This window comes from Pseudomonas sp. 14P5.3.2, from assembly GCF_057799175.1.
This window is the reverse complement of the sequence record NZ_JBYOKU010000006.1, coordinates 55,909-171,251: the sequence shown is the minus strand read 5'-3', so window position 1 is coordinate 171,251 and position 115,343 is coordinate 55,909. Positions and strand designations below refer to the sequence as shown.

The 115,343-nt window shown below is 59.9% G+C and carries 97 protein-coding genes, 1 pseudogene and 1 riboswitch; of the genes and pseudogenes, 52 read left to right on the top strand and 46 right to left on the bottom strand.

Going from position 1 to position 115,343, the window contains the following annotated elements; all coding sequences use genetic code 11:
* Positions 1 to 9 precede the first annotated feature (9 nt).
* The 4 genes from pdxR to AC27VU_RS07265 all read left to right on the top strand — a co-directional run bounded on the left by pdxR (position 10) and on the right by AC27VU_RS07265 (position 3,414).
* Positions 10 to 1,443 carry a MocR-like pyridoxine biosynthesis transcription factor PdxR gene (gene pdxR, locus AC27VU_RS07280; RefSeq protein ID WP_003225666.1) on the top strand — a complete coding sequence of 478 codons (1,434 nt, stop codon included), beginning with the start codon at positions 10 to 12 and terminating at the stop codon, positions 1,441 to 1,443.
* Positions 1,444 to 1,566: 123 nt separating this feature from the next.
* Positions 1,567 to 1,860: a putative quinol monooxygenase gene (locus tag AC27VU_RS07275; RefSeq protein ID WP_003225668.1), complete on the top strand. Its 294-nt coding sequence runs from the start codon at positions 1,567 to 1,569 to the stop codon at positions 1,858 to 1,860.
* 198 nt (positions 1,861 to 2,058) lie between these two features.
* Entirely contained in the window at positions 2,059 to 2,460 is a 402-nt protein-coding gene (locus AC27VU_RS07270; RefSeq protein WP_103520890.1) for a cupin domain-containing protein, read from the top strand.
* A 240-nt stretch (positions 2,461 to 2,700) separates the two neighbouring features.
* Positions 2,701 to 3,414, top strand: a complete 714-nt coding sequence (locus tag AC27VU_RS07265) for an ATPase (protein ID WP_488723774.1) — start codon at positions 2,701 to 2,703, stop codon at positions 3,412 to 3,414.
* Positions 3,415 to 3,578: 164 nt separating this feature from the next.
* Here the strand turns inward: AC27VU_RS07265 and AC27VU_RS07260 are convergent, their stop codons facing one another.
* Together AC27VU_RS07260 and AC27VU_RS07255 are read right to left on the bottom strand one after the other, a co-directional pair.
* Positions 3,579 to 8,474: an NAD-glutamate dehydrogenase gene (locus tag AC27VU_RS07260; RefSeq protein ID WP_103486383.1), complete on the bottom strand. Its 4,896-nt coding sequence runs from the start codon at positions 8,472 to 8,474 to the stop codon at positions 3,579 to 3,581.
* A 480-nt stretch (positions 8,475 to 8,954) separates the two neighbouring features.
* Positions 8,955 to 10,346 carry a hypothetical protein gene (locus AC27VU_RS07255; RefSeq protein ID WP_488723773.1) on the bottom strand — a complete coding sequence of 464 codons (1,392 nt, stop codon included), beginning with the start codon at positions 10,344 to 10,346 and terminating at the stop codon, positions 8,955 to 8,957.
* A gap of 324 nt (positions 10,347 to 10,670) precedes the next feature.
* On the opposite strand from AC27VU_RS07255, the gene AC27VU_RS07250 reads away from it, so the two are divergent.
* From AC27VU_RS07250 to AC27VU_RS07220, 7 genes are all read left to right on the top strand, one after another.
* Positions 10,671 to 11,024, top strand: coding sequence for a hypothetical protein (locus tag AC27VU_RS07250; RefSeq protein ID WP_007959333.1), 354 nt, complete (start codon positions 10,671 to 10,673; stop codon positions 11,022 to 11,024).
* Between the two features lie 268 nt (positions 11,025 to 11,292).
* On the top strand, positions 11,293 to 12,252 hold the full coding sequence (locus AC27VU_RS07245; RefSeq protein WP_003218556.1) for an AAA family ATPase: 960 nt from the start codon (positions 11,293 to 11,295) through the stop codon (positions 12,250 to 12,252).
* 5 nt (positions 12,253 to 12,257) lie between these two features.
* Complete coding sequence (locus AC27VU_RS07240) at positions 12,258 to 13,202, top strand: DUF58 domain-containing protein (RefSeq protein ID WP_103520886.1); 945 nt, start codon at positions 12,258 to 12,260, stop codon at positions 13,200 to 13,202.
* The gene (locus tag AC27VU_RS07235; RefSeq protein ID WP_003225681.1) at positions 13,199 to 13,696 is read left to right on the top strand and encodes a DUF4381 domain-containing protein; all 498 of its coding nucleotides are present in this window, start codon (positions 13,199 to 13,201) and stop codon (positions 13,694 to 13,696) included. The genes AC27VU_RS07240 and AC27VU_RS07235 overlap by 4 nt, the downstream gene beginning before the upstream one ends.
* Positions 13,689 to 14,768 (top strand): vWA domain-containing protein, encoded by a 1,080-nt coding sequence (locus AC27VU_RS07230; protein ID WP_400506209.1) that lies wholly within the window; start codon positions 13,689 to 13,691, stop codon positions 14,766 to 14,768. The genes AC27VU_RS07235 and AC27VU_RS07230 overlap by 8 nt, the downstream gene beginning before the upstream one ends.
* Positions 14,765 to 16,501, top strand: a complete 1,737-nt coding sequence (locus AC27VU_RS07225; RefSeq protein ID WP_488723772.1) for a tetratricopeptide repeat protein — start codon at positions 14,765 to 14,767, stop codon at positions 16,499 to 16,501. Before AC27VU_RS07230 ends, AC27VU_RS07225 begins: the two co-directional genes overlap by 4 nt.
* Positions 16,498 to 18,135: a BatD family protein gene (locus tag AC27VU_RS07220; protein WP_488723771.1), complete on the top strand. Its 1,638-nt coding sequence runs from the start codon at positions 16,498 to 16,500 to the stop codon at positions 18,133 to 18,135. The genes AC27VU_RS07225 and AC27VU_RS07220 overlap by 4 nt, the downstream gene beginning before the upstream one ends.
* Before the next feature lie 135 nt (positions 18,136 to 18,270).
* Here the strand turns inward: AC27VU_RS07220 and AC27VU_RS07215 are convergent, their stop codons facing one another.
* The 3 genes from AC27VU_RS07215 to AC27VU_RS07205 all read right to left on the bottom strand — a co-directional run bounded on the left by AC27VU_RS07215 (position 18,271) and on the right by AC27VU_RS07205 (position 19,525).
* Entirely contained in the window at positions 18,271 to 18,639 is a 369-nt protein-coding gene (locus AC27VU_RS07215) for a hypothetical protein (protein ID WP_226499134.1), read from the bottom strand.
* Between the two features lie 150 nt (positions 18,640 to 18,789).
* Positions 18,790 to 19,092, bottom strand: a complete 303-nt coding sequence (locus AC27VU_RS07210; protein ID WP_112997813.1) for a hypothetical protein — start codon at positions 19,090 to 19,092, stop codon at positions 18,790 to 18,792.
* Between the two features lie 175 nt (positions 19,093 to 19,267).
* A complete protein-coding gene (locus AC27VU_RS07205; RefSeq protein ID WP_226499133.1) occupies positions 19,268 to 19,525 on the bottom strand; it encodes a hypothetical protein in 258 nt (85 codons plus the stop codon).
* Here AC27VU_RS07205 and AC27VU_RS07200 point away from each other — a divergent pair.
* On the top strand, positions 19,513 to 19,674 hold the full coding sequence (locus AC27VU_RS07200; protein ID WP_400506308.1) for a DUF899 family protein: 162 nt from the start codon (positions 19,513 to 19,515) through the stop codon (positions 19,672 to 19,674). The genes AC27VU_RS07205 and AC27VU_RS07200 overlap by 13 nt on opposite strands.
* Before the next feature lie 125 nt (positions 19,675 to 19,799).
* Here the strand turns inward: AC27VU_RS07200 and AC27VU_RS07195 are convergent, their stop codons facing one another.
* Positions 19,800 to 20,102 carry a hypothetical protein gene (locus tag AC27VU_RS07195; protein WP_226499132.1) on the bottom strand — a complete coding sequence of 101 codons (303 nt, stop codon included), beginning with the start codon at positions 20,100 to 20,102 and terminating at the stop codon, positions 19,800 to 19,802.
* Positions 20,103 to 20,408: 306 nt separating this feature from the next.
* On the opposite strand from AC27VU_RS07195, the gene AC27VU_RS07190 reads away from it, so the two are divergent.
* Genes AC27VU_RS07190 through AC27VU_RS07180 form a run of 3 tightly spaced genes read left to right on the top strand, consistent with a single transcriptional unit; the run spans position 20,409 to position 25,872 of the window.
* The gene (locus AC27VU_RS07190; RefSeq protein ID WP_488723770.1) at positions 20,409 to 21,653 is read left to right on the top strand and encodes an exonuclease SbcCD subunit D C-terminal domain-containing protein; all 1,245 of its coding nucleotides are present in this window, start codon (positions 20,409 to 20,411) and stop codon (positions 21,651 to 21,653) included.
* Complete coding sequence (locus tag AC27VU_RS07185; RefSeq protein ID WP_488723769.1) at positions 21,650 to 25,291, top strand: AAA family ATPase; 3,642 nt, start codon at positions 21,650 to 21,652, stop codon at positions 25,289 to 25,291. Before AC27VU_RS07190 ends, AC27VU_RS07185 begins: the two co-directional genes overlap by 4 nt.
* Positions 25,288 to 25,872 (top strand): glutathione S-transferase, encoded by a 585-nt coding sequence (locus AC27VU_RS07180; protein WP_488723768.1) that lies wholly within the window; start codon positions 25,288 to 25,290, stop codon positions 25,870 to 25,872. Before AC27VU_RS07185 ends, AC27VU_RS07180 begins: the two co-directional genes overlap by 4 nt.
* Positions 25,873 to 26,046: 174 nt before the next feature.
* Here AC27VU_RS07180 and AC27VU_RS07175 read toward each other — a convergent pair whose 3' ends face one another.
* From AC27VU_RS07175 to AC27VU_RS07140, 8 genes are all read right to left on the bottom strand, one after another.
* A complete protein-coding gene (locus AC27VU_RS07175; RefSeq protein WP_003225699.1) occupies positions 26,047 to 26,304 on the bottom strand; it encodes a hypothetical protein in 258 nt (85 codons plus the stop codon).
* On the bottom strand, positions 26,301 to 26,510 hold the full coding sequence (locus tag AC27VU_RS07170; protein ID WP_103486677.1) for a hypothetical protein: 210 nt from the start codon (positions 26,508 to 26,510) through the stop codon (positions 26,301 to 26,303). Before AC27VU_RS07170 ends, AC27VU_RS07175 begins: the two co-directional genes overlap by 4 nt.
* 261 nt (positions 26,511 to 26,771) lie before the next feature.
* The gene (locus AC27VU_RS07165) at positions 26,772 to 26,951 is read right to left on the bottom strand and encodes a hypothetical protein (protein WP_003225702.1); all 180 of its coding nucleotides are present in this window, start codon (positions 26,949 to 26,951) and stop codon (positions 26,772 to 26,774) included.
* A gap of 157 nt (positions 26,952 to 27,108) precedes the next feature.
* Complete coding sequence (locus AC27VU_RS07160; RefSeq protein WP_488723767.1) at positions 27,109 to 28,284, bottom strand: lactonase family protein; 1,176 nt, start codon at positions 28,282 to 28,284, stop codon at positions 27,109 to 27,111.
* Complete coding sequence (locus tag AC27VU_RS07155; protein ID WP_401062121.1) at positions 28,271 to 28,561, bottom strand: DUF5629 family protein; 291 nt, start codon at positions 28,559 to 28,561, stop codon at positions 28,271 to 28,273. Before AC27VU_RS07155 ends, AC27VU_RS07160 begins: the two co-directional genes overlap by 14 nt.
* 156 nt (positions 28,562 to 28,717) lie before the next feature.
* Positions 28,718 to 30,298, bottom strand: coding sequence for an aldehyde dehydrogenase (NADP(+)) (locus AC27VU_RS07150; RefSeq protein WP_488723766.1), 1,581 nt, complete (start codon positions 30,296 to 30,298; stop codon positions 28,718 to 28,720).
* A 9-nt stretch (positions 30,299 to 30,307) separates the two neighbouring features.
* Positions 30,308 to 31,300 carry an AraD1 family protein gene (gene araD1, locus AC27VU_RS07145; protein WP_488723765.1) on the bottom strand — a complete coding sequence of 331 codons (993 nt, stop codon included), beginning with the start codon at positions 31,298 to 31,300 and terminating at the stop codon, positions 30,308 to 30,310.
* A gap of 144 nt (positions 31,301 to 31,444) precedes the next feature.
* Entirely contained in the window at positions 31,445 to 32,767 is a 1,323-nt protein-coding gene (locus AC27VU_RS07140) for an MFS transporter (RefSeq protein WP_488723764.1), read from the bottom strand.
* 194 nt (positions 32,768 to 32,961) lie between these two features.
* Between AC27VU_RS07140 and AC27VU_RS07135 the strand changes: the two genes are divergently transcribed.
* Positions 32,962 to 34,698, top strand: a complete 1,737-nt coding sequence (locus AC27VU_RS07135; RefSeq protein ID WP_103484455.1) for an IlvD/Edd family dehydratase — start codon at positions 32,962 to 32,964, stop codon at positions 34,696 to 34,698.
* Between the two features lie 223 nt (positions 34,699 to 34,921).
* On the top strand, positions 34,922 to 35,641 hold the full coding sequence (locus AC27VU_RS07130; RefSeq protein WP_045122493.1) for a FadR/GntR family transcriptional regulator: 720 nt from the start codon (positions 34,922 to 34,924) through the stop codon (positions 35,639 to 35,641).
* Between the two features lie 183 nt (positions 35,642 to 35,824).
* Here the strand turns inward: AC27VU_RS07130 and AC27VU_RS07125 are convergent, their stop codons facing one another.
* Together AC27VU_RS07125 and AC27VU_RS07120 are read right to left on the bottom strand one after the other, a co-directional pair.
* Positions 35,825 to 38,209, bottom strand: coding sequence for an efflux RND transporter permease subunit (locus AC27VU_RS07125; RefSeq protein WP_103484454.1), 2,385 nt, complete (start codon positions 38,207 to 38,209; stop codon positions 35,825 to 35,827).
* Positions 38,206 to 39,249, bottom strand: coding sequence for a WD40/YVTN/BNR-like repeat-containing protein (locus AC27VU_RS07120; RefSeq protein ID WP_488723763.1), 1,044 nt, complete (start codon positions 39,247 to 39,249; stop codon positions 38,206 to 38,208). The genes AC27VU_RS07125 and AC27VU_RS07120 overlap by 4 nt, the downstream gene beginning before the upstream one ends.
* Positions 39,250 to 39,709: 460 nt before the next feature.
* On the opposite strand from AC27VU_RS07120, the gene AC27VU_RS07115 reads away from it, so the two are divergent.
* From AC27VU_RS07115 to AC27VU_RS07085, 7 genes are all read left to right on the top strand, one after another.
* Positions 39,710 to 40,300, top strand: a complete 591-nt coding sequence (locus AC27VU_RS07115) for an amino acid synthesis family protein (RefSeq protein ID WP_098964278.1) — start codon at positions 39,710 to 39,712, stop codon at positions 40,298 to 40,300.
* 31 nt (positions 40,301 to 40,331) lie between these two features.
* Positions 40,332 to 41,165: an alpha/beta fold hydrolase gene (locus AC27VU_RS07110; protein ID WP_400495888.1), complete on the top strand. Its 834-nt coding sequence runs from the start codon at positions 40,332 to 40,334 to the stop codon at positions 41,163 to 41,165.
* Positions 41,162 to 42,643 (top strand): aldehyde dehydrogenase, encoded by a 1,482-nt coding sequence (locus AC27VU_RS07105; RefSeq protein ID WP_150368763.1) that lies wholly within the window; start codon positions 41,162 to 41,164, stop codon positions 42,641 to 42,643. Before AC27VU_RS07110 ends, AC27VU_RS07105 begins: the two co-directional genes overlap by 4 nt.
* A 12-nt stretch (positions 42,644 to 42,655) precedes the next feature.
* Positions 42,656 to 43,141: a flavin reductase family protein gene (locus AC27VU_RS07100; protein ID WP_003225715.1), complete on the top strand. Its 486-nt coding sequence runs from the start codon at positions 42,656 to 42,658 to the stop codon at positions 43,139 to 43,141.
* A gap of 137 nt (positions 43,142 to 43,278) precedes the next feature.
* On the top strand, positions 43,279 to 43,668 hold the full coding sequence (locus AC27VU_RS07095; RefSeq protein WP_488723762.1) for a carboxymuconolactone decarboxylase family protein: 390 nt from the start codon (positions 43,279 to 43,281) through the stop codon (positions 43,666 to 43,668).
* A 58-nt stretch (positions 43,669 to 43,726) separates the two neighbouring features.
* Positions 43,727 to 44,479, top strand: a complete 753-nt coding sequence (locus AC27VU_RS07090; RefSeq protein ID WP_045122494.1) for a GntR family transcriptional regulator — start codon at positions 43,727 to 43,729, stop codon at positions 44,477 to 44,479.
* Between the two features lies 1 nt (position 44,480).
* On the top strand, positions 44,481 to 45,044 hold the full coding sequence (locus AC27VU_RS07085) for an NUDIX hydrolase (RefSeq protein ID WP_003225717.1): 564 nt from the start codon (positions 44,481 to 44,483) through the stop codon (positions 45,042 to 45,044).
* Between the two features lie 124 nt (positions 45,045 to 45,168).
* Here AC27VU_RS07085 and AC27VU_RS07080 read toward each other — a convergent pair whose 3' ends face one another.
* Entirely contained in the window at positions 45,169 to 45,465 is a 297-nt protein-coding gene (locus tag AC27VU_RS07080) for a DUF1330 domain-containing protein (RefSeq protein ID WP_488723761.1), read from the bottom strand.
* A gap of 68 nt (positions 45,466 to 45,533) precedes the next feature.
* On the opposite strand from AC27VU_RS07080, the gene ribBA reads away from it, so the two are divergent.
* From ribBA to AC27VU_RS07055, 5 genes are all read left to right on the top strand, one after another.
* Positions 45,534 to 46,643 (top strand): bifunctional 3,4-dihydroxy-2-butanone-4-phosphate synthase/GTP cyclohydrolase II, encoded by a 1,110-nt coding sequence (gene ribBA / locus AC27VU_RS07075; protein WP_488723760.1) that lies wholly within the window; start codon positions 45,534 to 45,536, stop codon positions 46,641 to 46,643.
* Between the two features lie 321 nt (positions 46,644 to 46,964).
* Positions 46,965 to 47,990, top strand: a complete 1,026-nt coding sequence (locus tag AC27VU_RS07070) for an ABC transporter substrate-binding protein (RefSeq protein WP_003225720.1) — start codon at positions 46,965 to 46,967, stop codon at positions 47,988 to 47,990.
* Positions 47,987 to 48,931 (top strand): ABC transporter permease, encoded by a 945-nt coding sequence (locus AC27VU_RS07065; protein WP_003225721.1) that lies wholly within the window; start codon positions 47,987 to 47,989, stop codon positions 48,929 to 48,931. Before AC27VU_RS07070 ends, AC27VU_RS07065 begins: the two co-directional genes overlap by 4 nt.
* Positions 48,932 to 48,937: 6 nt before the next feature.
* On the top strand, positions 48,938 to 49,747 hold the full coding sequence (locus AC27VU_RS07060) for an ABC transporter permease (protein ID WP_003225722.1): 810 nt from the start codon (positions 48,938 to 48,940) through the stop codon (positions 49,745 to 49,747).
* Between the two features lie 17 nt (positions 49,748 to 49,764).
* Positions 49,765 to 50,919: an ABC transporter ATP-binding protein gene (locus tag AC27VU_RS07055; RefSeq protein WP_103520848.1), complete on the top strand. Its 1,155-nt coding sequence runs from the start codon at positions 49,765 to 49,767 to the stop codon at positions 50,917 to 50,919.
* 132 nt (positions 50,920 to 51,051) lie between these two features.
* Here the strand turns inward: AC27VU_RS07055 and map are convergent, their stop codons facing one another.
* Both map and AC27VU_RS07045 read right to left on the bottom strand, forming a co-directional pair.
* The gene (gene map, locus AC27VU_RS07050) at positions 51,052 to 51,843 is read right to left on the bottom strand and encodes a type I methionyl aminopeptidase (protein ID WP_103520847.1); all 792 of its coding nucleotides are present in this window, start codon (positions 51,841 to 51,843) and stop codon (positions 51,052 to 51,054) included.
* Positions 51,840 to 52,067 carry a ParD-like family protein gene (locus AC27VU_RS07045; RefSeq protein WP_003225727.1) on the bottom strand — a complete coding sequence of 76 codons (228 nt, stop codon included), beginning with the start codon at positions 52,065 to 52,067 and terminating at the stop codon, positions 51,840 to 51,842. Before AC27VU_RS07045 ends, map begins: the two co-directional genes overlap by 4 nt.
* 296 nt (positions 52,068 to 52,363) lie before the next feature.
* On the opposite strand from AC27VU_RS07045, the gene AC27VU_RS07040 reads away from it, so the two are divergent.
* Positions 52,364 to 53,299 (top strand): Ppx/GppA family phosphatase, encoded by a 936-nt coding sequence (locus AC27VU_RS07040; RefSeq protein WP_003225729.1) that lies wholly within the window; start codon positions 52,364 to 52,366, stop codon positions 53,297 to 53,299.
* 123 nt (positions 53,300 to 53,422) lie between these two features.
* Here AC27VU_RS07040 and metE read toward each other — a convergent pair whose 3' ends face one another.
* The gene (gene metE, locus AC27VU_RS07035; RefSeq protein ID WP_488723759.1) at positions 53,423 to 55,711 is read right to left on the bottom strand and encodes a 5-methyltetrahydropteroyltriglutamate--homocysteine S-methyltransferase; all 2,289 of its coding nucleotides are present in this window, start codon (positions 55,709 to 55,711) and stop codon (positions 53,423 to 53,425) included.
* Positions 55,712 to 56,103: 392 nt separating this feature from the next.
* On the opposite strand from metE, the gene AC27VU_RS07030 reads away from it, so the two are divergent.
* The 3 genes from AC27VU_RS07030 (at position 56,104) to AC27VU_RS07020 (ending at position 59,605) form a co-directional block, all read left to right on the top strand.
* Positions 56,104 to 57,480 carry a pyridoxal-phosphate dependent enzyme gene (locus AC27VU_RS07030; protein WP_003225732.1) on the top strand — a complete coding sequence of 459 codons (1,377 nt, stop codon included), beginning with the start codon at positions 56,104 to 56,106 and terminating at the stop codon, positions 57,478 to 57,480.
* The gene (locus tag AC27VU_RS07025) at positions 57,477 to 58,649 is read left to right on the top strand and encodes a cystathionine gamma-synthase (protein WP_103520846.1); all 1,173 of its coding nucleotides are present in this window, start codon (positions 57,477 to 57,479) and stop codon (positions 58,647 to 58,649) included. The genes AC27VU_RS07030 and AC27VU_RS07025 overlap by 4 nt, the downstream gene beginning before the upstream one ends.
* 131 nt (positions 58,650 to 58,780) lie before the next feature.
* Positions 58,781 to 59,605 (top strand): hypothetical protein, encoded by an 825-nt coding sequence (locus tag AC27VU_RS07020; protein WP_488723758.1) that lies wholly within the window; start codon positions 58,781 to 58,783, stop codon positions 59,603 to 59,605.
* Between the two features lie 23 nt (positions 59,606 to 59,628).
* On the opposite strand, the gene AC27VU_RS07015 is transcribed toward AC27VU_RS07020, so the two are convergent.
* Positions 59,629 to 60,579: a TIR domain-containing protein gene (locus AC27VU_RS07015; protein ID WP_103486692.1), complete on the bottom strand. Its 951-nt coding sequence runs from the start codon at positions 60,577 to 60,579 to the stop codon at positions 59,629 to 59,631.
* 844 nt (positions 60,580 to 61,423) lie between these two features.
* Between AC27VU_RS07015 and AC27VU_RS07010 the strand changes: the two genes are divergently transcribed.
* A complete protein-coding gene (locus tag AC27VU_RS07010; RefSeq protein ID WP_003225735.1) occupies positions 61,424 to 61,738 on the top strand; it encodes a hypothetical protein in 315 nt (104 codons plus the stop codon).
* Between the two features lie 33 nt (positions 61,739 to 61,771).
* Positions 61,772 to 62,080: a YecR family lipoprotein gene (yecR, locus tag AC27VU_RS07005; RefSeq protein WP_003225737.1), complete on the top strand. Its 309-nt coding sequence runs from the start codon at positions 61,772 to 61,774 to the stop codon at positions 62,078 to 62,080.
* A gap of 2 nt (positions 62,081 to 62,082) precedes the next feature.
* On the opposite strand, the gene AC27VU_RS07000 is transcribed toward yecR, so the two are convergent.
* Positions 62,083 to 63,708, bottom strand: coding sequence for an ATP-binding response regulator (locus tag AC27VU_RS07000; protein ID WP_488723757.1), 1,626 nt, complete (start codon positions 63,706 to 63,708; stop codon positions 62,083 to 62,085).
* A gap of 113 nt (positions 63,709 to 63,821) precedes the next feature.
* Between AC27VU_RS07000 and AC27VU_RS06995 the strand changes: the two genes are divergently transcribed.
* Positions 63,822 to 64,436, top strand: a complete 615-nt coding sequence (locus tag AC27VU_RS06995) for a LuxR C-terminal-related transcriptional regulator (protein ID WP_488723756.1) — start codon at positions 63,822 to 63,824, stop codon at positions 64,434 to 64,436.
* Between the two features lie 54 nt (positions 64,437 to 64,490).
* Positions 64,491 to 64,685 carry a PLDc N-terminal domain-containing protein gene (locus tag AC27VU_RS06990; protein ID WP_003225742.1) on the top strand — a complete coding sequence of 65 codons (195 nt, stop codon included), beginning with the start codon at positions 64,491 to 64,493 and terminating at the stop codon, positions 64,683 to 64,685.
* Positions 64,686 to 64,785: 100 nt separating this feature from the next.
* On the opposite strand, the gene AC27VU_RS06985 is transcribed toward AC27VU_RS06990, so the two are convergent.
* A complete protein-coding gene (locus tag AC27VU_RS06985) occupies positions 64,786 to 65,784 on the bottom strand; it encodes a bile acid:sodium symporter family protein (RefSeq protein WP_103483297.1) in 999 nt (332 codons plus the stop codon).
* Between the two features lie 84 nt (positions 65,785 to 65,868).
* Between AC27VU_RS06985 and AC27VU_RS06980 the strand changes: the two genes are divergently transcribed.
* From AC27VU_RS06980 to AC27VU_RS06970, 3 genes are all read left to right on the top strand, one after another.
* Positions 65,869 to 66,657 carry an AraC family transcriptional regulator gene (locus AC27VU_RS06980; RefSeq protein ID WP_488723755.1) on the top strand — a complete coding sequence of 263 codons (789 nt, stop codon included), beginning with the start codon at positions 65,869 to 65,871 and terminating at the stop codon, positions 66,655 to 66,657.
* A gap of 139 nt (positions 66,658 to 66,796) precedes the next feature.
* The gene (locus tag AC27VU_RS06975) at positions 66,797 to 68,509 is read left to right on the top strand and encodes an amidase (RefSeq protein WP_488723754.1); all 1,713 of its coding nucleotides are present in this window, start codon (positions 66,797 to 66,799) and stop codon (positions 68,507 to 68,509) included.
* A gap of 187 nt (positions 68,510 to 68,696) precedes the next feature.
* The gene (locus AC27VU_RS06970; RefSeq protein WP_488723753.1) at positions 68,697 to 69,668 is read left to right on the top strand and encodes a TerC family protein; all 972 of its coding nucleotides are present in this window, start codon (positions 68,697 to 68,699) and stop codon (positions 69,666 to 69,668) included.
* Positions 69,669 to 69,899: 231 nt separating this feature from the next.
* Here the strand turns inward: AC27VU_RS06970 and AC27VU_RS06965 are convergent, their stop codons facing one another.
* Positions 69,900 to 71,000 (bottom strand): polyamine ABC transporter substrate-binding protein, encoded by a 1,101-nt coding sequence (locus tag AC27VU_RS06965; RefSeq protein ID WP_003225750.1) that lies wholly within the window; start codon positions 70,998 to 71,000, stop codon positions 69,900 to 69,902.
* Between the two features lie 15 nt (positions 71,001 to 71,015).
* On the opposite strand from AC27VU_RS06965, the gene AC27VU_RS06960 reads away from it, so the two are divergent.
* Positions 71,016 to 71,357, top strand: a complete 342-nt coding sequence (locus tag AC27VU_RS06960; protein ID WP_488723752.1) for a hypothetical protein — start codon at positions 71,016 to 71,018, stop codon at positions 71,355 to 71,357.
* Here AC27VU_RS06960 and AC27VU_RS06955 read toward each other — a convergent pair.
* Positions 71,345 to 72,751, bottom strand: a complete 1,407-nt coding sequence (locus tag AC27VU_RS06955) for a purine-cytosine permease family protein (protein WP_201137379.1) — start codon at positions 72,749 to 72,751, stop codon at positions 71,345 to 71,347. The genes AC27VU_RS06960 and AC27VU_RS06955 overlap by 13 nt on opposite strands.
* 323 nt (positions 72,752 to 73,074) lie before the next feature.
* Here AC27VU_RS06955 and AC27VU_RS06950 point away from each other — a divergent pair, with 323 nt between their 5' ends.
* Positions 73,075 to 73,560 carry a flavin reductase family protein gene (locus AC27VU_RS06950; protein ID WP_443545585.1) on the top strand — a complete coding sequence of 162 codons (486 nt, stop codon included), beginning with the start codon at positions 73,075 to 73,077 and terminating at the stop codon, positions 73,558 to 73,560.
* Between the two features lie 158 nt (positions 73,561 to 73,718).
* Positions 73,719 to 74,762, top strand: coding sequence for an LLM class flavin-dependent oxidoreductase (locus tag AC27VU_RS06945; RefSeq protein WP_003225757.1), 1,044 nt, complete (start codon positions 73,719 to 73,721; stop codon positions 74,760 to 74,762).
* Positions 74,763 to 74,854: 92 nt separating this feature from the next.
* On the opposite strand, the gene AC27VU_RS06940 is transcribed toward AC27VU_RS06945, so the two are convergent.
* The 4 genes from AC27VU_RS06940 to AC27VU_RS06925 all read right to left on the bottom strand — a co-directional run bounded on the left by AC27VU_RS06940 (position 74,855) and on the right by AC27VU_RS06925 (position 77,320).
* A complete protein-coding gene (locus AC27VU_RS06940; RefSeq protein ID WP_488723751.1) occupies positions 74,855 to 75,163 on the bottom strand; it encodes a hypothetical protein in 309 nt (102 codons plus the stop codon).
* Between the two features lie 192 nt (positions 75,164 to 75,355).
* Positions 75,356 to 75,940, bottom strand: a complete 585-nt coding sequence (locus AC27VU_RS06935) for a hypothetical protein (protein WP_488723750.1) — start codon at positions 75,938 to 75,940, stop codon at positions 75,356 to 75,358.
* Positions 75,941 to 76,131: 191 nt separating this feature from the next.
* Positions 76,132 to 76,431, bottom strand: coding sequence for a hypothetical protein (locus tag AC27VU_RS06930; RefSeq protein ID WP_253150072.1), 300 nt, complete (start codon positions 76,429 to 76,431; stop codon positions 76,132 to 76,134).
* Positions 76,432 to 76,693: 262 nt separating this feature from the next.
* A complete protein-coding gene (locus tag AC27VU_RS06925) occupies positions 76,694 to 77,320 on the bottom strand; it encodes a hypothetical protein (protein WP_103483289.1) in 627 nt (208 codons plus the stop codon).
* A gap of 311 nt (positions 77,321 to 77,631) precedes the next feature.
* Here AC27VU_RS06925 and AC27VU_RS06920 point away from each other — a divergent pair.
* Positions 77,632 to 78,231: pseudogene (locus AC27VU_RS06920) on the top strand (LLM class flavin-dependent oxidoreductase); the annotation flags it as partial.
* Between the two features lie 163 nt (positions 78,232 to 78,394).
* Complete coding sequence (locus tag AC27VU_RS06915; protein ID WP_488723749.1) at positions 78,395 to 78,997, top strand: DUF4291 domain-containing protein; 603 nt, start codon at positions 78,395 to 78,397, stop codon at positions 78,995 to 78,997.
* An 873-nt stretch (positions 78,998 to 79,870) separates the two neighbouring features.
* On the opposite strand, the gene AC27VU_RS06910 is transcribed toward AC27VU_RS06915, so the two are convergent.
* The 6 genes from AC27VU_RS06910 to AC27VU_RS06885 form a co-directional block, all read right to left on the bottom strand.
* Positions 79,871 to 80,443, bottom strand: a complete 573-nt coding sequence (locus AC27VU_RS06910; protein WP_488723748.1) for a hypothetical protein — start codon at positions 80,441 to 80,443, stop codon at positions 79,871 to 79,873.
* Entirely contained in the window at positions 80,440 to 92,316 is an 11,877-nt protein-coding gene (locus AC27VU_RS06905) for a two-partner secretion domain-containing protein (protein WP_488723747.1), read from the bottom strand. Before AC27VU_RS06905 ends, AC27VU_RS06910 begins: the two co-directional genes overlap by 4 nt.
* Before the next feature lie 24 nt (positions 92,317 to 92,340).
* Positions 92,341 to 94,047, bottom strand: a complete 1,707-nt coding sequence (locus AC27VU_RS06900) for a ShlB/FhaC/HecB family hemolysin secretion/activation protein (protein WP_103522425.1) — start codon at positions 94,045 to 94,047, stop codon at positions 92,341 to 92,343.
* Between the two features lie 198 nt (positions 94,048 to 94,245).
* On the bottom strand, positions 94,246 to 94,656 hold the full coding sequence (locus AC27VU_RS06895) for a hypothetical protein (protein ID WP_226500270.1): 411 nt from the start codon (positions 94,654 to 94,656) through the stop codon (positions 94,246 to 94,248).
* A 48-nt stretch (positions 94,657 to 94,704) separates the two neighbouring features.
* Positions 94,705 to 95,253 (bottom strand): hypothetical protein, encoded by a 549-nt coding sequence (locus tag AC27VU_RS06890; RefSeq protein WP_003225788.1) that lies wholly within the window; start codon positions 95,251 to 95,253, stop codon positions 94,705 to 94,707.
* Positions 95,254 to 95,357: 104 nt separating this feature from the next.
* The gene (locus tag AC27VU_RS06885) at positions 95,358 to 95,807 is read right to left on the bottom strand and encodes a winged helix-turn-helix transcriptional regulator (RefSeq protein ID WP_488723746.1); all 450 of its coding nucleotides are present in this window, start codon (positions 95,805 to 95,807) and stop codon (positions 95,358 to 95,360) included.
* 189 nt (positions 95,808 to 95,996) lie between these two features.
* Here AC27VU_RS06885 and AC27VU_RS06880 point away from each other — a divergent pair, with 189 nt between their 5' ends.
* Positions 95,997 to 96,815, top strand: a complete 819-nt coding sequence (locus AC27VU_RS06880) for an alpha/beta fold hydrolase (protein WP_003225794.1) — start codon at positions 95,997 to 95,999, stop codon at positions 96,813 to 96,815.
* 29 nt (positions 96,816 to 96,844) lie between these two features.
* On the opposite strand, the gene AC27VU_RS06875 is transcribed toward AC27VU_RS06880, so the two are convergent.
* Genes AC27VU_RS06875 through AC27VU_RS06855 form a run of 5 tightly spaced genes read right to left on the bottom strand, consistent with a single transcriptional unit; the run spans position 96,845 to position 101,664 of the window.
* A complete protein-coding gene (locus AC27VU_RS06875) occupies positions 96,845 to 98,872 on the bottom strand; it encodes an LTA synthase family protein (protein WP_488723745.1) in 2,028 nt (675 codons plus the stop codon).
* A gap of 22 nt (positions 98,873 to 98,894) precedes the next feature.
* Complete coding sequence (locus AC27VU_RS06870) at positions 98,895 to 99,506, bottom strand: hypothetical protein (RefSeq protein WP_488723744.1); 612 nt, start codon at positions 99,504 to 99,506, stop codon at positions 98,895 to 98,897.
* Positions 99,506 to 100,801: a sialidase family protein gene (locus AC27VU_RS06865; protein ID WP_488723743.1), complete on the bottom strand. Its 1,296-nt coding sequence runs from the start codon at positions 100,799 to 100,801 to the stop codon at positions 99,506 to 99,508. The genes AC27VU_RS06870 and AC27VU_RS06865 overlap by 1 nt, the downstream gene beginning before the upstream one ends.
* 51 nt (positions 100,802 to 100,852) lie before the next feature.
* Positions 100,853 to 101,398, bottom strand: coding sequence for a cytochrome b/b6 domain-containing protein (locus AC27VU_RS06860; protein WP_488723742.1), 546 nt, complete (start codon positions 101,396 to 101,398; stop codon positions 100,853 to 100,855).
* Positions 101,398 to 101,664, bottom strand: a complete 267-nt coding sequence (locus AC27VU_RS06855; RefSeq protein ID WP_007960465.1) for a PepSY domain-containing protein — start codon at positions 101,662 to 101,664, stop codon at positions 101,398 to 101,400. Before AC27VU_RS06855 ends, AC27VU_RS06860 begins: the two co-directional genes overlap by 1 nt.
* A 170-nt stretch (positions 101,665 to 101,834) precedes the next feature.
* Between AC27VU_RS06855 and AC27VU_RS06850 the strand changes: the two genes are divergently transcribed.
* The 3 genes from AC27VU_RS06850 to mntP all read left to right on the top strand — a co-directional run bounded on the left by AC27VU_RS06850 (position 101,835) and on the right by mntP (position 104,824).
* The gene (locus AC27VU_RS06850) at positions 101,835 to 102,497 is read left to right on the top strand and encodes a response regulator (protein ID WP_003225808.1); all 663 of its coding nucleotides are present in this window, start codon (positions 101,835 to 101,837) and stop codon (positions 102,495 to 102,497) included.
* The gene (locus AC27VU_RS06845; protein WP_488723741.1) at positions 102,494 to 103,870 is read left to right on the top strand and encodes an ATP-binding protein; all 1,377 of its coding nucleotides are present in this window, start codon (positions 102,494 to 102,496) and stop codon (positions 103,868 to 103,870) included. Before AC27VU_RS06850 ends, AC27VU_RS06845 begins: the two co-directional genes overlap by 4 nt.
* A gap of 210 nt (positions 103,871 to 104,080) precedes the next feature.
* A riboswitch (yybP-ykoY riboswitch) is annotated at positions 104,081 to 104,252 on the top strand.
* 8 nt (positions 104,253 to 104,260) lie between these two features.
* Positions 104,261 to 104,824, top strand: a complete 564-nt coding sequence (mntP, locus tag AC27VU_RS06840) for a manganese efflux pump MntP (RefSeq protein ID WP_045122500.1) — start codon at positions 104,261 to 104,263, stop codon at positions 104,822 to 104,824.
* Position 104,825: 1 nt separating this feature from the next.
* Here the strand turns inward: mntP and AC27VU_RS06835 are convergent, their stop codons facing one another.
* The 5 genes from AC27VU_RS06835 to AC27VU_RS06815 form a co-directional block, all read right to left on the bottom strand.
* Entirely contained in the window at positions 104,826 to 105,539 is a 714-nt protein-coding gene (locus AC27VU_RS06835; protein WP_488723740.1) for a DUF72 domain-containing protein, read from the bottom strand.
* A gap of 476 nt (positions 105,540 to 106,015) precedes the next feature.
* On the bottom strand, positions 106,016 to 107,803 hold the full coding sequence (locus AC27VU_RS06830) for a thiamine pyrophosphate-requiring protein (RefSeq protein WP_488723739.1): 1,788 nt from the start codon (positions 107,801 to 107,803) through the stop codon (positions 106,016 to 106,018).
* A 111-nt stretch (positions 107,804 to 107,914) separates the two neighbouring features.
* The gene (locus AC27VU_RS06825) at positions 107,915 to 109,243 is read right to left on the bottom strand and encodes an MFS transporter (protein WP_488723738.1); all 1,329 of its coding nucleotides are present in this window, start codon (positions 109,241 to 109,243) and stop codon (positions 107,915 to 107,917) included.
* A 37-nt stretch (positions 109,244 to 109,280) separates the two neighbouring features.
* The gene (locus tag AC27VU_RS06820; RefSeq protein WP_488723737.1) at positions 109,281 to 110,357 is read right to left on the bottom strand and encodes a C45 family autoproteolytic acyltransferase/hydrolase; all 1,077 of its coding nucleotides are present in this window, start codon (positions 110,355 to 110,357) and stop codon (positions 109,281 to 109,283) included.
* 37 nt (positions 110,358 to 110,394) lie between these two features.
* Positions 110,395 to 112,122 carry an amidohydrolase gene (locus AC27VU_RS06815; RefSeq protein ID WP_488723736.1) on the bottom strand — a complete coding sequence of 576 codons (1,728 nt, stop codon included), beginning with the start codon at positions 112,120 to 112,122 and terminating at the stop codon, positions 110,395 to 110,397.
* 106 nt (positions 112,123 to 112,228) lie between these two features.
* Here AC27VU_RS06815 and AC27VU_RS06810 point away from each other — a divergent pair, with 106 nt between their 5' ends.
* The gene (locus AC27VU_RS06810) at positions 112,229 to 113,188 is read left to right on the top strand and encodes a LysR family transcriptional regulator (protein ID WP_201137356.1); all 960 of its coding nucleotides are present in this window, start codon (positions 112,229 to 112,231) and stop codon (positions 113,186 to 113,188) included.
* Positions 113,151 to 113,921, top strand: coding sequence for an APH(3')-II family aminoglycoside O-phosphotransferase (locus tag AC27VU_RS06805; protein WP_400505469.1), 771 nt, complete (start codon positions 113,151 to 113,153; stop codon positions 113,919 to 113,921). Before AC27VU_RS06810 ends, AC27VU_RS06805 begins: the two co-directional genes overlap by 38 nt.
* Before the next feature lie 8 nt (positions 113,922 to 113,929).
* Here the strand turns inward: AC27VU_RS06805 and AC27VU_RS06800 are convergent, their stop codons facing one another.
* Entirely contained in the window at positions 113,930 to 114,205 is a 276-nt protein-coding gene (locus AC27VU_RS06800) for a DUF2798 domain-containing protein (RefSeq protein ID WP_262143570.1), read from the bottom strand.
* Positions 114,206 to 114,332: 127 nt separating this feature from the next.
* Between AC27VU_RS06800 and AC27VU_RS06795 the strand changes: the two genes are divergently transcribed.
* Positions 114,333 to 115,304 (top strand): LysR family transcriptional regulator, encoded by a 972-nt coding sequence (locus tag AC27VU_RS06795; protein ID WP_488723735.1) that lies wholly within the window; start codon positions 114,333 to 114,335, stop codon positions 115,302 to 115,304.
* Positions 115,305 to 115,343: the final 39 nt, after the last annotated feature.

The following is a 115,343-nucleotide window of genomic DNA, read 5'->3' as shown; positions in this document are numbered from 1 at the left end:
CGCGTCGGTATGGAACTTCACGTCGTGATCAATGGCCGCAAGGACCTCGCCGGCCAGCTGTACAACCAGCTGCGCGGCGCCATCGAGTCCGGGCGTCTGGCTGCCGGTACGCAGTTGCCGCCCAGCCGTCTGCTGGCCGAGCAACTGGGGATCTCGCGCAAGACCATTTCCGACACCTACGCGCAGCTGACTTACGAAAATTTCCTCACCGGGGTGATCGGCAAAGGCACCTACGTCAACGCCCGCCCGGCGCAGATTCAGCGCAAGCAAAGCCACACCGAACTGGCCAGCGCCGAGGTGATCGAGCGCTGGCGCAATCTCCCGGTATTTTTGCGCCACCCGTCGCTGGAAGGTTCGTTGCGCTATGACTTCATCGGCGGCGCCACCAGCAAGGGCCAGTTCCCGCATGACGACTGGCGCCGCTGCGTGTCGCACGCGATGCGCCAGATGGCCGGGTCCAAAGGCTTCTACAGCGTGCCCGAGGGTCTGCCGGCGCTGCGCAATGCGATTGCCCGGCACATCGCTTTTTCGCGCGGGATCAACTGTCAGGACGAAGACATCGTGGTGTGCAACGGCGCGCAACAGGCGCTGGACCTGATCACCCGCGTGCTGATCAGCCCCGGCAGTCGGGTGGCGATGGAAGATCCGGGGTATCCGCCGGCGCGCCTGCTGTTCGGCACCCACGGTGCCGAAGTGGTCGGGATCCCGGTGGATGCCGAAGGCATTGTGGTGGAACAGATTCCCGAGGGTACGCGGCTGATTTACGTCACCCCGTCGCACCAGTTTCCGTTGGGCATGCCGATGAGCCAGGCGCGCCGCGAGGCCTTGCTGGCCCGGGCGCATGAGCTGGGCGCGATCATCATCGAGGACGACTATGACAGCGAGTTCCGCTACGAAGGGCGGCCGACGGACTCACTGTTCAGCCTCGACCAGCGCGGCATCGTGGCCTACGTCGGCACCTTCTCCAAGACCCTGCTGCCGGAGCTGCGCCTGGGTTACGCGATCCTGCCGCCGGCGATCCTCGAAGCGGTGATCCGCGCCAAGCAACTGACCGACCTGCACGCCTCGACCCTGCCGCAATGGGCGCTGGCCAAGTTCATCGCTGAAGGTTGCCTGCTCAAGCATATTCGCCGTTGCCACGCGATTTACGCCCAGCGCCGCGAGCGGATTCTGGCACGCATGGCCACGGATCTGGCGCCGTGGCTGGAGGCGATACCGCCCAGTGCCGGGTTCCACATGGCGGTGCTGTGCAAGGTGCCGATCGACCTGCCGCTGGTGATCGAACTGGCGAAAAAAGTCGAGGTCGGGCTGTATTCCATCGACGGATTCCATTACCAGCAACCGGTGAAGAGCGGTCTGTACTTTGGCTTCGGTGCGATTGAAACCCTCGACATCGACACCGCTCTGGATCGCCTGCGCGACATTCTGCAACAAGTGGCGTGAATCATTGGTCTGGGCGATTAACCGCCGATTGGTTATTGGTGATCACGGGGTGCAGGCCTATTCTGCACTGGCGTTATCCCTCAATGAGCAGGATTCGTCCGGCCTGATTCAGGAGTGTGAGCAATGTCCAACGAAGTGATCAACACCGTCCAGGTGCGCGCCGCCGCCGGCCGTTCGGAAGAACTTGGCCGGCAGTTGCAGAAGATCGTCGACACCCTGCGCCAGACACCGGGCTGCGACGCCTATATGGTCGACCGCTGCCCCGAGGACAGCCAGCGCTGGACCGTGAGTGCGCGCTGGCAGTCGGAAGCGGCGATGCAGGCGCACTTCAACCGGCCTGAGGCGCAGGGCTTTATCGATCTGATCGATAGCCGGTTGGCCAATAGCGTGGATTTCAACAGTTTCCCCATCGTCTGATCTGCCCCCTTCGCGAGCAAGCCCGCTCCCACATTGGAATGCGATCAACTGTGGGAGCGGGCTTGCTCGCGAAGGCGTATTCCGCCGCACCGCCGCACTGCTGATTGGTCACCCGATCTTCCCGAATATTGGCCGTTTGAATACCCCGCCCCGCAGACTACTGTGATCACCACCCCCTCCTCCCACAGGTGATCCGCCATGAAAGCCCTGCACCTCTTCACCGCCGTTCTCGCCCTGTCCCTGTCTGCCGCTGCGCTGGCCCACGACCCGTCCGAGAAAGTCACGGTCCTGCAAGACCAGATGCTGAAAAACGCCCCCGGCAAGAAAGCCATGATGATCGAAGTCGATTACCAGCCCGGCCAATCGTCCATCGCCCACAAACACGACGGCACCGCCATGGCCTACGTGCTCGAGGGCGAAGTGATTTCCCAGGTCAAGGGCGAACAGGCAATCACCTACAAGAAGGGCCAATTCTGGTACGAACCGGCCGGCTCCGAACATCTGGTGTCGAAAAACGCCAGCCAGACCAAACCGGCGAAGTTGCTGGTGTTCATGGTGTTGGCCCCGGACGAGCAAGTGCTGATCCCCTTGAAAAACTGATGGTTGTTTGCACAGCCATAAATAAAAAGGCGCAAAACATCGTTTCGCGCCTTTTTATTTCCCCAGGCAATTAACCGATTCGACTTAAAGCAAATAAAACTATCGCACGATCATTAGCGGGGAAATTGTCAGGTTATTTACAGCTTGGCGGGTTTAGTCTGAGTTAACTGTCGTGCGCTCATCACAAACAGCCGCGACAACAATGACTTTCGACTGAAGTTGCTTCACGGGAGACTCACCATGAAACTTGCGTTTGCCAGCACCTTGGCGATATCGGTTTTAGCCTTGTCCGCCTGTTCAGTACCCACCGCGCCACAAGCGGTCTCGTCCCTCGATTCCCTGTTCACCCAACCGGTCGGGCGCAGCAGCGCCGCTCAGGTGAAAAGTGGTCCCGGCGTGTCGTTGGGCGTGGTCTACAGCCCAAGCACCCAGACCAACCGCGAATACCTGCGTAACTACCAGGCCAACGCCGGCACCGGTTTCGGCCAGAGCCTGCTGGTGCAGCCGATCCACGACGCCTACGTCGCCACCTCAAAACCCGACATGGCGGTGGACTGGGTCAAGGCCTCGCTGCAACGGCAGTTCGGCTCGGTGACGGTGTACCCGGACATGCAGAGCCTGCGTGCGGCTAACCCCGATGTGGTGGCGATCGTCGATACCCACAGCCAGTTGATCACTTCACGCAGTTCCGACATCAAAGCCGATGTCAGTGCGGATTTTTATGATGCGAAGTTGAACTACATCGGTACGGCGAAAGGTTCCGAGGCGAAAGAGTTGACGCCGGTATGGGCGGACTTCAAACGTTCGGAAGAGATCGTGGCCGATATCAATCAACAGGAAGATGTACAAGTCAGAGCCTTGCAGAAGTTTGACCAGTCGCTCAGTAATTTATTGACCAGACCGACAGATAAAGTGTCGATGCTGGATAACAAACAAGCACCTGACTTGTATTGATCCAGAGGGCCTCTTCGCGAGCAAGCTCGCTCCCACAGGGGGAATGCATTTCAAATGTGGGAGCGAGCTTGCTCGCGAAGGGGCCAGACCAGGCAACACAAACCCACAGACATAAAAAAGCCCCGGCATCTCACGACACCGGGGCTTTCTCATTCAACCACTACTTACGCCAGTTCAAGCTCGGCATTCACAGCAGCTGCAGGCACTACCGCTTGCCCACTCAACGCCAGGTCGAGCAGTTCGCGGTTGGCAACGGCGTACATGGCGTAGTCGGTGCCGCTCGCAGCACGGATTTCCACCAGCATGGCGCGCCAGCGCTCGATCATGCCTTCGTGCTGTTCCATCCACAGCGCCAGACGTGCTTCCACATCCAGTGTGCCGTCGCCCTGTTGCAGGACGGAGATGGTGATCGCACGTTGCTGCCAGTCCACGTCATCACGGAACGCTTCACGGGCCAGGGCCTGCCAGTTGTTTTCAACCGGCAGCGCGCTGATCTGTTGCAGGTACCAAGTGATGTCCAGCGCACTGCCCACGGCGAAGTAGGCCTTGGCCACTTCGGCAGGGTTCTGCCCGGTCACGTCGGAGGCTTCGATGATCGGCAGCAGGGTGTACAGGTGCGAGGTACCCGCCACCATACGCGCCAGCAACTCCGGAACACCGGCCGCGACGTAAGCCTGATAACGCGCCTGCCAGTTTTCGCGGATTTCGCCGCTCAGCAGTTCGTCGAGTTTCAGACCCAGCTCCTTGAGGTGCGGACCGAAGTGCGCCACATCACGGGCAGCGTTCTGCTCGTTGCGACGGGCACGCAGGAACCAGCGCGTAGCGCGACGGCCCAGACGCATCAGCTCGTCCATCAGCTCCAGTTGCACGTCAGCGCTGACCTGGTAGTCCAGCGCTTCAATCTGACGGAACCAGTGCGGGAGGTGGAAGATGTCGCGCACGATCACGTAAGCGCCAGCCACGTTCGCCGGGCTCATGCCGGTCGACTCTTTGAGTCGCTGAACGAAGGTGATGCCCATGTGGTTGACCAGGTCGTTGGCGATCTGGGTGCTGACGATCTCGCGCTTCAGACGGTGACGACGCATGGCTTCGGAGAACTTGCTGACCAGGGTCGGCGGGAACGCCGTTTCCATGTCGCGGGTCAGGTAGTCGTCGTCCGGCACCAGCGAGTTCAGCAGCTGTTCCTTGAGGTCGATCTTGCTGTACGAGATCAGCACCGACAGCTCGGGACGGGTCAGGCCATGGCCTGCCGCAACGCGCTCGTTGATCTGCTCTTCGGTCGGCAGGAACTCGATGGCGCGGTCCAGCTTGCCACGGCCTTCCAGATCGCTCATCAGACGCTTGTACTCGGCAATGCGCTCGTAGGCACGACGCGCCGCCAGGGACAGAGCCTGGGTCTGCTTGTAGTTGTTGCCCAGCACCAGACCACCGACTTCGTCGGTCATGCTCGCCAGCAACTGGTTGCGTTGCTTGTCGGTCATGTCGCCGGCTTGAACCACTTCGTTCAGCAGGATCTTGATGTTCACTTCGTGGTCGGAGCAGTCCACGCCACCGGCGTTGTCGATGAAGTCGGTGTTGGAACCGCCGCCATTGAGACCGAATTCCACACGACCCAGTTGGGTCATGCCGAGGTTACCGCCCTCGCCCACCACTTTGCAGCGCAACTCGTTGCCGTTCACGCGCAGCGCATCGTTGGCCTTGTCGCCCACGTCGGCATGGCTTTCGGTGCTGGCCTTGACGTAAGTACCGATACCGCCGTTCCACAGCAGATCCACCGGAGCCTTGAGCAAGGCGTTCAGCAGTTCGGTCGGGGTCAGCTTGTCGGCCTTGATGTCGAAGCGCTCTTTCATCTGCGGCGAGATGGCGATGCTCTTCGCGCTGCGCGAGAAGATGCCGCCGCCTTCGGACATGATGCTGGTGTCGTAGTCGGTCCAGGCCGAACGCGGCAGGTCGAACATGCGCTGACGCTCGACGAAGCTGGTCGCCGGGTTCGGGTTCGGATCGATGAAGATGTGCATGTGGTTGAACGCGGCCACCAGTTGCAGCTTGTCCGACATCAACAGGCCGTTACCGAACACGTCACCGGCCATGTCACCGACGCCGACCACAGTGATGCTGTCTTCCTGAACATTGATGCCGCGCTCGCGGAAGTGGCGCTGTACGCCGACCCACGCGCCCTTGGCAGTGATGCCCATTTTCTTGTGGTCATAACCGGCGGAACCACCGGAGGCGAACGCGTCACCCAGCCAGAACCCGTAGTCGATGGCGATGCCGTTGGCGATGTCGGAGAAGGTTGCAGTGCCCTTGTCCGCAGCCACGACGAGGTACGGGTCATCGTCGTCATGACGCACGACGTTGGCCGGCGGCACCAGCGCGCCGTCTTTCAGGTTGTCGGTGATGTCCAGCAGACCGGAGATGAAGATGCGGTAGCAGGCGATGCCCTCGGCCGCGATCTCGTCACGGCTGCCGCCCAGTGGCAGACGACGCGGCAGGAAGCCGCCCTTCGCACCCACCGGCACGATGACCGAGTTCTTCACTTGCTGGGCTTTCACCAGGCCGAGGACTTCGGTACGGAAGTCTTCTTCACGGTCGGACCAGCGCAGACCTCCACGGGCAACGTTACCGAAGCGCAGGTGCACGCCTTCGACGCGTGGCGAGTAAACGAAGATTTCGAACTTCGGTACCGGCTTCGGCAGCTCTGGAATCGCGTGCGGGTTGAACTTGAAGCTGAAGTACGACTTGTTCTGGCCGTTGGCATCAGTCTGATAGAAGTTGGTGCGCAGGGTGGCTTTGATCAGGTCCAGGTAGCGACGCAGGATGCGGTCTTCGTTGAGCACCTGAACGTCGTCCAGTGCGGTCAGAATCGCTTGTTCCAGACGCTGCTGCTTGTCTTCCAGATCATCGCTGCCCAGCTTGCGCGCCAGGTAGAAACGGGTCTTGAACAACCGGGTCAGCTCGCGAGCGATGTCGGTGTGGTTGTTCAGGGTGCTGGCGATGTAACCCAGGTCGAAGCCCAGACGAATCTGCTTCAGGTAACGGGCGTAGGCACGCAGCAGCGCGACGTCGCGCCATGGCAGACCGGCGGTCAGCACCAGACGGTTGAACGCATCGTTCTCGGCATCGCCACGGACGATGTGGACGAATGCATCCTGCAGGGTGTCGTTGAGTTGCTGGATGTCCAGCTCCAGACCTTCAGCCGCGGTGAACGCGAAGTCGTGGATCCAGAACTCGCGGCCATTGGTGTGACGCAGACGGTACGGGAACTCGCCCAGCACGCGCAGGCCGAGGTTTTCCAGAATCGGCAACACGTCGGACAGCGCCAGCGGGGTATCGGCGTGGTACAGCTTGCAATGCAGCTCGCGTTGGCCGGACACCTGGCCCAGCGGCTGATAGAAGCTCATCACCAGCGGATTTTTTTCGTTCAGGCTCAGCAGGTGCTGCATGTCGACCACGGCCGAATGCGCCGCGAAACGCTCGCGGTAGCCGGCCGGGAAGCCTTTCGGGAAGTCCGCCAGCACGTTGGTGCCGTGGGCTTCGCCGAAGCTTTCGACGGTCAGTGCGGCGTAGTCGTCCTGCCAGCTGCGGCAGGCCTGTACCACTTCTTTTTCCAGCAGCAGCGGGTCGATGTCGATGCGGTTCTTCGGATCGACGCGCAGGATCAGTTGCACGCGAGCCAGCACGGACTCGGAGAAGAAGGTCCAGAACTCGCAGTCGGTGGCCTTCAGGCGCTCCATCAGCACCTGCTGGATCTTCTGGCGCACTTCGGTGGAATAGATGTCGCGCGGCACGTAGGCCAGGCAGTAGCAGAAGCGACCGTACGGGTCTTTGCGCAGGAACACGCGGATCTTGTTGCGTTCCTGGATCTGCACGATCGACATCACGGTGCTGAACAGCTCGTCGACCGGGGTCTGGAACAGGTCGTCACGCGGCAGCACTTCGAGTACCTGCGCCAGTTCCTTGCCCAGGTGAGCCTTGGACTGGAAGCCGGAGCGGCGTTCGATTTCTTCGACCTTGCGACGGATGAACGGAATGACCCGAACGCTCTCGCCATACACCGAGGAGGTGTACAGGCCCATGAAGCGGTGTTCCTTGATGACGTTGCCGTCGGCGTCGATTTCACGGATCGACACGTAGTCCGGGTAGGCAGGACGGTGTACGCGGCTCGGGTGCGCAGCCTTGGCGAACGACAGCAGGGTCGGTTCGCGCAGGTAGTTCACCGCGTAGTCTTCGATGTGACGGTCTTCGTCGGTCAGACCGGTGCGCAGCAGTTTGGTCAGGCCGAGGAAGGAATTCTGGTCGTATTCGATATGACCGCCATCGGCCTGATCGACAACGGTGAACTCTTCGTAGCCGAGGAAGGTGAAGTGGTTGCCCACCAGCCATTCCAGGAAGCTCTTGATTTCAGTCTTTTCGTCGGCATCGACGGCGAATGCGCTGTGATCGAGCTTGGTGAGGATCTCCTGCACCTTGGCCTTCATCGGCTCGAAATCAGCGACCGCGACGCGCACTTCACCGAGCACCTGCTCCAGCTCTTTGCTCAGCACATTGAGTTCGGCCGCGTTGGCGCAGCGGTCGATTTCCAGGTACATCAGCGACTCGTGCAGCACGCCTTCGCCGGTGCTGCCCTTCGGCAGAATTTCCAGCAACTCGCCCTTGCTGCCACGACGTACGCTGAGCACGGTGGTTTGCAGGGTGTGGATGCTGTAGCCGCGGCGGTTCAGCTCGGTGCGGACCGAGTCGACCAGGAACGGCAGGTCGTGGTGCAGCACCTCAACCGCGGTGTGGGTCGACTGCCAGCCATGACGTTCGTAATCGGGGTTGTAGACGCGCACTTGCGGTTGCGCGTGATCGAAGCGCTCAAGCAGGCGCCACGCAGAAAGAGTACAGCCAGCGAGGTCGGAGAGGCGACGTTGAGTCAGCTCGTCCAGGGAAATGATGCCGAAGAATTGTTCAGCAAACAGCGCCACTTGTGGCAGTGCCTGTTCACTGATGTGCTGCGCCAGTGCCGCTTGCAGTTGGTGCTGGAAGTCGGCTTTGCTGGCTGCGGTGAAGAACGCCATCTGTGGTACTCCGCTTGGGGCTTGTTATTGATGGAAAGCGTCGCTTGCAAAACCCCTTTCGGGGCCTCCGTCGCCCTGTTCCTGATTCTCGGGCAGAGGAAACAGGGTGACAGGTGGGTGAAGCTGGACACGACACTCAGGTCACATTCACCTTCCATTGAATGAGCATCTGCAAAAACGACTGTCAGGGCTGCCGACAATGCCTTTACGGGTGCTCATCCGTTGCGCAGCTTAATGGGTGCGACAATGTGTCTGCTTGCGGTGCTGCGACATATTCGGTCATTGGCACGTAAACAAGGGGTTCGGCACCGATAAACACTAGCATTCATGGCGCAAAACGCAGGCTTGAATCCCCGGTTGACGGCACCCTCGTCCCAAAAGCCGCGTTCGTGGAGTTACATATTCAGATACGAAAACGCTCCTGGCCGATCTATCGACCCGGAGCGTGGCATCAGGTTCAGCGCAAGGCCTTGATACGAATCAGTCCGGCAACTCTTCGTAGGCTCTGAATCTGCTGATGGTGGCGCAGTCGTAACACATGGTTTTCACCACCAGCTTGTTCATGCTGACATCAATGTTCGGAGAGTCGCACTCTCGGCAGAACATTTGCGAAAGATCGAGCAGGCCATTCTCATGCGCTGCGCGGGAGAAAAACTGCGGGACCAGCTCATCGCGCCAGTAGACGCCCGGCGCCTTGGAAAAACCTGCACCGCTGTCCTTGAGCACCACGTCGTACAACAGCCGATGCAGCGCCGACTGCGGCACTCGAGAATCGCGATGTGCATTCTTGCGCCAGTTGCGTGTCAGCGCGTCCTGCGCAGTGCCGAGCATGTTGCCTGGAATGGTGTTGGCCGCATGATTGCGCCCTTTTGACTGACCGGTGGCAAAAAAATGCGCCGCGTTCTTCACCGCCAGCCTGGCGAAGTAAAAGATCTGGCTTACGGAGAAGTCCTGCAACAACTGACCGACAATTGTTTCGGCACGAGACTCAGCGGTGAAGGTAAAACTCACTTCATTGGCCAGGATGCGGACGTATTGGATCGACTCCTCCCGGGCCATGTCGAATATCAGCGTGTATAGCTCGCTTTTCCAGGCTGGCTGTACGCAGTCGGACAACTCCTGGTACAGCGCAAGGTACAGGTTGGCGCGGGAGCAGGGCTTGCCGGGCTGCAGTGCCACGTTGGGGTGCCAATGCACGGCCGCGTAATCGATGATTCGGCAGCCGTCAGCCCTGTCGAACGCCTTGATATCCGAAGCCGTTGCGACCCGCAACACCCTTGCCTCATGGAGCTCTTTGACCCACTGCTCACACAGTTCGCTGGTTGGCGCGAGCAACTCACTGCGTGAAGCGGCGCCGAGGGGCGCAATCCATTCGACATTCGACGCTGTGCCGTCATCAAGCAACGCCAGCAATGTCAGTTTCTGAACAAACTTCAGCGATGTATAAGGCACCGGAGGACAAAGCCCGCCGTATCGCAACTCAAGCTCGATACGGTCCCGCTCGGCCTGAGCGGCTATTTGCTGCTGACGGAATGCCCTGCACTCTCGGCAGGTACAAGGTGTACGCCGCCCCGGGCCGGGAGGGAGATGCTGATGCTCGCAACTGACACATTGAAAAGGTTTGCGCAATGAGACCGGCGTCCCCTTTGCGTGTCGACGAACCCACATCGGCAGGTCGCAGTAAGGGCACTTCAGCTCCCGACTGACAATCGGCGGCAGCACCTTCAGCAAACTGCGAACGGTGGCCGGAATCTGGAATTCGGCCATCAATTCGGCACTTTTCTCGCCGTTCAGATAGCGCTCGTAAATCTGCTCAATCTGCTCTTCGGACAGATGACGGATTTCATCGGCCCACTCGAAATACTGATTCAATTCAAAGTTCCTTTTTCTCAGTTTTGGTCTGCGCACTCCTTTGCGTCCGAATGTAAAAGTAGTGGCAGAAATGTCGAGAAAACAAGCGAATATCCTGAAAACCCCAAAAAAATCTGCCGAGCCTCTTTCCTTACACTGGCGCCGGATTTTTCAGACACATGAAGCGGAAAACATCCTCGGAATGCTCCCACTTCATTCACGATTCCAATAATGCGCACCCTACCTCTAACCTCAGGTTGCCAAGATGTAGCAGCAGAAATCTTCCCGGACTGGCAGAATCGCGCCCAATTGCGACCAACACGCCCGCCGAGGCAGGAATTCCCCATGCAAATGACCACCGCCCTATTGATCGTCAACCCGTGCGACGACGAAGAAGACAACATGGCCATGCTCTGCTGCCACAGCGACAAGGGCGACATGTTTCTGATGAGCCGCTACCCGGACGAGGATGAGCTGGAGATCACCCTGGATGGCGAGCCTTCGACGCTGGACGGCGTGAAAGTCACCTTGACCAAGACTCTGCTGAAGATCGAGATCGCGGCGGCGGATGCCGATGCGCTGAATGGCGATGATGTGCTGGAGATTACCTTCAATCCGGACATGGTTGATCTGGCTGAAGTTGAAGAAACCCTGAAGAACATCCTTGATGGGACTGGCACTTTCATTAGCCAGATTTGATGGCGTCTTGAAAGGCCTCATCACGAGCAGGCTCACTCCTACAGTACGGTGTACGACGCCCCTATGTAGGAGTGAGCCTGCTCGCGATAGGGCCGGAACAGTCAACCAATCACTTCCCGGCTACAAAATTCCAACAATTGCCCCAGTCATTTCCCGCACTTTGCGCAAAATGCCGTTAGTCGCCACCCCCCTCGATGGATTAAAGTAACGCCCCCAGCCACGGCGTTATCCGAACGCCTGCGGCCACCCTTTCCAGGAACAGTCACCGATGGAACATCGTGAAGCGCTGCTGGCGCTGCGAACCTTTCTTTCAACGCAGATTCTCGGCCAGGAAAAACTCATCGAGCGTTTGCTCATCGCCCTGCTCGCCGACGGCCACATGCTGGTCGAGGGTGCTCCGGGTCTGGCCAAGACCAAAGCGATCAAAGAACTCGCCGAGGGCATCGAAGCCCAGTTCCATCGTATCCAGTTCACCCCGGACCTGCTGCCGGCCGACATCACCGGCACCGAGATCTATCGCCCGGAAACCGGCAGTTTCGTGTTCCAGCAAGGGCCGATCTTCCACAACCTGGTACTGGCGGACGAAATCAACCGTGCGCCGGCCAAGGTGCAATCGGCGCTGCTCGAAGCCATGGCCGAACGGCAGGTCAGCGTCGGACGCAGCACGTATGAACTGTCACCGCTGTTTCTGGTGATGGCCACGCAGAACCCGATCGAGCAGGAAGGCACCTACCCGCTGCCCGAAGCGCAGCTCGACCGCTTCCTGATGCACGTGAAAATCGGCTTCCCCGACGCCGCCGTCGAACGCCGCATCCTGCAACAGGCCCGTGGCGAAGCCCTCAATGGCGAAACCAAACCCGAGCGCCGGGTCAGCCAGCAAGCGATTTTCGCCGCGCGCAAGGAAATCCTCGGTCTGTACATGGCCGACGCCGTGGAGGAATACCTGGTGCAACTGGTCATGGCCACGCGCACGCCGGCCAAATTCGACCCGGAAATGGCCGAGTGGATCGCCTACGGCGCCAGCCCGCGCGGCTCGATCGCCCTCGACCGCTGCGCCCGTGCTCACGCGTGGCTGGCCGGTCGCGATTTCGTCAGCCCCGAGGACATTCAGGCCGTGCTGTTCGACGTGTTGCGTCACCGCATCATTCTGTCGTTTGAAGCCGAAGCCGCCGGCATCGATCAGGATCGGGTGGTGCAGCGGATTCTCGACGTCGTAGCCGTCGCTTGACCCCCATGAACGCCCCCCTGCCGTCCGAACCGGGCATCCGCATCAGCCTCACCGACCTGATCGAGATGCGCCACCGTGTGCGCGAAGTGCAGCTGTTTTCCACACCCAGTCAGCGCAGTCCGCTGATCGGTTTGCATCACTCGAAATTCCGTGGCCGTGGCGTCGACTTCGATCAGGTGCGGGTCTATCAGGCCGGCGACGACGTACGCACCATCGACTGGCGCGTGACGGCGCGCACCCAGGAGCCGCACACCAAGCTGTTCCATGAAGAACGCGAGCGCCCGATTTTCATCATGGTCGAGCAAAGCACCCGGCTGTTTTTTGGCTCCGGGCTGATGTTCAAGTCGGTGCTGGCGGCGCAAGTGGCGGCGCTGATCGGCTGGGCGGCCCTCGGCCACAACGACCGGGTTGGCGGGCTGGTGTTCGGTGACAACGAGCACTACGAAATCAAACCCCGGCGCAGCAAGCAAAGCCTGCTGCAATTGCTCAACCGGCTGGTCAAGGTCAACCAGTCGCTGCATACCGAACGCGAACCGGATCACGATGCCTTTGGCGTGGCCCTGCGCCGCGCGCGCGAGGTGCTGCGCCCGGGCAGCCTGGCCATCGTGATTTGCGATGAGCGCGCACTGTCGGACAGCGCCGAACAACAACTGAGCCTGCTGTCACGGCACTGCGACTTGCTGCTGCTGCCGCTGTCCGATCCGCTGGATCACGCCCTGCCCGCCGCCGGGCTTTTACGATTCGCCGAGCGCGGCGCGCAACTGGAACTCGACACGCTGAATTTCGAGCTGCGCCAGACGTATCGCGCCCAGGCCGAAGCACGCATCGCCCGCTGGGAGCTGCTCGCGCAGAAACTGCGGGTATTGCTGATGCCGCTGAGCACGCAAAGCGAGATGGTCGAGCAGATGCGCGAGTTTCTCAATCCGCAGCGTCCGGGGACAGGACGATGAACGGCCTCGAACAACTGCAACCGCTGATTTCCCCGCCACCGATTGCCTTCTGGCCGCCGGCGCCGGGCTGGTGGTTGCTGCTTCTGTTGTTACCGTTGCTCGGCTTCGCCGCGTGGCGCCTGCGCCGGTTCATTCCGATCAAGAAACGCCCGATCGTGCGCGCCGAACAGCCGCTCGACCCGGTGCGCATCGCCGCCCTCGCCGAGCTGGCGCAGATGCCCAAACCCTACGACGGCGCACCCGCCGGCGCCTGGCTGCAACAACTCAACGGCCTGCTCAAACGCCTGTGCCGCAACCATTACCCCTACAGCCAGAGCCACACGCTCAACGGCCGCAAATGGCTGGCGTTTCTCGACAACCGCTGCCCGGCAGCCGGCCTGACGCGCTGGATGGTACTGGTCGAAGGCGCTTACAAACCCGAGTGCAAACTCGACGACAAAGCCATTGCCGGCCTGACCCAAGCCGTCGACACCTGGATCCGCAAGCATGTTTGAGTTTGCCTGGCCGTGGATCTTCCTGCTGTTGCCGCTGCCGTGGCTGATGCGCCTCGTGCTGCCGGTGGCCGACAGCGGCGAACCCGCCTTGAAAGTGAGTTTCCTCAGCGATCTGGAAGGCCTCGCCCGTCGGCGTGCCCGAGCCAATCTGCCGGCGTGGCGCCAGCAAGCACCGTTCCTGCTGCTGTGGCTGTTGCTGCTGACTGCCGCCGCGCGCCCGCAGTGGCTGGGCGAGCCGTTGCCGATAGCCGCCAGCGGGCGTGATCTGCTGGTGGCGGTGGATGTGTCCGGCTCGATGGATTTCCCCGATATGCAGTGGCAGGACGAAGATGTCAGCCGCTTGACGCTGGTCCAGCATCTGCTCGGCGACTTTCTTGAAAGCCGCGACGGTGACCGTGTCGGTCTGATCCTGTTTGGCAGTCAGGCGTACCTGCAAGCGCCGCTGACCTTCGACCGCCACACCGTGCGCGTCTGGCTCGATGAAGCGCGTATTGGCATCGCCGGCAAAAACACCGCCATCGGCGACGCAATCGGTCTGGCGCTGAAACGCCTGCGCATGCGTCCGGCCCAGAGCCGAGTGTTGATCCTGGTGACCGACGGCGCCAACAACGGCGGCGAAATCGATCCTCTGACCGCGGCAAAACTGGCTGCCAGCGAAGGCGTAAAAATCTACCCGATCGGCATCGGTGCCGACCCTGAAGCCAGCGGCAGCACCGGCCTGCTTGGGGTCAATCCGAGCCTGGATCTCGATGAGCCGGCGCTCAAAGCCATCGCCCAAGCCACCGGCGGTCAGTATTTTCGTGCCCGCGATGGTAAAGAGCTGCAAGCGATCAAGAACACCCTCGACCAGCTCGAACCGGTCACTCAGCAACCGACCCAGGCGCGCCCCGCACAAGCCTTGTATCAGTGGCCGCTGGCGTTGGCGTTACTGTTGAGCCTGCTGCTGGTCGCCCGTGAGTTGTGGCCGGACAACCCGTTGCAACGCCTGTTCACCAAGGAACTGTATCTGCAAAGTCCGCTGCCTGACTGGCGCGAACGCCTCAAGCGTTTGCGTCTGCGGAGGCGCCGATGATCGCGCTCTGGCCGCACTGGTTCCGCCCCTGGTGGCTGCTACTCCTGCCGCTGCTGGGCTGGTTGCTCTGGCAACTCTGGCACCGACAGAAACGCGCCGGGCGCTGGCAGATGATTCTGCCGCCGGCGTTCCACTCGACGCTGCTCAGCGGTGGCAATGGGCGCGACAGTAAGCTGCCGTGGGTCGCCCTTGGCGTGGCGTGGCTGCTGACCATCGTCGCCCTGCTCGGACCGAGCTGGGAGCGCGTCGAACAGACCAGCCAGAAGCCTGCCGACCCGCTGGTCGTCGTGCTGGAGCTGACCCCGGAAATGCTCGCCACCGACTCGCCGCCAACGCGACTGGAACAGGCCCGGCGCAAACTGTTCGACCTGTTGCAGGCACGCAGCGATGCGCAGACCGCGATCGTCGTCTACGCCGGCAGTGCGCACACGCTGGTGCCGCTGTCGGATGACCTGGCGACCAGTCGCAATCTGCTCGACGCTCTCAAGCCGTCGTTGATGCCGGAAAGCGGCAACCGCGCTGACCTCGGGGTCATCAAGGCGCTGACATTGCTCAAGCAAGGCGCCCTCGGGCAGGGGCGGATTCTGCTGATCGGCTCGTCGCTGAGTGAAGAAGAACGCCAAGGCATCCGCCGCGCCCTCGGCAAACAATCGGCGCAACTGCTGATGCTCGGCATCGGCACCGCTGAAGGCGCACCGATTGCTCAGGAGGACGGCAGTTTCCTCAAGGATGAACAAGGCGCGATCCGCGTGCCGCAACTCGACAGCCCGAGCCTCGGCGCGTTCCTCGCCAGCGTCGGCGGCGACTACCACAGTGCGCGTCTGGACGAGAGCGATTTGCGCGCCCTCGGCCTGCTTGATGGCCCGCGCAGTCTGCGCAACGATGGCCAGACCGTGCGCCTCGACACTTGGGCCGATCAGGGTTACTGGCTGTTGTTGCCACTGTTGCTGCTGGCCGCTTGCGCCGGACGCCGTGGCTGGTTGTTCTGTCTGCCCTTGCTGTTTTGTCTGCCCCAGCCGAGCTACGCTTTCGATTTCGAAGACCTGTGGCTGCGCCCTGACCAACAGGGCCTGCACCTGCTCAAGCAGAAGCGCCCGGCCGAAGCCGCCGAGCACTTCGAAGATCACCAGTGGCAAGGGCTGGCGTTGTACGAAGCCGGCGATTACAGTGGCGCCGCTCAGCGTTTCGCCGAAGGCAGCGATGCCCGCGCCCACTACAATCGTGGCAACGCCCTGGCGAAAAGTGGCGAGTTGGAAGCGGCCATCGACGCCTACGAACAAGCGCTGGAACTGCAACCGGACTTGCGTCCGGCGCTGACCAACAAGGCTCTGGTGGAAAACCTGCTCAAGCAGAAGAACACCCCGCCGCCGGCCGAGCCGCAGCCGCAAACGGCCCAGCCGAACGTACCCGGCGATGAACCACCGCCAGCGACTGCGCCGCCACCGGCGGTCAACAGTGACACCCCGAGCGAGGCCCAGCCCGGCGAGTCGGCCAACGAGCCGCCGCCGACCACACCACCGCAACCGGGACCCAACGAAGTGCCGGGCAACCCGCCGGATGAATCACCGAATACTGCGCCGATCCTGCAACCCGGCGAGGACACCCTCGAAGGCGAACAGCGTCAGGCACTGGAACAATGGCTGGGCAAGATTCCGGACAACCCGGGGGAATTGCTGCGACGCAAATTCTGGTACGAACAGCAACAACATCAGGATCAGGGAAAAACTCGATGACCCGCTTCACCGCTCTCTTGCTGCTCCTGCTGATCTGCACGGCCACCGCCCAGGCGGCCGAGCTGACGGCCAGTGTGGATCGCAGTCGCCTGAACACCGGCGAGACGGTCGAACTCACCCTCGAAACCAACGATGTCACGCAGTTCGGCAAGCCCGACCTGACGCCGCTGGAACCGTTGTTCGAGGTGCGTGGCACGCGCCAGGTCAACCAGTTGAACACCCTCAATGGCGACAACCGTGCGACCACGCGCTGGATCATCACCCTGCTGCCGAAAGAGAACGGCAGCGTGACGATTCCGCCGCTGCAACTGGGTGAGGTGCAGAGCCAGCCGATCACCGTGCAAGTGGTCGAGAGCGATACCCGCGAAGAGAAAAACAATCCGGATCCGGTGTTCATCGAGGCCAGCCTCGACCAGTCCAGCGTGTATGTGCAGGCGCAAGCGATCCTGACCCTGCGCATCTATCACTCGGTGTCGCTGTACGACGACAGCAGCCTGACCCCGTTGCAGATTGCCGACGCGCGTATCGAGCAGTTGGGCGACACGCGCACCTACGAGAAAGACATCAACGGCGTGCGTCATGGCGTGATCGAGATGCGCTACGCGATCTATCCGCAGCACAGCGGTTTGCTGACCATCGCCCCGCAGACGTTCAGTGCCACGCTGGTCGATACCCAGCCCGCCCAGGACGCGACCGCACAAGGCCCGAAACCGGGCAAGCTGCTGCGCGTCAGTTCCTCGGAGATTCCGCTGACGGTCAAACCAAAACCGCTGACTTACCCGGCCGACGCACCCTGGCTGCCCGCCCGCAGCCTGAGTCTGAGCGAAAGCTGGAACCCGGAGCCGGATCACACTCAGGTCGGCGACTCGCTGACCCGCAGCCTGACCCTGAAAGCCGAAGGTCTGGCCAGTTCGCAACTGCCGGCCCTGCCCGCCACCGACGCCAATGGCCTGCGCCGTTACCCGGATCAACCGGTGCTGAGCAACCAGAGCGGCGAGCGCGGCCTGATCGGCAGCCGTGAAGAACGCGAAGCGCTGGTGCCCAGCCGCAGCGGTGCGATCGAGTTGCCGAGCGTCGACGTGATCTGGTGGAACACCTTCGAAGATCATCTGGAACACACCAGCCTGCCGGCGCGCACCCTGCAAGTGGCGAACAACCCGAGCCTGCAGGTCGACACCCCGGCCGGCAATCTGCAACCGAGCGTCGTCGATAACGATGTGCTGTGGTGGTGGAAACTCAGCACCCTGATCCTCGCCTGCACCACCCTCCTCGGCTTCGGCCTGTGGTGGCGTGCGCGCTGGCAACCGGCGGTGCACCGCGCCGCACAAACTGGGCCGAGCCCGCGCACACTGCTGGACGACATCAAGCGTGCGAGCCAGGCGAATGATCCGCAAGCGACGCGTCAGGCACTCGATGCATGGGCGCGTCAGCAGCCGGAGACGCTAGCGGATATGGCAGCGCGGTTTGTGCCGTTGTCGGATGCGCTGGATGGGCTGAATGGTGCGCTGTACAGCGAGACGGGGCAGCATTGGCAAGGCGAAGATCTGTGGCGGGCAATCCGCACCATTCCGGCGGCGGAGCGGGTGCAGGATCCGGTGGGTGACAGTGGGTTGCCACCGCTTTATCCGAAGTAAAAAGCAAAAGATCGCATCCTGCGGCAGCTCCTACAGAGTGGGCATTTATTCCCTGTAGGAGCTGCCGCAGGCTGCGATCTTTTGATGTTGAATGGTCGATTCAATCGACCTTCAAACGATATTTGACTTGACCACTTAAAGTAGAAAAAACTTCCGCACAGTTTCCATATCTGACTGGATAATTTTCAACTCCTCGTCATCGACATCTGCCTCGATCAGGCTCTCAACGCTGCATTTGCTGTAGGTCTGCGCCAAAATCCCCAACATATCACTCGTGTATGGATCTTCTTTTGACAGCTGCATGCCGCGGCGAAGTCCTTCCATGTAAATGGCGGTTTGAAGAATCGCATTCGGACCGGGCGCATCTTTGCGCATCAAGAGTTCCAGATCATCCTGAGCATAGGCAAAAGCTTGCTCCGGACGAAAACCAAGTTCATCCATCGCATGAAAATATAGCCCTTTAACCATTCCTCTGGCCTGATTGAACAAGCTTTCAACCCGCATCTCCATTCTCCAGCAGTTTCAAACCGCATCGGTATGAAGCGGAAATGATTTCAAGTTACGACCACCGGAGGTGATCAGCAAATCAAAGGAAAGTCAGCGGCCGGCAATACCGCCCGCTGCACCCTGGATGCCTGGAATACGCATCACCGTCTAATAGTTGAATTTTGTTTTGACCTGTTCGCCTTCGCGATAAGACAGGACAAAGGACTTCCATGGCTCACCGCGAGCAACCGCATGCTCGTGTAGCTTTTCTACAAGCACATAGATTTTCCAGTGATTGAAATCAGTTTCAGCGTCCCAAATTTCTGAGCCATTTTTTTCCACAGCGAGGTCGGTCTCCATATAGTTCCCCCCCCACTCAATGCTGTATCGAAAGGACTCATAACCGTGAACAATTCCGGTCTCGACCAGTTCAAAAATTGATTTAACGAGTTCGAAGTCCTCTGTAATCACTCTATTACCTCCGGAATTTGATGAGGTTCATTTTTAAAAGCCACGGCTTTGTGTTTACCGTCAATGTAAAACGGGGACAGACTACGTTTTCGCAGTGCTTTCTAAACGTGGTTTGTCCCCATTTGCCCCTGACAACGCGCTGACCTTTTACTCCTCGAGCCGAAATTACTGAAACTCATACTCTTTCAGCAATAACCTCTAACTCTTCCCACATTCCGGCAAGGCCAATACTATTCATGTAAGTAGCGAAATCCAAAAAAGGCGCAACCCCAATTTCTTCGATCTTGAACCACGTTGCATCACACTCCGGACAAGTAAAAATAAAAGCTTCGGTTGCTTTGATTTTCGCCTTAACAATATAGTCCTGCTGACACCTTAGGCAAAGCATATAAACCTCTTTATGGAACTGGTTCGTCAAAAATAAATCTGTCACCTTACCATCGTGATGCAAAGGGCGAGATTTTCCCTACGTATTCAACCTATGCCCGCGGCGTGGACATGCTGGTCGATGCAGACAACTACTTCAACCTCATACCCAAGGGCAGGAATGAGGATGAGATCATGGATGGGGGCGCATCATGATCGGTATGAAAATGAAAAAGCCTCGAGTTGCTGCCATAAGTGAAATGGCGTCAACTCTGGAAACGGACGACCAGTGCCGCCGGTTTTTCAGATAGCAAGATGACTTTTTGCAAAGACTTCGCGGATCAATAGTTGAATTTTGTCTTCACTTGCTCGCCGTCACGATAAGACATCACAAATGATTTCCATGGCTCGCCACGTTTCACGGCATTAGCCTTTAAATCTTTTGCCAAAAAATATATGTCGGAGACATCGAAATTGATTTCAGCGTCCGTTACCTCAACACCGTCTTTCTCTACCGTCAGTTCGGCCTCCATAAACCCTTCACCCATCTCGATCTCGTAACGGAAGGCATCGTAGCCGTGAACAACACCCCCCTCGACCATCTGAAAAATTTTTTTGACGATTTCTAGATCATCTGTGATCACTCGATTATCTCCGGTATTTTTCGGGCTTCGTTCTCAAAAACTACAGATTTCGTTTTACCGTCAATCGTGTAGAACACTTGCAACGAATCAGGTCGAGAAGATCCCGAGATATTAGATGGCCACTATTTTGGCGTCAATTAACAGATTGAGTTGTCGATAAACGATCATGGCCAAATTGCGCGTCCATACCACCGTCCTGCTGAGCCACGGTCAGCCCTCCTGACGCAATAATCTGTAAACTCCCCCCTCTTTAGCCGCCCATCATCTCCCCCGCGGCCATCACCTATTTCTGTAGCGGAGTCCACCTTGCGTCTGTTCCACACCTCCGACTGGCACCTTGGGCAAAACCTGCACGGCCAGGAGCGCGATTTCGAGCATGCGTGCTTTCTCGAATGGCTGCTGCGCCAACTGCAACTGGCGCAGCCGGATGTGCTGCTGATTGCCGGGGACATCTTTGACACGGTCAATCCGCCGGTCAAAGCCCAGGAACGCCTCTACGACTTCATCGTCAGCGCTCACGAGCAGCAGCCGTTGCTGACCATCGTGATGATTGCCGGCAACCACGATTCCGGCTCGCGCATCGAGCTGCCGGCGCCGTTGATGCGCCGTTTGCGTACCCATGCGCTGGGGCGGGTGTTGTGGCTGGATGACGGCCAGCTCGACGCCGAACGTCTGCTGCTGCCGCTGCCGAATGCCCAAGGCGAGATCGCCGCATGGTGCCTGGCGTTGCCGTTCCTGCGTCCGGCGGAAGTGACTGGCGCGCATCTGGGCGACAATTATTTGCGTGGCATCGGTCAGGTGCATGAATGGCTGATCGAAGCGGCGAATGCCAAGCGCCAACCGGGTCAGGCGCTGGTCGCCATCAGCCATGCGCACATGGCCGGGGGCTCGGTCTCGGAAGATTCTGAGCGCAGCCTGATCATCGGCAATGCCGAAGCGCTGCCCGCCAGTTTGTTCGGGCCGAGCATCAGCTACGTCGCCCTCGGCCATTTGCACAAGCCGCAGAAGGTCAACGGTGAAGAGCGCATTCGCTACAGCGGCTCGCCGATTCCGTTGTCGTTCTCGGAGATCGGTTATCAGCACCAGATTCTCGATATCATCCTCGACGGTGAAACGCTGGTCAGCGTTGAGCCGAAACTGATCCCGCGCTCGGTCAACCTGCAACGCATCGGCCCGGCGCCGCTGGCGGATATTCTGCTGCAACTGGCCGACCTGCCGAATATTGATCTGCTCGCTGAAACCCAGCGCCAGCCATGGCTGGAAGTGCGCGTGACCCTCGACGAGCCGCAGCCGGATCTGCGTCATCAAGTGGAAAACGCCCTGCAAGGCAAGGCCGTGCGCCTGGTGCGGATCGCCGCCGAGTACGCCGGCAATCGCGGTGCTGACGGTGCCGAAGAAGGCGGCGCATTGATCGAACTCGATCAACTCACCCCGCAGGAACTGTTCAGTCGCGCCTGGCTCGACAATTACGGCAACGAGGTCGATGAACAGACGCTCAAGGACTTCGCCGAACTTCTGCAAGACGTGCAACTGGAGGGCGAGCAGCCATGAAGATTCTCGCCATTCGCTTGAAGAACCTCGCCTCGCTGGCCGGGCCGTTCGAGATTGATTTCACCGCCGAACCGCTGGCCAGTGCCGGGTTATTCGCGATCACCGGGCCGACCGGCGCCGGTAAAAGTACCTTGCTCGACGCGTTATGCCTGGCGCTGTTCGGTGCGGTCCCGCGCCTGAACAACACCGGTCGCGACGCTAAGGTGCCGGACGCTGACGGTGAAATCGCCACCGGTGACCCGCGCACCTTGTTGCGGCGCGGCACCGGCGAAGGGTATGCCGAGGTGGATTTTGTTGGCGTCGATGGCCGGCGTTACCGTGCGCGTTGGGAAGCCAACCGCGCCCGGGAAAAGGCTGGCGGCAAGTTGCAGGCCAGCCGTCAGAGCCTGCGTGACATCGATCAGGATCAACTGCTCGCCAGTCAGAAAGGCGAGTACAAGACCCAACTCGAAGCCGCACTCGGTCTGAACTTCGAACAGTTTACCCGCGCCGTGCTGCTGGCTCAGAGCGAGTTCAGTGCGTTCCTCAAGGCCGACGACAACGACCGCAGCGAACTGCTGGAAAAACTCACCGACACCGCGCTCTACACCCGCCTCGGCCGCCGCGCGTTCGACAAGACCAAAGAGGCCCGCGAAGCGCACAAGCTGCTGCAGGACCAAGCCACCGGCGTCACTCCGCTGGCGCCCGAGGCGCGGGCCGAACTGGATGAGCGTTTCAACGCTGCCCAGCAACAGCTGAAGTTGCAGCAGGCGCAACTCAAGCAACTGGAACAACAGCACAGCTGGCTCAAGGATTTGCGCCAGTTGCAGGACGCGCAGCAAGCCGCCGCCGAACAACTGCACAGTGCGCAGCAACAGTGGGAAAGCCTGGCCGGCGAGCGCCTGAAGCTGACGCGCCTGGAGCAACTCGCCCCGCAGCGCCACCAGTTCGCGCGCAAGACTGAACTCGATGCGCAACTGACGCCGCTGGCCGCACAGATTGCCGCGCATACCCACCGCCATAGCGAACTCAGCGAACGCCAGACGCAACTGGAGCAGGCACTCGATGCGGCAAAAATCGCCCTGACCGAAGCGCAGCAACGGCACAGCGAAAGCGCCCCGCTGCTGCGTCAGGCTTTTGAAGAACAAAGCACCCTCGCCCGCCTCGCCAAGGACACCGCCCTCAGCGCCGACGCCCGTCAAGCCGCCGAGCAGGCCTGCACGCAAGGCCAGAGCGCCATTCAAGCCTTGCAGGAAAAACAGGCTGAAGTTGCTGAACGCCTGCAGAAAATGGCCGCCGAGCTCGAACAAAGCGCTCATCTGGCACCGCTCAGCGATGCATGGAATGCCTACCGCGATCGCCTGCAACAGTTGATGCTGATCGGTAATCGACTGAACAAGGGGCAAGCCGAACTGGCGACCCTCGAACAGAATGCAAGCCAAAGCGCCGAAGCGCTGGCCACGCAAAAGCAGCAACTGGAAGTGCTGTTCAAAGAGGCCGGCGCCGAGCCGGATGCCGTCGCCGAACAGATCGGCATCCTCGGTACTCTGTTGCAGGACAATCGCAAACAGCTGCGCGCCATCGAAGACCTGACGCGGCTGTGGGCCAGTCAGCAGGAGCTGGAAAAACGCGGCGCCGAGCTGCAACAGCGCCTGCTCGACGCGCAGCAGGAACGCGAGCGCCTGACCCAGGATGGGGTGAAAAGCAAAGCCGAACTGACCATCGCCGAGCAAACCCTCAGCGTCACCCGTGAACTGCTCGAGCGCCAGCGTCTGGCGCGCAGTGCCAGTGTCGAAGAGTTGCGCGCGCAGTTGCAGGACGACCAGCCCTGCCCGGTCTGCGGCAGCAACGAGCATCCGTATCATCAGCCGGAAGCGCTGCTGCAAAGCCTCGGCCGTCACGATGAGTCCGAGCAGGCCAGCGCGCAGCAAGCGGTGGATCAGCTCAAGGAAAAACTCACCGAGCTGCGCGCCGAAGTCGGTGGCGTGATCGCCCGACAGAAAGAGCTGTTGCAACAGCAGGAGCAATTGACCGCCCAGCTTCAGGCACTGGCGCCGAGTCTGGAGGCGCATCCGCTGGCCCCTCAGTTGCTGAATCAGGATGCCGACAAGCGTGACGCCTGGCTGACCCGGCAAACCGATCAACTGAACCAGAGCATCACGCAGGACGAACAACGCCAGAGCGCCCTGCTCACCCTGCAACAGGATGCGGCGCGCCTGACCCAGCAACTGCGCAACGCCGAAACCGCGCATCAGCAAGCGGCGCAGCACCTGAGCAACCAGCAGCGCGAACTGAGCAGCGACCGTCAGCGTCTCGACGAAGAGCTCACCGCGTTCGCCAGCCTGCTGCCGGCCGACACCCTCGAAGCCTTGCGCGTCGAGCCGGCGGCGACCTTCATGCAGCTGGATCGGCAGATTGCCGAGCGTCTGGCGCAAGTCGATCAGCAAAAGGAAGAATTGGCCGAACAGCAACAACGCCAGCAGACCCTGGAGAAAGAACAGGATCGCCAGCTCAGCCGCGTCCAGCAGTTGCAAAGCGCCGAGCAGCAGTTCAGCGCACTGGCCGCACAGCAACAGGCCTGTCAGGCGCAACTCGCGCAGCTGCTGGGTGAACACAACAGCGCCGAGCACTGGCAGCAGCAACTGGAACAGGCTGTGGAACAAGCACGCAACGCCGAAACCAGCACGGCTGCGGAACTGCAGAACGTGCGCACGCAACGGGTGCAGATTGGCGCCGAGCTCAAGGCGCAGCAGGAACGCTTGCAGGCACTGCAAAGCGAAGACAATGAGCTGACACAGAAGATTGCCGACTGGCGCGGACGTCATCCGGAGCTGGATGACGGTGGTCTCGAAGACTTGCTGCGCGTCGATGACACGCAGCTCAGCGAATTGCGCCAGCGCTTGCAGCACAACGAAAAAGCCATCGAACAGGCCAAGGTGCTGCTGCAGGAACGTGATCAGCGTCTGGCCGATCATCAGGCGCAGCACAACGGCAACCTCGATGCCGAACAACTCGCCAGCGCCCTCGCCGACCTGCAGAACCAGTTCAACCTCAGCGAGCAACAGTGCGCCGAACTGCGCGCCGAACAGGCCGAAGATCAGCGCCGGCAAAACGCCAACCAAGCGCTGGCGCAGCAGATCGCCGATGCCTATGCCGAGTACCAGCGCTGGGCGCGCCTGAATGCGTTGATCGGCTCGGCCACCGGCGACACCTTCCGCAAGATCGCCCAAGCCTACAACCTTGATCTGCTGGTGCATCACGCCAACGTGCAGTTGCGCCAACTGGTCAAACGCTATCGCCTGAAACGCGGCGGCAGCATGCTCGGCCTGCTGGTGATGGATACCGAGATGGGCGACGAATTGCGCTCGGTGCATTCGCTGTCCGGCGGCGAGACCTTCCTGGTGTCGCTGGCCCTTGCACTGGGCCTGGCATCGATGGCGTCGAGCACGCTGAAGATCGAATCGCTGTTCATCGACGAAGGCTTCGGCAGCCTCGATCCGGAGTCACTGCAACTGGCCATGGATGCACTCGACGGCTTGCAGGCGCAGGGGCGCAAGGTCGCGGTGATTTCCCACGTACAGGAAATGCACGAACGGATTCCGGTACAGATTCAGGTACAACGCCAAGGCAACGGTTTGAGCACACTGGAGGTGAAATGAACACGCTGTATTCGTTCCGCCGCTGCCCTTACGCGATGCGCGCGCGAATGGCTCTGCGTTATTCGGGCGTACCGGTGGAGATCGTCGAAGTCAGCCTCAAGGCCAAACCGGCCGAGATGCTGGCGATCTCGCCCAAGGGCACGGTGCCGGTGCTGGATGCGGCGGGTCGGGTGATCGATGAGAGCCTGGAGATCATGCGCTGGGCGTTGGCACAGAATGATCCTGACAACTGGTTGCTCGGCGGCGATTCACGGATTGCCGAATTGATCGAAGCCAATGATCAGGTGTTCAAGGTGCATTTGAACCGTTACAAGTACGCCGAACGCTATCCCGAACAACCGATGGAGGTTTATCGGGCTGAGGGCGCGTTGTTTCTGCAGAGGCTGGATGGGTTGCTTGAAGGTCGGGATTATTTGCTGAGTGATCACCCGTGTCTTGCGGATATCGCGTTGCTGCCGTTCGTTCGGCAGTTTGCGCATGTGGATCGCGAGTGGTTTGCGCAGACGCCTTATGTGCGGTTGCAGGTGTGGTTGCAGGGTTTTCTTGAGTCCGAGCTGTTTACGGCGATCATGAAGAAGTAACCCCGACGCCCGCTTCACACAGCACCTGTGGCGAGGGAGCTTGCTCCCGCTCGGCTGCGCAGCAGTCGCAAGAACCATTGGACTCGGTACACCAGAAATATCGGGGTTGCAGGATTTGGGGCTGCTTCGCAACCCAGCGGGAGCAAGCTCCCTCGCCACAGTGGTTCGTGTTGTCTAGGCGAGTGCGTTGCACATGCCGAGTGCCATGCAATCCACTTCGAAGGGGCCGAGAAAATCGGCCGAGACTTTTACCGGTGGGTTGCCGGCCATCAGCCCCAAGGTATTTGCCCGTTCGATGTTGTGCGCAATGCTGTGATTAGCCTCTATGGCCCGTGCCAGCGCGCCGACCGAGCCTTGACCGAAGCCGAGTAACGCCGCGCCATTGGTCATCAGTGCCAATCCGGCGATGACCCAGAGTCTGTAACCTTTCATGCTCCGCCCACTCCTGCAAGTTCAGCACGATCAACCAGCACGTCTGCGCGGTGTTCGAACTGGATGCCGGGGTGTGCGACCTGGATCGGCGCTTCGAAGCTGTGTTGAGTCTGCGCGGCGATGCTGACAAACAGCACCAGGGCCAGGTAAAGACCGATGGCCAGGTAGGCGCCGCGCTTGGCTGAGGTGATGATTGAACTGGCCATGATGTGCTCCGTGGGCATGTTTCAGTGCCGTCAGGATCGATCAAAAAAGCCGAAGCAACCACTCAGGGTTTTCCATAGTGAACATCAGCTTGGTTGATTATTTAGCCGGTCTATCTCGGCGTTGAAGGAAACCTATCGAGCGCAGATTTTTCGATCACGCATACGTGTAGGAGCTGCCGAAGGCTGCGATCTTTTGACGTTGAAGATCAAAAGATCGCAGCCTTCGGCAGCTCCTACAGGGAGCGGTGCCAAATCGGACGTTCAGTGTTGGGCTTTGTGATCCAGCGCGGCGTAGAAGTTGGCGCTCTGTTGCAGGTATTTCTGGGTGTAGCTCTGGGTGTGGGATTTTTTGCTGCTGACTTCAGCGTTGGCACTGGCTGGCAATGCAACGGTGGCAGAGATGGCGGAAGCGGCGATAACGGAGAAGAGATTGAAGTTCATGGCGGTAACCCTCGTATTCGGTTGGCTTGCTTTGCCCGGTTGGGCCGTGAAGCAAACTTAACGCTCGAGGGTTGATCGCTTGAAATGCTTTGTAGCATTACCGGATATCAGCGCGATTAATACAAAGAGACAGGCCCCGTAAAACGGGGCCTGTGGCTTATTGTCGCACTAGAAACTTCAGGTCGCTCGGGGCGTCCATCGGTAGTTTTTGCACGGTTTTGCCAAGCAGACCGGTCTTGGCATCGCGCTCGACGACAACAATTTCGTTGCTCTTCTGGTTGGCGATCAGCAGGAATTTGCCACTCGGATCGAGGCTGAACTCACGTGGGTGATCACCTTCCACCGAGCGTTTTTGCAGCTCCTTGAGCTGACCGGTTGCCGAGTCGATGCTGAACACCACCAACTGATTGGCCGTGCCACGGTTGCTGACGTAGAGGAACTTGCCATCCGCCGAGGCATGCAGCGCCGCACCGGCCTTGTCCGAGGTCGGCTGACCGGCAGCCAGATCGACCAGTTGCGTCTGGGTCAGCACGCCGTCGTTGTAGTCGAACACCGCGACCTGCGCGCTCATTTCCATGGTCAGCCAGGCATGTTTGCCGTCAGCACTGAACAGCAAATGACGCGGGCCGCTGCCGGCCGGCAAGGCGATCGAAGCGGTTTTTGCCGGGGTCAGCGGCAGGTCCGGGTTGGCCTTCGGGTCAAATTTGTAGATGAAGACCTTGTCCGCACCGAGGTCGTTGGAGAACACGTAGCGACCATCCGGTGAGGAAACGGTCGAGTGCACGTGGTTCGACGCCTGACGCTCGGGGTTGACCCGGCTCGCCGGGTGCGCGCTCATCTGCACCACCGGTTTGAGCTTGCCATCGGCACCGACCGGCAACACTGCGAGGGTGCCACCCGGATCTTCCATCACTGAATAGTTGCTGACGAACAGGTGGCTGGCGTCGCCGCTCAGGCTTGAGTGGGTCGGTTCGTTGCCCAGGCTCTGCACTTGATTGATCAGGGTCAGGGCGTGGGTCTTCGGATCAATCGAGTAGCTGCTGACGCGACCGACAGGGTCTTTCTGGCCGGGGCCGTTTTCGTTGACCACGAACAGCCGATGCTGGTCTTTGGACAGGGTCAGCCATGACGGGTTTTCGCTCTTCACCACTTGCAGTGGCTTGGCGGCAATCTGGCCGGTGGCGCTATCGAAATTCATTCGATAGATGCCCTGGCTGGTGCCCGCCGTGTAGGAGCCGACCAGCAATTGATAGTTCTCGGCGCTGGCACTGGAAAGGCCCATCGCACCGACGCTGCCGGCCATCAGCAGCGGCCAGAATTTACGCATGTTCATCGGTTTCGTCCTCGTCGTCGCTGCCGCCGAATGCGTCGAGGCAAACCAGGCGATGCTCGCCGGAATCACCCACGATCAACCAGCTCTGCAGGTCGTTATCAAAAGTAGCCGCTGCGACCTGAGCCGGCGTGAATTCCCAATGCTTGGCCGCTCGGCCATCCATGCATTCGATGTGCAGGTTGTCGTCTTCGTCGAGGGCGAATTCGAAAGCGTGCAAGCCGTCGATTTCGACCATTGCGCAGTGTTCGAGGGCGTTGAGAAGGGTTTGGGCAGTCATGGCAAACAGTCTTTCTTAGGGGGGAAAGGGCCAATGATAGCTCATGGCACCCCGATCCCCCTGTAGGAGCTGCCGAAGGCTGCGATCTTTTGATTTTGTTTTTAAGATCAAGATCAAAAGATCGCAGCCTTCGGCAGCTCCTACAGGGTTTGTAGGTCAGAGGGCTTCGCGCGAGGGCTTGCCATCCACCAGGCGCTGAATGCGCAGCGGATTGCCATTCTTCAGCGGTTCCGGCAGCAAACTGTCGGGGTAATTCTGGAAACATACGGGGCGCAGGAAGCGATCGATCGCCAGCGTCCCCACCGACGTACCGCGCGAGTCGGACGTCGCCGGATACGGCCCGCCATGCACCATCGAGTCACACACCTCGACCCCGGTCGGATAACCATTGAGCAGGATCCGCCCGACTTTCTGCTCGAGCAACGGCGTCAGCTCCGGGAAGCGCTCGAAGTCGGCCTGCTCGCCGATCATCGTCGCCGTCAGTTGCCCATGCAGCCCTAGCAGCGCCGCACTCAGCTCGGCCTTGTCCGCGACTTCGACGATCACCGTGGTCGGGCCGAACACTTCCTCCTGCAGCACTTCATCGGCGTTGATCAACAGGCCGACATCGGCCTTGAATAACTGAGGCTGCGCCTGATTGCCCTGCTGCGGCTGGCCCGCCAGATGCTCGATCCCGGAGTGCGCCAAGAGTTTCTGCAAGCCTTTGCCGTAGCTGCCGAGGGTCCCGGCGTTGAGCATGGTCTGCGCCGGTTGGTCACCGATCAGCCCAGCCAATTGCTGGACGAAGGCGCTGAACTGCGGCGAGCGAATACCAATGACCAAACCCGGATTGGTGCAGAACTGGCCGCAGCCCTGCACCACCGAAGCGGTCAGGTCGCGGGCGATGGTTTCCGAACGCACGGCCAGCGCCTGCGGCAGAACGATCACCGGGTTGATGCTCGACATCTCGGCGAACACCGGGATCGGTTGCGGCCGCGCCGCCGCCATGTCGCACAGGGCCCGACCGCCCTTCAGCGAACCGGTGAAACCGACGGCCTGAATCGCCGGATGCTTGACCAGCCACTCGCCCACACCGCCGCCGTAAATCATGTTGAACACACCGACGGGCATCGCAGTTTTTTCGGCGGCGCGAATCAGTGCGTCGGCGACAAGTTCAGCGGTTGCCATGTGACCCGAGTGAGCCTTGAACACCACCGGGCAACCGGCGGCCAGCGCGGCAGCGGTGTCGCCACCCGCAGTGGAGAACGCCAGCGGAAAGTTGCTCGCACCGAACACCGCAACCGGGCCGAGGCCGATGCGGTACTGGCGCAGATCGGGACGCGGCAACGGCTGGCGATCCGGCAGTGGCAGATCGATTCGCGCGCCGTAGAAATCACCGCGCCGCAGGACTTTGGCGAACAGGCGCATCTGGCCGCTGGTACGCACGCGCTCGCCCTGAATCCGCCCCGCCGGCAACGCGGTTTCGCGACAGACCACGGCCACGAAATCATCACCCAACGCATCCAGCTCATCGGCAATCGCGTCGAGAAATTGCGCGCGGCGTTCGGCGCTGAGGCTGCGATAGGCCGGGTACGCTGCGGCAGCGGCTTTGGCGGCGGCATCGACTTCGGTTTCAGTCGCCTGAATGAAATCGTACGGCAGCTGTTCGCCGGTAGTCGCGTCGACGCTGTGCAGTTTGACGTTGCCCGCGGCACTGCGCTGCCCGCCGATGTAGTTGTGACCGAGAATCTGAGTCATGGGAGCTCCTTAAAGGGTGCCGATGCTGTCCGGTTGAAAAGCCGCTGCTGCCGGGGCGATACCGTTGACCAGTGGTGCGCCGAATTCGGCCTGGCTGATTTCAAACCGGTCGCCGGGTTGGGTGCGGATGCCATCGGCGAACGACAGGGTCGCGGTGCCGAAAAAGTGGATGTGCACGTCGCCAGGACGCAGGAACTGGCGGTATTTGAAATGGTGGTATTCGAGGTTGGCGAGGCTGTGGCACATGTTGGCTTCGCCACTGAGGAATTCGTTCTGCCACAGCACTTCACCGTCACGCAGAATGCGGCTGGTGCCGGCCAGATGCTGCGGCAGTTCGCCGGTGCGCAGTTCCGGGCCGTAGCTGCAACTGCGCAGTTTCGAGTGGGCCAGGTACAGGTAGTTCTTGCGCTCCATGACGTGGTCGGAGAACTCGTTGCCCACCGCGAAACCGAGGCGCCAGGGTTTGCCGTCGTGACCAATGACGTAGAGCCCGGCCATTTCCGGTTCCTCGCCGGCATCCTCGGCAAACGGTGGCAATGGGAAGGCTTCGCCCGGACGCACGACGATGCTGCCGTCGCCCTTGTAGAACCACTCCGGTTGCACGCCCGCCTGCCCCGCCGCCGGTTTACCGCCCTCCACGCCCCATTTGAAGATACGCATGGTGTCGGTCATTTGCGCTTCGTCGCCGGCCTGTTGATGCATCTTGTCCCGCGCCGAGGCGCTGCCCAAATGCGTCAGGCCGGTGCCGCTGACCAGCAGGTGCGCAGGATCGGGATGGTCCAGCGGTGGCAGGATGCGCCGGTCTTTGAGCAACTGCGCATAGTCATGACTGATGCCCAGGCCGAGGGTCTGAACTTGCTGTTCAAGGGTATTGCCGGCCTCGATCGCGGCCAGGGCCAGATCGCGCACAGTGCGGGCGTCCTGCACTTCGCGGATCAGACCGTTGTCGACCACGCCGACGCGGCGCTCGCCGTTAATCAATTCGAATTGAACCAGATGCATATTCTTCTCCTATTCCCTCAAAAACACCGCTGATTCCTGTGGGAGCGAGCTTGCTCGCGAAGGCGGTGTAACAGTCACGACAAATGTTGAATGTGCCGACCTCTTCGCGAGCAAGCTCGCTCCCACAAGGTCGGTGTCGGCCAGTCAGGTTCGGGTGGCGCCGCGTGCGCTGGCGGCAAATTGCTCGACTGGCAGCGCGTGTTTGCGCTCGAGCACGCGGTAGACGATGGCTGTGAGGATCAATCCGAACACCATCACCCCCGACAGGAAATACAACCCCGAAGCCAGATTCCCGGTGTACTCCTTCAACGCCCCGATCACGAACGGCCCGATATAGCCGCCGAGGTTGCCCACCGAGTTGATCAGGGCGATCCCCGCCGCTGCACTCGCGCCGGCAAAGAACCGCCCCGGCAAGGTCCAGAACACCGCCGTGCAGGAAAACAGCGCGAACGCCACAAGACACAGCGCCGCCAATTGCGCCACCGGCAGGGTCAGCCACGCGCTGAAGAACAGGCCCAGCGCGCCCAGCACATAGAGCACCGCGAGGTGGCCGTAGCGATCATTCATGCGGTCGGAACTGCGCGGCACGATCAGCAGACCGACGATGCCGAAGATGTACGGCACCGCCGAGACAAAACCGGTCACCAGATCGCTGCCGCCGAACTGTTTGATCAGCGTCGGCAGCCACAGGCCGAGGCCATAAATGCTCAGGGTCACCGGCAGGTAAAACAGCGCCAGCAGCAACACGCGTTTGTCTTTGAGCGCATGCAGCGGGTTGCCGTGACGGGTCTGGCCGTATTCCTGAAGATCTTTTTTCAGTTCGCCGGTCAGCCAGTCTTTCTCGGCCTGATCCATCCACTTCACGTTCTGCGGGCCGTCGGGCAGCCAGCGCAAGACCAGCCAGGTCAGGAGGATCGCCGGGGTGCCGATGACGATGAACAGCCACTGCCAGCCGTGCAGACCGAGGATGCCGTCCATGCCCAGCAAGCCGCCGGACACCGGGCCGGTGATCATCATCGCGATCGGTTGAGAGAGGATGAACAGGCCGAGAATCTTGCCGCGATGGCGCACCGGGAACCATTGGGTGATGTAGTACAGAACGCCTGGGAAGAACCCCGCCTCCGCCGCGCCGAGCAGAAAGCGCATCACGTAGAAACTGTGCGGGCCCTGGACGAAGGCCATGCCGATGGTGATTGCGCCCCAGGTGATCATGATCCGCGCAAACCAGCGCCGCGCACCGAAGCGTTCGAGCATCAGGTTGCTGGGGATTTCGAGAAGAAAGTAGCCAATGAAAAACAGCCCGGCACCGAGGCCATAGGCCGCGTCACCGATGCCGATGTCGGCGCCCATGTGCAGCTTGGCGAAGCCGACGGCGGAGCGATCCACATAGGCGATCAGGTACAGCAGGATCAGGAAGGGAATCAGTTTCAGCGTGATGCGCCGGACAAGCCGCAGTTCCTGGCTCATGGGATCGGTCTCCGATTGTTGTTGTTATAGAACCTCGGGGGACGCCTCTCGCGGAAAACCGCCAGGGCCAATCCCTCCACCGAAAACGACTATATAGTAATACTAATTACCCAACAACACTTCCAAAGCGGCGATTTTGCGCTTATGTTTAGCCATGACTCGCAAACAATAGTCTTACAATAAGAGAACCGATCATGTCTGAGAAGAAACCCACCCTGCGCTCGGCCCAATGGTTTGGCACGGCCGACAAGAACGGCTTCATGTACCGCAGCTGGATGAAGAATCAGGGCATCGCCGACCACCAGTTTCACGGCAAGCCGATCATCGGCATCTGCAACACCTGGTCGGAACTGACCCCGTGCAACGCGCATTTCCGCCAGATTGCGGAGCACGTCAAACGCGGGGTGATCGAGGCTGGCGGCTTTCCGGTGGAATTCCCGGTGTTCTCCAATGGCGAGTCGAACCTGCGCCCGACCGCCATGCTCACTCGCAACCTGGCGAGCATGGACGTCGAAGAAGCGATTCGCGGCAACCCGATTGACGGCGTGGTGCTGCTGACCGGTTGCGACAAAACCACTCCAGCGCTGCTGATGGGCGCGGCCAGTTGCGATGTGCCGGCGATCGTCGTCACTGGCGGGCCGATGCTCAACGGCAAGCACAAGGGCAAGGACATCGGCTCCGGCACGGTGGTCTGGCAGCTCAGCGAACAGGTCAAGGCCGGCACTATCACCATCGACGATTTCCTCGCGGCCGAGGGCGGCATGTCACGCTCGGCGGGCACCTGCAACACCATGGGCACCGCGTCGACCATGGCTTGCATGGCCGAAGCACTGGGCACGTCGTTGCCGCACAACGCGGCGATACCGGCAGTCGATGCGCGGCGTTATGTGTTGGCGCACATGTCCGGCATGCGCGCGGTGGAGATGGTGCGCGAAGACTTGCGACTGTCGAAGATTCTGACCAAGGAAGCCTTTGAAAACGCCATTCGGGTCAACGCGGCTATTGGCGGTTCGACTAACGCAGTGATTCACCTGAAAGCCATCGCCGGTCGCATCGGCGTCGAACTGGATCTGGACGACTGGACGCGCATCGGGCGCGGCATGCCGACCATTGTCGACCTGCAACCGTCCGGGCGTTTCCTGATGGAAGAGTTTTACTACGCCGGGGGCTTGCCGGCGGTGCTGCGGCGTCTCGGCGAGGCCAATCTGATTCCCAATCCCGACGCGCTGACCGTCAACGGCAAGACCTTGGGCGAGAACACCCAGGACGCGCCGATCTACGGCGAAGACCAAGTGATCCGAACCCTCGACAATCCGATCCGCGCTGACGGTGGTATCTGCGTGTTGCGCGGTAATCTGGCGCCGCTGGGTGCGGTGCTCAAACCATCCGCCGCCACGCCTGAATTGATGCAGCATCGGGGTCGCGCGGTGGTGTTTGAAAACTTCGATATGTACAAGGCGCGGATCAATGATCCGGAACTGGATGTCGATAAAGATTCGATTCTGGTGATGAAGAACTGCGGGCCAAAGGGTTATCCGGGCATGGCCGAGGTCGGCAACATGGGTTTGCCGGCCAAGCTGCTGGCGCAGGGTGTGACCGATATGGTGCGCATTTCTGATGCGCGAATGAGCGGCACCGCGTACGGCACGGTGGTGTTGCACGTCGCCCCGGAAGCGGCGGCCGGCGGGCCGTTGGCGGTGGTGCAGGAAGGCGACTGGATCGAGCTGGATTGCGCCAGCGGGCGTTTGCATCTGGACATTCCAGATGCCGAACTGGCGGCGCGCATGGCGGATCTGCAGCCACCGCAGCAGCTGTTGGTCGGCGGCTATCGTCAGTTGTACATCGACCATGTGCTGCAGGCGGATCAGGGTTGTGACTTTGATTTCCTGGTCGGCTGCCGAGGTGCTGAAGTCCCCCGCCACTCCCATTAACAGCAAAAGATCGCAGCCTGCGGCAGCTCCTACCTTGGAATGCATTCCCACTGTGGGAGCGGGCTTGCTCGCGAAGAGGGAGTGTCAGTGCCATATTTTTGGCTGACACTCCGCTTTCGCGAGCAAGCCCGCTCCCACATTTGGCTACTGTGTCTGCCTCAATACAGTGTCGTGCCTGCTATGATGCGCGGCATCTCCATCGCTCAGGATCGCGCCGTTCCCCATGGATTACCGCAAACCTTCCGACCGCAAAAGCATGCACTCGCGCATTGTCCAGGAACTGGGCATGCAGATCGTCTCCGGACGTTTTTTGCCCGACGACAAACTGCCCGCCGAAGCGCTGTTGTGCGAGGAATACGCGGTCAGCCGCCCGGTGTTGCGTGAAGCCACGCGAGTGCTGGTGGCCAAGGGACTGGTGTACTCCAAACCGCGTGTCGGCACGGTGGTCAAGGCCCGACGTGAATGGCACATGCTCGATCCGGACGTGCTGCACTGGCTGATGCAAAGCAGCCCGCAGAATGAATTCTTCAATGTGCTGACCAGCGTGCGCAGCATCATCGAACCGGCCGCTGCCGCCCTCGCCGCCCAGCACGCGACCGAGGCCGACATCGCCGCCATCGGCGAAGCCTATCAACGCATGGAAGCCGCACCGACCCCGGAAGCCTTGCTGCAACCGGACCTCGACTTTCACAGCCGCATCGCCGACGCGACCCACAACGATCTGTTGGCGAACCTGTGCAACATGTTGTCGGTGGCGATCGCCGAGGCGTTGAAGCATTCCAACCAGCGGCCGAATCTGCATGAGCTGGCGCTGCCACGGCACAAGGCGATTCTCACCGCCATCGAAAACCGTGATGCGCTTGGCGCCCGCCACGCGACGCTGGTGCAGCTGGATGATGCGCGTAGTGCTCTCAGTGTCGTGCTTGGCACAGAACTCACCTGACACACCCAAAATCTCCTGTGGGAGCGGGCTTGCTCGCGAATGCGGAGTGTCAGCAAAGCATGTTATGACTGGCACACCGCTTTCGCGAGCAAGCCCGCTCCCACATTTTGAATGGTGTGATGTTCACTGGATAAAAAAAGCCGCAACCCTCGGGTTGCGGCTTTGTTGTTTCAGGCTTTCAGATCAGTGGGAGAACAGCGAATTGCCCTTCTGCCCCGCCATTTTCTCCGGCTTGATCAGGAACTTCGCCAGGGCCGGCAGCAGCCACAGCGCACCGAACATGTTCCACAGCAACATGAAGGTCAGCATCAGGCCCATGTCGGCCTGGAACTTGATCGCCGAGAAGATCCAGGTGCACACGCCGATGGCCAGGCACAGGCCGGTGAACAGCACCGCTTTACCGGTGGATTTCAGGGTCTGGTAATAGGCTTCCTGCAACGGCAGCCCGGCGCGCAGGAAACTTTCCAGTCGGCTGTAGATGTAGATCCCGTAGTCCACGCCAATCCCCACACCCAGCGCCACCACCGGCAGGGTCGCGACCTTGACGCCGATGCCCATGAACGCCATCAGCGCGTTGCCCAGCACCGAGGTCAGCACCAGCGGCAGGACGATGCACAGGGTCGCCGCCCATGAACGGAAGGTGATCATGCACATCACCGCGACGCAGATGTACACCAGGATCAGGATGGTCAGTTCGGCCTGCTTGATCACTTCGTTGGTGGCCGCCTCGATCCCGGCGTTACCGGCGGCGAGGATGAATTCCAGGCCGTCCTTGTTGTTGGCCTTGGCGAATTCCTGCACCGCGTGTACCGCACGGTCGAGGGTTTCGGCCTTGTGGTCGTTGAGGAAGATCAATACCGGCGCCAGCGAACAGCTGTTGTTGTACAGACCGTCGGCGCGGGCGATCGAGTTGTTCAGCACATCCGGGTTGCGCGACAGGGTTTCCCATTTCAGGTTGCCCTCGTTCATGCCCTTGATCATCTGCTTGGACACGGTCACCAGCGAGATCGCCGACTGCACGCCCTCGGTGTTCTGCATCTTCCACATCAGCTCATCGATCGGCGCCATGGCTTCGTAGCGCGAGCAGCCTTCGGTGGCGGTCTTGACCATCACCACCAGCACATCGGAACTGGTGGAATAGTTGTTGATGATGAAATTGTTGTCCTTGTTGTAGCGCGAGTCCGGGCGCAGCTCAGGCGCACCTTGATCGAGGTCGCCGATTTTCAGGTTCTGGCTGTACCAGAGGCCGCCACCGAAAGCGATCAGCGCCAGAGCGATGGAGATCGGTGCGACTTTCGGGCTGGCGAAGTTCGACAGGAAACGCCAGAACGGATGTTCGCGATTCGCGTCCTTCTTGCTCTTGGCAATCGCGCGTTTGCTGATGCCGACATAGGAAATCGCCACCGGCAGCAGGATCAGGTTGGTGAACACGATCACCGCCACGCCGATGGAGGCGCCGATCGCCAGTTCGCGGATCACCCCGATGTCGATGATCAGCAGCGTGATGAAGCCCACGGCGTCGGCGAGAATCGCGATCATCCCCGGCAGGAACAATTGCCGGAAAGTGCGCCGCGCCGCCGTCAGGGCGTTATCGGCTTCGCTGGATTGCAGGGCGATCCCGTTGATCTTCTGCACACCGTGGGAAATGCCGATGGCGAAGATCAGGAACGGCACCAGCATCGAATACGGATCGAGTCCGAAACCGAAGAAGTGCATCAGCCCGAGCTGCCAGACCACCGCCACCAGTGTGGTGCTCAACACCGCCACGGTACTGCGCAGGCAGTTGGTGAACCACAGCAGCAGGATCAGGGTGATGACGAAGGCGATGCCGAAGAACATCACCACCATCACCAGACCGTCGATCAGGTCACCGACCTTCTTGGCGAAACCGACGATATGAATCTTGACGTTGGGGTTCTGCGCTTCGAACTTGTTGCGGATCTTGTCTTCCAGTTCATGGGAGAACTGGCGATAGTCCAGCGCGAGCAACTTGCCCTGATCCTGCGGGTCCGGGTAGGACTCCAGCAGCGGGATGTCGACGATACTCGACTTGAAGTCGTTGGCCACCAGGCGCCCGACCTGCCCGGACTTGAGGACGTTGTTGCGCAACATGTCGAGGCTTTCCGGCGAGCCGTCGTAGCTCTGCGGGATCACTTCACCACCGGCAAAGCCTTCTTCGGTCACTTCGGTCCAGCGTACGCTCGGGCTCCACAGCGACTTGAGGCCGGAACGGTCGACGCCGGAGATGTAGAACACCTCGTCGTTGATCTGGCGCAGGGTCTCCATGTACTCCTTGGAAAAGATGTCGCCGTCGGTGGCTTCCACCGAAATCCGCACGGTGTTGCCCAGGTTCGCCAGGTCGTTGCGGTGCTCCATCATCTTCTCGATGAACGGATGCTTGAGCGGGATCATTTTTTCGAAACTGGTGGACGGCCGGATCAGCGTGGCCTGCCAGAACAGGAAGATGCTGACCACCAGGCAGATCAGGATCACGGCCGGGCGGTTGTTGAAAATCAGACGTTCGAGGAACGTCGCCTTGTCCTGATGATGATTGCTCAAGGAAGTCATAGCCCCGCCTTCTTATTATTGATCTCGGCGCCGTTTGGCTGCGTGGTGTGCACGCCGCCCTGCCCTGTAAGAATCAGATTACCGTCGCCGGCCGCCGTCACCGAGGACAGCGAGATGCGGTCCGGGCGGTTGAACACGCTGAAGGTTTCGCCGTTATCGCTGCTGCTGATCACCGAGCCGCCGTTGCCGACGATCACGATCGAGCCGTCGGCAAGCAGGGTCGCGCCGGACAGACCGAACTCCAGCGCACCGCGCGCGGCCTTGAGTTCAACCTGCTGCCAGCTGCTGCCGAAGTCGGTGGAGCGATAGAGGTTGCCGCGCAGGCCATACGCCAGAAGAGTCTGGGGTTGTGCGGTGCCGATCACACCGAACAGCGAGCCTTGATACGGGCCCTGGAGCTTTTCCCAGGTCTGGCCCCAGTCCGGGGAACGGAACATGCTGCCCTGCTCGCCGACGATGAACAGCCCGGCGTCCTTGACGGCGGCGATGGCGTTGAGGTGGAACTGGTCCTGGTTGTCGAGGCGGTCACTGACGTCTTGCCAGTTCTTGCCGCCGTCGGTGGTTTCCAGCAGGGCGCCGTAGGCACCGACCGCCACACCGTGGTTGACGTTCTGGAACCAGACGTCGAGCAGCGGCGCTTCGCGCTTGAGGTCTTCGAACTGTTTGCTCCAGGTCAGGCCGCCGTCTTCGCTGGCGAGGATCTGCGCATCGTGGCCCACCGCCCAGCCGTGCTTGTCGTCGACGAAATACACCGCCGTCAGCAGTTGCCGGGTCGGTACCTTGGCCTGGGTCCAGGTCTTGCCCTGGTCGTCGGAATAGAGAATGTGCCCGCGATCACCCACCGCCACCAACCGGGTGCCGGCGTGGACGACATCGAGCATCAGGCTTTTTGCGGCTTTGGCCGATTCGGTGGAATACACCCCGTCGGCTGGCGCTTCAGCGGCCAGCACGGGTGCCGACAAGGCAGCACAGCCCAGCAGGGTGAGTGCTGTGGCCAGCAACGCGGTGTTGCGAAACGCCGGCGGGCGGCAACGACTCATAGACCTTCCCCTATTTATTATTGTTAGGCCATTCGGCCTTAGGGCGCCGCAAGGGTGCTCGTGGTGACTGACAGGTCACAAGCATAGCCGTGAAACCCGCAGTCCAGAGCGCCTTGGGAAGCTGGCTCATCCTATCGGGCTTTGGAAACGTCTGACAATCGGCGCCACGTTATCTTTTGTTAACCGGATGGGCCTCCTGTCGGTGGTGATTTCCACTGTGGGAGGGGGCTTGCTCCCGAAGGCGATGTGTCAGGTACCAGAGATGTCGACTGATCCACCGCTTTCGGGAGCAAGCCCCCTCCCACAGGGTGCAATGGTGTTTGTGAGATTGGGGCTGGCGGTGAATACACCGCCATTCGCCGGATGGATGCGGCAAATCTTGCGTGGGGGACTTGCACGATCGGTATTATGGTATACCATCAGACGCACAGACACTCTCAATCCCCCTACGGAGCAGCTCATGAGTTTCGAAATTCGCAAGATCGTCAGCTATGTCGAAGAAACCTTCATCGAAGGCGGCAAGGCCACTGACAAGCCAGTGACCATGGTCGGGCTGGCCGTGGTGATGAAAAACCCGTGGGTCGGCAACGGTTTCGTTGAGGATCTGAAACCGCAGATCCGCGCCAACTGCTCCGACCTCGGCGCGCTGATGGTCGAGCGTCTGGTGGGCATCATCGGCGGTGCGGAGAAGATCGAGGCTTACGGCAAGGCAGCAGTGGTCGGCGCCGACGGCGAAATCGAACACGCCTCGGCGGTGATCCACACCCTGCGCTTCGGCAATCACTACCGCGAAGCGGTCAAGGCCAAGAGCTACCTGAGCTTCACCAACAAGCGCGGCGGCCCGGGCACTTCGATTCAGATCCCGATGATGCACAAGGACGACGAAGGCCAGCGTTCGCACTACATCACTCTGGAAATGCAGATCGAAGACGCGCCGCGTGCCGACGAAATCGTGGTGGTGCTCGGGTGCGCCGACGGTGGCCGCCTGCACCCGCGCATCGGCAACCGCTACATCGATCTGGAAGAACTGGCCGCCGAAAAAGCCCAGTAATCACAATAAAAAGGCATTGCAGGAGCGCTCCATGATTCGGCTCACCGCTGAACTCACCCCGGCTGGCACCAGTTACCTGGCGACCGGCCAAGGCCAGCCCGTGGTCTTGATCCACGGCGTGGGCCTGAACAAAGAAATGTGGGGCGGCCAGATCGTTGGCCTGTCTGCCCAATACCGGGTGATCGCCTACGACATGCTCGGCCACGGCGCGAGCCCGCGCCCGGCCAGCGGCACCGGCCTGCTCGGTTATGCCGATCAGTTGCTGGAGCTGCTCGATCACCTGAATCTGCCCCAGGCCGCGGTGATCGGGTTCTCCATGGGCGGTTTGGTGGCGCGGGCGTTTGCCCTGCACTACCCGGAGCGCCTGCAAAGCCTGGTGGTGCTCAACAGCGTGTTCAACCGCAGCGAAGAACAGCGTGCCGGGGTCATCGCCCGGACCGCGCAGGCCGCTGAGCACGGCCCGGATGCCAACGCCGAAGCGGCGCTGTCACGCTGGTTCAGCCGTGAATATCAGGCGGCCAACCCGGCGCAGATCGCGGCCATTCGCCAGACCCTGGCCGGCAACGATCCGCAGGGTTACCTGACCACATACGAATTGTTCGCGACCCAGGACATGTACCGCGCCGACGACCTGGGCAGTATTCAGGCGCCGACGTTGATCGCCACCGGCGAACTCGACCCCGGGTCCACCCCGGAAATGGCCGAGCAACTGGCCCGACGCATCCCCGGCGCGAAGGTTGCGGTGCTGCCCGAGCAACGGCATATGATGCCGGTAGAGTCGCCGCGCCTGGTCAACCAGACGCTGCTGGAATTTCTCGAATTCGCACACTCCCGACAAAATCAAATAAAGGGGATCGTTGCATGACACTCGCACGCTTCCAGATGTGCATCGGCGGAGAATGGGTCGACGCCCTCTCCGGCAAGACCTTCGAAAGCCTCAACCCGGCCAGCGCGCAAGCCTGGGCCGAACTGCCTGACGCCGGTGAAGCCGATGTCGAACGCGCCGTGCAAGCGGCGCAGACGGCTTTCGACAGCCCGGCCTGGCGCGGCCTCACCGCCACCGCGCGCGGCAAGCTGCTGCGCCGTCTCGGTGACCTGATCGCGGAAAACAAGGAACAACTGGCGCAGCTGGAAAGCCGCGACAACGGCAAACTGATCCGCGAAACCCGTGGTCAGGTCGGCTATCTGCCGGAGTTCTTCCATTACACCGCAGGCTTGGCCGACAAGCTCGAAGGCGGCACCCTGCCGCTGGACAAGCCCGACCTGTTTGCCTACACCGTGCACGAAGCGATGGGTGTGGTCGCCGCGATCATTCCGTGGAACAGCCCGCTGTACCTGACCGCGATCAAACTGGCCCCGGCCCTCGCCGCCGGCAACACCATCGTGATCAAGCCGTCCGAACACGCTTCGGCGACCATCCTTGAGCTGGCGCGTCTGGCCCTCGAAGCCGGGATTCCGCCGGGCGTGGTCAACGTCGTCACCGGTTACGGCCCGAGCACCGGCGCCGCCCTCACCCGTCATCCGCTGATCCGCAAGATCGCCTTCACCGGCGGCGCGGCCACGGCCCGGCACGTGGTGCGCAGCAGCGCCGAAAACTTCGCCAAGCTGTCGCTGGAACTGGGCGGCAAGTCGCCGAACATCATCTTCGCCGACGCCGATCTGGACAGCGCGATCAACGGCGCGATTGCCGGGATCTATGCGGCCTCGGGCCAGAGCTGCGTGTCCGGCTCACGTTTGCTGGTGCAGGACGAAATCTACGACGAGTTCGTCAACCGCCTGGTCGAACGCGCCCAGCGCATCCGCATCGGCAACCCGCAGGAAGACCACAGCGAAATGGGCCCGATGGCCACCGCGCAGCAATTGGCGGTGGTCGAAGGGCTGGTGGCCGATGCCATCGCTGAAGGCGCGCGGTTGCGCACCGGCGGCAAGCGTCCGGCGGATCTGGGTGACGGCTGGTTCTACGAGCCGACGCTGTTCGAGTGCGACCGCAACTCGATGAAGATCATGCAGGAAGAGGTCTTCGGCCCGGTGGCTTCAGTGATTCGCTTTAAAGACGAGGCCGAGGCGCTGGCGATCGCCAACGACTCGCAGTTCGGCCTCGCCGCCGGCATCTGGACCCGCGACCTGGGCCGCGCCCATCGCCTGGCGCGCGACGTGCGTTCGGGGATCATCTGGGTCAATACCTACCGTGCAGTGTCGGCGATGGCGCCGATCGGCGGCTTCAAGAACAGTGGCTATGGACGCGAAAGCGGCATCGATTCGGTGCTGGCCTACACCGAACTGAAAACGGTGTGGATCAATCTCTCTCAGGCCCCGATGCCTGATCCGTTTGTGATGCGCTAGGAGTCCTGCGACATGATCGAACCCGGCATTTACAAAGACGTCATGAGCTCGTTTCCGTCCGGAGTCACGGTGGTCACCACCCTCGACCCGGAGGGCGCCATCGTCGGCATCACCGCCAGCGCCTTCAGCGCGCTGTCGATTGATCCGGCGCTGGTGCTGTTCTGCCCCAACTACGCTTCCGACACCTACCCGGTGCTGCGCGACAGCAAGAAATTCGCGATCCATTTGCTGTCCGCCGACCAGACCGCCGAGGCCTACGCCTTCGCCGGTAAAGGCAAGGACAAGGCCAAGCACATCGAGTGGCATTTGAGCGAACTCGGTAACCCGATCCTCGCCAAGGCCACGGCGATCATCGAATGCGAGTTGTGGCGTGAATACGACGGTGGTGATCACGCGATCATTGTCGGCGCGGTGAAGAACCTGATCCTGCCCGAGCAGCCGGTGACGCCGATGATTTATCACAAGGGCAAGCTCGGGCCGTTGCCAACATTGGCCTGATTAGCACACCCAAATGCCAATGTGGGAGCGGGCTTGCTCGCGAATGCGGTGGATCATTCAACATTGATGTCGACTGACACGACGCTTTCGCGAGCAAGCCCGCTCCCACAAGGAGAACCAGGGTGACTGGAGGAATGATGAGTAACGAAAAGTACGAAAAAGGCCTGAAGATCCGCACCCAGGTGCTGGGCAAAGCCTACGTGCAGCGTTCAATAGAGAACGCCGACGACTTTACCCGTCCATTGCAGGAAATGGTCACCGAATACTGCTGGGGCCATGTCTGGGGGCGTGAGGGTTTGTCGCTCAAGGAGCGCAGCATGATCAACCTGGCGATGATCTCGGCGCTCAACCGCCCGCACGAACTCAAGCTGCATGTGCGCGGCGCCTTGCGTAACGGCCTGAGTCGTGAGCAAATACGCGAAATTCTGCTTCAGGTCGGTATTTATTGCGGCGTCCCGGCAGCCGTGGACAGTTTCCGGCTCGCCCGTGAAGCCTTCGCCGAAGCCGACGCCGAGGCCTCCAGTTAACCCCTCGGCTGTTTTGATGCCCGTCTGGCATGGACAGCCACAGTAAAGAGCGGACCCCATGAAACGCCAGCCACTCGACGACAGCTTCAAGGTCAATCGCAACCCCGTTACCCTGCGCGAAATCGTGCTGGATAAACTGCGTAGCGCGATCATGAATTTCCAGCTCATGCCCGGCGATCGTCTGGTGGAGCGCGATCTGTGCGATCGCCTCGGTGTCAGCCGTACATCGGTGCGCGAAGCCTTGCGTCACCTGGAGTCCGAAGGTCTGGTCGAGTTCGCCGATGCCAAAGGCCCACGGGTGGCGATCATCACCCTCGCCGATGCGGTCGACATCTACGAGCTGCGCTGCGTGCTCGAAGGCCTGATCGTCCAGCTGTTCACCCTGCGCGCCAAGGCCAAGGACATCAAGGCCCTGGAAAAAGCCCTCGACGAGAACCGCAAGGCACTCAAGGACGGCGAACTGCAACAGGTGATCGACTCGGTGCAGGGCTTCTACGACGTGCTGCTCGAAGGCTCGGGCAACCATGTCGCGGCCACTCAACTGCGCCAGTTGCAGGCACGCATCAGCTACCTGCGGGCGACTTCGGTGTCCCAGGAAAACCGTCGCGGCGCGAGTAATCAGGAAATGGAAAAAATGGTCGAGGCGATCAAGAGCGGTGATGCGCTGGCGGCGCATCAGGCCTGCGTCGATCACGTGCGCGCCGCGGCCGCCGTGGCCCTCGATTACCTCAAACGCAAACAGGAAGAGACCGGCGCGACGCCGAACATCACCCTGCCGATCGCGCTGAAAGAACCGCGCATAGGTCACTGACATGTTCAGCCCGAGCTTTTGCCCGAAATGCGGTGGCCCTGACCTCGGTCAGCAGGTACCGCCGGGCGATACGCACGAGCGCCTGATGTGCCGCGGCTGCGGCTATATCCACTACGTCAATCCGAAGATCATCGCCGGCTGCATCATCGAGCAGGACGGCAAATACCTCTTGTGCCAACGGGCGATCCCCCCGCGTCCGGGCACCTGGACACTGCCGGCCGGCTTCATGGAAAGCGGCGAGACCACCGAGCAGGCGGCGCTGCGTGAAGTCTGGGAAGAAAGCGGCGTGCGCGCGGAAATCGTCTCGCCCTACTCGATTTTCAGCGTGCCGAAGATCAGCGAGGTGTACATCATCTTCCGCGCCCTCGCGCTGGAGATCACCGGCCAGTTCGGCCCGGAAACCCTGGACTACAAATTCTTCGCCCCCGAGGACATTCCGTGGGACAAGATCTATTACCCGGCGATCCGGCAGATCCTCGAGCGCTATATCGAGGAGCGTCAGGCCGGGGTGTATGGGATCTATATGGGCAATGATGACAGCGGGAAAATCCACTTTATCCGCTGAGGATTACCGTTTCCCCTGTGGGAGCGGGCTTGCTCGCGAATGCGGTCAATCATTCAACATTTCTATCGACTGACACGACGCCTTCGCGAGCAAGCCCGCTCCCACAGGGGATTTGGGGTGTTACTTAAAGTGGAGCAATGCCCTCGACAATGACGATCTCCGCCCTCGCCCATTCCTCGCGATAACTTTTCGCCTCCTGATACGCCGCCGAGTGGTAGCACGCCAGCGCCTGCTCGTAGCTCTCGAACTCGATCACCACGCTACGCTGAGGCGTAGCCCTGCCCTCCAGCGCTTGGCTGCGCCCGCCCCTGGCCAGAAACTTGGCGCCGAATTCGGCAAACGCCTTTGGTGCGCGCTGGGTGTATTGGCTGTAGTACTCGGCATCGTCGACATCCACGTGGGCAATCCAGTACGCCTTCATAGTGACCTCTTTGTTGATTTTGTATTATGGTATACCAATATATTTCCAACAAACCCTGAGAGTCCAGCATGGCCTTCAACAGCATCGAAGAAATCCTCGAAGATTATCGCCTCGGCAAAATGGTCCTGCTGGTCGATGACGAAGATCGGGAAAACGAAGGCGACCTGCTGCTGGCCGCCGACTGCTGCACACCTGAGGCGATCAGCTTCATGGCGCGTGAGGCGCGCGGGCTGATTTGCCTGACGCTGACCGACGACCACTGCCAGCGCCTGGGCCTTGAGCAAATGGTGCCGAGCAACGGCAGCGTGTTCAGCACCGCGTTTACCGTGTCGATTGAAGCGGCAGTCGGCGTCACCACCGGCATCTCTGCGGCTGACCGCGCGCGAACGGTCGCTGCCGCGGTGGCAAAAGACGCCCGTGCTGAAGACCTGGTGCAACCCGGGCACATCTTCCCGCTGCGCGCCAAAGAAGGTGGGGTGCTGACCCGCGCCGGCCACACCGAGGCCGGATGCGATCTGGCGCGCCTCGCCGGTTTCACCCCGGCCTCGGTGATCGTCGAGGTGATGAACGATGACGGCACCATGGCCCGCCGCCCGGATCTGGAAGTATTCGCCCGTAAGCACGGGATCAGGATCGGCACCATCGCTGACTTGATCCACTACCGTCTGAGCACCGAGCACACCATTGAACGCATCGGCGAGCGTGAACTGCCGACGGTGCATGGCACGTTCCGCCTGATCACCTTTGAAGACCGCATCGAGGGCGGCGTGCACATGGCGATGGTCATGGGCGATCTGCGTCGCGAAGAGCCGACGCTGGTGCGCGTGCATGTGATCGATCCGTTGCGTGATCTGGTCGGCGCCGAATACAACGGGCCGAGCAACTGGACGCTGTGGGCGGCGCTGCAGCGGGTCGCGGCTGAAGGGCACGGGGTTGTGGTGGTGTTGGCCAATCATGAATCGTCCCAGGCGCTGCTGGAGCGCGTGCCGCAATTGACCCAGCCGCCGCGACAGTTCAGTCGTTCGCAATCGCGGATTTACTCCGAGGTCGGTACTGGGGCGCAGATTCTGCAGAATCTGGGGGTGGGCAAGCTGCGGCATCTGGGGCCGCCGCTCAAATATGCGGGGCTGACCGGGTATGACCTGGAGGTGGTGGAGAGTATCCCCTTCAGCGAATAACCCCACAGAACACCACGTTCCCCTGTGGGAGGGGGCTTGCTCCCGAAGGCGCCGTATCAGTCGACATCAATGTTGAATGACCCAACGCATTCGCGAGCAAGCCCGCTCCCACAAGGGGTTTTGCGTTTCAGACCCATTTCCTCGAACGACAAAAAAGGGCTCCGCCAGATAACCGGTAAGGCAAAGTGCTTGCACAAAGTTTGGAATACCATAATATGATATTCCATAGACCGAACGACCTGAAAAACCGTCCGGCTACTGCTCCCGACAGGCGGGCAACAACGCAAGCCCGCTCAAAAACACAACAATGAGGGCGTGAAAATGGTGTTGAACAAAGCTGCAACCGCAATCCTTTTTGCGGGACTGCTGAGCGTGACCGGCCAGGCTGCAATGGCCGCCGAAAGCGTGAACTTCGTCAGCTGGGGCGGTAGCACCCAGGATGCGCAGAAACAGGCCTGGGCCGATCCGTTCAGCAAGGCCAGTGGCATCACCGTGGTGCAGGACGGCCCGACCGACTACGGCAAACTCAAAGCCATGGTCGAAAGCGGCAACGTGCAGTGGGACGTGGTCGATGTCGAAGCCGATTTCGCCCTGCGCGCCGCCGCCGAAGGCCTGCTCGAACCCCTCGACTTCAAAGTCATTCAGCGCGACAAGATCGACCCGCGTTTCGTCAGCGATTACGGCGTCGGCTCGTTCTTCTTCTCCTTCGTCCTCGGCTACAACGAAGGCAAGCTCGGCGCGGCCAAGCCGCAAGACTGGACCGCGCTGTTCGACACCAAGACCTACCCCGGCAAACGCGCCCTGTACAAATGGCCAAGCCCCGGCGTGCTCGAACTGGCGCTGCTGGCCGACGGCGTGCCGGCCGACAAGCTCTACCCGCTGGACCTTGATCGCGCCTTCAAGAAACTCGACACCATCAAGAAAGACATCGTCTGGTGGGGCGGCGGCGCGCAGTCGCAGCAACTGCTGGCCTCCGGTGAAGCGAGCATGGGCCAGTTCTGGAACGGCCGGATTCACGCCCTGCAAGAGGACGGCGCCCCCGTCGGCGTGAGCTGGAAGCAGAACCTGGTCATGGCCGACATTCTGGTGATTCCAAAAGGCTCGAAAAACAAGGACGCGGCGATGAAGTTTCTGGCCAACGCCAGCAGTGCCAAAGGCCAGGCCGACTTCTCCAACCTGACCGCCTACGCCCCGGTCAACGTCGACAGCGTGGCGCGCCTGGACTCGGTGCTGGCCCCGAACCTGCCGACTGCCTACGCTAAGGATCAGATCACTCTTGATTTCGCGTACTGGGCCAAGAACGGTCAAGCCATCGCGACACGGTGGAACGAATGGCTGGTCAAATGAAAATGGCGGCCACCGCGTCCCGTCCCTCCACTGCCACCGGGAGCGCCACGAGCGCTGCCGGTCCGGCCACAGGCAAGGCGAGTGCAATGGCGCAAGCCCCGTCCCTCAGACAACGCTGGCGCGGCGCCGGCAACCTCGTCCCGGCACTGCTGTTCCTCGGCCTGTTCTTTCTCGCGCCGTTGATTGGCCTGCTGTTGCGCGGCGTGCTGGAACCGACCCCGGGCCTTGGCAACTATGAACAACTGTTCGCCAACTCGGCGTATGCACGGGTGCTGCTCAACACCTTTTCGGTGGCCGGACTGGTAACGATTTTCAGCCTGTTGCTGGGCTTTCCGCTGGCCTGGGCGATCACCCTGGTACCGCGCGGCTGGGGCCGCTGGATTCTCAACATCGTGCTGCTGTCGATGTGGACCAGCCTGCTCGCCCGCACCTATTCGTGGCTGGTGCTGCTGCAAGCCTCGGGCGTGATCAACAAGGCGCTGATGGCGCTGGGGATCATCGATCAGCCGCTGGAAATGGTGCACAACCTGACCGGCGTGGTGATCGGCATGAGCTACATCATGATCCCGTTCATCGTCCTGCCGTTGCAGGCGACCATGCAGGCCATCGACCCGATGATTCTGCAGGCCGGCTCGATCTGCGGCGCCAGTCCGTGGACCAACTTCTTCCGGGTGTTCCTGCCGCTGTGCCGGCCAGGTCTGGCGTCCGGTGGGTTGATGGTGTTCGTGATGTCGCTCGGGTACTACGTCACCCCGGCGCTGCTCGGCGGGGCGCAGAACATGATGCTGCCGGAGTTCATCATTCAGCAGGTGCAATCGTTCCTCAACTGGGGCCTGGCCAGTGCCGGCGCCGCGTTGCTGATCGCGATCACGCTGGTGCTGTTCTACTTCTACCTGAAGCTTCAGCCGGAATCCCCGGTTGGCGCCAGCAACGCGAGGTAAGCCGAGATGCTCCTGACTCCCAATGCCATGAGCCGGCGGATGCGCTTCGGCTTGTATGCAACCACCGGGCTGATCGGTTTGTTCCTGCTGTTGCCGATCGTGTTCATCGTCCTGCTGTCGTTCGGCTCGTCGCAGTGGCTGGTGTTCCCGCCGCCGGGCTGGACGCTGAAATGGTACGGCCAGTTCTTCTCCAACGCCGACTGGATGAACGCCGCTGCGGCCAGCCTCAAGGTTGCCGTGCTGACCACGATCTGCGCCGTGGCCCTCGGTCTGCCAACCGCGTTTGCTCTGGTGCGCGGACGCTTCCCCGGTCGGGAAATGCTCTACGGCCTGTTCACCCTGCCGATGATCGTGCCGCTGGTGATCATCGCGGTGGCGGTGTACGCGTTGTTCCTCAAGCTCGGTTACACCGGGACCCTGTTCGCCTTCGTCGTCAGCCATGTGATCGTCGCGCTGCCGTTCACCATCATCTCGATCATCAACTCGCTGAAGCTGTTCGATCAGTCGATTGAAGACGCGGCGGTGATCTGCGGCGCCTCACGCTTGCAAGCGGTGTTCAAGGTGACGTTCCCGGCGATCCGCCCGGGCATGGTCGCCGGCGCCCTCTTCGCCTTTCTGGTGTCGTGGGACGAAGTGGTGCTCAGCGTGATGATGGCCAGCCCGACCCTGCAAACCCTTCCCGTGAAAATGTGGACCACCCTGCGCCAGGACCTGACCCCGGTGATCGCCGTCGCTTCGACGCTGCTGATCGGCCTGTCGGTGTTGGTCATGGTGATCGCCGCCGCGCTGCGCCGGCGCAACGAAATCAGCGCCTGAGCGCCCAGGAGTACGACATGAGTGCCGTGATCAAAGACGCATCCCAGCAGAACGACAAACCCCTGGTCAGCCTGCGCAATCTGAACAAGCACTACGGCGACTTTGCCGCCGTCGACAACATCTCGCTGGACATCAAGGACGGCGAGTTCCTGACCTTCCTCGGCTCCAGCGGCTCGGGCAAAAGCACCACGCTGTCGATGCTCGCCGGCTTCGAAACCCCGAGCAGCGGCGAGATCCTGGTCAACGGTCAGTCGCTGGTCAACGTGCCGCCGCACAAACGCGACATCGGCATGGTGTTCCAGCGTTATTCGCTGTTCCCGCATCTGTCGGTGCGCGACAACATCGCCTTCCCGCTGGCGATTCGCAAACTCGCTGCCGCCGAACGTGACAAGCGCGTCGATGCGATGCTGAAACTGGTGCAGCTCGAACAGTTCGCCCATCGCCGCCCTTCGCAGTTGTCTGGCGGACAACAGCAACGCGTCGCCATCGCCCGGGCGCTGGTCTATGAGCCACGCATCCTGCTGATGGACGAACCGCTCGGCGCGCTGGATAAAAAACTGCGTGAAGACTTGCAGGATGAACTGCGCCAGCTGCATCGGCGCCTGGGCATCACCATCGTCTACGTCACCCACGATCAGGAAGAGGCCATGCGTCTGTCGCAGCGCATCGCGATTTTCAGTCACGGCAAGATTGTTGGTTTGGGCAGCGGTTATGACCTGTATCAGAACCCGCCGAATGCGTTTGTTGCGTCGTTCCTCGGCAACTCGAACTTCCTCAAGCTCAAGGCCCAAGGCAATGCGGCGGCGAGCTTTGAGGGGCAGTCGTTGTCGATTCGCCTGACTGCCGGCTTGCACACCGAGCAGGATGTGCTGCTGATGGTGCGCCCGGAAAAAGCTGTGGCGCTGAGCGTGCAGCAGGCGAGCGACGAGCCGTTGGCCGCCGGTTGGAATGAAGTGTCGGCCAAGGTCATGGAGGTGCTATTTCTTGGCGAAAGCCAGACCTGCAGCGTGGTGACGTCGGGCGGTACTTCGATGACGGTTAAAGCGCTGTCGGCGGCGGGCATGCCGCTCAAGGCTGGCGATCCGGTGCGAGTGCGCTGGGCGACGGCGGATGCCTGCGTCTACACCGAATGGACCGATAGCGACCTCAACAAAGCCGCCGGCGCCCACTGAGGATCCCGGTAACCCCGCAAATCCCCTTGTGGGAGCGGGCTTGCTCGCGAAAGCGGTGTGTCAGTCACTGTTTATGTTGAATGACACACCGCCTTCGCGAGCAAGCCCGCTCCCACAGTTTTTTTGTGGCGCTCAGCTAATCGGTGCAAACCCTTCAATCTGATCCGGCCACGCCGTCAGGATTTCAAAACCCGTCTCGGTCACCGCGACCATATGCTCCCACTGCGCCGACAGCGAGCCATCCTTGGTCAGCACCGTCCAGCCGTCCGGCATGTTCTTCACATGGCGCTTGCCGGCATTGAGCATGGGTTCGACGGTGAAGATCATCCCCGCCTTGAGCTTCATGCCCTGATTGGGAAAGCCGTAATGCAGGATCTGCGGCTCATCGTGATACACCTTGCCGATCCCGTGGCCGCAATACTCGCGCACCACGCTGAAACCTTCGCTCTCCGCCAGACTCTGGATCGCATGACCGATGTCGCCCAGCGTCGCGCCCGGACGCACCATGCGGATGCCCGCACACATCGCGTCGTAGGTGGTCTTGATCAGGTGTTGTGCTTCAGGCGTCGCCTCGCCGACCACGTACATGCGGCTGGTGTCACCGAACCAGCCATCCTTGATCACCGCGATGTCGAGGTTGACGATGTCGCCATCCTTCAGCGGCGTGCCCGAGGGGATGCCGTGGCACACCACATCGTTGACCGAGGCGCAGACGGTTTTCGGGAAGCCGTGATAACCGACGTTGGCCGGAATCGCTTTCTGCACGTTGACGATGTAGTCGTTGCACAACCGATCCAGCTCATCGGTGGTCACCCCGGCCTTGACGTGCGGCACCAGCATCGCCAGTACGTCGGCGGCCAGCTTGCCGGCAGCACGGGACTGGGCGATTTCGGCGGGGGTATTGATCTTGATCTGGTTTCTCATGCGCTGACGGCTTCCTGAGTCAGTTGATGCAGATCCAGCCCGCCGTTCTGTTCGGCGCGGATCAGCAAGCGGCAAATGGCGCTGTGGTCGAGGTTGGGGTGCAGCTCGGCGAGCATGCCGATGCGCATCCAGTGCTCGGCCTGCGCGTTGATCGAGCGGCTGAGCGCGTTGCTGGAGATGCGCAGGTTCTCGTGCATGTCTTCTGAAATCTTTACGATGCCCATATCCGAATCCGATACAAAGTGTATATGGATCGTATATTAGCCAGACGACGCCCACGATTGCAAACCTTGCGTAGGATTGCCAAATCACGGGCAAAAAAAAGCTGCCCAAAGAGGCAGCAAAAACTTTAAGAACACGCGATGTATTGGGCTCAGGATAGTCGCCGGATAATGACAGTGTCATGACAGCCGATAATTCACTGAACCGCCCCTGCCCCGTCATCAGGATGTCATCAACCGCACCGCAGAATCCTCGCAAACCGTCTTGAGCCTTCGACGGATGCTTTGCAGGGATTCCCATGAAAGAAGACGCCTCGCTGTTTGCCGCCATCGACCTGGGTTCGAATGCGTTTCGGATGATGATCGGCCAGTCGGTGCGCAGTCGTAAGGGTTTCATGATTCAGGAGGTCAAAACCCTGCGTGAACCGGTGCGGTTGGCCGAAGGCTTCGACGGCGGTGCGCTGGACGAAATGGCGCTGGATCGTGGCTGGCAGGCGCTGGCGCGGTTCGGCAAGAAACTGCGCGGGTTCGAGGCCGGCAAGGTGCGGGCAGTGGCGACCAGCGCGGTGCGCGAGGCCGACAATGCGCAGTTGTTTCTGCACAGTGCCGAACGCCATCTGGGTTTTCGCATCGACGTCATCTCCGGCCATGAAGAAGCGCGACTGGTGTATGCCGGCGTCGCCCATACCCTGCCGGGCGCCGAAGACATGCGCCTGGTGGTCGACATCGGCGGTGGTTCCACCGAGCTGATTCTCGGCCAGGGTTCGCAGCCGCTGCTCACCGAAAGCATCGCCATCGGCAGCGGCACTCTGGGTGCACGCTACTTCCCTGACGGACGGATTGCGCCCGGTGCGCTGCAGGAAGCCGAGCGCGTGGCGATCCTGCAATTCGAGAAAGTCGCCCGCCGTTATCGCGCTCAGGGCTGGCAACAGACCATTGGCTCGTCGGGCACGGCGCGGATGCTGGCCAAAGTGCTCAAGGCCAATCGCTTGAACGATTTCGGTCAGGACGGCATTACCTACGGCGGACTGTTGCGCCTGTCGCTGTTGCTGCTGAAAGTGAAGAACGTGCAGCAGCTGAAACTCGCCGGTCTGCAGCCGCATCGCCAGAGCATTTTGCCCGGCGGATTGGTGCTGATGCTGGCGGCGTTCAAGGTGTTTGGCATTTCGCAGATGGTGCCTTCGGAACCGGGGCTGCGCCTGGGTGTGTTGCACGGCTTGATGAGCCGTCACTGACACCCTACACACTCCAGTGTGGGAGCGGGCTTGCTCGCGAAGGCGGAGTGTCAGTCGAAAATTATTTAGCTGACACTCCGCTTTCGCGAGCAAGCCCGCTCCCACAGAGACAGAGTTAGCGCTTTACGCCAGTTCTTTGCGCAACTGGCGGGCAGCGGTAACCATGTGCACCAATGCCGCTTCTGTCTCCGGCCAGCCACGGGTTTTCAAGCCGCAATCCGGATTGACCCACAACCGCTCCGCCGGAATCCGCTGCGCCGCCTTGCGTAGCAGGTTGGCCATTTCCGAAGCATCCGGCACCCGTGGCGAGTGGATGTCGTAGACGCCCGGGCCGATCTCGTTCGGGTAATCGAAGGCCTCGAACGCCTCCAGCAGTTCCATGTCCGAGCGCGAGGTTTCGATGGTGATCACGTCGGCGTCCATGGCGGCGATGGACTCGATCACATCATTGAATTCGCTGTAGCACATGTGCGTGTGGATCTGGGTTTCGTCGCGTACACCGGAGGCACACAGGCGGAACGCTTCGGTTGCCCAGTCCAGATAGTGCTGCCATTGCGCGCGCCGCAGCGGCAGACCTTCGCGGAATGCGGCTTCGTCGATCTGCACGATCCTGATCCCGGCGGCTTCCAGATCCACCACTTCGTCACGTAGCGCCAGCGCCAGTTGCCGCGCCTGCACTTCACGGGACACATCTTCGCGCGGGAACGACCACATCAGCATGGTCACAGGACCCGTCAGCATGCCTTTCATGACCTTGCCGGTCAGGCCCTGCGCGTAGCGGATCCACTCCACGGTCATGGCTTGCGGACGGCTCAAATCACCGAAGATCACCGCTGGTTTCACGCAGCGCGAACCGTAGCTCTGTACCCAGCCAAAACGGGTGAACGCGTAGCCGTCGAGTTGCTCGGCGAAGTACTCGACCATGTCGTTGCGCTCGGCTTCACCGTGCACCAGCACATCAAGGCCCAACTGTTCCTGGATTTGCACGGCGTGGCGAATTTCGCTGTACATGGCTTCGGTGTATTCGGCTTCGCTCAGTTTGCCTTGCTTGAACGACTGCCGCGCCAGACGGATCGACGCGGTTTGCGGGAACGAACCGATAGTCGTGGTCGGAAACAGCGGCAGATCAAGACCGGCGCGTTGTTGGGCGATGCGCTGGGTAAATGGCGATTGGCGCTGGCTGTCCTGCGCGGTAATGGCCGCCACACGGGCCTGCACCGCCGGTTTATGAATGCGTGGCGAGGCGGCGCGGCTGGTCTGCACCGAGCGGCTTTGGGCCAGGGCGCGCAGCACTTTCGGCGCTTCCGGCTCGTTGACCGCCTGCGCCAGCACCGCGACTTCCTCGCACTTCTGCACGGCAAACGCCAGCCAGCTTTTCAGCTCCGCATCGAGTTTGTCTTCGCGGCCCAGATCCACCGGGCTGTGCAGCAACGAGCAGGACGGCGCGACCCACAGGCGATCACCCAGACGCTCATGTGCGTGCTGCAAAGTCGCCAGCGCATGTTCCAGGTCGCAGCGCCAGACGTTGCGGCCGTTGACCACACCCAGCGACAGCACTTTGTAGGCCGGGAGGCGATCAAGGATGGTCGGATACTGTTCCGCTGCACGCACCAGATCGATGTGCAGGCCATCGACCGGCAGATTGGCGGCCAGACCGAGGTTTTCTTCCAGACCACCGAAGTAGGTGGCGAGCAGTTTCTTCAGCGGATCACGCTGGATCTGGTTGTAGGCACGCTCGAAAGCGTTCTTCCACTCCTGCGGCAGATCGAGCACCAGAATCGGCTCGTCGATCTGCACCCATTCCACGCCGAGGGCGGCAAGCCGCGCGAAAATCTGCCCGTACAGCGGCAGCAGGCGATCAAGCAGTTCCAGCTTGTCGAACTCGGCGCCTTTGGCCTTGCCCAGCCACAGATAAGTCAGTGGGCCGATGATCACCGGTTTGACGTTATGCCCCTGTGCGCGGGCTTCTTCGACCTCTTCGAACAACTGCTCCCAGCCGAGCTGGAACTGTTGATCAACGCTGAATTCCGGGACCAGATAGTGGTAGTTGGTGTCGAACCACTTGGTCATTTCCTGCGCGTGCGCACCGCCGCAGCAGCTGTCGCTGACGCCACGGGCCATGCTGAACAGGGTCTGCAGGCTGGCCTTGCCATCGTGCGGACGGAAACGCTCGGGGATCACCCCGAACATCAGTGAGTGGGTCAGCACCTGGTCGTACCAGGCGAAATCCCCCACCGGCAGCAGCTCGATCCCGGCGTTCTTCTGCAACGCCCAGTGGGCCTTGCGCAACTCGCGACCCACTTCACGCAGGCCGGCCTCGTTCAGTTCTCCTTTCCAGAACGCCTCTTGCGCTTTTTTCAGTTCGCGGTCGCGACCGATGCGCGGAAATCCGAGGGAATGGGCCAATGCCATGACAAACAACTCCAATGTCTTATTGATGGCGGCCATTGTCGGGATCGAGCGCTAGTGAGACAAACTCATTTTAATCTTGATGATCACAAGTTTCCCTCATGATCAGCTATCAGCTGTGTGCTCGCTGAAAACACCGTTTGCTCTGCAGGATATTCGTCCGCAAATCAAGCTGTGGCGGACGGTTACGACGCCCTTTGAATACTCAATGGCGCCTTGATGTAAACCCTCTGGAACCCAGCCTTTGCAGGCTTCGATTCTGTTCTATGGTTAGATCGAAATGGCTGTATCGGCGGCTGACTAAAGGTTGCGACAGATCATGTCTGCGCCTATGTTGCACGCGAGCTTTTCCCCGCGAATGGAACGCGATCAACACCACTACAAGAGGTGAAGAAATGTCAAAGGATTCACGCCCTGCCGTACTTGGGCTGATCGGCAATACGCCGCTGGTACAAGTTACCCGCTTCGATACCGGCCTCTGCACACTGTTTCTCAAACTGGAATCACAAAACCCCGGCGGCTCGATCAAGGACCGCGTCGGTCTGGCGATGATCGATGCCGCTGAACGCGACGGCCGCCTGCAACCGGGTGGCACCATCGTTGAGGCCACTGCCGGCAATACCGGTCTGGGCCTGGCACTGGTCGGTCGCGCCAAAGGCTACCGCGTGGTGCTGGTAGTCCCGGACAAAATGTCCACCGAGAAAGTCCTGCACTTGAAAGCCATGGGCGCCGAAGTGCACATCACCCGCTCGGACGTCGGCAAGGGCCACCCCGAGTATTACCAGGACGTGGCCGCACGACTGGCAAAAGACATTCCCGGCGCGTTCTTCGCCGACCAGTTCAACAACCCCGCCAACCCGCTGGCACACGAGTGCAGCACCGCGCCAGAAATCTGGGCGCAGACCGAGCATGATCTGGACGCGATCGTGGTCGGTGTCGGTTCCTCCGGCACCCTGACCGGCCTTAGCCGCTTCTTCAAACGCGTACAACCGGATCTGGAGATGGTCCTCGCCGACCCGGTCGGTTCGGTAATGGCTCAGTACAGCCGCGACGGCACGATGCCGACCCCCGGTTCGTGGGCGGTGGAAGGCATCGGCGAAGATTTCATTCCGTCGATCACCGACCTCAGCAGCGTGCGCCACGCCTACTCGATCAGCGATGAAGAAAGCTTCGACCACGCGCGCCAGTTGCTGCGCGCCGAAGGCATTCTCGGTGGCTCGTCGACCGGCACCCTGCTCGCCGCCGCGCTGCGTTACTGCCGCGAACAGACCGAGCCGAAACGCGTGGTCAGCTTCGTCTGCGACACCGGTACGCGTTATCTGTCGAAGGTCTACAACGACCAGTGGATGACCGATCAGGGCCTGTTGCAGCGCAAACGCTATGGCGACCTGCGCGATCTGATCGCCCGGCGTTTCGAAGATGGCCGCGTGATCAGCGTCGGCCCTGACGACACCTTGCTGACGGCGTTCCAGCGCATGCGCCTGGCGGATGTCTCGCAGTTGCCGGTGCTGGTTGAAGGCAAACAACTGGTCGGCGTGATCGACGAATCGGACATCCTGCTGCCCGTGCACGAAGACGCCGCGCGCTTCAGTCAGTCGGTCTCCAGCGTAATGACCGACAAACTGCAAACCCTCGCCCCCGGAGCGCCCCTTTCTGAGCTGGAATCGGTACTCAGTCGCGGCCTGGTGGCGATCATCGCCGACGCCTCGGGCTTCCACGGCCTGATCACCCGCACCGACATGCTCAACCAATTACGGAGATCCCTCGCATGAGTCAGCACGACGATAAATCCCAAGGCTTCGCGACCCGGGTGATCCACGCCGGGCAAGAGCCTGACCCGACCACCGGTGCGCTGATGCCGCCGATCTACGCCAACTCGACGTACCTGCAAGACAGCCCCGGCGTGCACAAGGGCTTCGACTACGGGCGCTCGCACAACCCGACGCGCTTTGCCCTGGAGCGCTGTGTGGCCGATCTGGAAGGTGGCACCCGCGCCTTCGCTTTCGCTTCCGGGCTGGCGACGATTTCCACTGTCCTCGAACTGATCGATGCCGGATCGCACGTGATCTCCGGCAATGACCTGTACGGCGGCACGTTCCGCCTGTTCGACAAGGTGCGTCAGCGCAGTGCCGGGCATCGTTTCAGCTACGTCGATCTGACTGACTTGTCGGCGTTCGAAGCGGCGCTGCAGGACGACACACGCCTGGTGATTGTCGAGTCACCGACCAACCCGCTGCTGAGCCTGTCGGATCTGGCCGCGATTGCGCGCATCTGCCGTGCACGCGGGATCATCAGCGTCGCCGACAACACCTTTGCCAGCCCGTACATTCAGCGCCCGCTGGAACTGGGTTTCGACATCGTGTTGCACTCGACCACCAAGTACCTGAACGGTCACTCCGACGTGATCGGTGGTATCGCAGTGGTTGGGCAGAACCCTGAACTGGCGGAAAAACTCGGCTTCCTGCAAAACGCGGTCGGCGCAATCTCCGGTCCGTTCGATGCATTCCTGACCCTGCGCGGGGTAAAAACCCTGGCGCTGCGCATGGAACGTCACTGCAGCAACGCGCTGGAACTGGCCAAGTGGCTGGAGCAGCAACCGCAGGTCAAACGCGTCTACTACCCGGGCCTGCCGTCGCACCCGCAGCATGAGTTGGCCAAACGGCAGATGCATGGTTTTGGCGGGATGATCTCGGTGGATCTGAACAGTGATCTGGAGGGCGCACGGCGTTTTCTGGAAAACGTGAAGATCTTTGCCCTGGCCGAAAGCCTCGGCGGTGTCGAAAGCCTGATCGAGCACCCGGCGATCATGACCCACGCGACCATTCCCGCTGAAACCCGCGCCAAACTCGGAATCGGCGATGGCCTGGTGCGTCTGTCGGTGGGTGTCGAAGATCTCGAAGACCTGCGCGCCGATCTGGCGCACGCACTGACGAAAATCTGATCCTGCAACAACGACAAAGCCCGCAGCAATGCGGGCTTTGGTGTTCGAGTAGGCGGCCAGTGCTGGTCTCTGGCTTACAAGGTTTATCGGGCCTCTCACAGTACGAACAAACCTCTCCTTGCAACCATTCAATGTTGCACTTTGAACCAAGCATTGCAGGCCACCATGCGGAAATAGTGGCACTTAGCCTTGCCTCCGGGCAGAATCACTGGTCGGCGGAATATGCCCCAGGCACGTCGCGCTATTCACAGATCCGGCTCGAAATCCCAAGTCTATTTACTTTATATCTGCGCAATGAAAATGGAGTGTTCATGCAAACCTGGATAGCAATCGCTATAAGTTTCGTCGTAATCATTTGTGCATTCATGTTTCTTGCCTGGGTTCTGACGTCTGCACTTGAAGACTATTTCAAATCAAAATGGGAGAAGGATTTCAACGAAGACTTGATTCTGGCCATCAAAAACAGCCAGCCTTCATGGCCGCAAATCCTGCAAATTGCCGCTTCTCGCCAGGTCAGGAACGAGCGCATCTATTGGATTCTGCAACGACTGCTCAGGGAAATACTGACAGGAAGAAACACCGAGTTGAGTGCACACAGAGATTTGGTAGAAAGCTATATCGCACAGATGAAAGAGACGGAGCCTTTCGAGGGAATGCCCAAGGAAATAAGAATCCACCTTGAGCGCCTGCGAGAGCAGTTGACGACCCCTGCACAGTCCATGGAACCGTTAGCCAACCAAATACGTGAACTGCTCGCCGTAAACGACAAAGAACGAAAGCAACAGAAGTACTACACGACAGGCGGATTTTTTATCGGTATTTTTGGACTCGCTTTTGCGATCTATCCATTGGTGTCTCCAAATACACCCTCGCCGCCCGAGACAGCGAGCACGCAATCGACATTGTCTGCCCCTCAGCGACCAGCCCCCCAACAGGACACTCTTTCCGGAAAATAGCGGGCGGCCGGCTATGTATTCGATTACACCAGATGTTCTAGCGCTGCGTAGCCTTCGGCGTCGTTGAGAAGGATATTGATCAGTTCGGCAGGTGCGAGATTGAACGACTCAGTCTTATAAGTCATGGCGAATACGCTTCTGGCCAGAATCGCACCAGCCGAAGTCAGCATTGCTTGGTCGCCCGAGCTTTCACGATCCGGAAAAAACGCCGACATGGTCGCGGTTCCCAGCGCACACATGCCTCGCGACGGACTAAAGTAATCCCAATGCCAGCGTCCTTTTGAAGGGCAATACGTCGGATTATCGTCACCCAGCATGCCCCCCCACTCGTCGCTATCCCACATCCACTGAGCCGGGAGTAACAATCGCGGTTGCTGCCCAGTTTGAAACACCCGCACTTCATGAGTACGTGCAGTCCCCCATAACTCCATGTTCTGACGCCTGAAATAAGCGTTGGCCCGCTGGCGCAGATCATATGCCTTGAGCCTTTCCGCAATATTGGTGCTCACTTGTGCCTGCGTCGCTCCGTCAGCTACACCGAGTAATAAAGAGCTCAAGTCCAAACCGCGCTCATGTAACGGATGAACATTCAGGTAAGCCCTGCCTGCCAGCGGCTCTGGCAAGTCCGCTGAGCTATCGGCGTCGAAAATCAATGGAATGATCCTGACGCCAACGTGATCAGCGATTTGCGTCAGCATCTGCAGTTCTCGATGCAAGCCAGAGTTGACCCGCTGCGCTGCGACCAGATAGTCGCTGTCACAAATACAAAACACATTGATCGGCCGTTGCTCTAGCGCACGTGCAATGACGTTGTCGATCGATTCACCGAATCCAATACTGTCCCGATCCCAGAACACTCGATATTTCCAATCAAGAGGCTCGATAATGCGCTGGCGTAACCATTCCTTTTGCTGCAGCGACCCACCCCACGCATAGGAAATAAAAATCGCGTCCTTTTTTTCCTCTTTCAGCATTCGAACAGATTCCTTTTAGTATGAGTGTCACCGGCAGCCAGAATCGTGAGAGCAGGATAATGTCCGAGCAACAGTCTATAAACTCTCATTCAACGCATCACTCGCGGCGTCTTAATGATTTCGCATTCCGTCGCTACGGCGAGATCCCTTTCAGCGAGGCATAAAAGCGTCGGGGATCAACTTCGCCATCGGTTCCGTCACTGACAACAGCTCCGGCCGTTTTGCCTGATCCCAATTGAACCCCGGCAAAACTGGATATCGGCGATGGCATTGTGCGTTTTTCGGTGGATCTCGAAGACCTGCGCGCCGATCTGGCGCACGCACTGACGAAAATCTGATCCTGCAACAACGACAAAGCCCGCAGCAATGCGGGCTTTGGTGTTCGAGTAGGCGGCCAGTGCTGGTCTCTGGCTTACAAGGTTTATCGGGCCTCTCACAGTACAAAAGCAACCATGGAAAAAGAGCGGTGCTCTGCTGCCTCACACGGCATAAGGGCTGGATCTCAGCGCGGAGATCTTTCTAACCGTGTACCCTTCGGAACGCGCCCCACGTCCCCTTGCTATCCGCTTGCGCATCAGTCTGCGTCTTCGCCTACATCCTTGAGCCTAGCAAAAGCCACAAGATCCGCCTCGGTGTTTTTAGACTGATTTCCTTTTTTGCACTGGCCTGCAAGGAAGCTAAACGACTATCGCCTCGGGTCGCACTAGCACATTTGTGCTAATCGACCGCCCCGCCACCCGGCGTTATATTCCCTCGCAACCCCCGATGCTCCCCAACATTGCCGCTGTGCAGTGCGCGGGATCGTTGTGCCTGGAAATCAGAACAACACCAAGGAAGAAACACCATGAAACTGCATTCCAACCTCTGCAGAGTGGCCATCGTCAGCGCTCTGCTGCTTGGCGCCAGCGGCTGCCAGACCGCCAAGCCGACCGAAGCCAGCATGAAAGAGCGCGCCCAGACCGTCATCGGTAAACCGGTGTCGAAAATCGACAACATCCGCAGCGACAGTACCCTCACCTACTACACCGCCTACACCCCGGCCGGCGAATACAACTGCGAGTTGCCCAGCGGCGCGATTGTCGCCGTGGCGAGCATGGGCATCATGAGCCCGCCACTGTCGTGCCTGCCGAAAGGCGCCTCGCCGATTCCGTTCCAGTAATCCCTCATCCCCGGTAAAGGACTACGTTCCATCATGAAAACCCTGATCGCAACTCTCACCCTCACCGCCCTCGCCCTGAGCGGCTGCGCCACGCCCAAACAATGGGAAGCCACCGGCGGCAGCAAGAACGACGGTGTCGTCCAGGTCTCCTACGAATTGGGCCAGTTTGAAAGCGGCCAGACCAACGCCGCGCAAGGCCTGACTGTCGCGATGGAGCGCTGCAAGACCTGGGGCTACAAGAACGCCGAGGTGACCGGTTCGGAGAAAAATATCTGCCGCACCATGGGCCAGTTCAACTGCCTGCAAACCACCATCACTCAGGACTACCTCTGCAAGCGTTGAAATCAGACCTGCGCAACCGGCTCGGTTTGCCGGTCGCGCAGGGTTCGCAAGGTCGCGCGCAGCTCGGCCGGGCGTACCGGTTTGGACAGGATGGCAATTTGGCGGTCGTGCAAGGCCGCCTGTATTTTCTCGATGTCATGCCCGGTGATGATCATCGCCGGCACCGCAAAACCACGCTGGCGCCGCACAGCGTCAATGCACTCGATACCCGTGGAATGCGTTCCCAGATCGTAATCGGCGACGATGATGTCGCAATCGGTGACCAGACCCTGTCCGCTCAACTCGCCCTGCACCACGCAGCCCCAGCGCTCCAGCAGCGCGGACGTCGCCAGCAGCACGTTGCGGTCATCTTCCACCAGACACACCTTCAACCCGGTCAACAGGCCGGCCTGCCGCACATCGTCACGATTGACTGGCAACTGGGGTGCCATGGCCAGCGGCAAGCCGTACAGCGTGACCGCCGTGCCGCGCCCAAGCTGCGAGCGCAACGCGACATCGACGCCAATCAACTGCCCCAGACGCTTGACGATCGACAGCCCGAGGCCGACGCCTTCCACGTCTTTGTCGCGCACCTGACGCACCCGATAAAACTCCTCGAAGACCCTCGGCAGGTGCTCCTCGGCAATGCCGTTGCCGCGGTCATAAATCACGATGGCCAGCCCGCCGCCGCGTTTGCGCACGCCGATCAGCACCGGGCGTTGCGCGCCGTACTTGAAGCAGTTGGAGAGCACGTTTTGCACCAGGGTCGCGAGCACCGCCGGATCGCTCTGCACCCAGTGTTTGCACGGGCGCAGACGCAACTCCACGCCGGCCCAGCGCGCGGCCTCGGCGTTCTGGCGGATCAGATCGGCCAGCCACTCGCCGAGATTGAACACCTGCAGCCTCGGCAGGATGCGCCCGTTGTCGAGGGTGTAAAGGTCGAGAATCGAACGGAACAACTGCGAGACGTTGAGCAACGAACGGTCGATGTTGTCGACCAGTTGCCGCTCCTGCTCGCCCAGCCGCGACTCGCGCAGGCACGCCGTAAACAGACCGATGGAGTGAATCGGTTGACGCAGATCGTGACTGGCCTGGGCGAGAAACCGCGACTTCTCCAGATTGGCCGCGACGGCTTCTTCCGACGCCTTGCGCGTACGCTCCAGCAGCAAGTGCGCGTAGAACGGGATCACCGTGCTGGTGAGCATCAACATCAACACCATGAACGGTTGCGCCTGCCACACCGGCGTCAAGCGATACACCGCCAGCAGCGCCACCAGCGCCAGACCGGTGGCAATCGCCAGATAGCGCGAGCCGTAGCGCATGCCGTTGCCCAGATTGACCCAGATGATCACCGCGTACAGCGGCAACGCCGCTTCACCGCCGAGCACCAGGCCGAAACAGGTGCCGGTGTAATCATGGACCATGCCGAAAATCCGCCGCGCCGGGTAATGCCCGGGCCAGCGCGCAATGGCCTGGCGCAAGCCGACCGACACCAGCAGAAACACGAAGATGTAAGTCACTACCGGCAGATAAGTATCGAAGCGCTGACCCGGCAGCAAACCGAGCACGCCGATGTAAACCATGGCAATGCTGGCGATGATGATCCGCAGATTGGCCTGGTCGAGTTCGGTGTTTTTCTCGAACTTCATGGGCAACGTCCTTGTGCAACAGTCGTCAGATTCAACACCAATCGACAGGCGACCCTGGCGTGCGGTGCTATGGTGCATGCCATAAACAACACTGATCCAGGGAGGGTCACGCCATGACATGCCGCATCATCATAGCCGACGATCACCCGATGTTTCGCGAGGCCATGCTGCGCACCGTGCAGCGCCTGCTGCCCGAAGCGACTATCGAAGAAGCCGGTGACCTCGACGCCGTGCTGGCCTTGCTGCCCAACGGCAGCGAGCCGGACACGTTGATTCTCGACCTGCGCTTCCCTGGCCTGACCTGCATCAGCCAACTCGCCGACCTGCGCCGAAAACTGCCGCGCACCACGCTGATCGTGGTGTCGATGGTCGACGACGAGGCGCTGATCGGTGAAGTGATGGCGGCCGGCATCGACGGTTTCATCGGTAAGAACATCGCCCCGGATGAGATCGGCGAAGCGATTCTGGCGATTCGTGAAGGCGAAGTGCTGGTCAGGTTTGCGCCTTCCGGGCTGTTGCCGCTGGAGACCGGTACCGCCCTCACCCCGCGTCAGCAGGATGTGTTGCGGCTGATCGCCCAAGGCAAGACCAACAAGGAAATCGCTCGGGAACTGGATATCTCGCCGTTCACCGTGCGCATCCATGTGTCGTCGTTGTTGCGCACACTCAATGTGCCGTCGCGGGCAGCCGCGGCGGTGAAGTATTCGGGAGGTAGTGGCGCAATTTAAATGAACCCTGCGCGCCGAGGCTCACCTAACTGAAAGACCATCAGGAGGTAGCCCATGCAAATTGAACCCGTCTGGATCGTACTCGCCGTCGTTCTTGTGCTCATTGAATTGTGGGCGATCAACCGGGTGCGCAAAAGCGCCGGTAAAGGCAGCAACAAAGGCGTGTGGATTATCGCCATCGTGTTCGTGCCGTTGTTTGGCCTGATTGCCTGGGCACTGGCCGGGCCAAAACACGTTACTCAGGATTGACACAACAAAATCCCCTGTAGGAGCTGCCGAAGGCTGCGATCTTTTGATCTTGAAAGTCAAAAGATCGCAGCCTTCGGCAGCTCCTACAGGGAAGCAGTGTTTATGGATCAACTTGCGCCATCAACTCCGGCACCGATTCCGGCCGCTTGGCATAACGCTGCGCCAGCACCGCACAAACCATCAGCTGAATCTGATGGAACAGCATCAGCGGCAGAATCAACACGCCGATGGTGCTGCCGGCAAACAACACCTGCGCCATCGGCACGCCGGTGGCCAGGCTCTTTTTCGAGCCGCAGAACAGAATGGTGATGCGATCCTCCTGACTGAAGCCGAACGCCTTGCCCAGCAGGGTCGACGCCAGCAGCACCAGCGCCAGCAGGATGCAGCAGACCACCACCAACCCCAGCAGATCGACCACCGGAATCTGATGCCAGATGCCTTCGTTGACCGCCTCGCTGAACGCGCTGTAAACCACCAGCAGAATCGAACCCTGATCGACAAACTTCAGCCAGTTCTTGTTGCGTCCGACCCATGCGCCGATCCAGCGCCGAGCGATCTGCCCGGCAATGAACGGCAGCAGCAGTTGCACGCTGATCTTCAGGATCGCATCGAGGGTCGAGCCGCCATCGCCGTGTACGTTCAACAGCAGGGTGACCAGTAACGGCGTGAGGAAGATCCCGAACAGGCTCGAGGCCGCCGCACTGCAGATCGCTGCCGGAATATTGCCCCGGGCCAGAGAGGTGAAGGCAATCGCCGACTGCACGGTGGCGGGCAACGCGCAGAGGTAGAGCATGCCCATGTACAGCTTGTCGCCGATCAGCGGAGACAGCAGCGGTTTCAATGCCAGGCCGAGGATCGGGAACAGCACAAAGGTCAGGCCGAACACCAGCAGATGCAGGCGCCAGTGGCCGGCACCGGCGATGATTGATTCACGCGACAGTTTGGCGCCGTGGAGGAAGAACAGCAGCGCGATGGCAATGTTGGTCAGCCAGCCAAACCCCACCGCGACCTGCCCGCTGGCCGGCAGGAAACTGGCCAGCAGCACGACGCTGATCAGGGTCAGGGTGAAGTTGTCGGGCAGGAATCTTGGGCGGGTCATGGTTTGCTCATCCGGGGGTTGCCAGTACGTGATTGCGACTCTAACGTGAGTGGGAATTACCGACTAACGCCGAAGAGCCAACAGATGCCGCCTAAAGGACATGAGAAAAGCTTCCGGCGCAGCATTCCCGGACTGCCCAGCCTGCCGCGTCCGCTATACGGGCGCACCGAATCGCTGCCCAATCGTGCACTGACCCGGCGCCACAGTCACCCGTGGGTGCAATTGTCGTACGCGATTCAGGGCGTGCTCGAAGTGCAGACCGGCGCTGGACGCTTCGTTGCCCCACCGGAGCGCGCTGTGTGGATTCCGGCGGGCGTACCGCACCGTGTGTTCAGCTCGCCGCACACGGAAATGCGCAGCCTGTACATCGACTGCAGCGTGGCCGGCTGGGCGCTTGAACGTTGTCATGTGTTGGGCGTCAGCGACCTGTTGCGCGAGCTGATTCGCGCGTTCAGTCTGGTTCCGGTGGAGTACGATGAGCGCGGCGCGCATGGCCGCCTGGCCCAGGTGATCCTCGATCAACTGGCCGAGGCGCCGCAGATCGACCTGATGCTGCCACTTCCCCAGGACAGCCGTCTGCGACAGATCTATCAAAGCCTGGAGCAACATCCGGAACAGCAGACCACGCTGCACCATTGGAGCGAAAAATTCGGCGTCACCGAAAAAACCCTCAGCCGCCTGTTTTTACGTGACACCGGCCTGACCTTCCGTGCCTGGCGTCAGCGCTTGCGATTGCTCGGCGCACTGACCCCGCTGGAACGTGGCGAACGCGTCACCGACGTGGCTCTGGCCTGCGGTTATGACTCGACCTCGGCGTTCATCGCGGCCTTTCGGCAACAGTTTGGCGAGACGCCGGGAGAATTTTTTCGTTGAGTTTTGTCGATATTTATCGAATTAGCACATGCCATTCGGCAAAGTTCAGGGTAGAGTTTCGTCCATACGAAATTCTCTATGCGTTTCGACCATAACCATAATGACCCACCCCTTTAGCGAACCTGTCGGCGGTAACAGCATGATCGAAGTCACTGAAGTCTCCATTGCTCAATTACGCGCGGCGCTCGAAGCCGGCCAGACCACCGCGGTTGAACTGGTGCAGGCCTATCTGGCCCGGATCGACGCCTATGACGGCCCGAACACCGCCACTGCACTGAATGCCGTGGTCGTACGCAATCCCGAAGCACTGGCAGAGGCCCAGGCGTCCGATGCACGCCGCGCCAAGGGCGAAACCCTCGGCCCGCTCGACGGCATCCCTTACACCGCCAAGGACAGCTATCTGGTCAAGGGGTTGACCGCCGCTTCCGGCAGCCCGGCATTCGCCGATCTGGTGGCACATCGCGACGCCTTCACCATCGAACGCCTGCGTGCCGCCGGAGCGATCTGCCTGGGCAAGACCAATATGCCGCCGATGGCCAATGGCGGCATGCAACGTGGCGTCTATGGCCGTGCCGAAAGTCCGTACAACGCGGCCTACCTGACCGCGCCGTTTGCTTCCGGCTCGTCCAACGGTGCCGGCACCGCCACTGCCGCGAGTTTTTCGGCGTTCGGCCTGGCGGAAGAAACCTGGTCGAGTGGTCGCGGCCCGGCGTCGAACAACGGTTTGTGCGCCTACACGCCGTCACGCGGGGTGATTTCGGTGCGCGGCAACTGGCCGCTGACGCCGACCATGGACGTGGTGGTGCCGTACGCCCGAACCATGGCCGACCTGCTCGAAGTGCTCGACGTGGTAGTCGCTGAAGACCCTGACACCCGTGGCGATCTGTGGCGCCTGCAGCCGTGGGTGCCGATCCCGAGCGTCGACTCGGTGCGCCCGGCCTCCTACGCCGAGCTGGCCGTGAAGTCCAATGCACTGGCCGGCAAACGCCTCGGCGTGCCGAAGATTTACATCAACGCCGATCCTGAAGCCGGGACCAGCGAAGCGCCGGGTATTGGCGGCCCGACCGGGCAGCGGATCAACACCCGCGCTTCGGTGATCGACCTGTGGAAACAGGCCCGCGCCGCGCTGGAAGCGGCCGGCGCCGAAGTCATCGAAGTAGACTTCCCACTGGTCTCCAACTGCGAAGGCGATCGTCCGGGCGCACCGACCGTGTTCAATCGCGGCATCGTCTCCAAGGAGTTCCTGCACCACGAACTGTGGGATCTGTCGGCCTGGGCCTTTGATGATTTCCTGCGCGCCAACGGCGATCCGAAGCTCAATCGCCTGGCCGATGTCGACGGACCGAAGATCTTCCCGCACGACCCGGGCACCCTGCCCAACCGTGAGGGCGACCTGGCCGCCGGCATGGACGAATACGTGCGCATGGCCCAACGCGGCATCACCCCGTGGGACCAGATCCCGACCCTGCCGGACGGCCTGCGCGGCCTGGAAAAGACCCGCAAGCTCGATCTGGAAGACTGGATGGATACGCTGAAACTCGACGCGGTGCTGTTCCCGACCAACGCCGACGTTGGCCCGGCGGATGCCGATATCAATCCGGAATCGGCAGACATCGCCTGGAGCAACGGCATCTGGGTCGCCAACGGCAACCTGGCGATCCGTCACCTCGGCGTTCCGACCGTCACCGTGCCGATGGGCATCATGGCCGACATCGGCATGCCGGTCGGCCTGACCTTCGCCGGTCGCGCCTACGATGACTCGAACCTGTTGCGTCTGGCCTCGGCGTTTGAGGCGACTGGCTCGAAGCGCAAGGTGCCACCGCGCACTCCGGCGCTGACTGCAGGCAAGTAAGCGAACACGGACGGGATTGAGGCCGCAAAAGGTCTCAATCCCCGTCGCGGCTATTGCCCCCTCCCTGATCACAACACTTCGCTTTTCCCGAACTATCCATCAGAAATAAGCGATTTTTCTTACAACCAAACTCGCCGCTAGCATGGCCCTGCCTGACCCTAATTCAATAAAAGCCAGGGAGCCAGCCATGCCAACCACCAACATCAACATCGGCGAACCATGGATGTGGGGCGCGTTTATCGTCTTCGTCCTCGCCATGCTTGCGCTGGACCTGTTCGTCTTCGGCGGACGCAAGGCACATCGCGTTTCAGTGCGGGAAGCGTCCTGTTGGGTGATCGCCTGGTGCGCACTGGCCATGGCCTTCGCCGGTTTGCTCTGGTGGTATCTGCACGGTGAGTTCGGCGCCGAGATTGCCCAGCGCAAGACACTGGAATTCCTCACCGGTTATTTGATCGAGCAGTCGCTGTCGATCGACAACATGTTCGTCTTCGTGATGATTTTCAGCTACTTCGCCGTGCCGCCGGAATTGCAACGCAGAGTGCTGCTGTATGGCGTACTCGGGGCGATCGTGATGCGCGCGGCGATGATCTTCGCCGGGGTGTGGCTGGTGTCGCAGTTCGAGTGGCTGCTGTATGCCTTCGGCGCATTTCTGATCTTTACCGGGATCAAGATGCTGATGTTCGCCGAGCAGCAACCGGACCTCGATAAAAACCCGTTGCTGCGCTGGGTACGCGGGCACATGCGGATCACTCAGGGCTTTCATGGCGAACGCTTTTTCGTGCGGCAGAACGGCGTGCGCTGGGCGACGCCGATGTTCCTTGTACTAATGCTGATCGAAGCCAGCGACCTGATGTTCGCGGTCGACAGCATCCCGGCGATCTTCGCGGTCACTACCGATCCGTTCATTGTCTTCACCTCGAACATCTTCGCAATCATGGGCCTGCGCGCGCTGTACTTCCTGCTGGCAGACATGGCCGACCGCTTTCATCTACTCAAATACGGACTGGCGATTGTGCTGGTGTTCATCGGCGGCAAGATGACGCTGATGCCTTGGTTTCACATGCCGGTGGAATGGTCACTGGCGGTGGTGGGCGGAGTGATTCTGGGGTCGGTGTTGTTGAGTCTGGTGATGAGTAAAAACGCGCCACAAAGCCTGTAGGAGTGAGCCTCCTCACAATGCGGAGCGACATTCAATAAAGGTGTCGGCTGACCCGACGCCTTCGCGAGCAAGCCCGCTCCCACAGGTGATAGTCGGTGGATGGAGGATCCGGGGCTGGCCGAGATCAAAAGGTGGGAGTGGGCTTGCTCACGAAGGGGCCGGCACATTCAGCATCCATGTTGCCTGATCCGGCGCCTTTGCGAGCAGGCACATCCTCCAGAGGGTGTGCGGCTACTTGTCGGATTTGATGCTGGTCCACACCCGCGTGCGTACGCGTTCGAGTTTTTGCGGCAGTGGCTGGACCACGTACAGGGTTTTCAGCGCTTCGCTGGTCGGCGTCAGGTTCGGGTTGCCGGTGATGTCTTTGTTCACCAGCGGCATCGAGTCCTTGTTCACGTTCGGGTAGCCGAGGAAGTCGCTGATCGGCGCAATGACTTTCGGATCGAGCAAGGTGTTGAGGAATTCATGCGCCTCTTCGACATTCTTCGCGCTTTTCGGAATCGCGAAAGTATCGAACCAGATCGGCGCGCCTTCCTTCGGCAAGCGCCAGTCAACCACCACACCGTTGCCCGCCTCTTTCGCGCGATTACCGAACTGGTAGAAGCTACCGGAATAGCCGATGGCCACGCAGATGTCGCCATTGGCGATGTCGGTCATGTACTTGGCCGAGTTGAAGTAGGTCACGTACGGACGAATCTTCAGCATCAGATCCTTGGCCTTTTCATAGTCGGCCGGGTTCTGGCTGTTCGGATCGAGACCGAGGTAATGCAGGGCCAGCGGCAGAATTTCCGACGGCGAATCGAGCATCGCCACGCCGCAGGATTTGAGCTTCTCCATGTTCTCCGGCTTGAACACCAGATCCCAGCTGTCCACCGGCGCGTTGTCGCCGAGGGCAGCCTTGACCTTGGCCGGGTTGAAACCGATCAGTACCGTGCCGTACATGTAGGGCACGCCGTACTGGTTGCCGGGGTCATTGGCGTCGAGCAGTTTGAGCAGCGCCGGATCCTGATGACTCCAGTTCGGCAGTTTCGACTTGTCGAGTTTCTGGAACACGCCGGCCTTGATCTGGGTGTCAATGAACTGGTTCGACGGCACCACCAGGTCGTAGCCGGAGTTGCCGGTGAGCAACTTGGCCTCCAGCGATTCGTTGGTGTCGAAGGTGTCCCAGGTCACTTTGATGCCGGTCTTCGCGGCGAAATCCTTGGGCACCGACGGCAGGATGTAATCCGCCCAGTTGTAGACCCGCAGCTCGCGCTGTTCGGCGTGTACCGCGCTGGCCAGCAGCGTCAGCCCACACACGGTGGCACCCAGAATGCGTTTCATCGTGACCATGGTTGTTTCCCCAGAATGCGACGTGAGATCGATGGTTTTTATGTTCTGTACACGGCAGCGGCTGTAAAGGTAGCCAAGGGCAAGGAAGGTCCAGCGTTTTGTTGTGATTTGATTCTTGCCGAGCGCGGGGTCGCGGCACAGTGGGGGATGGGCCAAAAGGGGATCGAAATGGCCAATTTGAATGACCGCTGGAATGCACAAGGGCTAAGGAAACATCATTTGTGGCGAGGGAGCTTGCTCCCGCCGGGCCGCGCAGCGGACCTCGCTCTTCGATTTAGAAAAGCAGGCCTGCTGCGCAGTCCAGCGGGAGCAAGCTCCCTCGCCACAGTTTTACTGATGATCGGTCAGTCGGTATAACTCAACCGCGCCGCCCTGCTCTGCCGGGTCTGCCCGCGTGTGGCGAGGCAGTAATACAACGGCACTGTCACCACCAGGCCGAACAGCCACGACAGATCCGCACCGTCCACCAGATTGGCGTACGGCCCGACATACAACGAGGTATTAGCGAACGGCAGCTGCACAATGATCCCGATGAAGTAGGCAATGATCGCGTGCAGATTGAAGCGCCCGTAAATGCCGCCGTCCGCGCGGAAAATCGAGGTGATGTCATAGCTGCCGCGCTTGATCAGGTAGAAGTCGATCAGGTTGATCGACGCCCACGGCACCAACACCAGCAACAGCGCCAGAATCAGCCCGATGAACTGCGAAATGAAATCCGTCGAGGCACCCAGCGCCACCACGCAGCAACCTGCCAACACCACGCTCGACAACAGCACACGCACCTTGATGCTCGGCGTCCACTGGCTGGCAAAGGTCTGGATCGAGGTGATGATCGACAGCACCGCGCCGTACAAATTCAGCGCGTTGTGGCTGATGATATTGAGCAGAAACAACACCATCAGAATCGGCCCCAGCCACCCGGTGGATTGCTTGACCGCCGCCATCGCCTCGGTGCCTTCCGGGGTCGCCAGTACTGCCACGGCGCCAAAGCTGAACGACAGAATCGTCCCCAGCGTCGCCCCCAGATAAGTGGCCCAGAACGGTTTGGCGATGCCGATATCCGCTGGCAGATAACGCGAATAGTCGGAAACGTACGGCGAGAAGCTGATCTGCCAGATGATCCCCAGCGACACCGTTGCCAGCCAGCCCGACAGGTTGAAACTGCCGCGCGTCAGGAAGTCTGCCGGCAAGTCGTGAGCGAAGATGTAAATGAAACCGGCGAGCAGCGCGCTGCCCATCACCCAGGTGCCGATGCGGTTCAGTGTATGGATGAAGTTGTAGCCGATCACACCAATCGCCGTGGCCGCCAGCGCACCGATCAAAATGCTCAGCGGTACCGGCACCGATGGCGCAATACCGACAATCGATTTCCCGGCAAGCACGATGTTGGAAATGAAGAAACCGATGTAGATCAGCGCCGCAAAAAACACGATCAACAGTGCGCCGTAACGCCCGAACTGGCCACGACTCTGGACCATTTGCGGAATGCCCATGCGCGGGCCTTGCGCCGACGCCAGGGCGATCACCACGCCGCCGATCAGGTGCCCCAGCGCAATCGCCAGCAGCCCCCAAAGCAAATCGAGATGGAACACCTGAACCACCATCGCGCCGGTGACGATGGGCAGTGGCGCGATGTTGGTGCTGAACCATAAGGTGAAAAGGTCGCGGGCCTTCCCGTGGCGTTCCGCGAGTGGGACGTAGTCGACCGTGTGATTCTCGATCAACGGATCTTGCCGGGACATCTGGGACATATGCATGAACTCGAGTTTGTCTGTTCTTATCTTTGTATGAAGCCAAACCGGGGGGACTCTGGGTCGCCCCTCAGATGCAGACCATATTATGGTATTCCAAACATTTCACAAGACTGATCCGTAGTTTACGGCGCTAGCTGATCCGCCATCCTCACTGATACTGCGGCCTTCAGGCCAGCCACAAGCCCAATAAATGCTGAGTTTCCGACGAAAGCACCACGTTTATCGGTTCAGCCTAAAAGCCCTTGCAAAGAAAAAATACTGGTATACCATCAGACCAACAAATACATAAAAATCGCGTCACAACACCCGAGGACCGTCCAATGATCGATGCTGCCATCTACAAACAAGTCATGGGCTCGTTTCCGTCCGGCGTCACTGTCATCACCACGCTGGACGATGACGGCCAGATCGTCGGCCTCACCGCCAGCGCCTTCAGTTCACTGTCGATGGACCCTGCCCTGGTGCTGTTCTGCCCCAACTACAGCTCCGACTCCTACCCTGTGCTGATCAAGAACAAGCGCTTCGCGATCCACGTCCTGTCCGGCGGCCAGCAAAGCGAAGCCTACGCCTTCGCCCGTAAAGGCAAGGACAAGGCGCAGGGCATCGAGTGGACGTTGAGCGAGCTGGGCAACCCGATCCTGGCCAACGCGACGGCTATCATCGAATGTGAGTTATGGCGCGAATACGAAGGTGGTGACCACGCGATCATGGTCGGCGCGGTGAAGAACCTGATCGTCCCGGAGCAGCACAACGGGCCGCTGGTTTACTGCCACGGCAAGATGGGCGCCCTGCCCGTTCTGGCCTGAGCAAAACTTCAACCCCACACAAATCCACTGTGGGAGGGGGCTTGCTCCCGAAGGCGATGTGTCAGCCACCAGAGGTGTCGATTGACCCACCGCTTTCGGGAGCAAGCCCCTCCCACACAGTTTTGTAGCCTCAACAATAAAAGACCCGAGGAAGCGTCATGAAATTTTCCCTGTTCATCCACATGGAACGCTGGGACGAAAGCGTCAGCCACCGCCAACTGTTCGAAGACCTGACCGAACTGACCCTGATGGCCGAGGCCGGCGGTTTCAGCACCGTGTGGATCGGCGAACACCACGCGATGGAATACACCATCTCGCCAAGCCCGATGCCGCTGCTGGCCTACCTCGCCGCCAAAACCACCACCATCCACCTCGGCGCCGGCACCATCATCGCGCCGTTCTGGCACCCACTGCGGGTCGCTGGTGAATGCGCGCTGCTCGACGTCATCAGCAACGGACGCATGGAAGTCGGCCTGGCGCGTGGCGCCTATCAGGTCGAATTCGATCGCATGGCCGGCGGCATGCCCGCCTCCAGCGGCGGTCAGGCCCTGCGAGAAATGGTCCCGGTGGTCCGCGCCCTGTGGCAAGGCGACTACGCCCACGACGGCGACATCTGGAAATTCCCCACCTCGACCAGCGTGCCGAAACCGATTCAGAAGCCGAATCCACCAATGTGGATCGCCGCCCGCGACCCGGATTCGCACAATTTCGCCGTGGCCAACGGCTGCAACGTGATGGTCACACCGTTGATGAAAGGTGACGAAGAAGTCGTCGACCTGAAAAACAAATTCCAGACCGCGCTGGACAACAACCCAGACGTACCGCGTCCACAACTGATGGTGCTGCGCCACACCCACGTGCATTCGGCTGACGATCCGGACGGCTGGAAAGTCGGCGCCAAAGCGATCTCACGGTTCTATCGCACCTTCGATGCGTGGTTTGGCAACAAGGAGGTGCCGGTCAACGGCTTCCTCGCTCCGAGTCCGGAAGAGAAGTTTGCCGGGCGTCCGGAGTTTGAGCTGGAGAGCCTGCACAAGACGGCGATGATTGGTACGCCGGAGGAAATTATTCCGCGGATCAAGTATTACCAGGAACTTGGGGTGGATGAGTTTAGTTTCTGGTGTGACAACAGTCTGCCGCATGCGGAGAAGAAGAAGTCGTTGGAGTTGTTTATCAGGGATGTGGTGCCGGCGTTTCGCTGAGCTGACTTGTAAAAAACCGGGCATTAGCCCGGTTTTTTTATAGGTGTCTCCGAAACAGTTCGAATATCAAAGGAAATTTTGCAATCAACAATTCAGCATTGATAATCCGCAAAGAAAAATATCGCATATAAAAAGAACGCAAAACTTGCCAATACCGCCCGCCCGGCGGGGTCAGCACCCCTGCCCAATCCACCGGGTGCAATGGCAACCGTTGCCCCTCTTAAATAGTTATAAACACCTTGAGCAAACCATAACTGAACAGCAAGTATCGTAAAAAAACGCGCCCAACTGCCATTGAACTGAAAGTATCCATTGAGTAGTGCTACGAGTAATAGCCCCACCCCCACCCAGTCATGGTATTTAAATAGCCAGCTGATTATTGATTTACTTGTTATAGGCATCGACAGTTCTTTTAACGATATGATCCCAAACGTCCTGCGCACCCGAAAAATTGGGTTAACGGGGGGCTGGGCTAACGTGGTTGATGGGGTCAGACGAAATTTTCGGAGGGCTTTCTAAACGTAGGCGGTCCCCATTTACCCCTTTCCAAGGTATGTAGCCTTGCAACTTAACAGCCACCTAATTGCCTACGATCATACAAAGCGTAACTTCCAATAGTCCCTGCCATCCACTATCCAGTATCTTTCATGCGCGGGAATCAGAAAACTAAAATCATAGCACTCAGAAATCCAATCCGCATGAACATATTTCTCGTGAAACCGACCTTCATCCATATGCATAAATATCTTTCGATCAAAATTTATATAAAAATCTGGAAGGCGCGAACTAACAACATTGGCCATTTTATACAAATCGGCGCTCAAACCTTTACCTGTCAGGTAGTAACTCTCAATTGCCTCAAAGACAGTTACATCCGCCCCAACAAAGCCCTGCAAATCCAACGACGATAGTATTTTCTCTCGCGAACCATCAAGGTACTTCGGAAAATTCTCCGAAGTCAACTGCGCAAGCCCTCCCCTGTAATTTTGGCGAAACTGTTCATATTGTTCCTTCGTAATCCCCCCACTTTCCAGAGCGGCCCTGAGACTGATATCTATATCCAAAGTAAAGTTCTCTTTTTCATCCACAACCCAGAAGCATTTTTCTGAATGAACAAAAAAACAGATATTTTTTTCGCCGTCCCACAGATCGTCAAAAATCACTTCATTTACGGTCATTTATTAAACTCTTAGGAAAACGGGGAAGGAGAACGGGGACAGACCACATTTTCCGAGTGCTTTCTAAACGTGGTCTGTCCCCATTTACCCTTTTCGAGAAATCCCTGCTTGCGCGGCAGATCTTCTCTCAGGCCGACACGCGCAATTGCAGAAGTGGCCGGCACTTCAGCTGCACCAGTCGCTTTACACCATCAGCCTTTCATGCGCTCCAAGAACTCGGCCATTGCCTTTGGATCACGCTCCACAAGCTCTTCAATCAAATCTTCCGCTGCCCAATGCAGAATCATGTCCCCTCCCTCCCCATCCTTGCAGAGGATGAGATCATTTGACAGAGAAGAGTCAACGACATTGACCTCTCTATCACTGAGCGACATCAGGCCACCGTAGCCATCATAAGGAATAACCCAGTAAAAGCGCTCGCTCTCTATCCAGTAAATACCAAACACCTGCACAGGCTCTTCTCGCCCAATTTCTCGAACAATCATATCCACATCACTCAATAGTCCTTCCGGGCTGCAGCGCAGGCGGCAGCTGTTGCGGCGTTGTGATTTTCATATCATATGCTTTATCGGTAACGGAGTTATACTGATAGAGTTAACGGGGACAGACCACATTTTCCGAGTGCTTTCTAAACGTGGCCTGTCCCCATTTATTCTCCAAAAAAAGAAAAATGGGTCAGATCTAGTTTTGAATAAATAAATCCGACACCTTTAATTATATACCTCCTCGAGCTTAGCCTTTAATAAACTCTTATTACGGCTTAAAATCATCAACAGTCTTATTCCGCCCAATCAATAGAGGCACTACAAAATCGGAGTCTAATTCCATTAGAAACACAATAGCATCGTAGATTTTCCAGCGGTGCTTTTCTGGAAAATCAATAATGGAGATCAAGTGCCGCTCAATCATAGGCAAGTATTCCAGATACTTCTCTCGCCGCACAAAGGAATACAACTCTGATATTTCAAAAGGCCTGTCGTTTGCCAACGAGATAATTTTCGAGAGCAGTTCATATACATGAGGCCGGGCCACGTCCTTCCCTTGTGCGCCGGCAACATTGGCGAAATACATGGTCACCGCCATCAATACTTGCCGATAAGTATCATCATACCCATAAAGCCTATGAATATACGTCCCCTCAATGACTTCAGGCCTCTCTAGACCTTTCTGCAAGGCCACTAAACCTTCATATTCTCCCCAACTTGCCAGTAGTTTTGCAGCCAAGAAACGCTCTGTTTCATCATTACTATGGAGCATCAATTCCTTGACGGCACTACGTCTTGCCTCCGGAATATCTCCCGCATCCAAATCACCCGCTTCGGCAGCATAATCGGAATTTTCCGGAATACTGTAAAGCAACTCATGTGTTTTCGGATCCATAGTTTTCAACCTATTACTTTCCCATTTACCTTGCGTCACAGGCTTAGCCTAATTTTTAGCAAACTTTCGGCCACTGCTCTATCAACTTCTTTGAAGACAACTTCCAACTCGTGTCCATCGCCACCAATCCAATCAAGGACCGAGTCACGTAAAATCTCGAGATATATCTTTAGGTCGTCTCTTGGCAATTCTGGCAGAGACTCATGCACAAGGACGATTTTATCGCGGGGTTAACGGGGTTAACGGGGTTAACGGGGACAGACCACATTTTCGGAGTGCTTTCTAAACGTGGTCTGTCCCCTTTACCCCGCGACGGCGACATCTGGAAATTCCCCACCTCGACCAGCGTGCCGAAGCCGATTCAGAAGCCGAACCCACCGATGTGGATCGCCGCCCGCGACCCGGATTCGCACAACTTCGCCGTGGCCAACGGCTGCAACGTGATGGTCACGCCATTGATGAAAGGTGACGAAGAAGTCGTCGACCTGAAGAACAAATTCCAGACCGCGCTCGACAACAATCCAGACGTGCCGCGTCCGCAACTGATGGTGCTGCGCCACACCCACGTGCACTCGGCTGACGACCCAGAAGGCTGGAAAGTCGGCGCCAAAGCGATCTCACGGTTCTATCGCACCTTCGATGCGTGGTTTGGCAACAAGGAAGTACCGGTCAACGGCTTCCTCGCCCCAAGCCCTGAAGAGAAGTTTGCCGGGCGTCCGGAGTTTGAACTGGAAAGCCTGCACAAGACGGCGATGATCGGTACGCCGGAAGAGATCATTCCGCGGATCAAGTATTACCAGGAACTTGGGGTGGATGAGTTCAGTTTCTGGTGTGATAACAGCTTGCCGCATGCGGAGAAGAAGAAGTCGCTGGAGTTGTTTATCAGGAATGTGGTGCCGGCGTTTCGGTAAACACTTAGCTGGTTCAGCCCGGCAAATGAAAACGCCCCGTTATTCCTTGGGGTGTTTTCGTTTCGTTAAGCATCCGCTTCATCGATATCAAAAGGCGCTTCCAAGCTTCGATAAGGGTTAGCGAATGTGTATCCTGACGCCTATTAAATATTGAGTATAAAAAATGCAAAACATGACTGGCGTTGCCCAACAACTCATCCCTATTCGCCAGATACGCGGCTTTTACGATGAAAAAACCATTCGTGTCTACCAGGCCTATTCGGAAGCTATAGCCGATGCCACAATCGCCCATGGGACGTTCGTTTCACCACCGTTCAAAATGGATCGCATGACTTGGATTAAGCCATCCTTCCTCTGGATGATGTGCCGCGCTGGATGGGGCTTCAAAGACGCGGGTCAGTCGCGCATTCTGGCCATCGATATTTCACGAGAAGGTTTCGAGTGGGCATTGGAACATAGCTCCCCCAGCCATCCAGACGAATCGATGAGCAAAGAAGAATGGCTCAACGTGAAAGCAAATGCGCCAGTGCGAATTCAGTGGGACCCTGAGCGTGATGTGTATCTGCAGCCGCAATCACACCGGACCATACAGATAGGTTTGAGCGGCCAAGCCGTGGCACTTTATGTAAACAAGTGGATACAACAAGTAACAGATATTACTCCGTTAGCCCATACCATCCATGAATTGGTACTGAGAAAAGAAATTGAACAAGCAAAAAAACTGCTTCCGCTTGAAAAAATTTACAACATGACAATAAGAGACTAATGGCTTTACATAAAAACAGGCTATCGCATTAAACACCCTCCGCTTCCATAACCTACCGAGCCCCCCACTTTTAATCCTGCCCATCCGAGTCGACTGACGACTTTGCAAATCTCGCCGCCTTGAAGTTATTAATCATCTTATTCTTCCGCTTCAGCAGAGACACTACACAGCCAGCATCAAATCCAATTGAAAAATTAATCGCATGGATTTTTTTCCGGCGCTGCATTTCAAGTTTATCGATAGAGTTGATATCTCCAGCAAGGCAGCAGTTCCACGATCATGAAGCGGTCCTTCATTATCCGTGCGACGGAGCAAATCCATTACGGCGTCAACTCGTTCCTGAAGGACATACTCTGGATCCAGATCTCAGGCGTCTCGGCATAATCCGCATATGTTGGAATACCATTTAAACGCATGTATGCGTTTCGAGTCCATAAGCGACCTGTTTTTGAATATTGATAGCCGTCGGAAGAACTCTTTCGAATCGGTCGCATCACTCCAAATTAAACTAAAACTTCCGAAGATACCGAGGAGGCTAAAGCGAGATCAGTCCCGGCGCCCCCCTGATAACTGGCGATTTTAATATCTAGCACCACGACAACGTCGAACGGGAGCAACCCAAGCCCAGCAATAAGTCCTAGTGCCAATGATCACAAAAAAATACCGTGAATATCTTTATGCGTTGTGACCTGATTGGCTCATGATTATAAATCCTTCAATCGAGAAAAATCTTCTGGTGTAGCAACAGCCCCTCTATTTCCAAGAAGTAAGCAGTACTCACCTAACACCGGCCCAGCGCCGGTGTTTTTATCTGGCTTTTGAGTATGATCGTAGGCAGTTAGGTGGCTATTGAGTTGCATGGCCACATAAGACTTAAGCAATCGCTCCTGATATCACACACAAAGCAGTAACAACTTGATCAGGATGATCTTCTAAAGGAACTCCCCAGCCGGTAACTTCAAGCCCACCATAGCTTTGATCGGTATAGAACCACTCTTCAGCACTATCAAACTCTAAAGATGTAAATGGCAATAGTTCCGAAACCAAACTACCCAAGCCAATACCAGCCGGCAAAACCCCCTTATAGATAAAGTTTTCGGCCAGATCACCAGAAAAGCTAAAGTCATAAACTTTAATAGCATATACCCTCCCACCCTTAATCATGACTGATAAAGCGGGGGTAAACTTTTTTAACTCATTGATAATGCTTGAATCCGAGAGAACGAACGAATAGCCACCATTCCCGTTTTCGTCCAAACCATAAAACTTCAAGCGAAGCACTGGCGAGTCATTGAATTGGTATAGAGCGTTTTTCTCATCAACCAAGTACCCTAACAACACACATTTCAATGCATCCGCATCGACATGCAATGGTATTCCTGCAAGTGACACAGATGGCACAATTGGCGCCATCCACGATATTGAAAATTCTTTAGATAAGGTCATTCTGGCACCCATGTATTATTGGCAGGATTAAATATTACTTTTTGACCCTTCGGATTCAAGTAAGTTGTGTTCACATCATAAATAGGATCAGACCCAAGAAACGTCGGCCTGTATGTCGAAGGTTCAACAACCTTAATCTTACTTCCATCTCCATAGGTAATTTTGTAGTACTCACCAACATGAGTCGATTGATTGAGTTTATCAACAGTCGACGGACTATATTGAAATTCTTTAATACCTGTAGCGCTGCCTTCAACTTTAAATATTTGAGCATTGCCTGATGAGCTGGCTTTTGCAGGTACAGATGTAACCGTAGCACCATCCATTGTGAATGACTGTTTAATATCGTCTATCGATTTCCCCCAAATACTAGAGGGCTGACCCACAAGATTACGCGGTATTCCCGCCTGTGTGGCTAAGTCTTCTCGCAGTCCATCTCGGGCGATAGCTGAAGTCGCAGGTATCTCATCAGCAACTCCTGCTACTCCTTTTGAGCCGCCACCACTGTCGCCTTTTGAGCCGGCCCCTTCCTTCGTGTCGGCAGCACCGTCCTTCGTCCCTCCTTTCCCGCCTTTGCCCCCTCCAGGCACCTTGATTGTCGGCCCGATCGCGGACACGCTCATCGCTAAGCCTTCGACGGCCGCCATCGCCATTTCGTGACTGATACCAAGTGTCTGAACCAGCGTATCGGCAATGGCCGCGACGGTATGGCCAGCAGTAATACCGGCCAACATGTTCTGGAAGCCATTGTTCTCGGTAATCAACAGATCAAACAGATGCGCCGCTTCAGGCGATGCAGAGGCCGCGAGGTCCTTGAGTTTCTGGGTTTTAGCCTCTGCTTCCGCAACCAGACTGGAGAACGGGGCGCACTGACCAGGGTCGGCCGCACACTTTGCAACCGCCTCGATATCCTGCTTCTGGCTCAGTTCGTGGTACTCGCCATAAGCCTTGTTTGCGCAGGTAGAGTCACTTCCGCAGTTGATCATCTCCTTCGCTGCTCGCTCAAGATCCGAGTGAGACAGGAAGTTGTACTGGGTTGCGGTGGCAGCAATATTCGCTGCGATGTTCGGGTCGGTACCCGCAACCACTGCAGAAAGCACGGCGACCAACTGGGACATCGCCAACAAATTGGCTTTTGCCTGATCCGCACCCGGCATATTCGGATCGTAATTGTCAGGAAGTATCAAGCCCGCCAGGTATTGCACCATGGCTTCGTTGGCACCTCCAGCGAGTGCACCCGTCTTGAAATCACCGCCCATTGCCATGGACTTTAAGCCGCCCACTAATGCATGTGCGGCAATCTTGGTCGGACTGCCGTCGACCAGTTTGAGGTTACCGACCTTGTTGGCAGCAATAGCGCCACCAATGTCGATAACAGCGCCCAGGATATTATTGATGAAGTTATCACTCAGGCTGCCACCCTGTAGAACCGTCTGGGCGAGCGTGTCGGCACTCGTCTTGAGAACAACCTGCCCGGCACTGTTCCAGTCGAACCCAAGCTCCGTCGGGTTATAACCAAGCCCCGTGCCGATACCGCCCAGCATCCCCGAGAGTACGTATCCCTGCAGGTTTTCGCTGCTGAAGACATCCTTAAGTACTGAGCCCAGATCGCCCTTGTTACTGATGGCGCTGTTAGCTGCTGTGGTTTCCACAGCAATCAATACAGCGTTGGCAAAACCTGCCGAGAATGTACCTGCAGTGGCTCCGATCAGACCGGCGCCCGCTCCACCCGTGACCGCTGCCAACATGATTGCCAATGCCAATTGTGCGGCGACACCAAGTCCGGATGTCGAGTATTTGAAGCTCTTGTGAATTTCCTCCACACGGCGCCAATCAACATCGCCGCGCAGTTCTGCCTCTTTAAGCCACGCCAGTTTCGGATCAGCCGCGACCATCGTGTCGATGGTCTGGCTGACACTTTTCTGGTCGATCTGTGTGATATCGATCTTGAGACCATCAACCGCTTTGATTACAAGCTTTCCGTTGGCAATCAACTCGCTCTGGCGCAGGGTCTCATCGGTATTGCCTCTACCTTTGGCGGAGTTCCAGCCCGCGTTGCTATTGCTCTTGGTATGGCTCTCGTCATGGAGGTCCTTGACCCCCTCAAACGTAATGACGCCGCCACTGTCCAGAGTGAGATCGTTGCCACTTTCAAGCTTCGCTACCTGATAGCGCTGATCACCGTCACTTTTTAGCGTCAGGTTACCGCCAGCAGAAACTTCACTGCCCACATGGGTGATCTTGGTAACTTCATCGCGCTTGGTTTTGAGGCTGCCAAAGCTGCCTTTTTTCTTTTTGTCATAGAGCGAATAGTCACTGTCCTGTTTGGCAAGAATTTCCAGATTATCGCCAGCCACCAGATAGGCTTCATCTCCAGCAGTCACGCGACTGGAAACCACACTCAAATCTTTACCGGCGTCCAGCCTGACGTCACCGCCGGCTGAAATGCCGGACATGACCTGACTGACATGGTCTTCCTGGACGGTGAGTTTCTTGCTCTTGGATAGCGAGTGCTCTTCATCTGCCGCCGATGTGATCAGCAGATCTCCGGTTGCCTTGATGGCAACGTCGCGCTTGGCGTCAATCTGACTCGCGATAACACTGATATCGCGTTTGGCATCAGCCTTGAAGTCACGCCCAGCATCAATGTCAGCACCCAGTTGGGCGATGTCGCTGCTGTTGTGCCGATCGTCATGGAACACGCTGTTGGTGACTTGCACCGACGACACGTTAATGTCACGACCCGCATTCAGGACCATGTCCTGGCCGCTTTTCATCACGCCGCCGGTGATGTTGATGTCCTTGGCCGCTTTGACGGTCAGGTCATTGGCCGCCTCGATCCGCGCCGCGTTATCGGCGTAGTCATGATGCTGGGTGCCGAAGCGGGTGCTGTTGTCGGAGGAGGTGATGGTCCGTTCGTTGATCACATCCCCGGTGCGAGTGGTCAGGTTCACATCGCGCCCGGTAATGATCCCGCCGGACTTGTTGACGATATTGTTGGTCGCCAACAGATCCAGTCGGTTGCCCGCCTCGATCACGCCACTGTTGACCAGGTCCTTGCCCGCGGTCGCCGACAGATTATTCGTCGCCTTCAATGTCCCGACGTTGTCAAGATTCTCACCGGCAATCAGTGTCACATCGTTACCGGCAATCAACGCACCGGTCGGGCCGAGGCGACCATTGGCCTGGGCCAGATAAACCACCGGCACCAGCACTTTCTCACCGTTCACTTCGTGCTCTTCGAGCCAGACGATATCGTGGGTCAGCGCCGCGACTTGCTGCGAGGTGAGGCCGACGCCTACCGACAGGTTGAGTGCGTCCTTACTGGCGATGGCGTTGTTCATCAGGTACTTGAACATGCCCTCGTTGGAGGTCTGGCCGTCGATGAAAGCCTGACCGGTGCGTGCAGTGACGGCTTGCTGGATCAAGCGTTGCTCGTAGAGGCCGTCGCCGAGACGCTTGGCGCTCTGGTCGGGGTCGTAGCCGAGTTTTTCCAGCAGGTAGTCGGAGCTCATGAACGACTTGAGGTCGGTCAGCACCGGGTTGGTTTCGATCAGGTATTTGTGCGCGTTGGACGGCGCCTTGGTGTCTGGCAGACCGGTGACGCGGGTCACCGGACGGGTGTCGATCGACTCCATGGCGTCGTTGCCGCGGTCTTTCATGCCCGGGCCGGCGGGTTTCACCGGCACGTTGACGTCGACCGTGCTGGCCACGGCCTGCACGACGCTCGGGGTGCGGTGGAACGTATCCACTGCGCGTGTGCTGTCGGAGACTGTGGGCGGGGCGTCAACGAAAAGGTTGCGCGGGCCACCACTGCTTCCGGCTACTACGTGTGCCTCGGTAGTGACGGTTTGCCCACCTACGGTCCAGGTTGGCGCCGGGCCGGTCGCGGCGACTGGCGCGGTATCAGCGGCACCCTGCCCGCTCAGGCGGAACAGACCGTTTTCCCCCGTTGGCAGGGAGAAGCCAGGCAGGGACAGCGGGTTGACCTGCTGTTGGGCTAGGTCCGGCGGCAGTTGGCTGTTGATGCGGATGATGGCGGTGCTGTTGCTGACTTTGGTATCGGCAACTTTATTGGTGCCACCAGTGGAACCGTAGTCCTGATGGATGACGCTGTTTTCCAGGGTTTTGGCGGCCGTGATCGAGACATTGCCGCCTGCCTGGATGACTGCGTTGCGACCGGTAACGGTGCTTGTGGCACCCGTGCTGTCGACGGCGACCTCTGTTGTTCTGTCCGGGGTGAGCTGACTCAGCTGGCTCGGCAGTGCTACCAGGTTATTCGGGTCGTATAGAGAATGTGTTGTTTTTTCGAAGCCGTACTTGAGCCCGGACAGGCCTGCTCCGTACTTACGCGCACTGACGTCTTCGCCCGTTACGGAGTCTAGAAGCGCGACCCATTCGAAGTACTGTCCGAGTTCTCCCCCCTCACTGTATTCGGTTGATTCGGGTTTTGCTTTGCGGATCTCGTCCTGTGGAGCAACGTAATAAACAGTTGGAAAATCCGGATTGTTCCGTTGGTTGTAAGGCATCACAACGTTGTTGAAAAACCGCTCGGTTCCTCCATCGGTCAACCCGAAGGAGTAATAGCGGGTAACTTCGATGGTTCCGGTTTTTGCACCAATGTTCTTGAGACTGTCAGCGGTGATATTGATATTGCCACCCGCTGCCACCGTGCTTTTGCTGTTGAGAAACGTACCGCCCTGGAACACGAAGTCCTTACCGGCGTTGATCACCGCAGATGGGGTACTATCGCTGTCAGTGCTTTGATAGGTCTCGCGAGCAGCAATCAATATGCTGTAGTTATCCCCGACGCAGTCGCCACAGCTGCCGGCGATGAAACCCGAGATCAATTTGCGATCGCCCGACATCACCGGACCTTCGGTACGGTTCTCGAAAACATCGGCATTGATCTCGAACCCGCCACCGCTCTCCATCGAACCGGAGATGTTGTAGACCCCAGCAGCCCGCGCGGCGCCGCCGTAACCCTTGATGGTCACATTCCCCAACCCGTAGAAATCACCGTTCTGGTTGGTCAGATTGCCGACACTGAGCGTCATGTCGTTGCCGCTGAAAATCAGCCCTCGATCATTGAGCAACGAAGGTGTGTTGATATTCAGGTTCTGCGCCGCACCGAGGGTGCCGTAGTTGGTCACACTACCGGCATTGACGGTCAGGTCTTCACTGGAGGTGATGCGCCCGGAATTGATGAGTGCCCCGCCCACACTGATGGTCGAGGTCGCACCCGCGGCAAAACTGCCGCCCGCGCCGATGTTCATCTGTGCAGCGGAGAGGTAAGTCCCGCGCTGGCTCGACAGTCGGCCATTACCGCTGTAGCCACCGCTCAACTGCATGTCGATCAAGCCATCACTGGCGATCAAGCCATCGTTGGTCCAGTTGCCGCCACGCACCTGCAAAAGATCCGAGGCCAGCAACTTGCCACTGGCAGTCTGGCTGAACTGCCGAACATTGACGTTCAAACGTCCAGCCTGGATGACACTGCTGTTGTTCCAGGTATCGGCATTGAGTTCCAGCAGCCCACCGGTGGTGATGCTGCCACCCGCACCGATCACATTGGCCGTGGAAATTTCGAACTTGCCGCGGCCGACGTGGTTGAGCTGCCCGCCGTCATTGAGGAAGCTGCCGACGTTGACGGTCATGTCGGTGTTGGCGGTTTCCAGTACACCGTTGCGGTTGTCGAGTTGGCCGCCGATCTGGAAGTCGGTCTTGCCCCAGTTGCCCAGCGAACGCAGTCGGCCATTCTGGTTGTTGACGCTGGCCGCTTTGACGGTGAGTTGCGTGTTGCTTTCAATGACACCCGCAACGTTGCTCAGTGCGCCGCTGAGGCCGAAGTCGATGCGCTCGCCGGCGATCTGCCCGGCACCGTTGTCCAGGTTGGTGCCGCTGACGCTCACCAGACCTTTGGCATAAAGCACACCGTTGCGGTTATCGAACCCGGCCGTGGTGATGTTCGCGTCTGTCGCTTGCGCGGAGATGCGTCCGCCGTTGTTGTCCAGCCCGGCCAGTGCCGACAGCTTCAGACCCTGCGCCTGAATGATGCCGCCCTGGCGGTTGTTGTTGAGGTCGTAGCCATTACGCAGCACACCCACCGTCCGCGCTTCGAGTGCGCCTTTGATGCTGGACAGGATGCCGCCGCGGTTATCGATGTTGGCGGCGTTGATGCTCACATCACCGTTTTGCGCGATGACCTTGCCGCTCTGGTTGTCGAGGTCGCCGCTGACATCCAGGGTCAGGCCGCTTTCGCTTTGCAGCGCACCCTTGCCGTTGTTCAGGCTCGCCGCCTTCAGTTGCAGCGCGGAGTTCTGGCTGTAGATCAAACCGTCAGCGTTGTTGCGCACTGCGCCGCTGGCGGTGATCTGTAGCAGATCATTGGCGGCGATGGTGCCCTTGTTGCTGTTGTCCAGCGTGCCGGTCGACAGGTTCAGATTCTTCTGGCTGGCGATCTGGCCGTTCTGGTTGCTCAGGTCAGTCACGCCCTTGATCAGCACAGGGCCCGCGCCAGCCAGTCGGCCACCGTTGTTGTTGAGGTCGCCGTTGATGTTAAAAGTGATTGCGTCGTTACTGGCTATCTGACCGCCACTGTTGTCCAGTCGCGAAACCGAAGCGTTGATCGCCTGTTGCGCATTGATCGCGCCGCCGACGTTGGTCAGCGCCATGCTCAGCAGATCCAGCGCACCGTCGCTGGCGATCAAGCCGCCCTGACTGTTATTGAGCGCGCCGCTCAGCGTGAGCGCCTGCCCTGCTCCGCTGCTCAAAATACCTTTATTGCTGTTATCGAGGTTTCCCGCCTTGACGGTCAAGCTGCCCTCGGCGACCAGCGCACCGGCACCGCTGTTGAGCAGAGCGTCTTTGAGCTCGACCGCGACATCGCCGAGCTTGCTCGAGAGTGTGCCGCTGTCGCGGTTGTCGAGGCTGTCGCCGCTGACGCTCAACCCTTGCCAGCCGGACAGCAAGCCTTTCTGGTTGGTGATCGAGGTGCCGCGCAGCAAGAGTTTTTCGCCGCTGATCAACTTGCCGGCGTTGTTATTCACGGCACGAGCGATGACGTCGAAACTCAGGTTGCTGGAGATCTCACCGTGCTGGTTGTTCAGGTCGCGCAGACGCTTGAGGGTCAGCGGGCCTTTGGCGGTGAGCAGACCGTTCTGGTTGTCGAGGTCGCCGTTGGCCAGGTCCAGCGTGACGGCTTGGTCGCCCAACAGGCGTCCGCCGTTCTGGGTCAACGAAGTCAGGGTGAGACCGATGTCACCCGCCGCGGAGACTTCACCGTCATTGCTGGAATCCAGACCGGTCGCGGTCAGCGTCAGGTTGCCCTTGCTGTTGATCAAACCCTTGTCGCGGTTGTTCAGCGCCATCGCATTGAGCGTGACCGCGCTGACACCCAGCAACGTACCACTCTGGTTGTTCAGATCGGCGCTGCTGATGCTCAGCGCCTGCGCGGCGCTGATCAGACCGCTGGCATCGTTGCGCAGCAGGCCATCGACCGTGAGTTCAAAATCGCCACGGCTGACCAGGCTGCCGCCGCTGTTGTTCAGGCTGGCCGCCCGGACATCGATCGACGCCGCGCCGATCAGGCCCTTGACGTTGTCCAGCGCGTTGGCGATGCGCAGGGTCAGCCCCTGATTGCTCAGGAGTTTGCCGTTGCTGTTGTCCAGGCTCTGCGCGGTAAGGGTGAACGCTTCAGTGCTGGAGATCGTGCCGCCCTGGTTGTTGACACCGTTGAGTTGCTTGAGCAGCAGAGTGCCAGGCGCGCTGATCACGCCGTTGATGTTGTTCAACTGGCCGTGGTTCAGGTCCAGGCTCAGGCGCGTGTTGCTGAGCAGCTTGCCGCCCTGTTGATCGAAGCCTGTCACCGAAGCGGTGAGTGCGCCCTGGCTGCCGATACTGCCGGCATCGCTGTTGGTGACCTGGTCGGCGACGAGATCGAGCGTGTCGGCGCTGCTCAGCGAACCGCTGCTGTTATCGAAGTCACCGGTCGTGACCGTGACCGCACCTTTGCCGCTGAGGGTGCCCTTCTGCCGGTTATCCAGGCCGGTACTTTTCAGCACGAGGAGGCCATCGGTAACGATCCGCCCGCCCTGGTTATCGACCTTGCCAGTGCTGTCGAGAGTGAGGTCTGCAGCGCTGGACAGGCTGCCGCCAGTGTTGCTCAGTTGCGCGGAATTGACGGTCAGCGCGCCTTCGCTGCTGACTTTGCCGATTTGGTTGGTGAAGTCGCCGCTGAGGTTCAGCAGCATGTCCTGCTGGCTGAGCAATTCACCGCCGCTGTTGTCCAGCGTACGACCTTTCAGCTTCAGCAGCGTGCCCGTGTCGATCAGGCCCTTGTTGCGGTTGAGCAACTGATCGACCGTGAGCGTCAGTGCCTGGCTGGTGAAGACCTTGCCGCCATCGCTGTTATCGAGTTTTTTACCGGTCAGCAGCAGATCGCTGTTGGTGGAGATTTCGCCGCCACGGTTGTCCAGCTCATCGACCGTCAGGGTCATCGCCTTGGTCGAACCGAGCAAGCCACCCTGGCGGTTGTCGAGGGTCTCGGCGCTCAGTTTGAGCATACCGGTGGCGATCAGTTTACCGTTCTGGTTGTTCAGGCTTTTGACCTGAATACTGGCATCGGACTTGCCGGCAATACTGCCCTGCTGGTTGACCAGCGTATCGGCGGTCAGCGTCAGTTCACCGTCGGCGATGAGAGTGCCTGACTGGTTGTTCAAGGTCTTGTCGGTGGTCAGCAGCAATGGGCCGCGACTACTGATCAAGCCATCCTGGTTGTCGAGGCTCACGGAATGGCTGTCGAGTGCCGCCGCAGAAATTACGCCTTTGAGGTTATTCAGCGCTTGAGCAATACGCAGCGTCAGCCCTTGCTGGCTGATCAGCTTGCCGTTGCTGTTGTCCAGGTCATTGGCCGCGAGCGTGAATGCTTGCTGGCTGGAGATTTCGCCGCTGTGGTTGTTCACGCCATTGAGGTTTTTCAGCAGCAGCGTGCCGGGGGCGTTGATCAAACCGTTCTGGTTGTTCAACTGACCGTTGTTCAGATCAAGGGTCAGGTCTGCCTTGCTGAACAGCTCGCCACCCTGCTGATCCAGCCCGGTGACCGATACGTCCAGCGCTTGCTGGCTGGCAATCCGGCCAGTGGCGTTGTTCACCTGAGCGGCCTTGAGCGTCAGAGACGCTTCACTGGTGAGTTTGCCGCCCAGGCTGTTGTCGAAGTCGCCGGTATCGACATGGCTGGCGCCTTTGGCGCTGATCAAACCGTTCTGGCTGTTATCGAGGCTGGCGCTGGTCAGGGTCAACGTGTTGTCGGTGCCGATCGAACCCGCCCGATTGAGTACCAGGCCACGGCTGGTTACCGACAAGACGCCGGCTGCGCTCAGGCTACCGGCACTGTTGTCGAACCGGCCGAGATTGGCCGTCAGCGTGCCCTCGCTGCTGATAGTGCCCTGCGCGTTGATCAGGGCATCGTCGAGGGTAATCACCAGGCCGTTGAGGCTGTTGAAGCGACCGTCGTTGTTATCCAGGCTGCTGCCGGTCAGCGTGGTTGTGCCCTTGGCGCTGATCAAGCCTTTATTCAGGTTGATCAGTTTCGCCACGGCGAGGCCCAGATCGGTGCCGGCCAGCAGCTTGCCGCTGTCGCTGTTGTCCAGGCGCTGGCCCTTGATGTTCAGCAGCAGACTGCTGGAGAGTTCACCGTTGCGGTTGTCGATATCGTCGACAGTCAGAGTCAGCGCTTTTGTGGTGCCGACCAGACCGCCATTGCGGTTGTCGAGCGTCTTGCCGGTCAGGCTCAGATTGCCCTGAGCGACCAGCGCACCACCCTGCTGTTGCAGCAAACCGATGGCCGCAGTCAGATCGCCTTGGCTGGAGATCCGACCTGCGGCGTTTTGCACTTCGCCCGCGTTGAGGCTGACCGGACCGACCGCACTGATGAGTCCGCCGCTGTTGTCCAGACGTGTACCGGCGTAAGCGATACCGGACTTGCCGGTGATCTGGCCCTTGTCGCGGTTGTCCAGACGATCGACGTTGAGCGTCAGTTGCTGATCAGCCTGGATCACGCCTGTGCGGTTGTCTGCCGTATCGCTGCGCAGTGCCAGTGTGGTTTTGCCGATGACTTTGCCGTCGCGGTTGTCGAGGCTGCCGGTTTGCGCATCGATGGCGCCCTTTGCCGTGATCTCGCCTTTGTTGCGGTTATCGAGCAAGCCGCGCACGCGCAAGGTCAGGCCGCCGTCGCTGACCACCACACCGCCATCGCGGTTATCGAGGCTGGCAGCCTGCAGATTCACCGACTGGCCGGAGCCGAGCACGCCGTCACGGTTGTCCAGCGCGCCACTGAGGTCGATATTCAACCCCAGATCGCCAAGGATCTGACCGCTGCGGTTGTTCACCGTTGCCGCGTTGAGCCGGGTGACGCCGCTGCTGGAAAACTCGCCGTTGCTGTTGTCCAACTGGCCAAGATTGCCGTTCAGGTTGCCTGCGCTGTGGATCAGTCCTTGCGTGTTGAATAGCTGATTGGCGCTGAGGTTCACTGTCGCGGTACCGAGCACACGGCCGGCATTGCGGTTGTCTAGTGTGTTAGCGCTGACCGTCGTGGTTTGAGCGCTCAACGTACCGCCCTGGTTGTTCAGGGTTTGCGCGGTGGCGACCGTGAGACTGCGGCTCGCCACCAGACTCTTGCCGCTGTTGTTGAGGTTCTGCGCACTCAGGCTCAGATCACCGTTGGCGTTGCGTCCGCCGTCGGCATTGACCCCGGCCTCGATGACACCCGCATTGGTCAATTGCCCGCCGGCACTCAGGGCAATGCTGTCGCGGGCGGCCAAGGATTGCTGGTTGGTCAGGTTGCCCTGGGTCTGCACGTTCAATGCCGTGCCGGCATACACCGGCCCGCGCGCATCGAGACTGGCCGCCTTGACGTTGACCGCGCCGGTCGCCGAGGTATCGGCCAGGCTCAATTGACCATTGGCATCGAGTTGAATATCGCCACCGCTGGCGATCAGTTTACCGTCGAGCTTCACCCCGACCCCGGCCTCGGTGCCGACCAGCTTGATCGCTCCCGCATACATGCCGCCGAGTGCCGAAGAGTCGATTGCCAGTTGCGGTTTGGCGCTGCCATCATCGGCGCGGGCCGTGGCGTTCAAGGTCTGTGCGTTGACGTCGTTGCGCCCGGCAACGATGGTCAGGTTCTGCGCCTGGAGCTCAGCGTTGATTTTGGCGCTACGGGTGATGATTTCGAAACGGTCGACGTTGTTGGCGTTGAGGCCGGCGCCTTCGATGGCGACGCTGCCCTGATCAACTTGAAAACGATCCAGCCGCCCCGCGCCATCCAGCACCGGCTTGCCGGTGGTCAGCGTTACGCGCGGTGCATTGATGAAGCCGCAGCCATTACAGGTGATGCCATACGGGTTGGCGACGATCACTCGCGCTGACTGCCCTGCCACTTCGGTGTAACCGCGCAACTGGCTCGGGTTGCCGCTGATGACTTCGTTGAGAATCGCTTGCGCCGAGCCGCTGTTTTTCAGGTTCGGGTTGCCGATGATGTGGCCGCCCAATTGTGTGTTCGACGTCTGGCTCGAGCCGTTGTTGAGGATGACACCCTGCGCGCCGACGTTGTAATCGTGGAACTGGTTATGCGACAGCCCGCTGCCGTTGGGCGTGGCGATATTGATGATCGGCACGCCATTGCCGGCCCGATCCAGCGCGGTGTTCGGGTTGGCCACGACAATGCCGTCGGCCTGCGCCCACATCGGTTGCCAGAACATGACGTTCGCCAGCAGGAACGCCAGCCCGCGCTTGGGCATGCCCAGGAACGACTCACGTTTTTTTACGGCCGCAGAAGGCTGGCCTGCAAGGAAGGCGAACTGACGAACATCCATGTCGATGGTCTCGAAGAATTTGAATTAGATGAAAAAGTCGAGGCGGAAATAGATCGGCGCTTCACGCTCGGTCAGTACATCCGGGCGTTCGAGGGAGTGAGCAAAAGTCACGCTGGCAGCCACATGCTCGCCACGGGCGAACAGTTCCAGCGAGTTGCTCGACATGCGCCCGTGCTGATCGCCGTTGTAACGATCGCCGCGAATCACGCCCTGGTCGTAACCGAGGCTGGTGCCGTATTCAGCGAACACCGGGCGCAGCCATTCGACGTTGATCGGACGGCTCCAGCGCAGATCGTTGCGCCAGTAGCCGCCGCTGTCGCCGGACAGCGATTGATCCTTGTAGCCACGGATCGACGACAGCCCGCCGAGGCTGGTGCGTTGTGAACTGAACAGCACGTCTTCGCTGCGCTGGCCGGTCATCAGGCTGCTGAAGGTGAAGGATTCGCCCCACACCTTGAACGGTTGCAGGTAGCTCAGGGTCGCGGTGTATTTGCGGTAGCGTGCGTCCGGTTCGCCCGGGCCCGGATCGTGGCTGCCCTGCGCGTCGAACGCGCCGATGCCTTCCTGCATGCCGGCGTCGAAGTTGACGAAGGCGCTGCCGATGCGGCGACCGTGGTTGAAGCCGAACTGCGCTTCGCTGATGCGGTTGCTGCTCAGCTTGAGCTTGCTGTCTTCGATGTAGTTGTTGGTGCGCAGGTAGGACAGGCCGGCGCTGAGCGAGGTCTTGCTCACCGAGTCGCGATGGATCACCCGTTCGGCGCGCAGCTGATGGTTTTCGCTGTCGCCGGTCTGCTTGAAGTTGTAGCCGTTGGCGGCGATCTGCGAGCGGTAGTCACTCTGGCTGTAGGTGTAGCTGAAGTTCCACCAGCCCCACGGCAGGTTGTAATTGAGCATGGCGTTGCTGGAGGTGTGCTGGTGGTCGGTCATTGCATCGTGACCGCCGCGCAGGCTCAACTGATCGGCCAGGCCCAGCGGGCTGTCCCAATCGAAAGTGGTGCCCCACTGCTGTTCACCGGTGCTGCGCTGGCCGTCGTTGCTGCGCGACAGTCCGGCACGCCATGGCTTCTGCGGCGTATTGGTGACCAGCACCTCACTGCCGCCGACGTTCTTGCCCGGCGCCAGTTCCATCTTGGCCTGATTGGACGGCAGGCGATTGAGCTGATCGACCATCTGCTCGATCTCGCGCAGGTTGACCAGATCGCCGGACTTGCCGGGAAACGCCATCGCCAGTTCACGCTCGGAAAGCTTGCTGTTCTCGGCGCCCTTCATGCCTTCAAGCTTGCCTTCGACCACCAGCACTTTCAGATGCCCGCCAGACAGATCCTGCTGCGGCAGGTAGGCGCGGCTGGTGACCAGGCCTTTCTCGATGTAATGGTCGGTGATGACTTTCAGCAGCTCGTTGAGCTGCGGTACACCGAGGCACTGGTCGATGTAGGGCTTGAGCAGACGGGTTCTGTCGCTGTCGGACAGACTGTCGGCGCCCTTGAGCTCGATGTCCTTGATCGGGAAACAACGGGTGTCGGTGGGCGCCGCTGGTTGCGCCGGACCTGCCTCTTTGCCGGGCAGATTTTTCAGGTCTTCAAGACGCCGCTGCTGCTCTTCGAGCAAGCGATTCTGGCGATCGCGGATCAGGTCGGTTTCACCGGGGGTGGGTGCAGCGAAGGCAATTTGAAGCGGAGACAGGCACAGCAAAGCTACGCACAACCTCGCCGCGAGGGCGGGTGGGTACATGTTCGATCCCTCGATACGGAATGACATCAAAATAGTGGCGCGATATTAGATGGCCATCATTTTGACGTCAAACAAATCGTATCGACCGTTTGTCGGGTTTGTATCAAGGAATGAACGAACGAAGCGGGTGCCAACGACATAAAAAAAGGGGGCATCCATTGTCCAGAAATGGATGCCCCCCTTTTTATTCAGACCGACTCAACCGCGAATACGGTGCTCAGTGAACTCGTAGTCTTCCTGGCAATCGCCCGTAGGGTCCTTCGCCACACTGACGTAATGCACCGTGTCGGCATCGATCAGCGTGTAGGTGTAGATGTCGGGCAGGGGCACGCCGGCGGTTCGCAACTCGTTCTTGCCATTGGCCGCCTTCCAGATACCGTGTTCGGTCTGGATCGGCTGGGTCTGCTGGGCATCCCGGAAGAAAGTAATGTTGAAGGTGCCGTCAGGCTTGAAGTTGTTTTTCCAGGACAGGAACTGGCATTTGCCGGTTTCCGCCCGCACACCTTTCCATGAACCGATCAGGGATGGATCGTTGCCCGGTTTGTTGGCGGCACAGCCACCCAGTGTTGCAGCCAGGACGATGAGAGCCAGGCAGAGATTGCGTTTCACTTGGTATTTCCTTTCTTCAACTGAATTCAATGCATCGCGTATGCAAGGTCAACCTGCTACAGGAATGCGCTGCTGGGGTTGGGTAACGTCGTAGACGTGCTGCTCGCAGAGATCACCGGAGAACTGGAATTCCACCTGGTACACCTTGCCCTGTTGCGGAGTGAAGGCGCTTTTCAGCGGCCCACAGGTATAAATGCCTGCGCTCACCCGGCTGCTCGAATACCCCGAGACCTCAAACGGCTTGCCGGCATCGGCCTGTGCTTCCAGTTGCGGAAAGCGTTTGACCGTGGCGCTGTTGGCCACTTCGTTGAGTTTGGCGATCCAGCCGAACACCTTGCCACGACCTGAATCCACAACGGTGCCGAGCACTTCCATGCGGCGGTCGGGATCATCGGCGCGGCGAATGGAAAACTCCACCGGATAGGTGCCACCCGATGATTTCATGATGACTTTGGCGTGCTGGGCGTCCACCACCACCTGGTCTTGATGCAACTGAATGCCGTCTTTCAGCAGGCTGGGGGAAGAGTCACGCACATTGGAATGGCAGCCTGGCAGCGCGAGCAGCAGGGTCAACGTCACAAGCACACGTTTATTCACGCAGGAATCTCTATTGAGCAAGCAGGACGGGAAATGACATCAAAACAACGCCGCGATATTAGATGGCCATCATTTTGACGTCAAACCTATGTTGCAACTGCCTGTCAGCGTTCAACGCCTGTCCTCGTCGCCACCTCGTGCGGTGCAAGCAAGCGGCCATCAGCCGACATCAATTGCAGCTTGCGAATCGGCTGGCGATCTTTTGCATCAACCATCACCGAACCCGACTCACCCGGCGCATACAGGTGCTCCCCGCCCCACTGCGACAGCGCGACGATCACCGTCTGCAGGGCCTTGCCGCGTTCGGTCAGCACGTATTCCTTATGAGCACTGCCACCGGCGGCCGGCACCGTTTGCAGAATCCCCTGCTCCACCAGGGCCTTGAGCCGGGCACTGAGCATGTTCTTGGCGATGTCCAGATTCTTCTGAAAATCACTGAAGCGGCGAATGCCCTCCAGCGCATCGCGGATGATCAGCAGCGACCACCAGTCGCCGATCAGGTCCAGCGTACGGGCGACCGGGCAGGCGTTGCCGTGCAGGCTTTTGCGCTTCACAGGGTGTTTCTCCATCAAAACCGGCGTGTGGTTGCATCTTACAACTGTGACGCTGGAAAAGAACCACACCGCCCTGCTCGGCAATTCAGCACTTGCGTACAAGTGACGGCAGCGATTTGCGCCGATAGTGATCGGCGGCCATTGCGGCATCCGGCCTTCCTGAACGATTGCCCACAGCAAGGAGTTTCCATGAGCACATTCACTACCGATGACGGCACACAGATCTATTTCAAGGACTGGGGCAGCGGCAAACCCGTGTTGTTCAGCCATGGCTGGCCGCTGGATGCCGACATGTGGGAATACCAGATGGAGTACCTGAGCAGTCGCGGCTACCGCACGATTGCCTTCGACCGCCGTGGTTTCGGGCGCTCCGATCAACCGTGGACCGGCTACGACTACGACACCTTTGCCGATGACATCGCGCAACTGATCAAGCACCTCGACCTGCGCGATGTCACGCTGGTCGGCTTCTCCATGGGTGGCGGCGATGTCAGCCGCTATATCGCCCGCCACGGCAGCGAGCGCGTTGCCGGGCTGGTGCTGCTCGGGGCGGTGACGCCGCTGTTCGGCAAGAAGGCCGACTACCCGCAAGGCGTCGACCACTCGGTGTTCGACGGGATCAAGGCCGGCCTGCTCAAGGATCGCGCGCAGTTCATCGCGGATTTCGCCGCGCCGTTCTACGGCACCAATCAGGGCCAGAAAGTCTCCGACGGCGTGCTCACGCAAACCCTTAACGTCGCCCTGCTCGCCTCGCTGAAAGGCACCGTGGATTGCGTCACCGCATTCTCGCAAACCGACTTCCGTCCAGACATGGCGAAGATCGACGTGCCGACCCTGGTCATCCACGGCGACGGCGATCAGATCGTGCCGTTCGAAACCACCGGCAAGCAAGCCGCCGCCCTGATCAAAGGCGCCGAACTGAAAGTCTATGCCGGCGCCCCCCACGGTTTTGCCGTGACGCACGCCCAGGCGCTGAATGAAGACCTGTTGGCTTTCCTGAACCAATAAAGCCCCACGCTGACCGGGAACAGTCCCGGTCAGCGCACGTTGCGATACAGCATCAGCCGCGCGCTTTCGTGCAGTCCCCGAGTCAGCTCCACCAGGCGCTGGAATTCCTCGGGGTTTTGCCCGGCGACGTTATCCAGCGGCGTGTTCGACGCCAAGTCATGCAGGGTCGGCGAGCTGCCGTCATGTTGCATCTGCAAGAGGAAATCCTTGGTCACCCCGCCAATCAACGGGAACGTCCCCTCGCGCAGCACCAGCGGCACCACACGCTCACCTTCCGGCGCCGGTTGCTGGACATCGCGCCCCATCGCGCCGTTGCTGAACGGCACGCCGGCCATCCCCGCCACCGTCGGCAGCAGATCCGTCAGCCCCACCGCCTCCTCGATGACCTTCGGCGTCAGCAGCCCCGGGGCGTGAATCAGCATCGGCACATGATTGCTTTCCAGCCCCAGTTGCTCGAACGCCGGCGGCATGTGCGGGATCTGGCTGATACGCGTGTTGTGGTCGCCGAAGAACACAAAAATCGTGTTGTCGTAATAGCCGCCAGCCTTGGCCAGCTCGATCAATTTGCCGATATTGAAATCCAGCAGGCGCACCGCGTTGTACTGCTCGACGCTACGCGAACCGGCGGCCTGCACCTGCTCCAGTGACAGGTTGCTGGCCTCGAAGCCGTCGTTGTCCTTGGGGATGGTGAACGGCCGATGGTTGCCCGAGGTTTGCACGTAGGCGAAGAACGGTCGGTCCTTCGGCAAGTCGCGCAGGATGCGGTCGCTCTCCTTGAACAGATCCAGGTCGGAGATGCCCCACACGTCCACCAGCGGCGAACGCCAGTCACTCTCCTGATACAGGCGCACGCCGTCGATGCTTTGTTGGATCAGCGCATTGATATTGGCCCAGCCGGCGTTGCCGCCAATCATGTAGAGCTTTTGATAATCGTTGAACGCATTGATCAGCGTGTGCTGGCGGGTGATCAGAGGGTGGCGCGTCGCGGTCTCGCGGCGGGTTACGTCGGGAACGCCGGTGATGCTCGCCCACACGGTTTTCGCGGTACCGGTGACCGGCACATAGAAGTGCTTGAAGAACCAGCTGCGCGTCGCCAGTTGATCAAGGTTCGGCGTCGGGTTCAACGGATTACCGTAGGCGCCGACGGCGCTGGTGCCCAGCGATTCGAGCATGACGAACATCACGTTCGGCGTGCCCTGCAGCCGATACGGCTGCACGCCTTGCTGACGCTCGAAGTTGAGCGATTGCGGATCCGGTCGATCCACGCCCAGATAGCGAGCGATCAACGGATAGTGCTCGCGCACCTGCGCCTCATCGAATTGCGCCTGCCCGGTTTTCAGCGTGTCGTAGAGGAACAGCACCGGGTTCAGACCGACTGCGGCGATCTGCGCGTTACCGGAAAAGAACGCATCGCTCCAGCGCAGCGGCACCGGATTTTCCAGGTTGAGATTGTCGACACGACCCAGCAGCGCCAGCAGCACCGCGACCACCCCCAGTCCTGTGCCAAATGCCAGCGACGGACGCTGGATAGTCTTGGGTTCACGGGCCAGCGTCGCGCGTTCGAGTTGCAAAAATCCGAAGTAGCAAACGCCCAGCGTCACCAGCCAGCCGAGGGCGATCCACAGCACCGGATAGGTTTCCCAGACCATCTGCTGTGAGATCTGCGCGTCTTCCAGGTAACGCAGCACCGTGGCGTTGATCCGCACGCCGAGATAGGCGTAATGACCGAAATCGATGATGTACAACAGGCCGATCGCACCGAGCGCCAGCAGCCAGTAAACCCGTGCGACCCAGCGCAACCACGGCAACCGCGTGAGGTTCCAGCGCGGTAGCCAGGCCAGCAGCGCCAGTGGCAGGATCAGCAACACGGCGAGGCGCAAGTCGAAACGCAAACCGATGCCCAGGGTTTCGCGCAGTGCCGGGTTATCGATGAACTCGCTGGGCGCGATCCCGGAAAACCCCAGCACAAACACCAGCCGGAGCACGGCAAACAACAAAAACGCCAAACCTGCCGCACCCACGCCGTAGCGCAGGCGTCGCGATTGCAACCAGCCCATCATTGACCTCAGTGTCGTTGGTTCAAATAGAAGATGTCGCGCCCGCCGGTGCGGTTCGCAGCAGACGCCAGACCTCACGGATGCACAGCGCTGCAGCGGCGATCAGGCAGTAACCAAGCAGCAGCGGATCGATCAGGTAATCCCAATAGTTTTCCGAAGCCTTGAGACGCAAGGCGAACGCCAGCGTGCCCAGCGCGAGCATCGACACGGCCAGCGTGTTGCGCAGCCACAACAGCGCCAGTGCCAGCAGACCGATACAGACGATCATCGGCCGTGGGTTGAAGCCCCAGCGGTACGGATCGAAATAGGTCAGGCCCATCGTCGCCGGGTACAACAGCGCGGCCAGCACGGTAAACAGCACCAGCACCTGCACCCGTGCCGGCAATGTCTGCCGCTCGACCACGCCCAGTCGGACCAGACTGGCCCAGCCGAGCAGCACCAGCGTGGTGATCGCCAGATCGTCGGTGACACTGCGCACATACGCCGCCAAGGGCAGCTCGCTGACCGGCACGAAGCTGACCACCGCCAGCAGCGGCAACAGCCACGGGCGCCAGCGTTGGGTGCATTGCAACGAACCCAGCAGGACAAAACCGAGCAGGATGAACGTCAAATGGGCTTGCCAGAGAATCAGCATCACAGGCGCTCCTCCAGCCACGCTTCGTTGAAGCTGACATGTTTGATGAAGGTGTTATTCCACGAATACACCAGGTGATAGAGGCCATCGCTGCCGCGACTGAAGTACGGGTATTCGTACTCGAAATCACAGCCCTGCGGCTTGCACACCCGGTAGTCCAGATTGCTCAGAAAGCGTTGCTCCAGCGGCAAGCGCCGGGCACCACTCGAAGCACGAAAACCTTCGCCGATGATTGCCTTATAGGCGTCGGGGGCGAACGGCTGGCCGAGCGGATCGGGTGACTGATCGAGTTCGATCACATTGCGCCAGTGGTTCAGGCTGGCATCAGTGCCATAGAGGCTGAGCTTGAAGCGCCCGTCCTGCAGATCATTCAGCGCCACCAGCAGCCCGTTGTCGTCGGTGCCGACTGCCGCGAGCGATGAATTGGGGTTGGCCGGTTCCAGCGGATACGGCTCGCTCCAGGTCTGCCCGGCGTCCTCGGTGCGGCTGGCCAGCACTCGATGATGAGTGTCGCCGGCATAACGCAGCATGGCCACGGCACGCCGGCCATCCAACGGCACAATGGTCGGCTGCAACGAATGTTTGCCACGGCTGATGCGGAATTTATCGATCACCGCGCCGTCTGCGCTCAGGTACAGGTACTCGGCGAATTTGCCCATGAACTCGTGATACACCGGCAAACCGATCGAGCCGTCGGCATGGAACACCGGCGCGGCGCGCACCAGCGTACTGATGTTGAAAAACGGTGAAGTGATCAGCTGTCGCGGCACCGACCAGTTGCGCCCGAAATCATCCGAGACCATCACGTTGATCGCACTGGTGGCCCAGCCGCCCACGGACACCGAGACATAGAACATCCACAACCGCTGATCCGGCGCGAGGGCAATCACCGGGTTGCCCAGTTTGCGGATGTAGCGCTGGGTGCCGTCGCGGGTCGATTCGCGGGTGGCCAGCACCTGCTCGGCGCCCCACTCCGCGCTGTTGGCATCGTAGCGGGCGGTGCGGATCTGCACGTCGGCAGCGCCCTCGCGGGAGCCGGCAAACCACACCGCCATCAGGTCGCCGCCCGGCAGTGCGGTCACCGACGAGGAGTGCACGAAATCATTCAATTGCGAGGAGACGAAGCGACTGCTGTACAGCGGCTCCGATGCCTGCAGCGAGGCATCGACCGGCGGCGTCGCCACGGCAAACGGCGCCAGCACATGGGCCGGATGGCTGCGCCAGGCGCCCCAGAAAATCAGGCTCACGGCCAGTCCGCCGAGGATAAATTTCAAGCGATCGGGAAGCACACGCATAGTGGACTCACGGCAAAAACAGGATGGAGGGCAATCGGCAAAACATCCTTGTCAGCGCGGTAGATCGTCCGGCAAGCGGCGCCGGCGTCCCGTGAGCATCGACAACGGCAAGTTGTCGCGCAGCAGAAAACTTTCGAACAGCGCGGCGGCGATGTGCAGGCAGACCAGCACCAACAGGATATCGGTAGCGGTTTCGTGCACCTGCAACGGCCAGTCGGCGCCCCACAAGTCATCGACCTCTTCCATGGCCCAACCGCTCACGCCAGCGGTGAACATTGCCAGCAGCATCAAAATCATCACCAGCGCACCCATCGGCGAATGCCCAAGACGATGCTCGGGCCGTCCGGCAATCAACGAGCGCGCATGGGCGAACAGCCGCGTCGGCGTCGGCCAGAAATCCGCCCAACGCGCACTGCGCGGCCCGACGAATCCCCACACCAGCCGCACCAGCAGCCAGCCCATGGCGTAATAGCCGAGCCACACATGCCAGTCATCACCGGCTTCATTGAAGAAATAATTGGCGACGAAGACGCCCGCGATGGACAGATGAAACAGCCGCACCACGGGGTCCCACAGGCGCAGGGACGCGCTCGGCATCAGCCCTTGATCTCGGTTTTCACCGCTTTGCCGCTGACCGGGTCGTGGTAGATCTCGACCTTGCGCTTGTCCTTGTCGAAGCCGTAGATCTCGTAGCAGTTGCCGTCGGTAACCTTGAACTTGCTGATCTCGTAGCCTTGGGCCTTGAGTTGTTCCTGAAAGGCTTTCTGGTCTTGCCATTGCGAGCGTTCGGCGGTGGTGCATTGCGGGCCGGCGACAGCCAGCGGGCTGGCAACGATGAGGGACAACAGCAGAAGTTTGCGCATGGAAACACTCTCGCTCGATGAGGAAGGCCTCACTGTGCAAAAGCAACCTTAGTCGAAGCTTAGTTGGCAACGAGTCGTTACATCTTTCCCGTCGGGTCAGCTGCCACAGCTGGCTGCACAGCGGCATGATGCCGCCGGTCAACCGCCATGTTTCCTCAAGAGAATCCGTTATGCGCCTATTGCTGGTCGAAGATGATCGCGCCCTCGGTCAAGGCATTCGCGTTGCCCTCGGCAGTGAAGGCTACACCCTCGACTGGTTGCAGGATGGGGTCAGCGCCCTGCACGCCCTGCGCAGTGAGAGCTTCGACTTGCTGCTGCTCGACCTCGGCCTGCCACGGCTCGACGGCCTGACGCTGCTGCAGCGCTTGCGCGGCGAGCAACAGGATTTGCCGGTGCTGATCCTCACCGCCCGCGACGGCACCGCCGAACGCATCGCCGGGCTGGATGCCGGCGCCGACGACTACCTGATCAAACCGTTCGACGTCGATGAACTGAAAGCGCGCATCCGCGCGTTGCTGCGCCGCAGTCAGGGCCGTGCGCAACCGGTGCTTGAGCATGCCGGCGTGTGCCTTGATCCGGTCACGCAGCAGGTCACCTGGCACGGCACCGACGTGGTGGTGACGCCGATGGAATATCAACTGCTGCATCAACTGATGGCCCGCCCCGGCAAGGTCGTCACCCGCGAACGTCTGTCCCGGGCGCTGTATGGCTGGCAGGACCGGGTCGAGAGCAACACCCTTGAAGTGCTGATCCACAACCTGCGCAAAAAACTCTCAAGCGAGTTGATCCGAACGGTGCGCGGGGTCGGTTACGTGGTGGAGCTCAAGCCATGATTTCCATACGTGCGCGGATTCTGGTGCCGGTGCTGATTCTGGTATTGATCGGCGATCTGCTGATCAGTTGGCTGGTGCTGCGCGACAGTCACCATGAAATCGAAGAGGTCTACGATGCCCAACTGGCGCAAAGTGCGCGCCTGCTGCAAGGCGTGCTGGCCCAGCGCGCGCCGGGCGACAACGACTGGAGCCGGCTCTATCAGGCCTTCGATGAAGCGATGAGCCGGGTCGGCGACGGCGAGGCTGCGCACCCATACGAAACCCGTCTGACCTTTCAGGTGTGGCGCAGCGACGGCCAATTGCTGGTGCGCTCGGCTGAAGCGCCGGAGCTTGCGGCGCCGCCCACCACCCTCGGCTCCCATGACCTGATAGAGAACGGCCGCGACTGGTGTGCGTTCCTGCTCAAGGATCCGCAACAGGGGCTGCTGATCTGGGTCGGCGAGCGTGACGACATCCGCCAGGATCTGATCGAACGCATCGTCGGCCACACGTTATGGCCGAGCCTGATCGGCGTACCGTTGCTGGCCGCGTTGATCTGGCTGACCATCGGCTGGGGCCTGCAACCGCTGCGCGCGATGGCGCAGAGCATTCGCGGACGTGACACCGAAACCCTGAAACCGCTGCACCTCAGCCCCCTGCCCCACGATCTGGAGCCGATGCAGACCGCGCTCAATCGCCTGTTGCAACAGATCGACAATCTGCTGGCGCGGGAGCGGCGCTTCATTGCCGACGCTGCCCATGAGCTGCGCACACCGCTGGCGATTCTGCGGATCCACGCGCAAAACGCGCAACTGGCGGCGACGCCGCAACAACGCGAAGAGGCGCTGGAGTATCTGGTCAGCGCGGTGGATCGGGCGACGCGTATCGCCAGTCAATTGTTGACCATGGCGCGCATCGAACCACACCTGGCCAATCCCGAAACCCGCACCGTGGAACTGACCGAACTGGTGCGCGAAGAACTCGCCGAACTGGCACCGCTGGCCCTGGAAAAAGACGTCGAACTGATCCTCGACAGCGACCACCACTGCCCGGTCGACACCGACCCGGTGGCCCTCGCCATCGCCTTGCAGAACCTGGTGACCAACGCCCTGAACTTCGCCCCGCCGGGCAGCGAGGTGCGGGTTCAGGTGCAACCGCAGGCGGGCGGCGCGGTGTACATCAGCGTCGAGGACGCCGGCCCCGGCATCAACGAGCAGGAATACGCGCGGCTGTTCGAGCGTTTCTACAGCCATGGCCACGGTAACGGCGCGGGACTGGGGCTGGCGATCGTGCAGATGATCGTCAGCAAGATCGGCAGCACGCTGCAGCTGTACAACCGGCCGCAGGGCGGGTTGTGTGCGCAGTTGCGGATCAATGAGCTCTCGAGTCAATAACATCGCCCGGACCCTGCACGAGCATTGTGGCGAGGGAGCTTGTCGAATCGTCGCACCGTCCCGCTGAGGCGCGCAGCGGCCCTTTCTTTGCCGAACAGCAGAAGGCCTGCTGCGCAGCCCAGCGGGAGCAAGCTCCCTCGCCACAGAGTCTGGTGTTTATCGATCGCCTCGATGCTTTTGACAAAATTTTCATGTTTGCCCAAATAAGATCCGCAGCCTCGTTGGGGAGTAGCCTGTTTCCGAGTCCCTCGGAAGCGTTCGTATCAACATTCTCGGCAACATGCCGTGGTACGAACACCTTTTGGTTGGTGAGACCGACGACACATCCATGCCTAAAGTCGGGCGTGTGGTTGTGTCGTTGACTCATAGCCCGACTGGAAGTGTGCCCCCGTGAATCCTGTTTCCCTCATATTCCTCGCTCTGGCCATGTCCACGGACGCGTTCGCCGCGGCCATCGGCAAAGGCTCCAGCCTGCACAAACCACGTCTGACCGAAGCACTGCGCACCGGCCTGATCTTCGGCGTGATCGAAGCCATCACCCCGATCATCGGCTGGCTGATCGGTCAGGCCGCCACCCGTTGGGTCGCCGAATGGGACCACTGGATCGCCTTCACCCTGCTGCTGATTCTCGGTCTGCATATGATCTACAACGGCCTGAAACACGAAGACGAGGAAGAGGAAAAACCCGGCCAGCATTCGTTCCTGATTCTGGCAGTCACCGCGTTCGCCACCAGCATTGACGCCCTCGCAGTCGGCGTCGGCCTGGCGTTTGTCGACGTGAATATCTGGGTGGCGGCAGCGGCCATCGGCGTGGCAACCATGACCATGGTGACCATCGGCGTGATGCTTGGCCGGGTGCTCGGAGCGGTGGTCGGCAAGCGTGCGGAAATCGTCGGTGGTGTAGTGCTGATGATCGTCGGCGCGACCATTCTGTACGAGCACTTGTCAGCCTGATTCAGGCGCGGATCAGCGCCGCCAGTGTCATCGCGTTGCCCAACGCAGCGCCACTGGCGGTGTTGTCGAAAATGCACCAGACGCTGGCGCCTTCAGCAGCGCAGAGCCGCATGCTCTGCGCAAGCTGTTGCAGATAAGGCAGCTCATAAGCACTGTGATAAATCCGTGGCGCGCCATGCAGTCGCCAATAGCGCACACCCGCCCAGCCCTGCGCCGAGCCATCGCTACTGATCCGCGATGGATCGACCACGACCTGGGCGATACGATAAGCGTGCAGCATCGGCGCCGCCGTCACCCACGATTCATGCCGTGGCTCCAACACCACATCACCCGCGAATCGTTGGCGCAACGCCACGAAAAACGCCTCTGCGCGTGCCGGCTCAAAGGCCAGCGACGGTGGCAGTTGCACCAGCAAACTCCCCAATCGGTCGGCCAAACCCTCGCACTGCCCGAGAAACTCATCCAGCGCCTGATCACAGTTCTGCAAACGCAATTGATGGGTGATCTGCTTCGGCACCTTCACTGAAAAGCGAAAGCCCGGCGGCACCGAATCCGCCCAGCGTGCATACGTCTCGCGCCGATGCGGGCGATAGAACGAACTGTTGATTTCCACGCAGTCGAACCGTGCCGCATACCGCTGCAGATGCGTGCCCTCGGCCGGAAACTGCGGCCAATACTCACGCCCCAGACTCCAGCCTGCGCAACCGATGAACATCAAAAAAACACCTTCGCCGCTTCACGCATGAAAATCTCCACGGTCTTCGTTCACAAACTTGGGATACGACGAAATACCTGTGGGAGCTGGCTTGCCAGCGAAGGCGTCGACACATCCACAATCGCTGCGCCTGACACACCCCCTTCGCGAGCAAGCCCGCTCCCACAATTTCGGCGGCGTTCACAGATTGGGGGTACGACGAAACACCTGTGGGAGCTGGCTTGCCAGCGAAGGCGTCGACACATCCACAACTTCTGCACCTGACACAGCGCCTTCGCGAGCAAGCCCGCTCCCACAGTTTCGGCGGCGTTCACAAATTTGGGGGACGACGAAACACCTGTGGGAGCTGGCTTGCCAGCGAAGGCGTCGACACATCCACAACTTCTGCACCTGACACACCGCCTTCGCGAGCAAGCCCGCTCCCACAGGTTTCAGCGGCGTTCACAGATTTGGGGCACGGCGAAGCTCCTATGCGGTTATTTTTTGCCGGGGAGGACGCTGGCCAGCACCTGCTTGGCGGCTTGCACGATCACGCCCGCCTCGTCCGGGTCGCCCTTGAGCAGGGTCGTGGCAAATTTCTTCGCCTGTTGGAGCGTGATGTGCGGCGGCAACGGCGGTACGTTGGGATCGGTCTTGAACTCGATCAGCACCGGCACCTCCGAAGCCAATGCCTGCTCCCAGGCGGCGGCAATGTCCTCTTCGCGGTCAACAAAAATCCCTTTCAGGCCGATGGAAATGGCGAACAGGTGATACGGCACGTCGGGGATGCTTTGCGAGGCTTCGAACTTCGGATCGCCCTCCATCACCCGTTGCTCCCAAGTGACCTGATTCAGATCCTCGTTGTTGAAAACCGCGCAGATCCACTTCGGACTGTCCCACTGGCGCCAGTATTTGGCGACGGTGATCAGCTCGGCCATGTTGTTCATCTGCATCGCGCCATCCCCCACCAGGGCAATCACCGCGCGCTCGGGATGGGCGAACTTGGCGGCAATCGCGTACGGCACGGCAGCCCCCATCGAAGCCAGTCCGCCGGACAGCGAACACTGCATGCCCCGGCGGATTTTCAGGTCACGGGCGTACCAGTTGGCGCAGGAGCCCGAATCGCTGGTGATGATTGCCTGATCCGGCAGGCGCGGTGACAGTTCATACACCACCCGCTGTGGATTGATCGGTGCGGCTTTGGCCATGGCACGCTTTTCCAGGGTCTTTTCCCAGCTGCCGCGCCAGCCTTCGATCTTTTTGCGCCACTTGCGCGAGGTCTTCTGTTCGAGCAACGGCAGCAACGCGGCAAGGGTTTCGGCGGAGTCGCCAACCAGATTGACCTCCATCGGATAACGTAGGCTGAGCATGTCGGGTTGCAGGTCGATCTGCACGCCGCGCGCCTGACCTTCCTTGGGCAGAAATTCGGCATAGGGGAAACCCGAGCCAATCATCAGCAAGGTGTCGCATTCATTCATCATCTTGTAGCTCGGTTCGGTGCCCAGCAGACCAATGCTGCCGGTGACCCACGGCAAATCGTCCGGCAGCGCAGCCTTGCCGAGCAACGCCTTGGCGACGCCAGCACCGAGTTTTTCCGCGATGGCGATCACTTCATCCGTCGCCTGCAACGCGCCAGCGCCGACCAGAATCGCAACCTTTTCACCGCTGTTCAGAACGTCGGCGGCGCGCTGCAGATCCGCCTCGTAGGGCAGCACTTTCGGCTTGGTGTAACCGACGCCAGAGTGCGCGGTGCCATGCGCCCGCGCCGGTGACTCGTATTCAAGATCCTGCAAATCATTGGGCAGGATGATCGCTGTCACCCGCCGCTCGCCAACCGCTGTGCGCACGGCGCGGTCGAGCAAATGTCGTACTTGCGACGGCGCCGACGCCTGCTGCACAAAAGCCCCGGCCACATCCTTGAACATCGAGACCAGGTCCAGCTCCTGTTGGTAATGGCTGCCGAGTGCGGTACGCGCCTGCTGACCAACAATCGCCAGCACCGGTTGGTGATCCATGCGGGCGTCGTACAGCCCGGTAATCAAGTGCGTAGCGCCGGGGCCTGAAGTGGCAATGCACACACCTAATTCGCCGGTGAACTTGGCGTGGGCCGAAGCCATGAACGCGGCCATTTCTTCGTGCCGGGCCTGAACGAATTCGATCTTGCCATTGGCTCGGGCGAGCGCGCCGAACACGCCATTGATGCCGTCTCCCGGATAACCAAAAATCCGTGTGACGCCCCATTGGCTGAGCCGCTCAACCAGAAAATCTCCCACTGTCGTCGTCATCTCGTTCCTCGCCTGTCACCGATGCATGAAGCCTTCCCGGCGAAACATCCGCCGGGAAGTACAAGGGTCTGGACAGCCGGGAAGAGCGCGAAGTTTCGATTGTTTTTGCCATTAGCCAGTGGCGACGGGTACAGCCTGCGCCCACTCGGCCTCATCGATTTGGGCAAGGCTCAGGTGCGCCGTCTCCTTCAGAAGAAACGAGCATAGCGCCACGATACCCAGCGCGATCGCGCCGTAAACCGCCACCCCGAAGGCGTTGTGGTTGTTCGCGATCAAGATCGCCGTCGCTGCACTGGAAGCGGTCCCGCCGCCCAGCGCCGCACCGATCTGATACGCCGCCGACATTCCCGAATAGCGCATGTGCCGCGGAAACTGTTCAGCCAGAAACGCCGGAATAGGCCCCTGCGTCGCGCCCATGAACGCACCGATGGCGATGTAGGCAGCGGTAGAAATCAGCAGACTCTTGAGGCCGACCAGCGGGAAAAACGCAAAGAAGCCGAGAGCCATGATCAGCGCGCCGAGGATCATCACCTGGCGGCGGCCGATCCGGTCGGACAGCAAGGCAAACAACGGCGCGGTGATCACGATGGCGATCGACAGCGACAAGTCGAATACCAGCGCATCGGTACTGCCATAGCCCAATTGAGTGGCATACGACAGAAAGAACGTGCTGCCGATGTAGGCGATGGTCACGTAGCCGAAAGCGATGCCGGTGCACAACAGCATGGCTCTGGGCCGCGCACGCAGCGCTTCAAGCAGCGGCATGCGCACGTGGGCCTGCGGTTCGGCGGGTTGTTCAAGCGGTTTGTGCAGGCGCGCATACAGACCGATCAGCACCAGCACGCCACCGAGCCAGAATGGAATGCGCCAGGCAAATCCGGCCAGGTCATCGTGTGATGCGACACTGACAATCGCGAACACCCCGGCACCGAGAATCCCGCCGATACCGATGCCCATGCTGGTGAAACTGCCCCACAGCCCACGTCGCCCGGGCGGCGCCGACTCGATGCCGAACAGCGCCGCACCGCCCCACTCGCCACCGGCGGCGAAACCCTGCACCAGTCTGAGCACCACCAGCAACACCGGCGCGCCCGCACCAAGGGTTGCATAGCCCGGCAGGCACCCGATCAACAGCGTGCTCAGGCCCATCAACAGCAGCGTGATCACCAGCATTTTCTGCCGGCCGAGTTTGTCACCGTAATGCCCGAACACCATGCCGCCAAGGGGCCGGGCGAAGAACCCGGCGCCAAAGGCTCCGAACGCCACCAGCGTCGCGGTCAGCGGAGCCATCTGCGGAAAAAACACTTGGGGAAACACCAGCGCGGCGGCGGTGCCGTATATCACGAAGTCATAGAACTCCAGGGCGGTGCCCATGCCGGAGACGAAAAACGTCCTCAGCGCTGACGGGGAACCGCTCTTGCGATCAATCTCGGTAGCCATGTGCATTGCTCGTTTTGTTTTTATTGGAGGCCGCGATTCAGAAACGCAGATAGCCGTTTCGGGCGAGCTGTTTGGGGTTGCCGGCGGCGTATTCGAGGACGCTGTTCTCGGTGTCGATGCCGATGGTCAGCAGAGTTTCCCAGCGTTCGGTCGCCGGCATGCTCAGATCAGGGTGGAAGCAGATCGGCGCGTCTTCACCCGCCTCGCCGCACATGGCGTCTGCCCGATGGCTCAGGTTGCCACTGGCCATGTTTTGCAGCGCCGCGTTGACGTGATCGAAACGCGCGTACGTCGTCGAGGCATCCGGTGTGCGCTCGCCGAGGCTCAGTTCGGGATCGAGGAAATGGTTGGTGTGGGTGATCCAGCCCTCGGCATCGGGCCGCACCACTGCAGTGAATGCTGGCGACATTTCAATGCTCACCGCACGCGGGCTTGAGTCCTCGCGGGAGAACACGGTCAGCACCGTGGAGGCGCTGACCCGCGCTGAACGCGCCAGCGCAATCGCTTCGTCAACGCTGCTGGCTTCTTCAAGGATGCGCCGGGCAATCGCATGCACCGGCACCCCGGCAGATCCATTGTCGCTGGCGTGATGCAGGATGTTGAAGTGCAAGCCCAGCCCGGCGCTGTTGACGCCGATCTTGCCGAGCATGCCGAACTCGGTGAACAGTTTGACCGTCATGCCTGCGGCCGTAGTCAGTTGCAGAATCAGCCCGTTGGGCACCAGCGAATCGTGCCAGTCCCAGGTCTGGATGCTGCGCGGCGGCAATGCGCCGTTGGGGGCGAACACGGCGGTCGAGCACTCGCCTTCGGTGGACGCCGGCATCACGGCGAGAATCTCGGTACGAGCATTCAGACTGGCGAGCTGCCAAAGCGGCACCCCGGCACCTTCAGCAGTGGCGACGAGCTCTTCGGCGAGGCTCGGGCACCAGCCTTGGAGGGTTTGCAGACTGGCTTCACCGATGGCCTGCACCTGTGCCAGGGGAACACCGACCTGATTGAAGAAATCCAGATAGAGCGCCACCGTCTGGCGGATCTGCGCGGCCCAGGTGGTGCCAATCTGATGCCCGCGAATCTGTGGATTGCGGGTGTCGGTGACGAAGCAATGAACATTCACGAAAAGATTTCCTTGTTGTCGTTTTGAAGGTCTGCCGTCACGGTTTACGGCGGTAGATTTCGCGACCGGCGAACCAGGTGGTGAGCACCTGGGTGTCGCGCAGAGCGGCGGGCTCGACCGTGAACACATCGCGGTCGAGGACGATCATGTCGGCCTGCTTGCCGGGCTTGAGCGAACCGATCTGGTCTTCAAGGCGCAGCACCTTGGCCGCGTTGAGGGTGTAGGCCTGGAACATGACCTGACGGTCGATGTCTTCGGCGGCGTTGAGCACGCCTTTCGGGCCTTTACGGCTGACGGCCTGATAGATCGCCTTCCACGGCTCCGGGGTGGTGATCGGCCAGTCGCTGGCACCGGCGATGGTCGCGCCGTTCTTCAACAGCGAGCGCGCCGGATAGGTGTACATGAAGGCCATCGCGCTGACGTAAGGCTTGACCAGGTCCATGCTCGACTCATCGGCGGCAGCCCAGAACATCTGCATCGAGGCGATGACATTCAGCGCCTTGAAACGAGCGAACTCCTTGGGGTTGACCATTTGCAGGTGAGTAATCGAATGGGCGATGCCACTCTGACGATCCTTGCGCGCCTGCTCGATGCCGTTAAGCGACTCACGCACCGCGCGGTCACCGATGGCGTGGATGTGCACCAGCCAGCCACGGGCATCGGCAGCGCTGACCAGCTCGCCGAAGTGCGCCGGGTCGATCAGCAGCTCACCGGTCTTTTTCGAGTTGCGGTACGGCTCGAGCATCGCCGCGCTTTGCGCCGGCACTTCGGCCACGCCGTCAGCGAAAATCTTGATCCCCGGCAAGGTCAGATTGCTGACTCCGAGGAACTGTTGGCGCACCTTGTCCAGCTCATCGAGGTCGGCCGGTCTGGCCTTGGAATCCGCCATCAACAGAGCCGCGACGTGGGCGGTAAGTTCGCCGTTTTCCGAGAGTTTTTTATAGGTCGGCAACACACCGAGCGAGTTGTTGGTAACGTCACTGCCCGGGACTTCGTTGGCGAGCGGGTCCATCCATCCGGTGATCCCCAGGCTCTTGTAGTAGTTCAACGCCGCGCGCCCAGCGGCCAGTAAGGTGTCAGCGGTCGGCGGCGGCAGCAAGGCCTGCACCGGGTACAGTCCGGCATCGACGAGGAAGCCATCCGGGCTGCCGTCGGAGTGATGGCCGATGGTTGCCTGCTCTTCGCCCTTGAGCGTTTTAACTTTCTCTGCCGTGACGCCGGCGCGTTCAAGCATCGCCCGATTGGCCCAGCCGGTGTGCAGATCCCAGCCCAGCAGGAGGATCGGCTGGTTCGCCCATTCGCCCTGATTGAAACGCTGCTCGAGGGCGGCGATATCGCTCCAGTAGGTCGACGGCAACCCGCCTACACTGAGGAAATCCCCACGCTGCGCCTTGCCGTCCTGACGCCATTGGCGCAGGCGTTGTTCCAGTTGATCAAGCGGCAACAGTTGCCCGTCGAGGTTGGCCTGCAACATCTGCAGACCGCCCTTGATCGTGTGGGAATGCGAGTCGATGAAGCCCGGCATCAGCACTTTGCCGTGCAGGTCGATCACTTGCGTGGCCAGCGTCTTCAGGCGCATCACCTGCGCATCCGTGCCCACGGCGAGGATCTTGCCGTTCTCCACCGCGACCGCTTGCTGCAAGGGCTGGCCGGGTTCGGCGGTGTAGACCTTGGCGTCGTGCAGGATCAGATCGGCGGACGCCAGACTTTCCAGTGAGGCACAGGCCAGTGCCGATGACACCATCAGGATCAGTAGCTGCTTCATGAGGCTTCTCGTTATTTTTGTTAGGCTGCGAGCAAGCCTATCCAAGCCTTGGCGATAACTGAATGCCACCTCGCGCACAACTTCTGTGCCCAGCAGGAATAGATCAATGGACAAGATGAGTGCCCTGACGATGTTCGTCGCCACCGCCGAACACGGCAATTTCAGCCGCGCCGCCGAGGTGCTCGGCAAGACTCCGTCGGCCCTGACCAAAGCCGTGGCGCAACTGGAAGAAGAGCTCGGCACGCGGCTGTTCGACCGGACGACCAGACGCATGGCGTTGACCGAGGCCGGACGGATTTATCTGGATGGCGCGCGGCAGGCGCTGATGCAACTGCAACTGGCCTGCGAGGGTGTCGAACAGCTCAGGCACGAATTGAGCGGCGGCTTGCGCATCACCGCCCCGCCCTCCTTCGCCCCGGCGTTTCTCAACGACGTCTGCTGCCGCTTTCTCGACGCCCACCCACAGGTGCATCTGGAAGTCGACTTGAGTGACAGCTATGACGATCCGGTGGATGGCGGTTACGATCTGGCGCTGCGTGACGGCCCGATCGATCTGCCGGGTGTGATCGCCCAACCCATCGTCGAGAATCGGGTGGTGCTGTGCGCCAGCCCGACGTACCTGGCGCGCAAGGGTCAAGAGGTGTCACTGGACAACTATCAGCAGCACGACTGGCTGATCTTTCGTCACCCGCTGCTCAACCGGCATTTCTGGTGGGTCAAGCAAGGTGACCGGAGGATTCGCCTGACCCAGCCGAGTCCACGCGTGGCCAGCGACAACTACGACTTCCTGCTGGCCTGCCTGCTGAAGGGCCAGGGCCTGCAGTTTCTGCCGCAATGGAGCGCCGCGCCGTATCTGGCTAGCGGCGAACTGGTGGAAGTGATGCCCGAATACTGGCGCGAGCCCAGTGCATTCGGCCCGTGGATTTACGTGTTGTATCTGGCCCACCGGCGCAACACGCGCAAGGTCAAAGTGTTTATCGAATTCTTGAAGGCGCACTGGCGCCCACTGTCACAAGGGACGAATGAAAATGGATCTGCCACAGACATGGCGCCAGCGTTTCGCTGACACCCGCTACGAACAGCAAACCATCGGCGAATCCCGCGCCGATGTGTTCCGCCTGACGCCCGCCGGATCAGCGCCGCTGTTCGTCAAATCAGAGCCGCGAATCAGCTTCTCCGAATTGCCTGGCGAAGTGCAGCGCCTGCGATGGCTGGCGGAGCAGGATCTGCCAGCGGCGCGCGTGCTCGACAGCGTCGAAGAAAGCGAGCGCTTCTGGTTGCTGATGACCGCTGTACCGGGACGCGACCTCGCCAGCAGCGAACATCTCACGCCGCAGCAAATCGTCTCGCTGGCGGCGAATGCCTTGCGCACGCTGCATGCAATCGACATTGAAGACTGCCCATTCGATCATCGCCTCGACGCGAAAATCGCCCTTGCCCGCGAGCACTTGTTGGCCGGTTTGATCGACGAAGAGGATTTCGACGACTCGCGCCTCGGCCAAAGCGCCGAAGCGCTGTTCGAGCAGATGCTGGCCGCGCGCCCGGACAGCGAAGACCTGGTGGTGACTCACGGCGACGCGTGCCTGCCCAACCTGCTCGCCGACCACGGTCGCTTCAGCGGTTTCGTCGACTGCGGGCGGCTGGGCGTTTCCGACCGTTTCCAGGACCTTGCACTGACAGCCCACAGCATCGCCTACAACCTCGGCGAGCAATGGGTGCCGGCATTTTTCGAGGCTTATGGGGTGCAACCGGATCTACGAAAAATCGCTTTCTATCAGTTGCTCGACGAGTTTTTCTGAGGCACGCATCAACGATGCGGATGCACCGTCATCGCCACCAGTTTGATCACAATCGGCCGCACCACGAGGATGCACAGAAAGGCCACCGGCATTGCCAGCTTGTAAGCGTGCAACGCATTACTCAGGTAGTCGTTATCAATCCCGGAATTGGCGGCGGTGATCACCAGCGACATCAGGAACGCCATGATCGTCGCCATGTACAACGCAAACACATAGGGTGTCGCCCGCGGCGACAGCTTGCGCCGGCTGAGATACAAGGCATCGGTGGTGGTTCTTTGATTCATAGGGCTTTTCCATCCATTGACAGGGAGTCGGCACCTTAGCAAAGCCCCCCTGCGCGCAACTAGACGGCCCGCCACAGGTACTTTATAAAGCACAACTTACGAATCAAACCCACGCGGCGGGACACGGATGAATCTGTTGGCGGCGATTGCCAGTTTTATCAAAGTGGTCGAAGCCGGCTCCATCGTCGGCGCCGCCAAGACGCTGGGTGTCAGTGCGGCCGCGGTGAGCCAGACCCTCAATCGCCTCGAAACGCACCTCGGTGTTCGACTGCTGCAACGCACCACCCGCCGCATGGCCCTCACCGAAAATGGTGCGCTGTATTACGAAAAGGTCAGACGCATCGCGGCTGATCTGGAGTCGGCGCAAAGTGCGATCGTCAGCGATGAAAGCGAACTGCAAGGGCGTTTGAGCATCGCCTCCACCAGCGCATTCGGTCGCCACGTCCTGGCGCCGTTGCTCGCCAGTTTCGCCGCGCTGCATCCGCGCCTGCTGGTCGAGCTGTCGACCACCAACGGCAAGATCAATCACATCCAGGACGGCATCGACCTGAGCCTGCGGATCAAGCCGCAACTGGAAGACGGCATCGTCGCGCGCCGGATTGTTTCCCTGCCGTTCATCTTCTGCGCCGCCCCCGCCTACCTCGAACGCGCCGGCGTGCCGCAATCACCGCAAGACCTGCAACACCACGCCTGTCTGGCGTTCCGTTATCCATTGGACGGGCGTTTTCTGCGCTGGGGTTTCCTCCGCAACGGCGAGCACTACGACGCCCCGATCAACGCCACCGCCATCAGCGACGACATCGATGTTCTGACGCAAATGGCAGTCAACGGCGCAGGCGTTACGCGCCTGGCCGAATTCGTCGCCGCGCCTTATCTTGAGAGCGGTCAACTGGTGCCACTGTTTGAAAATCTCCAGGGGGACGCTCACGCTTATGTCGAACCGATGGACATCTACGCCTGCGTGCAGGAGCGAGCGGCGATGACGCCAAAGGTCAGAGCCTTCATGGATTATTTGACGGAACACTTGAAGAGGCGCTGGCCGATCGAAGATGCTTTGGCTCCGTCGTTTCACGCGCCCACTGAAAAGGATTTGCAGTGAACACTCCTCGCTACGCAAAAGGCTATGGTCAGCCCCCCT

Bases quoted from the DNA above. Each gene is read 5' to 3' on its own strand.
- AC27VU_RS07265 (WP_488723774.1), top strand. From the start codon at position 2,701: ATGAAACTTGCGTTTGCCAGCACCTTGGCGATATCGGTTTTAGCCTTG.
- AC27VU_RS07045 (WP_003225727.1), bottom strand. From the start codon at position 52,067: ATGGGCATCGTAAAGATTTCAGAAGACATGCACGAGAACCTGCGCATC.
- metE (WP_488723759.1), bottom strand. From the start codon at position 55,711: ATGGCATTGGCCCATTCCCTCGGATTTCCGCGCATCGGTCGCGACCGC.
- AC27VU_RS07125 (WP_103484454.1), bottom strand. From the start codon at position 38,209: ATGACTTCCTTGAGCAATCATCATCAGGACAAGGCGACGTTCCTCGAA.
- AC27VU_RS07115 (WP_098964278.1), top strand. From the start codon at position 39,710: ATGAGTTTCGAAATTCGCAAGATCGTCAGCTATGTCGAAGAAACCTTC.
- AC27VU_RS07215 (WP_226499134.1), bottom strand. From the start codon at position 18,639: ATGCGGGTTGAAAGCTTGTTCAATCAGGCCAGAGGAATGGTTAAAGGG.
- AC27VU_RS06935 (WP_488723750.1), bottom strand. From the start codon at position 75,940: ATGACCGTAAATGAAGTGATTTTTGACGATCTGTGGGACGGCGAAAAA.
- map (WP_103520847.1), bottom strand. From the start codon at position 51,843: ATGAGAAACCAGATCAAGATCAATACCCCCGCCGAAATCGCCCAGTCC.
- AC27VU_RS06900 (WP_103522425.1), bottom strand. From the start codon at position 94,047: ATGTACCCACCCGCCCTCGCGGCGAGGTTGTGCGTAGCTTTGCTGTGC.
- AC27VU_RS06800 (WP_262143570.1), bottom strand. From the start codon at position 114,205: ATGAATCAAAGAACCACCACCGATGCCTTGTATCTCAGCCGGCGCAAG.
- AC27VU_RS06865 (WP_488723743.1), bottom strand. From the start codon at position 100,801: ATGCGTGTGCTTCCCGATCGCTTGAAATTTATCCTCGGCGGACTGGCC.
- AC27VU_RS06805 (WP_400505469.1), top strand. From the start codon at position 113,151: ATGGATCTGCCACAGACATGGCGCCAGCGTTTCGCTGACACCCGCTAC.
- AC27VU_RS07090 (WP_045122494.1), top strand. From the start codon at position 43,727: ATGAAACGCCAGCCACTCGACGACAGCTTCAAGGTCAATCGCAACCCC.
- AC27VU_RS06940 (WP_488723751.1), bottom strand. From the start codon at position 75,163: ATGCCTATAACAAGTAAATCAATAATCAGCTGGCTATTTAAATACCAT.
- AC27VU_RS07245 (WP_003218556.1), top strand. From the start codon at position 11,293: ATGGAACATCGTGAAGCGCTGCTGGCGCTGCGAACCTTTCTTTCAACG.
- AC27VU_RS06875 (WP_488723745.1), bottom strand. From the start codon at position 98,872: ATGGGCTGGTTGCAATCGCGACGCCTGCGCTACGGCGTGGGTGCGGCA.
- AC27VU_RS07105 (WP_150368763.1), top strand. From the start codon at position 41,162: ATGACACTCGCACGCTTCCAGATGTGCATCGGCGGAGAATGGGTCGAC.
- AC27VU_RS06995 (WP_488723756.1), top strand. From the start codon at position 63,822: ATGACATGCCGCATCATCATAGCCGACGATCACCCGATGTTTCGCGAG.
- AC27VU_RS06965 (WP_003225750.1), bottom strand. From the start codon at position 71,000: ATGGTCACGATGAAACGCATTCTGGGTGCCACCGTGTGTGGGCTGACG.
- AC27VU_RS06915 (WP_488723749.1), top strand. From the start codon at position 78,395: ATGCAAAACATGACTGGCGTTGCCCAACAACTCATCCCTATTCGCCAG.
- AC27VU_RS07165 (WP_003225702.1), bottom strand. From the start codon at position 26,951: ATGAACTTCAATCTCTTCTCCGTTATCGCCGCTTCCGCCATCTCTGCC.
- AC27VU_RS07060 (WP_003225722.1), top strand. From the start codon at position 48,938: ATGCTCCTGACTCCCAATGCCATGAGCCGGCGGATGCGCTTCGGCTTG.
- AC27VU_RS07235 (WP_003225681.1), top strand. From the start codon at position 13,199: ATGAACGGCCTCGAACAACTGCAACCGCTGATTTCCCCGCCACCGATT.
- AC27VU_RS06870 (WP_488723744.1), bottom strand. From the start codon at position 99,506: ATGCTGATTCTCTGGCAAGCCCATTTGACGTTCATCCTGCTCGGTTTT.
- AC27VU_RS07000 (WP_488723757.1), bottom strand. From the start codon at position 63,708: ATGAAGTTCGAGAAAAACACCGAACTCGACCAGGCCAATCTGCGGATC.
- AC27VU_RS06910 (WP_488723748.1), bottom strand. From the start codon at position 80,443: ATGACCTTATCTAAAGAATTTTCAATATCGTGGATGGCGCCAATTGTG.
- AC27VU_RS06825 (WP_488723738.1), bottom strand. From the start codon at position 109,243: ATGGCTACCGAGATTGATCGCAAGAGCGGTTCCCCGTCAGCGCTGAGG.
- AC27VU_RS07055 (WP_103520848.1), top strand. From the start codon at position 49,765: ATGAGTGCCGTGATCAAAGACGCATCCCAGCAGAACGACAAACCCCTG.
- AC27VU_RS07120 (WP_488723763.1), bottom strand. From the start codon at position 39,249: ATGAGTCGTTGCCGCCCGCCGGCGTTTCGCAACACCGCGTTGCTGGCC.
- AC27VU_RS07040 (WP_003225729.1), top strand. From the start codon at position 52,364: ATGAAAGAAGACGCCTCGCTGTTTGCCGCCATCGACCTGGGTTCGAAT.
- AC27VU_RS07015 (WP_103486692.1), bottom strand. From the start codon at position 60,579: ATGCTGAAAGAGGAAAAAAAGGACGCGATTTTTATTTCCTATGCGTGG.
- AC27VU_RS06990 (WP_003225742.1), top strand. From the start codon at position 64,491: ATGCAAATTGAACCCGTCTGGATCGTACTCGCCGTCGTTCTTGTGCTC.
- AC27VU_RS07110 (WP_400495888.1), top strand. From the start codon at position 40,332: ATGATTCGGCTCACCGCTGAACTCACCCCGGCTGGCACCAGTTACCTG.
- AC27VU_RS06830 (WP_488723739.1), bottom strand. From the start codon at position 107,803: ATGACGACGACAGTGGGAGATTTTCTGGTTGAGCGGCTCAGCCAATGG.
- AC27VU_RS06815 (WP_488723736.1), bottom strand. From the start codon at position 112,122: ATGAAGCAGCTACTGATCCTGATGGTGTCATCGGCACTGGCCTGTGCC.
- AC27VU_RS06925 (WP_103483289.1), bottom strand. From the start codon at position 77,320: ATGGATCCGAAAACACATGAGTTGCTTTACAGTATTCCGGAAAATTCC.
- AC27VU_RS06960 (WP_488723752.1), top strand. From the start codon at position 71,016: ATGCGACGTGAGATCGATGGTTTTTATGTTCTGTACACGGCAGCGGCT.
- AC27VU_RS07135 (WP_103484455.1), top strand. From the start codon at position 32,962: ATGTCTGAGAAGAAACCCACCCTGCGCTCGGCCCAATGGTTTGGCACG.
- AC27VU_RS06880 (WP_003225794.1), top strand. From the start codon at position 95,997: ATGAGCACATTCACTACCGATGACGGCACACAGATCTATTTCAAGGAC.
- AC27VU_RS07020 (WP_488723758.1), top strand. From the start codon at position 58,781: ATGTTGCACTTTGAACCAAGCATTGCAGGCCACCATGCGGAAATAGTG.
- AC27VU_RS07085 (WP_003225717.1), top strand. From the start codon at position 44,481: ATGTTCAGCCCGAGCTTTTGCCCGAAATGCGGTGGCCCTGACCTCGGT.
- AC27VU_RS07175 (WP_003225699.1), bottom strand. From the start codon at position 26,304: ATGAAAGGTTACAGACTCTGGGTCATCGCCGGATTGGCACTGATGACC.
- AC27VU_RS06985 (WP_103483297.1), bottom strand. From the start codon at position 65,784: ATGACCCGCCCAAGATTCCTGCCCGACAACTTCACCCTGACCCTGATC.
- AC27VU_RS07080 (WP_488723761.1), bottom strand. From the start codon at position 45,465: ATGAAGGCGTACTGGATTGCCCACGTGGATGTCGACGATGCCGAGTAC.
- AC27VU_RS06845 (WP_488723741.1), top strand. From the start codon at position 102,494: ATGATTTCCATACGTGCGCGGATTCTGGTGCCGGTGCTGATTCTGGTA.
- AC27VU_RS07155 (WP_401062121.1), bottom strand. From the start codon at position 28,561: ATGACTGCCCAAACCCTTCTCAACGCCCTCGAACACTGCGCAATGGTC.
- AC27VU_RS07065 (WP_003225721.1), top strand. From the start codon at position 47,987: ATGAAAATGGCGGCCACCGCGTCCCGTCCCTCCACTGCCACCGGGAGC.
- AC27VU_RS07070 (WP_003225720.1), top strand. From the start codon at position 46,965: ATGGTGTTGAACAAAGCTGCAACCGCAATCCTTTTTGCGGGACTGCTG.
- AC27VU_RS06950 (WP_443545585.1), top strand. From the start codon at position 73,075: ATGATCGATGCTGCCATCTACAAACAAGTCATGGGCTCGTTTCCGTCC.
- yecR (WP_003225737.1), top strand. From the start codon at position 61,772: ATGAAAACCCTGATCGCAACTCTCACCCTCACCGCCCTCGCCCTGAGC.
- AC27VU_RS07230 (WP_400506209.1), top strand. From the start codon at position 13,689: ATGTTTGAGTTTGCCTGGCCGTGGATCTTCCTGCTGTTGCCGCTGCCG.
- AC27VU_RS07225 (WP_488723772.1), top strand. From the start codon at position 14,765: ATGATCGCGCTCTGGCCGCACTGGTTCCGCCCCTGGTGGCTGCTACTC.
- AC27VU_RS07140 (WP_488723764.1), bottom strand. From the start codon at position 32,767: ATGAGCCAGGAACTGCGGCTTGTCCGGCGCATCACGCTGAAACTGATT.
- AC27VU_RS07185 (WP_488723769.1), top strand. From the start codon at position 21,650: ATGAAGATTCTCGCCATTCGCTTGAAGAACCTCGCCTCGCTGGCCGGG.
- AC27VU_RS07180 (WP_488723768.1), top strand. From the start codon at position 25,288: ATGAACACGCTGTATTCGTTCCGCCGCTGCCCTTACGCGATGCGCGCG.
- AC27VU_RS07160 (WP_488723767.1), bottom strand. From the start codon at position 28,284: ATGAACATGCGTAAATTCTGGCCGCTGCTGATGGCCGGCAGCGTCGGT.
- AC27VU_RS07095 (WP_488723762.1), top strand. From the start codon at position 43,279: ATGAGTAACGAAAAGTACGAAAAAGGCCTGAAGATCCGCACCCAGGTG.
- AC27VU_RS06945 (WP_003225757.1), top strand. From the start codon at position 73,719: ATGAAATTTTCCCTGTTCATCCACATGGAACGCTGGGACGAAAGCGTC.
- AC27VU_RS06955 (WP_201137379.1), bottom strand. From the start codon at position 72,751: ATGTCCCAGATGTCCCGGCAAGATCCGTTGATCGAGAATCACACGGTC.
- pdxR (WP_003225666.1), top strand. From the start codon at position 10: ATGGAACTTCACGTCGTGATCAATGGCCGCAAGGACCTCGCCGGCCAG.
- AC27VU_RS07250 (WP_007959333.1), top strand. From the start codon at position 10,671: ATGCAAATGACCACCGCCCTATTGATCGTCAACCCGTGCGACGACGAA.
- AC27VU_RS07150 (WP_488723766.1), bottom strand. From the start codon at position 30,298: ATGACTCAGATTCTCGGTCACAACTACATCGGCGGGCAGCGCAGTGCC.
- AC27VU_RS06835 (WP_488723740.1), bottom strand. From the start codon at position 105,539: ATGTTCATCGGTTGCGCAGGCTGGAGTCTGGGGCGTGAGTATTGGCCG.
- ribBA (WP_488723760.1), top strand. From the start codon at position 45,534: ATGGCCTTCAACAGCATCGAAGAAATCCTCGAAGATTATCGCCTCGGC.
- AC27VU_RS07270 (WP_103520890.1), top strand. From the start codon at position 2,059: ATGAAAGCCCTGCACCTCTTCACCGCCGTTCTCGCCCTGTCCCTGTCT.
- AC27VU_RS07240 (WP_103520886.1), top strand. From the start codon at position 12,258: ATGAACGCCCCCCTGCCGTCCGAACCGGGCATCCGCATCAGCCTCACC.
- AC27VU_RS07100 (WP_003225715.1), top strand. From the start codon at position 42,656: ATGATCGAACCCGGCATTTACAAAGACGTCATGAGCTCGTTTCCGTCC.
- AC27VU_RS07030 (WP_003225732.1), top strand. From the start codon at position 56,104: ATGTCAAAGGATTCACGCCCTGCCGTACTTGGGCTGATCGGCAATACG.
- AC27VU_RS07170 (WP_103486677.1), bottom strand. From the start codon at position 26,510: ATGGCCAGTTCAATCATCACCTCAGCCAAGCGCGGCGCCTACCTGGCC.
- AC27VU_RS07260 (WP_103486383.1), bottom strand. From the start codon at position 8,474: ATGGCGTTCTTCACCGCAGCCAGCAAAGCCGACTTCCAGCACCAACTG.
- AC27VU_RS07220 (WP_488723771.1), top strand. From the start codon at position 16,498: ATGACCCGCTTCACCGCTCTCTTGCTGCTCCTGCTGATCTGCACGGCC.
- AC27VU_RS06860 (WP_488723742.1), bottom strand. From the start codon at position 101,398: ATGCCGAGCGCGTCCCTGCGCCTGTGGGACCCCGTGGTGCGGCTGTTT.
- araD1 (WP_488723765.1), bottom strand. From the start codon at position 31,300: ATGCATCTGGTTCAATTCGAATTGATTAACGGCGAGCGCCGCGTCGGC.
- AC27VU_RS07130 (WP_045122493.1), top strand. From the start codon at position 34,922: ATGGATTACCGCAAACCTTCCGACCGCAAAAGCATGCACTCGCGCATT.
- AC27VU_RS06980 (WP_488723755.1), top strand. From the start codon at position 65,869: ATGCCGCCTAAAGGACATGAGAAAAGCTTCCGGCGCAGCATTCCCGGA.
- AC27VU_RS06795 (WP_488723735.1), top strand. From the start codon at position 114,333: ATGAATCTGTTGGCGGCGATTGCCAGTTTTATCAAAGTGGTCGAAGCC.
- AC27VU_RS06850 (WP_003225808.1), top strand. From the start codon at position 101,835: ATGCGCCTATTGCTGGTCGAAGATGATCGCGCCCTCGGTCAAGGCATT.
- AC27VU_RS07010 (WP_003225735.1), top strand. From the start codon at position 61,424: ATGAAACTGCATTCCAACCTCTGCAGAGTGGCCATCGTCAGCGCTCTG.
- AC27VU_RS06810 (WP_201137356.1), top strand. From the start codon at position 112,229: ATGGACAAGATGAGTGCCCTGACGATGTTCGTCGCCACCGCCGAACAC.
- AC27VU_RS07025 (WP_103520846.1), top strand. From the start codon at position 57,477: ATGAGTCAGCACGACGATAAATCCCAAGGCTTCGCGACCCGGGTGATC.
- AC27VU_RS06975 (WP_488723754.1), top strand. From the start codon at position 66,797: ATGATCGAAGTCACTGAAGTCTCCATTGCTCAATTACGCGCGGCGCTC.
- AC27VU_RS06855 (WP_007960465.1), bottom strand. From the start codon at position 101,664: ATGCGCAAACTTCTGCTGTTGTCCCTCATCGTTGCCAGCCCGCTGGCT.
- AC27VU_RS07275 (WP_003225668.1), top strand. From the start codon at position 1,567: ATGTCCAACGAAGTGATCAACACCGTCCAGGTGCGCGCCGCCGCCGGC.
- AC27VU_RS06970 (WP_488723753.1), top strand. From the start codon at position 68,697: ATGCCAACCACCAACATCAACATCGGCGAACCATGGATGTGGGGCGCG.
- AC27VU_RS06905 (WP_488723747.1), bottom strand. From the start codon at position 92,316: ATGGATGTTCGTCAGTTCGCCTTCCTTGCAGGCCAGCCTTCTGCGGCC.